Origin of the sequence: Aliiroseovarius sp. Z3 (assembly GCF_029105185.1) — a bacterium.
Classification (GTDB): domain Bacteria; phylum Pseudomonadota; class Alphaproteobacteria; order Rhodobacterales; family Rhodobacteraceae; genus Aliiroseovarius.
Map to the genome: position 1 here is coordinate 1 of NZ_JAFMZK010000010.1, position 114043 is coordinate 114043.

General features: G+C 58.9%; 115 protein-coding genes, 1 pseudogene and 1 riboswitch (1 of these 117 cut by a window edge). Of the genes and pseudogenes, 89 read left to right on the forward strand and 27 right to left on the reverse strand.

What is annotated here, in order from left to right:
• Positions 1-375: 375 nt before the first annotated feature.
• Positions 376-771, reverse strand: coding sequence for an aspartate/glutamate racemase family protein (locus J3R80_RS15545; protein WP_275394720.1), 396 nt, complete (start codon positions 769-771; stop codon positions 376-378).
• Positions 772-1511: 740 nt separating this feature from the next.
• Between J3R80_RS15545 and J3R80_RS15550 the strand changes: the two genes are divergently transcribed.
• The 6 genes from J3R80_RS15550 to J3R80_RS15575 all read left to right on the forward strand — a co-directional run bounded on the left by J3R80_RS15550 (position 1512) and on the right by J3R80_RS15575 (position 7966).
• On the forward strand, positions 1512-2348 hold the full coding sequence (locus J3R80_RS15550; protein WP_275394721.1) for a MurR/RpiR family transcriptional regulator: 837 nt from the start codon (positions 1512-1514) through the stop codon (positions 2346-2348).
• Positions 2349-2372: 24 nt separating this feature from the next.
• On the forward strand, positions 2373-3494 hold the full coding sequence (locus tag J3R80_RS15555) for a hypothetical protein (RefSeq protein ID WP_275394722.1): 1122 nt from the start codon (positions 2373-2375) through the stop codon (positions 3492-3494).
• 82 nt (positions 3495-3576) lie between these two features.
• A complete protein-coding gene (locus J3R80_RS15560) occupies positions 3577-5322 on the forward strand; it encodes an iron ABC transporter permease (protein WP_275394723.1) in 1746 nt (581 codons plus the stop codon).
• A 9-nt stretch (positions 5323-5331) separates the two neighbouring features.
• Positions 5332-6390, forward strand: coding sequence for an ABC transporter ATP-binding protein (locus tag J3R80_RS15565; RefSeq protein WP_275394724.1), 1059 nt, complete (start codon positions 5332-5334; stop codon positions 6388-6390).
• Positions 6390-6989 carry a histidine phosphatase family protein gene (locus J3R80_RS15570; RefSeq protein WP_275394725.1) on the forward strand — a complete coding sequence of 200 codons (600 nt, stop codon included), beginning with the start codon at positions 6390-6392 and terminating at the stop codon, positions 6987-6989. The genes J3R80_RS15565 and J3R80_RS15570 overlap by 1 nt, the downstream gene beginning before the upstream one ends.
• On the forward strand, positions 6989-7966 hold the full coding sequence (locus J3R80_RS15575; RefSeq protein WP_275394726.1) for a calcium/sodium antiporter: 978 nt from the start codon (positions 6989-6991) through the stop codon (positions 7964-7966). The genes J3R80_RS15570 and J3R80_RS15575 overlap by 1 nt, the downstream gene beginning before the upstream one ends.
• Here the strand turns inward: J3R80_RS15575 and J3R80_RS15580 are convergent.
• A complete protein-coding gene (locus J3R80_RS15580; protein WP_275394727.1) occupies positions 7952-8413 on the reverse strand; it encodes an Rrf2 family transcriptional regulator in 462 nt (153 codons plus the stop codon). The genes J3R80_RS15575 and J3R80_RS15580 overlap by 15 nt on opposite strands.
• Before the next feature lie 118 nt (positions 8414-8531).
• Here J3R80_RS15580 and J3R80_RS15585 point away from each other — a divergent pair, with 118 nt between their 5' ends.
• Together J3R80_RS15585 and J3R80_RS15590 are read left to right on the forward strand one after the other, a co-directional pair.
• The gene (locus tag J3R80_RS15585) at positions 8532-9962 is read left to right on the forward strand and encodes an MFS transporter (protein WP_275394728.1); all 1431 of its coding nucleotides are present in this window, start codon (positions 8532-8534) and stop codon (positions 9960-9962) included.
• A complete protein-coding gene (locus tag J3R80_RS15590) occupies positions 9952-10182 on the forward strand; it encodes a hypothetical protein (protein WP_275394729.1) in 231 nt (76 codons plus the stop codon). The genes J3R80_RS15585 and J3R80_RS15590 overlap by 11 nt, the downstream gene beginning before the upstream one ends.
• 95 nt (positions 10183-10277) lie before the next feature.
• Here the strand turns inward: J3R80_RS15590 and J3R80_RS15595 are convergent, their stop codons facing one another.
• The gene (locus tag J3R80_RS15595; protein ID WP_275394730.1) at positions 10278-11216 is read right to left on the reverse strand and encodes a Hint domain-containing protein; all 939 of its coding nucleotides are present in this window, start codon (positions 11214-11216) and stop codon (positions 10278-10280) included.
• 634 nt (positions 11217-11850) lie between these two features.
• Complete coding sequence (locus J3R80_RS15600; protein ID WP_275394731.1) at positions 11851-12336, reverse strand: autotransporter outer membrane beta-barrel domain-containing protein; 486 nt, start codon at positions 12334-12336, stop codon at positions 11851-11853.
• On the opposite strand from J3R80_RS15600, the gene J3R80_RS15605 reads away from it, so the two are divergent.
• From J3R80_RS15605 to J3R80_RS15645, 9 genes are all read left to right on the forward strand, one after another.
• Positions 12314-12679, forward strand: a complete 366-nt coding sequence (locus J3R80_RS15605; RefSeq protein ID WP_275394871.1) for a biopolymer transporter ExbD — start codon at positions 12314-12316, stop codon at positions 12677-12679. The genes J3R80_RS15600 and J3R80_RS15605 overlap by 23 nt on opposite strands.
• Before the next feature lie 408 nt (positions 12680-13087).
• A riboswitch (cobalamin riboswitch) is annotated at positions 13088-13301 on the forward strand.
• A 101-nt stretch (positions 13302-13402) separates the two neighbouring features.
• Positions 13403-13771, forward strand: coding sequence for a DUF1636 domain-containing protein (locus J3R80_RS15610; RefSeq protein ID WP_275394732.1), 369 nt, complete (start codon positions 13403-13405; stop codon positions 13769-13771).
• Positions 13768-14550: an ABC transporter ATP-binding protein gene (locus tag J3R80_RS15615; protein ID WP_275394733.1), complete on the forward strand. Its 783-nt coding sequence runs from the start codon at positions 13768-13770 to the stop codon at positions 14548-14550. The genes J3R80_RS15610 and J3R80_RS15615 overlap by 4 nt, the downstream gene beginning before the upstream one ends.
• A 15-nt stretch (positions 14551-14565) precedes the next feature.
• On the forward strand, positions 14566-15510 hold the full coding sequence (locus J3R80_RS15620; protein ID WP_275394734.1) for an ABC transporter substrate-binding protein: 945 nt from the start codon (positions 14566-14568) through the stop codon (positions 15508-15510).
• Entirely contained in the window at positions 15507-16556 is a 1050-nt protein-coding gene (locus tag J3R80_RS15625; RefSeq protein ID WP_275394735.1) for an iron ABC transporter permease, read from the forward strand. Before J3R80_RS15620 ends, J3R80_RS15625 begins: the two co-directional genes overlap by 4 nt.
• A 132-nt stretch (positions 16557-16688) precedes the next feature.
• The gene (locus J3R80_RS15630; protein ID WP_275394736.1) at positions 16689-17591 is read left to right on the forward strand and encodes a metal ABC transporter substrate-binding protein; all 903 of its coding nucleotides are present in this window, start codon (positions 16689-16691) and stop codon (positions 17589-17591) included.
• Between the two features lie 108 nt (positions 17592-17699).
• Entirely contained in the window at positions 17700-18569 is an 870-nt protein-coding gene (locus J3R80_RS15635; protein WP_275394872.1) for a manganese/iron ABC transporter ATP-binding protein, read from the forward strand.
• Entirely contained in the window at positions 18566-19426 is an 861-nt protein-coding gene (locus tag J3R80_RS15640; RefSeq protein ID WP_275394737.1) for a metal ABC transporter permease, read from the forward strand. The genes J3R80_RS15635 and J3R80_RS15640 overlap by 4 nt, the downstream gene beginning before the upstream one ends.
• Positions 19426-20259, forward strand: a complete 834-nt coding sequence (locus J3R80_RS15645; RefSeq protein ID WP_275394738.1) for a metal ABC transporter permease — start codon at positions 19426-19428, stop codon at positions 20257-20259. The genes J3R80_RS15640 and J3R80_RS15645 overlap by 1 nt, the downstream gene beginning before the upstream one ends.
• A gap of 265 nt (positions 20260-20524) precedes the next feature.
• On the opposite strand, the gene J3R80_RS15650 is transcribed toward J3R80_RS15645, so the two are convergent.
• Both J3R80_RS15650 and J3R80_RS15655 read right to left on the reverse strand, forming a co-directional pair.
• Positions 20525-21085 carry an ATP-binding cassette domain-containing protein gene (locus J3R80_RS15650; protein WP_275394739.1) on the reverse strand — a complete coding sequence of 187 codons (561 nt, stop codon included), beginning with the start codon at positions 21083-21085 and terminating at the stop codon, positions 20525-20527.
• A gap of 205 nt (positions 21086-21290) precedes the next feature.
• A pseudogene (locus J3R80_RS15655) lies at positions 21291-21641 on the reverse strand (ChuX/HutX family heme-like substrate-binding protein); the annotation flags it as partial.
• Between the two features lie 631 nt (positions 21642-22272).
• Between J3R80_RS15655 and J3R80_RS15660 the strand changes: the two are divergent.
• From J3R80_RS15660 to J3R80_RS17295, 4 genes are all read left to right on the forward strand, one after another.
• Positions 22273-22581 carry a hypothetical protein gene (locus J3R80_RS15660; RefSeq protein ID WP_275394740.1) on the forward strand — a complete coding sequence of 103 codons (309 nt, stop codon included), beginning with the start codon at positions 22273-22275 and terminating at the stop codon, positions 22579-22581.
• Positions 22578-22844: a (2Fe-2S)-binding protein gene (locus J3R80_RS15665; protein ID WP_275394741.1), complete on the forward strand. Its 267-nt coding sequence runs from the start codon at positions 22578-22580 to the stop codon at positions 22842-22844. Before J3R80_RS15660 ends, J3R80_RS15665 begins: the two co-directional genes overlap by 4 nt.
• Positions 22819-23304 carry a bacterioferritin gene (gene bfr / locus J3R80_RS15670; protein ID WP_275394742.1) on the forward strand — a complete coding sequence of 162 codons (486 nt, stop codon included), beginning with the start codon at positions 22819-22821 and terminating at the stop codon, positions 23302-23304. Before J3R80_RS15665 ends, bfr begins: the two co-directional genes overlap by 26 nt.
• Positions 23305-23516: 212 nt before the next feature.
• On the forward strand, positions 23517-23909 hold the full coding sequence (locus tag J3R80_RS17295; RefSeq protein WP_343075831.1) for an ATP-binding protein: 393 nt from the start codon (positions 23517-23519) through the stop codon (positions 23907-23909).
• A 621-nt stretch (positions 23910-24530) separates the two neighbouring features.
• On the opposite strand, the gene nagB is transcribed toward J3R80_RS17295, so the two are convergent.
• The 7 genes from nagB to J3R80_RS15715 are packed head-to-tail and all read right to left on the reverse strand — an operon-like array spanning position 24531 to position 30479.
• Positions 24531-25319 carry a glucosamine-6-phosphate deaminase gene (nagB, locus tag J3R80_RS15685; RefSeq protein WP_275394743.1) on the reverse strand — a complete coding sequence of 263 codons (789 nt, stop codon included), beginning with the start codon at positions 25317-25319 and terminating at the stop codon, positions 24531-24533.
• Positions 25316-26230 (reverse strand): ROK family protein, encoded by a 915-nt coding sequence (locus tag J3R80_RS15690; protein ID WP_275394744.1) that lies wholly within the window; start codon positions 26228-26230, stop codon positions 25316-25318. The genes nagB and J3R80_RS15690 overlap by 4 nt, the downstream gene beginning before the upstream one ends.
• A gap of 4 nt (positions 26231-26234) precedes the next feature.
• Positions 26235-26903, reverse strand: coding sequence for an N-acetylmannosamine-6-phosphate 2-epimerase (locus J3R80_RS15695; protein WP_275394745.1), 669 nt, complete (start codon positions 26901-26903; stop codon positions 26235-26237).
• A gap of 14 nt (positions 26904-26917) precedes the next feature.
• A complete protein-coding gene (locus tag J3R80_RS15700) occupies positions 26918-28192 on the reverse strand; it encodes a TRAP transporter large permease (protein ID WP_275394746.1) in 1275 nt (424 codons plus the stop codon).
• A gap of 2 nt (positions 28193-28194) precedes the next feature.
• Entirely contained in the window at positions 28195-28662 is a 468-nt protein-coding gene (locus J3R80_RS15705) for a TRAP transporter small permease (RefSeq protein WP_275394747.1), read from the reverse strand.
• Between the two features lie 60 nt (positions 28663-28722).
• Entirely contained in the window at positions 28723-29682 is a 960-nt protein-coding gene (locus J3R80_RS15710; protein ID WP_275394748.1) for a sialic acid TRAP transporter substrate-binding protein SiaP, read from the reverse strand.
• Between the two features lie 47 nt (positions 29683-29729).
• Positions 29730-30479: an FCD domain-containing protein gene (locus tag J3R80_RS15715; protein WP_275394749.1), complete on the reverse strand. Its 750-nt coding sequence runs from the start codon at positions 30477-30479 to the stop codon at positions 29730-29732.
• A 219-nt stretch (positions 30480-30698) separates the two neighbouring features.
• Here J3R80_RS15715 and J3R80_RS15720 point away from each other — a divergent pair, with 219 nt between their 5' ends.
• From J3R80_RS15720 to J3R80_RS15740, 5 genes are all read left to right on the forward strand, one after another.
• Entirely contained in the window at positions 30699-31601 is a 903-nt protein-coding gene (locus J3R80_RS15720; RefSeq protein WP_275394750.1) for a dihydrodipicolinate synthase family protein, read from the forward strand.
• A gap of 212 nt (positions 31602-31813) precedes the next feature.
• On the forward strand, positions 31814-32704 hold the full coding sequence (locus J3R80_RS15725; protein ID WP_275394751.1) for a LysR family transcriptional regulator: 891 nt from the start codon (positions 31814-31816) through the stop codon (positions 32702-32704).
• A 373-nt stretch (positions 32705-33077) separates the two neighbouring features.
• A complete protein-coding gene (gene msrB, locus J3R80_RS15730) occupies positions 33078-33518 on the forward strand; it encodes a peptide-methionine (R)-S-oxide reductase MsrB (protein ID WP_275394752.1) in 441 nt (146 codons plus the stop codon).
• Positions 33515-34021, forward strand: a complete 507-nt coding sequence (msrA, locus tag J3R80_RS15735; protein ID WP_275394753.1) for a peptide-methionine (S)-S-oxide reductase MsrA — start codon at positions 33515-33517, stop codon at positions 34019-34021. Before msrB ends, msrA begins: the two co-directional genes overlap by 4 nt.
• Before the next feature lie 275 nt (positions 34022-34296).
• Positions 34297-34842 (forward strand): redoxin domain-containing protein, encoded by a 546-nt coding sequence (locus J3R80_RS15740; protein ID WP_275394754.1) that lies wholly within the window; start codon positions 34297-34299, stop codon positions 34840-34842.
• Positions 34843-34860: 18 nt separating this feature from the next.
• Here the strand turns inward: J3R80_RS15740 and J3R80_RS15745 are convergent, their stop codons facing one another.
• Positions 34861-35436 (reverse strand): molybdopterin-dependent oxidoreductase, encoded by a 576-nt coding sequence (locus J3R80_RS15745; protein ID WP_275394755.1) that lies wholly within the window; start codon positions 35434-35436, stop codon positions 34861-34863.
• A gap of 166 nt (positions 35437-35602) precedes the next feature.
• Here J3R80_RS15745 and J3R80_RS15750 point away from each other — a divergent pair, with 166 nt between their 5' ends.
• The 5 genes from J3R80_RS15750 to J3R80_RS15770 are packed head-to-tail and all read left to right on the forward strand — an operon-like array spanning position 35603 to position 38165.
• Positions 35603-36130, forward strand: coding sequence for an N-acetyltransferase (locus J3R80_RS15750; protein ID WP_275394756.1), 528 nt, complete (start codon positions 35603-35605; stop codon positions 36128-36130).
• Position 36131: 1 nt separating this feature from the next.
• On the forward strand, positions 36132-36275 hold the full coding sequence (locus tag J3R80_RS15755) for a hypothetical protein (protein WP_275394757.1): 144 nt from the start codon (positions 36132-36134) through the stop codon (positions 36273-36275).
• Positions 36265-36468, forward strand: a complete 204-nt coding sequence (locus tag J3R80_RS15760; protein ID WP_275394758.1) for a hypothetical protein — start codon at positions 36265-36267, stop codon at positions 36466-36468. Before J3R80_RS15755 ends, J3R80_RS15760 begins: the two co-directional genes overlap by 11 nt.
• Positions 36461-36976 carry a peptide-methionine (S)-S-oxide reductase gene (locus J3R80_RS15765; protein ID WP_275394759.1) on the forward strand — a complete coding sequence of 172 codons (516 nt, stop codon included), beginning with the start codon at positions 36461-36463 and terminating at the stop codon, positions 36974-36976. The genes J3R80_RS15760 and J3R80_RS15765 overlap by 8 nt, the downstream gene beginning before the upstream one ends.
• Positions 36969-38165 (forward strand): sodium:proton antiporter, encoded by a 1197-nt coding sequence (locus J3R80_RS15770; protein WP_275394760.1) that lies wholly within the window; start codon positions 36969-36971, stop codon positions 38163-38165. The genes J3R80_RS15765 and J3R80_RS15770 overlap by 8 nt, the downstream gene beginning before the upstream one ends.
• 252 nt (positions 38166-38417) lie before the next feature.
• Here J3R80_RS15770 and J3R80_RS15775 read toward each other — a convergent pair whose 3' ends face one another.
• Positions 38418-39383 carry a helix-turn-helix domain-containing protein gene (locus J3R80_RS15775; protein ID WP_275394761.1) on the reverse strand — a complete coding sequence of 322 codons (966 nt, stop codon included), beginning with the start codon at positions 39381-39383 and terminating at the stop codon, positions 38418-38420.
• A gap of 224 nt (positions 39384-39607) precedes the next feature.
• Between J3R80_RS15775 and J3R80_RS15780 the strand changes: the two genes are divergently transcribed.
• From J3R80_RS15780 to tdh, 10 genes are all read left to right on the forward strand, one after another.
• Positions 39608-41359 carry a hydantoinase B/oxoprolinase family protein gene (locus J3R80_RS15780; RefSeq protein WP_275394762.1) on the forward strand — a complete coding sequence of 584 codons (1752 nt, stop codon included), beginning with the start codon at positions 39608-39610 and terminating at the stop codon, positions 41357-41359.
• Between the two features lie 27 nt (positions 41360-41386).
• Positions 41387-43507, forward strand: coding sequence for a hydantoinase/oxoprolinase family protein (locus J3R80_RS15785; protein ID WP_275394763.1), 2121 nt, complete (start codon positions 41387-41389; stop codon positions 43505-43507).
• Between the two features lie 48 nt (positions 43508-43555).
• Positions 43556-44260: an ABC transporter ATP-binding protein gene (locus tag J3R80_RS15790; protein ID WP_275394764.1), complete on the forward strand. Its 705-nt coding sequence runs from the start codon at positions 43556-43558 to the stop codon at positions 44258-44260.
• Positions 44260-44997: an ABC transporter ATP-binding protein gene (locus J3R80_RS15795; RefSeq protein WP_275394765.1), complete on the forward strand. Its 738-nt coding sequence runs from the start codon at positions 44260-44262 to the stop codon at positions 44995-44997. The genes J3R80_RS15790 and J3R80_RS15795 overlap by 1 nt, the downstream gene beginning before the upstream one ends.
• The gene (locus J3R80_RS15800) at positions 44994-45908 is read left to right on the forward strand and encodes a branched-chain amino acid ABC transporter permease (protein WP_275394766.1); all 915 of its coding nucleotides are present in this window, start codon (positions 44994-44996) and stop codon (positions 45906-45908) included. The genes J3R80_RS15795 and J3R80_RS15800 overlap by 4 nt, the downstream gene beginning before the upstream one ends.
• Before the next feature lies 1 nt (position 45909).
• The gene (locus tag J3R80_RS15805; RefSeq protein ID WP_275394767.1) at positions 45910-46989 is read left to right on the forward strand and encodes a branched-chain amino acid ABC transporter permease; all 1080 of its coding nucleotides are present in this window, start codon (positions 45910-45912) and stop codon (positions 46987-46989) included.
• Between the two features lie 20 nt (positions 46990-47009).
• The gene (locus tag J3R80_RS15810) at positions 47010-48158 is read left to right on the forward strand and encodes an ABC transporter substrate-binding protein (RefSeq protein WP_275394768.1); all 1149 of its coding nucleotides are present in this window, start codon (positions 47010-47012) and stop codon (positions 48156-48158) included.
• A gap of 239 nt (positions 48159-48397) precedes the next feature.
• The gene (locus tag J3R80_RS15815; protein WP_275394769.1) at positions 48398-48955 is read left to right on the forward strand and encodes a helix-turn-helix domain-containing protein; all 558 of its coding nucleotides are present in this window, start codon (positions 48398-48400) and stop codon (positions 48953-48955) included.
• Positions 48956-49049: 94 nt separating this feature from the next.
• Positions 49050-50237, forward strand: coding sequence for a glycine C-acetyltransferase (locus J3R80_RS15820; RefSeq protein ID WP_275394770.1), 1188 nt, complete (start codon positions 49050-49052; stop codon positions 50235-50237).
• Between the two features lie 14 nt (positions 50238-50251).
• Positions 50252-51280 (forward strand): L-threonine 3-dehydrogenase, encoded by a 1029-nt coding sequence (gene tdh / locus J3R80_RS15825; RefSeq protein ID WP_275394874.1) that lies wholly within the window; start codon positions 50252-50254, stop codon positions 51278-51280.
• A 13-nt stretch (positions 51281-51293) separates the two neighbouring features.
• Here tdh and J3R80_RS15830 read toward each other — a convergent pair whose 3' ends face one another.
• Positions 51294-51758, reverse strand: coding sequence for an Lrp/AsnC family transcriptional regulator (locus J3R80_RS15830; RefSeq protein WP_275394771.1), 465 nt, complete (start codon positions 51756-51758; stop codon positions 51294-51296).
• A gap of 101 nt (positions 51759-51859) precedes the next feature.
• On the opposite strand from J3R80_RS15830, the gene J3R80_RS15835 reads away from it, so the two are divergent.
• From J3R80_RS15835 to J3R80_RS15875, 9 genes are all read left to right on the forward strand, one after another.
• Positions 51860-53320: an aminotransferase class V-fold PLP-dependent enzyme gene (locus tag J3R80_RS15835; RefSeq protein WP_275394772.1), complete on the forward strand. Its 1461-nt coding sequence runs from the start codon at positions 51860-51862 to the stop codon at positions 53318-53320.
• Positions 53321-53395: 75 nt separating this feature from the next.
• Positions 53396-54862, forward strand: a complete 1467-nt coding sequence (locus J3R80_RS15840; protein ID WP_275394773.1) for an NAD(P)/FAD-dependent oxidoreductase — start codon at positions 53396-53398, stop codon at positions 54860-54862.
• Positions 54862-55341, forward strand: a complete 480-nt coding sequence (locus tag J3R80_RS15845; RefSeq protein ID WP_343075832.1) for a hypothetical protein — start codon at positions 54862-54864, stop codon at positions 55339-55341. Before J3R80_RS15840 ends, J3R80_RS15845 begins: the two co-directional genes overlap by 1 nt.
• Entirely contained in the window at positions 55338-55928 is a 591-nt protein-coding gene (locus tag J3R80_RS15850; protein WP_275394774.1) for a peroxidase-related enzyme, read from the forward strand. The genes J3R80_RS15845 and J3R80_RS15850 overlap by 4 nt, the downstream gene beginning before the upstream one ends.
• An 81-nt stretch (positions 55929-56009) precedes the next feature.
• Positions 56010-57107 carry an NAD/NADP octopine/nopaline dehydrogenase family protein gene (locus tag J3R80_RS15855; protein ID WP_275394775.1) on the forward strand — a complete coding sequence of 366 codons (1098 nt, stop codon included), beginning with the start codon at positions 56010-56012 and terminating at the stop codon, positions 57105-57107.
• Positions 57108-57165: 58 nt separating this feature from the next.
• The gene (locus J3R80_RS15860; protein WP_275394776.1) at positions 57166-58275 is read left to right on the forward strand and encodes an extracellular solute-binding protein; all 1110 of its coding nucleotides are present in this window, start codon (positions 57166-57168) and stop codon (positions 58273-58275) included.
• A 72-nt stretch (positions 58276-58347) separates the two neighbouring features.
• Positions 58348-59334 (forward strand): ABC transporter permease, encoded by a 987-nt coding sequence (locus J3R80_RS15865; RefSeq protein WP_275394777.1) that lies wholly within the window; start codon positions 58348-58350, stop codon positions 59332-59334.
• 14 nt (positions 59335-59348) lie between these two features.
• Positions 59349-60134 carry an ABC transporter permease gene (locus tag J3R80_RS15870; protein WP_275394876.1) on the forward strand — a complete coding sequence of 262 codons (786 nt, stop codon included), beginning with the start codon at positions 59349-59351 and terminating at the stop codon, positions 60132-60134.
• Between the two features lie 3 nt (positions 60135-60137).
• Entirely contained in the window at positions 60138-61223 is a 1086-nt protein-coding gene (locus tag J3R80_RS15875; RefSeq protein WP_275394778.1) for an ABC transporter ATP-binding protein, read from the forward strand.
• Between the two features lie 13 nt (positions 61224-61236).
• Here J3R80_RS15875 and J3R80_RS15880 read toward each other — a convergent pair whose 3' ends face one another.
• Positions 61237-62001 (reverse strand): DeoR/GlpR family DNA-binding transcription regulator, encoded by a 765-nt coding sequence (locus tag J3R80_RS15880; RefSeq protein ID WP_275394779.1) that lies wholly within the window; start codon positions 61999-62001, stop codon positions 61237-61239.
• Positions 62002-62309: 308 nt separating this feature from the next.
• Between J3R80_RS15880 and glpD the strand changes: the two genes are divergently transcribed.
• From glpD to ggt, 11 genes are all read left to right on the forward strand, one after another.
• Positions 62310-63911 (forward strand): glycerol-3-phosphate dehydrogenase, encoded by a 1602-nt coding sequence (gene glpD / locus J3R80_RS15885; protein ID WP_275394780.1) that lies wholly within the window; start codon positions 62310-62312, stop codon positions 63909-63911.
• A gap of 27 nt (positions 63912-63938) precedes the next feature.
• On the forward strand, positions 63939-65027 hold the full coding sequence (locus tag J3R80_RS15890) for an ABC transporter ATP-binding protein (RefSeq protein WP_275394781.1): 1089 nt from the start codon (positions 63939-63941) through the stop codon (positions 65025-65027).
• Positions 65028-65040: 13 nt separating this feature from the next.
• Positions 65041-66144 (forward strand): ABC transporter ATP-binding protein, encoded by a 1104-nt coding sequence (locus J3R80_RS15895; protein WP_275394782.1) that lies wholly within the window; start codon positions 65041-65043, stop codon positions 66142-66144.
• Positions 66144-67013 (forward strand): sugar ABC transporter permease, encoded by an 870-nt coding sequence (locus tag J3R80_RS15900; protein ID WP_091433530.1) that lies wholly within the window; start codon positions 66144-66146, stop codon positions 67011-67013. Before J3R80_RS15895 ends, J3R80_RS15900 begins: the two co-directional genes overlap by 1 nt.
• Positions 67014-67016: 3 nt before the next feature.
• Positions 67017-67865, forward strand: a complete 849-nt coding sequence (locus J3R80_RS15905) for a carbohydrate ABC transporter permease (protein WP_275394783.1) — start codon at positions 67017-67019, stop codon at positions 67863-67865.
• Between the two features lie 24 nt (positions 67866-67889).
• On the forward strand, positions 67890-68162 hold the full coding sequence (locus J3R80_RS15910) for a DUF2160 domain-containing protein (protein ID WP_275394784.1): 273 nt from the start codon (positions 67890-67892) through the stop codon (positions 68160-68162).
• Between the two features lie 88 nt (positions 68163-68250).
• Entirely contained in the window at positions 68251-69963 is a 1713-nt protein-coding gene (locus tag J3R80_RS15915; protein WP_275394785.1) for an ABC transporter substrate-binding protein, read from the forward strand.
• 87 nt (positions 69964-70050) lie between these two features.
• The gene (gene glpK / locus J3R80_RS15920) at positions 70051-71529 is read left to right on the forward strand and encodes a glycerol kinase GlpK (RefSeq protein ID WP_275394786.1); all 1479 of its coding nucleotides are present in this window, start codon (positions 70051-70053) and stop codon (positions 71527-71529) included.
• Positions 71530-71547: 18 nt separating this feature from the next.
• Positions 71548-72702 carry an iron-containing alcohol dehydrogenase gene (locus tag J3R80_RS15925; protein ID WP_275394787.1) on the forward strand — a complete coding sequence of 385 codons (1155 nt, stop codon included), beginning with the start codon at positions 71548-71550 and terminating at the stop codon, positions 72700-72702.
• Positions 72703-72847: 145 nt separating this feature from the next.
• Positions 72848-74041 carry a multidrug effflux MFS transporter gene (locus J3R80_RS15930; protein WP_275394788.1) on the forward strand — a complete coding sequence of 398 codons (1194 nt, stop codon included), beginning with the start codon at positions 72848-72850 and terminating at the stop codon, positions 74039-74041.
• A gap of 138 nt (positions 74042-74179) precedes the next feature.
• Positions 74180-75904, forward strand: a complete 1725-nt coding sequence (ggt, locus tag J3R80_RS15935) for a gamma-glutamyltransferase (protein ID WP_275394789.1) — start codon at positions 74180-74182, stop codon at positions 75902-75904.
• 61 nt (positions 75905-75965) lie between these two features.
• Here the strand turns inward: ggt and iolG are convergent, their stop codons facing one another.
• The 5 genes from iolG to iolD are packed head-to-tail and all read right to left on the reverse strand — an operon-like array spanning position 75966 to position 81504.
• A complete protein-coding gene (iolG, locus tag J3R80_RS15940) occupies positions 75966-76955 on the reverse strand; it encodes an inositol 2-dehydrogenase (RefSeq protein WP_275394790.1) in 990 nt (329 codons plus the stop codon).
• Between the two features lies 1 nt (position 76956).
• Complete coding sequence (locus J3R80_RS15945; RefSeq protein WP_275394791.1) at positions 76957-77787, reverse strand: class II fructose-bisphosphate aldolase; 831 nt, start codon at positions 77785-77787, stop codon at positions 76957-76959.
• Entirely contained in the window at positions 77784-78626 is an 843-nt protein-coding gene (locus tag J3R80_RS15950) for a 5-deoxy-glucuronate isomerase (RefSeq protein WP_275394792.1), read from the reverse strand. The genes J3R80_RS15945 and J3R80_RS15950 overlap by 4 nt, the downstream gene beginning before the upstream one ends.
• Before the next feature lie 29 nt (positions 78627-78655).
• Positions 78656-79639, reverse strand: a complete 984-nt coding sequence (iolC, locus tag J3R80_RS15955) for a 5-dehydro-2-deoxygluconokinase (protein ID WP_275394793.1) — start codon at positions 79637-79639, stop codon at positions 78656-78658.
• Positions 79636-81504, reverse strand: coding sequence for a 3D-(3,5/4)-trihydroxycyclohexane-1,2-dione acylhydrolase (decyclizing) (gene iolD, locus J3R80_RS15960; protein WP_275394794.1), 1869 nt, complete (start codon positions 81502-81504; stop codon positions 79636-79638). Before iolD ends, iolC begins: the two co-directional genes overlap by 4 nt.
• 122 nt (positions 81505-81626) lie before the next feature.
• Between iolD and J3R80_RS15965 the strand changes: the two genes are divergently transcribed.
• The 3 genes from J3R80_RS15965 to J3R80_RS15975 are packed head-to-tail and all read left to right on the forward strand — an operon-like array spanning position 81627 to position 84790.
• Complete coding sequence (locus J3R80_RS15965; protein ID WP_275394795.1) at positions 81627-82730, forward strand: Gfo/Idh/MocA family oxidoreductase; 1104 nt, start codon at positions 81627-81629, stop codon at positions 82728-82730.
• 19 nt (positions 82731-82749) lie between these two features.
• A complete protein-coding gene (locus J3R80_RS15970) occupies positions 82750-83643 on the forward strand; it encodes a TIM barrel protein (protein ID WP_275394796.1) in 894 nt (297 codons plus the stop codon).
• Between the two features lie 13 nt (positions 83644-83656).
• Positions 83657-84790, forward strand: a complete 1134-nt coding sequence (locus J3R80_RS15975) for a Gfo/Idh/MocA family oxidoreductase (protein WP_275394797.1) — start codon at positions 83657-83659, stop codon at positions 84788-84790.
• Positions 84791-84799: 9 nt separating this feature from the next.
• Here J3R80_RS15975 and J3R80_RS15980 read toward each other — a convergent pair whose 3' ends face one another.
• Positions 84800-85801 (reverse strand): LacI family DNA-binding transcriptional regulator, encoded by a 1002-nt coding sequence (locus J3R80_RS15980; protein ID WP_275394798.1) that lies wholly within the window; start codon positions 85799-85801, stop codon positions 84800-84802.
• Between the two features lie 190 nt (positions 85802-85991).
• Here J3R80_RS15980 and J3R80_RS15985 point away from each other — a divergent pair, with 190 nt between their 5' ends.
• From J3R80_RS15985 to J3R80_RS16065, 17 genes are all read left to right on the forward strand, one after another.
• On the forward strand, positions 85992-86942 hold the full coding sequence (locus tag J3R80_RS15985) for a sugar ABC transporter substrate-binding protein (RefSeq protein WP_275394799.1): 951 nt from the start codon (positions 85992-85994) through the stop codon (positions 86940-86942).
• Between the two features lie 98 nt (positions 86943-87040).
• A complete protein-coding gene (locus tag J3R80_RS15990) occupies positions 87041-88153 on the forward strand; it encodes an ABC transporter permease (protein WP_275394800.1) in 1113 nt (370 codons plus the stop codon).
• 1 nt (position 88154) lies between these two features.
• Positions 88155-88943 carry an ATP-binding cassette domain-containing protein gene (locus tag J3R80_RS15995; RefSeq protein ID WP_275394801.1) on the forward strand — a complete coding sequence of 263 codons (789 nt, stop codon included), beginning with the start codon at positions 88155-88157 and terminating at the stop codon, positions 88941-88943.
• A 112-nt stretch (positions 88944-89055) separates the two neighbouring features.
• On the forward strand, positions 89056-89958 hold the full coding sequence (locus tag J3R80_RS16000; protein ID WP_275394802.1) for a DUF1403 family protein: 903 nt from the start codon (positions 89056-89058) through the stop codon (positions 89956-89958).
• An 8-nt stretch (positions 89959-89966) separates the two neighbouring features.
• Positions 89967-90587 carry an SMC-Scp complex subunit ScpB gene (locus J3R80_RS16005; RefSeq protein ID WP_275394803.1) on the forward strand — a complete coding sequence of 207 codons (621 nt, stop codon included), beginning with the start codon at positions 89967-89969 and terminating at the stop codon, positions 90585-90587.
• Positions 90588-90734: 147 nt separating this feature from the next.
• Positions 90735-91421: a phosphatidylserine decarboxylase gene (locus tag J3R80_RS16010; protein WP_275394804.1), complete on the forward strand. Its 687-nt coding sequence runs from the start codon at positions 90735-90737 to the stop codon at positions 91419-91421.
• Positions 91418-92182, forward strand: coding sequence for a CDP-diacylglycerol--serine O-phosphatidyltransferase (pssA, locus tag J3R80_RS16015; protein WP_275394805.1), 765 nt, complete (start codon positions 91418-91420; stop codon positions 92180-92182). Before J3R80_RS16010 ends, pssA begins: the two co-directional genes overlap by 4 nt.
• Before the next feature lies 1 nt (position 92183).
• Positions 92184-92807, forward strand: coding sequence for a class I SAM-dependent methyltransferase (locus tag J3R80_RS16020; RefSeq protein ID WP_275394806.1), 624 nt, complete (start codon positions 92184-92186; stop codon positions 92805-92807).
• Between the two features lie 88 nt (positions 92808-92895).
• Positions 92896-93945 carry a quinolinate synthase NadA gene (gene nadA / locus J3R80_RS16025; RefSeq protein ID WP_275394807.1) on the forward strand — a complete coding sequence of 350 codons (1050 nt, stop codon included), beginning with the start codon at positions 92896-92898 and terminating at the stop codon, positions 93943-93945.
• Positions 93946-93952: 7 nt separating this feature from the next.
• Positions 93953-95521, forward strand: coding sequence for an L-aspartate oxidase (locus J3R80_RS16030; RefSeq protein ID WP_275394808.1), 1569 nt, complete (start codon positions 93953-93955; stop codon positions 95519-95521).
• A complete protein-coding gene (nadC, locus tag J3R80_RS16035) occupies positions 95518-96366 on the forward strand; it encodes a carboxylating nicotinate-nucleotide diphosphorylase (RefSeq protein ID WP_275394809.1) in 849 nt (282 codons plus the stop codon). The genes J3R80_RS16030 and nadC overlap by 4 nt, the downstream gene beginning before the upstream one ends.
• Before the next feature lie 90 nt (positions 96367-96456).
• A complete protein-coding gene (locus J3R80_RS16040) occupies positions 96457-96696 on the forward strand; it encodes a type II toxin-antitoxin system ParD family antitoxin (protein ID WP_275394810.1) in 240 nt (79 codons plus the stop codon).
• Positions 96686-96991: a type II toxin-antitoxin system RelE/ParE family toxin gene (locus J3R80_RS16045; RefSeq protein WP_275394811.1), complete on the forward strand. Its 306-nt coding sequence runs from the start codon at positions 96686-96688 to the stop codon at positions 96989-96991. Before J3R80_RS16040 ends, J3R80_RS16045 begins: the two co-directional genes overlap by 11 nt.
• 133 nt (positions 96992-97124) lie before the next feature.
• A complete protein-coding gene (locus J3R80_RS16050; RefSeq protein WP_275394812.1) occupies positions 97125-97667 on the forward strand; it encodes a sigma-70 family RNA polymerase sigma factor in 543 nt (180 codons plus the stop codon).
• The gene (locus J3R80_RS16055) at positions 97664-98359 is read left to right on the forward strand and encodes an anti-sigma factor (protein ID WP_275394813.1); all 696 of its coding nucleotides are present in this window, start codon (positions 97664-97666) and stop codon (positions 98357-98359) included. Before J3R80_RS16050 ends, J3R80_RS16055 begins: the two co-directional genes overlap by 4 nt.
• A 148-nt stretch (positions 98360-98507) precedes the next feature.
• Positions 98508-99074, forward strand: a complete 567-nt coding sequence (locus tag J3R80_RS16060; RefSeq protein ID WP_275394814.1) for a fasciclin domain-containing protein — start codon at positions 98508-98510, stop codon at positions 99072-99074.
• A gap of 239 nt (positions 99075-99313) precedes the next feature.
• Positions 99314-101290 carry a CocE/NonD family hydrolase gene (locus J3R80_RS16065; RefSeq protein ID WP_275394815.1) on the forward strand — a complete coding sequence of 659 codons (1977 nt, stop codon included), beginning with the start codon at positions 99314-99316 and terminating at the stop codon, positions 101288-101290.
• Positions 101291-101296: 6 nt separating this feature from the next.
• Here the strand turns inward: J3R80_RS16065 and J3R80_RS16070 are convergent, their stop codons facing one another.
• Positions 101297-102202, reverse strand: a complete 906-nt coding sequence (locus tag J3R80_RS16070) for a bestrophin family ion channel (RefSeq protein WP_275394816.1) — start codon at positions 102200-102202, stop codon at positions 101297-101299.
• A 64-nt stretch (positions 102203-102266) separates the two neighbouring features.
• Here J3R80_RS16070 and J3R80_RS16075 point away from each other — a divergent pair, with 64 nt between their 5' ends.
• A complete protein-coding gene (locus tag J3R80_RS16075; RefSeq protein WP_275394817.1) occupies positions 102267-102815 on the forward strand; it encodes a HutD family protein in 549 nt (182 codons plus the stop codon).
• Here J3R80_RS16075 and J3R80_RS16080 read toward each other — a convergent pair.
• Positions 102812-104170 (reverse strand): formimidoylglutamate deiminase, encoded by a 1359-nt coding sequence (locus tag J3R80_RS16080; protein WP_275394818.1) that lies wholly within the window; start codon positions 104168-104170, stop codon positions 102812-102814. The two genes, J3R80_RS16075 and J3R80_RS16080, sit on opposite strands and share 4 nt — an antisense overlap.
• Positions 104171-104262: 92 nt before the next feature.
• Here J3R80_RS16080 and hutI point away from each other — a divergent pair, with 92 nt between their 5' ends.
• From hutI to hutU, 4 genes are read left to right on the forward strand one after another with little or no spacing between them, the layout of a single operon-like run.
• On the forward strand, positions 104263-105474 hold the full coding sequence (gene hutI, locus J3R80_RS16085; RefSeq protein ID WP_275394819.1) for an imidazolonepropionase: 1212 nt from the start codon (positions 104263-104265) through the stop codon (positions 105472-105474).
• Entirely contained in the window at positions 105471-107009 is a 1539-nt protein-coding gene (gene hutH / locus J3R80_RS16090; protein ID WP_275394820.1) for a histidine ammonia-lyase, read from the forward strand. The genes hutI and hutH overlap by 4 nt, the downstream gene beginning before the upstream one ends.
• Entirely contained in the window at positions 107006-107806 is an 801-nt protein-coding gene (gene hutG, locus J3R80_RS16095) for an N-formylglutamate deformylase (protein ID WP_275394821.1), read from the forward strand. The genes hutH and hutG overlap by 4 nt, the downstream gene beginning before the upstream one ends.
• A complete protein-coding gene (gene hutU, locus J3R80_RS16100) occupies positions 107803-109470 on the forward strand; it encodes a urocanate hydratase (RefSeq protein ID WP_275394822.1) in 1668 nt (555 codons plus the stop codon). The genes hutG and hutU overlap by 4 nt, the downstream gene beginning before the upstream one ends.
• A gap of 67 nt (positions 109471-109537) precedes the next feature.
• Here hutU and J3R80_RS16105 read toward each other — a convergent pair whose 3' ends face one another.
• Both J3R80_RS16105 and J3R80_RS16110 read right to left on the reverse strand, forming a co-directional pair.
• The gene (locus J3R80_RS16105) at positions 109538-110227 is read right to left on the reverse strand and encodes a GntR family transcriptional regulator (RefSeq protein WP_275394823.1); all 690 of its coding nucleotides are present in this window, start codon (positions 110225-110227) and stop codon (positions 109538-109540) included.
• Between the two features lie 98 nt (positions 110228-110325).
• Entirely contained in the window at positions 110326-111219 is an 894-nt protein-coding gene (locus tag J3R80_RS16110; protein WP_275394824.1) for a LysR family transcriptional regulator, read from the reverse strand.
• Positions 111220-111299: 80 nt separating this feature from the next.
• Between J3R80_RS16110 and J3R80_RS16115 the strand changes: the two genes are divergently transcribed.
• The 3 genes from J3R80_RS16115 to J3R80_RS16125 form a co-directional block, all read left to right on the forward strand.
• Positions 111300-112478, forward strand: coding sequence for a CoA transferase (locus tag J3R80_RS16115; RefSeq protein ID WP_275394825.1), 1179 nt, complete (start codon positions 111300-111302; stop codon positions 112476-112478).
• On the forward strand, positions 112475-113614 hold the full coding sequence (locus J3R80_RS16120; protein ID WP_275394826.1) for an acyl-CoA dehydrogenase family protein: 1140 nt from the start codon (positions 112475-112477) through the stop codon (positions 113612-113614). Before J3R80_RS16115 ends, J3R80_RS16120 begins: the two co-directional genes overlap by 4 nt.
• A 125-nt stretch (positions 113615-113739) precedes the next feature.
• On the forward strand, positions 113740-114043 hold the beginning of the coding sequence (locus J3R80_RS16125) for a TRAP transporter substrate-binding protein (RefSeq protein ID WP_275394827.1). The gene runs 782 nt beyond the window's last position; 304 of the gene's 1086 nt are visible here — the first part of the coding sequence; the start codon lies at positions 113740-113742; its stop codon lies off the right edge, out of view.

A 114043-nucleotide genomic window follows, 5' to 3' on the forward strand; every position in this document is an offset into this window, starting at 1 on the left:
AGCATCTCGGACGACCTGACAACCCTATCGCAATTGCCATCATGGGTCACCTGTCCTACGCACAGAAACCCTTGAAACTGTGGCCTTTAGGTCAGGCGCGGCGTCAGCCATCTGTATCTTGTGTTTCGCCAGAACGACTTGAAACACGTTCAGCGTGCCCACCAGGCCAGATCCGACGGTGAACGTGCCGATCGAGACGCAGCCGCCGAGTCAGGCGAACAGATAGGACCACGGGTCCATGATCCGGGTTTCCTACGGCGCCAGCGATTCCTCTCCGATGGCCTTCTCTTCCAGGATTGGGGGCATATGCTTTCCTGCGGTCTCGTCGACCTCATAATGTTTTGTTTCAGACATTATTCTCTCCGAAATCGAATTCTATTTGATGTTTGGAGCGGCATAGGCGCCGATCTTGCTGGTTTTCAGTCCGGCGCCGACGAGTGCCTCAACGATGCCAAGTACCGGGCCAGACGCGACCTCTCTGCAGGCGCCAATACCAGGATCGTCAAAGCAAGCGACGACAAAACCGTCCGAACCCGACGCTTCGCTCGCGCGAACATGCCTTACCAAGGACGGAACGGACATCGCCTCATCGAAATGACCCTCGTTGCTGGCTGGCGACCCCTCGCCGGTAAGCGCTTCTATTGTTACCCCATCCGATCCGCCCGATCCCTGGTCCGCGGCCCTGACTTGATGGAAGCGGCCCGCAAGCTGCAGTGCTCCGTCCAGATTGGCGGGCGCGATTGCTGCCCGCAAGGCCGTCTCGACTTCCATCACAGTACGGTTTGGCGGCGTTGGCGCGTTTAACATTCTCTCTACACCGACAGAGAGAGGTTACCTCTATGAACCGCGGGCGCGTTCTGGTTACTATCCGACGCCGCGCTGGTCTCTGATGGCCATGGCCTTCGCGGATGGCGAACCGATTCCCGAGTGTCTGATTCAGGTCATGGCTGACCTGGCCGAAGAAACGGGCGAGACGGTTTGCATCTCGGCGCCAAGTGGGCTTTCCGCCGTTTTCTGGACGGGCGTTGTTGTCATTGTATTCTGAACACGACCTTGAAATCGTCCTTCGCAAGATCAGTTTCAAACGGTTTGGAGAAGGAACCCCGGTCAGCACCGAAGAGGTGCTGTCGCAACTTGAGGCAGGGCGCCGGCGCGGTCCCCGTGATTGATGGTCAGCGTGTCTTTGCAATAACAATAGCTGGCCCGCTTCTCCGAGTTTCGGACAAGTCCGATCGGCACGCGATGTTGTTGCACAAGGCGATTGCGCGCTTTTTTGGCGAAGGGTACAGCGCAAAAACACTCAAAAACTTCGACGTCCCGGCGCTGAGCTAACAACAGAAATTCTTAAATTTTTGGACCTGATGTCAGCACGTACCGGACAGATCTAGGGGGTTGAGCAACAGAGGATGCGGCTGACAAGTTGCGATACACGCTTACTCGCTGCTTTGCAAAGTAGCTTGCAGAATTTTACGAATCATGCAAGATAACGTGCATCACAGCGCGGAGTTTGCATGTCTCTCATCGAAAAAATCTCTGATCAGGCACCGTCATTGACTCCGAGCGAGCGGCGGCTTGTCGAGACTGTCATAGAACGCCCGACGGCTGCGGCGCTTGGGACCGCAGGCGAACTTGCAAAATCCGTCGGTGTGCATGAAGCGACGGCGTCACGTCTGGCCAAGAAGCTGGGCTATGACAGCTATGCCGCTTTTCGTGATGCGCTGCGCGAGGAATTCATTGCCACGCGGGAAACCGCAACCCGGTTCGAGAAAACCATCGAGGAAAACACGCCGGACACGATTCTGGGCAAGCTGGCGCAGGATGAGGCGCAGGCGCTTGGGCGTATCGAGGAATTCATCAGCGCTGAACAGATCTCGGAGATTGCCGAACTGCTTATGGGGGCAGGGCGCATCTTTATCTACGGCTATGGCAATGCCGAGGTTCTGGCGCTGATGATGGTCAAGCGCTTTCGGCGTTTCGGCAAGGACGTCCAGCAGCTTGACACCACCCCGCGCGGCCTTGCCGAACAGATGCTCGGGCTTGGTGGGGGTGACATCGTTCTGAGCTTTGCATTTCGTCGTCCGCCACGGGGCTATGCCGCGCTTGTTGAGACGGCACGGGAAGCGGGTGCCAGAACGATCATGATCTCGGGAAATTCCGGCGCCTTTCTGTCGCCGCGGCCTGATCACCTGCTTGCCGCACCACGCTCTGGCGATCCGGACGCTTTCCAGACCCTGACCGTGCCGATGACTGTTTGCAACGCCATCGTCATCGCCGCCGGACTGACGGCGAAAGAGGAATCATTGAAGAAGCTCGATCGCCTTGGACAGCTGATCGAGCGCTTCGAATAACTGAGGACCCTAAGGGAGGATCACATGAAAGTTCTGACAGCAACGCGCCTTGGCGCGATCGGTATTCTTATGTCTTCGGCCGTCTTTGCCCAGGACGATTTGAACGCATTGACGCCAGAGGATTTGCTGCCGCTGGCGCAGGCAGAAGGAACAGTGACTGTCTATTCCTTCACCAGCCGGATCGGTAAGGTAGAGGCCGCGTTTGAAGCGGCCTATCCAGACATCGACCTGCAAGGTTTCGACATTTCCTCGACCGAGCAGATTGCGCGGTTGAAGGCCGAAGCCCAGGCCGGTGTCACGAATGCGGACGTGGTCTATATTTCGGATACGCCGGTTGTGCTGACCGAGTTGCTGGAAACCGGCATCATCGCGCCCTATGTGCCGCCCCGCGTTGCTGACCGGGTTCCGGCCGAGTACCAGAGCCCGCTATTGGCGCAACGGCTTTCCACCAAGGTGCTCATGTATAACGAGGAGGCCAACCCGGATGGCGCTCCGGTCTCTAATCTGTGGGAACTGACGACGGACGAATGGCGGGGCCGCGTTGTGATGGTCGATCCGCTTCAGCGGGGTGACTATCTTGATCTGATGACCGAGATCGTTTTGCGTTCGGACGAAATGGCCGGGGCCTATAATGCGCAGTTTGGCGCGACAATTGATCTGGGCGGGGCCGCCAATGCGGGCGAGAAGTTCATCATGGACCTGTTTGCCAATGATGTGATCCTTGTTGGGTCCACCGACGATGTGAATGCCGCCGTCGGGGTTCTGGGGCAGGAAAACCCGCCGGTCGGGTTCACCAGCTATTCCGACCGTCGTGACAACGAGGACGAAGGTTGGGCGCTTCAGGTCGCCAATGGCGTCGCGCCCGCGCCGGGGATCATCTTCCCCGCTGTGCTGGCGCTGAGCGCCGAACCAAACAACCCTGCGGCGGCGCGTCTGGTGATCGACTTCCTGATGGGGGACGAAACCGAGACGGGCGGGCCGGGTCTCGCACCCTTCTACGTGGCGGGCGACTATGTGACACGCAGCGATATCCCGCCGCATCCCGATGCGGTTGCGCTGGACGATTTCACCGCATGGCGCATTGCCCCGGCACAGACTGCGACGATCCGTGCAGAGGTTGGCGACCTCATCCTGACGCTCCAATAGAACATATCTCTCGGTCGGGGCGGGCATTTCGATTTGTCTGGCCCCGCGCTATTCTCACTCACCGATGCAAGGATGACTCTCGATGGCGGATGTTGCCATAAGCGGGCCGGGGCGGCGTGTATTCTTCCGGCAAGGTACGATGCTGAAAGCGGTGGTTCTGGCGATCCTGGTTGCCCTGATCGTTCTGCCCCTCATGCGGACAGTGCTTTTCACGCTTCACCCCGACACGATCAGGGCCTGGTCGGATGTTCTGGTCGGCCGGTTGTCGACCAACCTGTTCTACAAGCCGTTGGGCAACACGCTGTTGATTGGTGCGGTCGTCGCGACGGGCTGTGTGCTGCTGGGCGGTTTCCTGGCCTGGCTCGTGGTGATGACGAATGTTCCATTCCGCAAGACCATTGGTGTCATGGCGGCGCTTCCCTTCATGATCCCGTCCTTTGCGGCGGCGCTGGCCTGGGGGACGCTGTTTCGCAATGATCGCATTGGTGGGCAGGTTGGTTGGCTTCAGGGTCTTGGGCTGGAGATACCCGATTGGCTGGCCTGGGGCATGGTTCCCACGTTGATCGTGCTGGTGCTGCACTATTTCAGCCTGGCCTTCACCATCATTGCCGCCGCACTTGCCACAGTGAATTCTGATCTGGTCGAGGCGGCGCAGATCGCAGGGGCGAAGGGGCGGCGCATCCTTCTGGGGATCATTTTACCGGTGACCACGCCGGCGCTGGTTGCGGCGGGGTCGCTTTGTTTTGCGGGCGCAGTGTCGAATTTCGCCACCCCGGCATTGCTGGGGCTGCCGGTCCGGATGCAGACCCTGTCCACGCGCCTTTTCGGCATGATCGAGGTGGGGCAGGTCGGGCGTGGCTATGTCATCGGCATCCTGCTGGTACTTGTCTCGGGCATATTTCTCTGGGCGGGCAATCGCGTCGTTTCGGGCCGTCGATCCTATACGACGATCACCGGCAAGGGTGGCCGGGCCAAGCGGTTCGATCTTCGTGGCGCGCGCTGGCCGCTTTACGCGATCGCGATGGCGGTTCTTGTCAGCTCGACCGTGGTTCCGGTGATCGTGTTGACCGCGTCAAGCCTTGCGCCGTCCTCGGCCAATCTGTTTTCCGGCTGGACGCTGCACTACTGGGTCGGGCAGAGCGATCCGTCTTTCGCTCAAGGCATTCCCGGCATCGCCCATAACGACGATATTGTGCGGGCGCTGACCATCACGCTTGGCCTTGGGATGGCGGTCGCATTCACCGGTATGTTCGTGGGGCTTCTGGCTTCTTATACAACTGCGCGCTACCGGGCAGGATGGATGTCCGCGGCGATCACCCAGATCAGCTTTCTGCCGCTGCTGGTGCCGGGCATTGCCTTTGGCGCGGCCTATATCGCCTATCTTGGCGCACCGATCGGGCCTTTTCCGGCACTCTATGGCACCTTCGCCTTGTTGGTGATCGCAGCGACCGGCTATCTGTTGCCGTTCTCGGTGCAGACCGGGCGAGCGGTGATTCAGCAGGTCGGGGGAGAGCTTGAGGAAAGCGCCCGGATCACCGGTGCGGGTTTCTTCCGCCGTCTGGTGCAAATCACCGTGCCGCTGGCGGTTCGTGGCCTGGCGGCGGGCGGCATCCTGATCTTCGTCAAGATCATCCGCGATCTGTCCCTGGTTGTGCTTCTCTTTACCCCGACCATGCCGGTGCTTTCGGTCGTGGCCTATCGCTATGCCTCGGAAGGGTTCGGGCAGTTCGCCAACGCGATCACCGTCATTATCATGTTCATCTCCATCGCGGCCACGCTGATTGCGAACCGGCTGCAATCGAAATCCCAGCCCTGGCTGCAGAACTAAAGGTAACTCATGCTGGAAATCCGCAATCTTACGAAACGCTTTGGTGATTTCGAGGCCGTCAAGGATGTCTCGATCTCGGTTCCCGATGGCGCCTTCCTTGTTCTGTTGGGGCCATCGGGCTGTGGCAAGACCACGCTTTTGCGCATGCTGGCCGGTCTGGAATTGCCGACGGCGGGGCAGATCGTCTTTGACGGGCAGACCGTATCGGATGGGGATCGTGGCTGGACCGTCGATCCCGCAAAACGCAATTCCGGTCTGGTGTTCCAGTCCTATGCTCTTTGGCCGCATATGTCGGTGCGGGGCAACGTGGAATGGCCACTGAAGGTTATGAATATGCCCAGGGCGCAGCGGGCGGAACGGGTTGCGGAAGTTCTGACCCTGCTTGATATCGCCGCGTTGGCCGACCGATACCCGAACGAGATCTCAGGCGGCCAGCAACAACGTGTGGCCATCGCCCGCACCATTGCGCCGAAACCCGGTGTTCTTCTGTTCGACGAACCACTGTCCAACCTTGATGCCAAGCTGCGCGTCGAAATGCGGACCGAGCTGATGCGGCTGCACCGCGCGACCGGGGCAACAACCGTTTATGTGACCCACGATCAGATCGAGGCGATGACCATGGCCAGCCATGTCGCGGTGATGAACCAAGGCCGCGTGCAGCAATTCGGCACACCCGCCGATCTGGTCGATCACCCCGAAACGGCCTTTGTGGCGACGTTCGTCGGGACGCCGGCCAACAACATGGTTCCAGTTGTCAAGAATGGCTCTGGTTACAGGGTTGGCGGACGGCACATGCCACTAACGCCTCCTGCGGATGAGTGTCTGGCGATGTATCGCGCCGAGAAGATGACATTGAGCGACAATGAGGGCGAGCGCACCTTGCCAATGGAGCTGGTCGAGACAAGTGCGATTGCCGGGCGGGTGATGATCACGGGTCTTTCCGAGGGGCTGCGCCTGACGGCCATCATGGACACTTTGCCCAACGCGCAGATTGGCGACACGGTTCAGTTTTGCCTGCCCGCCGAACCGGACGGTTGGTTTGACCCCGATGGCGAAAGGATCGGCTGATGCGGTTGTTGCTGGTCCGGCACGGACAATCGGAATGGAATGCGGAACGACGCTTGCAAGGGCAGGCAGATATCGGGCTTTCCGAACTGGGAAAGGCGCAGGCAAATGCGCTGCGGCCGGTGATTGAAGACATAGCGCCTTGTCGCACCATCGCGTCGGATCTGAAGCGCGTGCGCGAAACCGCCACGCGGATCGGTGCCGAGGCACCCCGGTTCACGCGCGGCTTGCGCGAGATTGATGTCGGCGACTGGAGCGGTCGGTCCATCGACGAGCTTCTTTCGGAAGATGAAGCCGCTTATCAGGGCTGGCGGGCAGGGACAATCGCGCCGCCTGGCGGAGAAGCGTGGGACGATTTCGCCGCCCGGGTTACGGGCGTGGTCGAGGCAGAACAGTTGCGGGATTGCCGTAACCTTTTGATTGTGTGCCACGGTGGTGTCATTCGGGCGCTTCTGCAGCGCTTCATTGGTCTACAGCCCGCGCATATCATCCCCGTCGCGCCAGCAAGCCTGACCGCTTTGCGTCTTGGAAACGGAAGGCCCGCCCGTTTGGAGTTGTTTAACTATCTGCCGGACGGGCTTGAGTTCGGAGCGCCCGACTGATGCTTCTGGATCTGGCAATGCTGACGCTTGGATGTGGGCTGTTGTTTTACGGCGGTGACTGGTTGGTCGATGGCGTGTTACGGCTGGCTGCGCGGCTCAGCGTGCCACATGTGATTGTCGCGTTCGTCGTGATGGGGTTCGGGACGTCAGCCCCCGAATTGTTCGTGTCGGTCAATGCGATGCTGGCTGCGGCCCCGGACATCGCCCTTGGCAATGTTGTCGGTAGCAATATCGCAAACCTGCTTTTGGTTATGGCGCTTGCCGGGCTGATCGCCCCGCTGGCCACTGACGCAGGCATCCTTCGCACCGACGGCACGGCAATGCTGGCCTCGGCCTTGGGGTTGGGTGTGGCGGCGATGGATGGGGTCGTCTCGCGGCTTGATGCGACGGTGCTGATCCTTGGAATGCTGATTTATCTGGGCCTACGCTGGCGTCGGTCGGGCGATCAAGACCCCTCGGTTGATGTCCTGCCGACCAGTTTGGGTATGGCTGTGATTGTGAGTGGTGCGGCACTTCTTGCACTGGCGGTCGGGGCGCATGTTTTTATCGACGCTGCGATCAGCATTGCACACCGGTTGGGCCTTTCTGAAGGGCTGATCGGGCTGAGCGTCGTGGCCATCGGCACCTCTCTGCCCGAAATGGCGGCCTGCATCACGGCAGCGTTGCGCAGACAATCGGCGATGATCCTTGGCGGCGTTTTGGGCAGCAATGTCTTTAACGGGACGATTGTGCTGGGGGCAGCCGCATGGGTGATGCCCGTACCGATTGGCGCCGATTTTGCAGGGTTCTGGATACCTGCGATGATCGGGGCCACGGTCATCAGCATTCTTTTCCTCAGAACAGGGTTCACGCTGAGCCGTCGCGAATCAACGATCATGCTGATGATCTATGTGGTGATCTTCGCGATGGCCGGTCCCGCCTCGTTCGCTGCTGGCGGGCAGTTTGACGCTGTCATGTCAAAATCAGACGGCGTGTGAGGACCGATCACGCTTGGCCTGATGTTTCGCGACCTCTTTGCGCGGTCCTTGAAACAACTGAGCGACCGTGACATTGGCGATCCGGCTCTCAAACTCTGTCCGGGCTGCATCCAGTGCCCCGGCAACCGCTTCGTTGGCGGCGCGTTCGAGCAGACAATCGGGCGTGTCGCCAGCGGGTCCGAGCGCGAAGAGGTTGGGCGTCCCAAGCGCGGCATAGACATCGGCAAGGCTGATCTCATCCAGGCTTTTTGTCAGATGCCAGCCCCCTCCATGACCCTTTGTCGAACTGACCATCCCCGCTTCGCGCAGCCCAGCCATGGTGCGGCGCACGAGCGAGGGGTTCATGCCCAGCATCTGGCCAAGCATGTCCGAGGTCACCGGATCTTTGATCTCATCGAGATGCAGCAGGACGTGCAGAACACGCGGAAGTCGGTTGTCGGTGGGCATGGCGTTCCTTTTTCGGTGACACTAACGAATTGTTCCTTACGTGACAAACAAAAGCACAAGGGATTGACGTTGATTTATACGTGACTTATAAAGTCACAAGAATCAAAAACGAGGCACCATGCTTACGGAAACCCATCCCCGCACCATTGGCTCCATCCGCCAATGGCTTGCCACCGCCTGCCTGATGCTGGGCGCGTTCATGAACATACTCGACGCAACCATCGTCAATCTGGCCCTGCCCGCGATCCGCGACGACCTCGGTACAAGCGACAATGCGTTGCAATGGGTGTTGGTGGTTTATGTGCTGACGTTCGCCGCCGGGCTGCTGCCGTTCGGGCGGTTTGGCGACGTTTACGGTCGCCGCAACGTCTTCGTCCTCGGACTTGTCGGGTTCATGGCAACCTCGCTCGCTGCCGGGGCTTCGCCAGATACTACCACCTTGATTGTTGCCAGGGCGCTACAGGGCCTGACCGCCGCCGCCATGGTGCCGCAAGTGCTGGCGATCATCCACGGCTTGTTCGCCGAGGATGACCGGGGCAAGGCAATCGGCTATTTCGGCATGATATCGGCCCTTGGTGCCATCGCTGGGCCGGTGATTGGTGGGGCGGTGATCTCGGGCGATCTGTTCGGCCTCGGTTGGCGGGCAATCTTTCTGATCAACCTGCCGTTCGGGCTGGTGGCCCTTGCTGGCGTATTCTCGTTCTTGCCCGCTGCCGCCGACAGGGCTGGCGGCAGGGCGGACTGGACCGGAGCCTTGTTCTTTGCGCTTGCCATGGCGGCGCTGGTCTATCCGATGATCGAAGGGCGCAGTCTGGGCTGGCCCTTGTATCTTGCGGTCTTTCCCGTTTTCGCCGTGCTGTTGGCACTTGTGTTCTGGCAGCGTCAGAGGTCGCTTGGACGCTTGGGTCGCATCCAGACATTGCCCACCAGCCTGATTGTTGTGCCCGGCTTTGTCACAGGGGTTGCGGCGGTCATGATCCTGATCAGCGGTATGGCGGGCACCATGGTGGTGCTGGCGATCTTCCTGCAATCCGGGTTGGGTTTGACCCCGGCGCAGGCGGGTCTTGCCATTGCGCCACATCCGACAGCGGCGATGATCGCCTCGATGATAACAGGCCGGTTTGGGTCCAGATGGCTGGGATTGCGGATCACTCTCGGCATTCTGGTGCTGCTTGCCGGCATGGTCTGGCTGCGTTTGCTTGTCGGTGGGATGGACGGTGGGCGCGACATCCTGGCCCCACTTCTTTTGATCGGTTTCGGCGCGGGCACGGCCTTTGTCGGGCTGTTTCAGATTACCTTGTCCAGTGTGTCCGGCCCTGATGCAGGCGCGGGATCCGGCGCGCTACAGGCCTTTCAGCAGGTCGGTATTGCCCTTGGGATCGCCATAGTCGGACACCTGTTCTTTTCGCGGCTCGGCGGTGTCTCCGATCCCACAATTTATCGCGATGCAATCGGGATTGCTTTGCTCTATCCAATCTTCGCTTTCGCGGGGCTTTGCCTGGCTTCCTTGCGACATACCCTCTTTGGAAAGGGCCGAGATGAAACCTGACATTGACGGAAAGACGCCGGAAGCGTTCTGGGAAGAGCGCTATGAAAACCGTAGCGGCAAGACCAGCGGCAAGCCAACCCACACGCTTGAGACCTTTGCAAGTGGGCGCGCGCCGGGTGAGGCGCTTGACCTAGGCTGCGCCTGTTGCGATGACGTTGTTTGGTTGGCTAAAGGGATGGCAGGCGCCGCCCTTTTCGACAGAATGATTGAAGGCCCATAATGTTTGCCAGACGGATCATACCGTGACCCGCGTATCGGCAGGCATCGTATTCCGGCGATCTCAGTAATCAAGTATGCAGCCAAGTTTAGCCTTCATTACAAAACTAAAGATCTCGCATTCGCATAATGGCGCTGCACAAGTTTCTTTATCAGTCTACCCCGTTCAGGTATCAAACGCACAGGTTTTGGCATGAAGTTAGGGTCCAGTATTGCGGGAAACAATGTCTCTATTTCTTGTCGCGCTTTAGCTGATAAACTCTTGAGTGCTTCTTTGCCTACGAAGAGGCTTTCCGTCACGCTACCGTTTGCATAAATCAACTGATGTGCATCAAACAATATGTGGAAATACTCGACCTCTTTCGCATCTTGATCGATTTCAATGCCGCTGAGAGGTAAAAGTTTGTTGGCAGGAAGTAACACCTCTCGCTCTCCTAATATACGTAGCGCTATTGCGGACCTCGACAACACACGGTGTTGCGGTGAGACGAGCAAATCTTCGGTAGGAGAGTTTATTCCGAGCGCTCCTGCTCGAATACGGATCGGTCTCAGCTTTGGCGTTAGTTTTAAGTCAATCGCATCAAGCCTAGTTGAGCCGATCCAGCGAATTGGTTGATAACCACAATCCAGTGTCTGGACACGATCTCCAACCCCCAATTCTTCAATTGCTATATAACCACGGTCAGTTTTGATTTTCGTACCACGTGAAAAACAAACAACACCAACGTTAATAATATTTGAAATAACTGAGAAGTTACCTCGCGGTGCTCCTTGGTCGTCAATGATCGTTGCATTCACCACACGAACAGGCGGTGTTTCACCAGGCAGCGGGACGTCGGTGGCTGTAACAGTTACCCAACCTTCAGGCAGGACGATATTAAGCGTTTCGATCTCACCATCGATTTGGCCAGTTGCAATGTTGATAGATCCCGTGAAGTCTTCGAGGATATTCAGAGTAATGGTGTCATCTTCACCATTACCTCCAAAATTCTCGCTGATCAGCGCACCTGCGCCCGCGTTAATCACTATGTCTGCCATTTCGGAGCGCTACTTTTAGTAATTTAGCTTCTTATCTACACTTACGATAGCAACAGCAACGATGTTAACAGCCTAGAGTATAATATATTCGCCTAAAACCAGACTTCTCAAGAGCTGTAGAACCCTGTGGCGATCGACCCGCGCGAACCCCGCGAAAAGTTGCATTCTTCGTTTGTCACGAAAACGTCCTCCACCTGAAATGGGGTAAGTTACAGGCAGTGTCCCGATAGTCCGTACATATCTATACACCTCCGAGGAGGAAACCGGAGGAGATTGGGTGTTAGCCTTTCGTGGAAAGATCACACCAGCCTGCACATTTCCGTGGAACAGTTCGAGGTCGTCTCAGACGCCATCGTTCAACACGGAATGATGTGCCCGAGACAATCACTTTGGATGAAACAATGAAGCTGCCGAGATGGCTGCTTGATGCGGCACCTCAAGACGGTTCGAAACACCCTCTTCCACAGAGGGAAGCATGGTGTCAAAGGTTGGGATGATCCAGAACGAACACTGCTTCTTATAGATCTGTGTGTCCACATTCTCGACGAGCCAGCTGGGATAGAGGCGGACTATAAGCGTTACTATTGATCGAAGGCGTCGGGCACAGTTTTTGGTGGTCGCTGAGTTTCTCAGCTCACCATTTCATGCTCACCCCGATGCTGTCGTCGATCGCGCGTCTGTTCCCACCATCCACATCGAACCTATAGTCGGCGGTTGCATACAGGCTGACGGTCTCCGACAGCTCGGTGACAAGGCCGCCGCCAATTTCGACCGAGGTGCCTCCGATCCTCGTGGTGATCGGCGTGCCGTCGTAGAAGATGCGTTCGTCGCTGTCCGGTTCATGCCAGATATTGACCTTGAGATATGGCAGATAGCGCCGCCCCTGTGCTTCGAAATCGCCGTGCATCCTGACACCCAGACGGGCGGTCACGGCGTCGTGGGTTTCAAAGCGCACGGTCGAATGTGCGTCCGATTGCTCATCCATGGACAATCGCTGCCAGATGATCTGCCCCTGTGGTTCGATGGTCCACCCGGACGCCAGTTCAAACGGGAAGCCGCCTTCCAGCGAAATCGTGGTTCCGGTTCCTTCAATGTCTATGACGTCGCTGGTCGATGTCATCTTCCTTTTGCTGCTGTTTTTCATGCTCAGTTCGACCTTTTCGAAGTTTTCCGAGGTCGAGATTGCGGCCGCGTCGACTGGCGGCACCGACACGGGCGTTGCGCCGATCTTCCTGCAGCTTCATCCCGAGCGGATTACCGTCAACGGAGAGCCGCGCGCGCTGGACGATCTGATGCTTGAACCGCAGCAGGGGCAGGCTTTGCTTGTGGCATTGCAACCCGATGTGACCGCGCAGGGGCTGACCGATTTGCTGGTCGTGCTGCGCGACTATCCCGATCCGGATGCCAGCCATTGGTCGCCCTGTCCCGTGCCTTGCGTGCATCCGGCGCGCAGTCGGTGGTGATCGTAACCGAGCGGGCGCTCCAATGATCAGGTCGTCCTCATCCGTGGTGACGGCCACCGTCACCGTTTCGGTGGCCCTGCATGTTGCAGCGCTTCACGCATTTTCATCCGACACACCGGCCCAGATCGAAGGCGGGGCGGCCGCCGTGTTCGAGGCGCGACTGGATAACAACTTCGCCGATCTGGCGGTCGGTGTCATGACACCAACCGAACCGGATGTGACGCAGTCAGAGCCGATTGAAGAGGTTCCGCCTCAGCCTGTTCAGACATTGGCGAACCTCGCGCCGCTGGTGCGTTTCGCAATCGACGGGCGCGGGGGATTGCGCTCGGTCTCGGTGGCCAGGAGTTTGGGGTCGAAGCGCGTGTTTCGGGTCATGGCCTGTCGGCAATTGACAAATCCTCATCATTCCGTCTTGATGCCGGCGATGGTTCCCGGAAGCCAAAAAGGTGGACGGGATGAAAAGGGAACACGGTGCGGTGTAGCCATCAGGCGCCAAATCCGTGACTGCCCCCGCAACTGTATGCGGCGAGCGATCCGTCAGACCACTGGCTGAACTGGCTGGGAAGGGACGGAAAGCTGTGACCCGCGAGTCAGGAGACCTGCCATCTTGTATTCACCAAAACCCGGGCGGGGTGTCCCGGAGGAGGCCGAGATGGACCACTGGCACGCGCCTGATCTACATTTCTGGTATACCCTTGATCCCCGCCTTGCGCGGAGGGTCAGATGGACCAAAAAGATCGTATCACAGATCAACCGCATGTAATCTCCGTTTGCACCCGCTGTGTTGATACCACGGCGCGTCGCAGGCCCGGCGAAAGGGTGATCGCGCAGCTTTCGGATCATCTGTCCGGGGGGTTTCGCGTGGTTGGTGTCGATTGCCTTGCCGGTTGTGGCAACACCTGCGTTGTGTCCTATGCCGCGCCCGGCAAAGCGACCTGGGTTTTCGGCAACATCACGTCCAGCGATCTGCCCGACCTTGTGAGCTTCGCGCAGCAATATGCAGGGTCGCATGATGCCTGGTTTCGGGGTCGCGACTGCCCGCCCAAGCTCTGCGACAACACGTTGGCACGTGTGCCGGGGGTGGGCGCATGACCGACAGCCTTGCCGTTTCCGCGCAAAACCTTGGATGGCGTTCGCCACAAGGGCAGGTGATCCTGCAGGATGTATCCTTTGACCTTGCGCCGGGGCGCACGCTGGGCGTGATCGGCGCGAATGGGGCTGGGAAATCCACGCTTCTGCGTTTGCTGTATCGTTTTCACCGGCCGTTCGCGGGGCAGGTGCGCCTTGGGGGTCGCGATCTTTGGGGCATGGGTGCGCGTGATGCTGCCCGCATTGTCGCCGCCGTATTGCAGGAACAGCCCACGGATTTCGCCCTGACGGTTCGCGAGATCGTCGAACTGGGCCGTACACCGCACCGGCGCGGGTTTGCCAGTGGCGGCGCCCATGAGGCGGCGATGATCGACCGGGTGCTGGACCAGCTTGATTTGCATGGCATGGCCGGGCGGCGCTTTGGCACCCTGTCCGGGGGCGAAAAACAGCGGGTGATGGTTGCACGGGCGCTGGCCCAGGAACCCCGTGTTCTGATCCTGGATGAACCGACCAACCATCTTGATATTCGTCACCAGTTGGATGTCCTCGCTCTGGTCCGACGCATCGGCGTCACCATTGTGACCAGCCTGCACGATCTGAACCTTGCGGCGGGTCTGTGCGATGACGTTCTGGTTCTGGAGCGCGGGCGGATGCAGGCCTTTGGCCCGCCGGACAAGGCCATGACCCCCGAGATTGTTTCGCAAGCCTTCAATGTCGCCGCCCGGCAAGAGGTGCTTCAGCCGTCGAACACGCCGCATTTCACATTTCACCTGCCAACCTAAAAAGGGATTGACCTAATGAAACCTGCTCTGCTGACCACCGGCCTTCTGGTCTTGCTTCCCGCTGTCGCCATGGCCGATCCGGTCACCGTGAAAAGCTGCGACCGCGAAGTGGTGTTTGAAGATGTGCCGAAGGCGGCCATTTCAAACGATGTGAACCTGACCGAGATGATGCTTGTTCTGGGGCTGCGCGATCAGATGGTCGGGTATACCGGCATTTCGGGCTGGAAAACGCTGGACGAAGCGATGCGTGAAGGTGTCGAGGCGTTGCCGGAACTGTCGGCCAAGTACCCCACGCGCGAGGTTCTGGTCGGGGCCGGGGCGGATTTCTTCTTTGCTGGCTGGAACTATGGCATGAAGGTCGGCGGCGAAGTGACGCCTGAAACGCTCGATCCGTTCGGCATCCAGGTCTATGAGCTGACCGAAAGCTGCACCCATATCATGGACAAGCCCAAGGCGTCGCTGGATGACATGTATAATGACATCGCCAATCTGGGTGCGATCTTCCGTGTCGACGACCGCGCCTCGGCTCTGATTGACGGGTGGAAATCCGAAGTGGTCGAAATGACGGCCGGGATCGACAAGGAGAACCCGATCCGTGCCTTTGTTTATGACAGTGGCGAGGATACGCCGTTTACCGCTGGACGCTATGCCATGCCCACCGCCTTGATCGAGGCGGCTGGCGGCGTCAACGTCATGGACGGGTTTGAGAAAAGCTGGGCCACAGTGGGGTGGGAAGAGGTGATTGCGGCGGCCCCCGAGGTGATCGTCATCGTGAATTACGGCGAGGTGACCGCCGAACAGAAACGCGAGTTCATGATGTCGAACCCCGCCTTTGCCGATATTCCCGCGGTTGCAAACGATAACTTTGTGACCCTCGAATATGTCGAGGCCACACCGGGGCCGCGCAATATCGCGGCGATCGGCAAACTGGCCAGCGCATTTGCGGCTGCTGACCGTTGAGCGCGTTTTCGAATGTCAAAACCAAAGGCGCGAAAGGCGCCTTTGGTATCTTTCTGCTGCTTGGCGGGGTCGCCCTGATCCTGACGGTGTCCATGGCGGTCAGTCTGGGGGCGGTCCGGGTGCCATTTGTCACGGTTTGGGCGGTGATCGGGCATCATCTTGCCCCCGGCTTGATCGCGCAAGGGGATTGGCCCGCCGCGCATGACGCCATCGTGTGGCAGTTGCGGCTGCCCCGCACCTTGCTTGCCGCCCTTGTCGGGGCCGGTCTGGCCGTCGTCGGGGCGACGCTTCAGTCGGTGACACGCAACCCGCTGGCCGATCCGCACCTTTTGGGCATATCATCGGGCGGGGCCTTCGGGGCGATCACCGCGCTGCTGCACACCGGGTTGATCTTTGGCCTGGTGACGGTGCCGTTGTTCGCCTTTGCCGGGGCGCTTCTTGCAACGGCTCTGGTGTTGACTGTCAGCCGGATTGCCAATGCCACGTCATCCGACCGATTGGTTCTGGCCGGTGTTGCGGTTTCTTTCATCGTGATGGCGTTGGCGAATGTGATGATCTTTTTGGGCGATCCAAGGGCCACCCATACGGTCGTGTTCTGGATGCTCGGCGGTCTAGGCCTTGCCCAGTGGCCACACCTGATCTTTCCGCTTGCGGTGCTTCTGGTAAGCTCGCTTTGGTTTCTGCATCGCGCCCGCGATTTCGACGCCATGACCATCGGGGATGAGACCGCATCGACGCTTGGGATCAGCGTGACGCGTTTTCGCCTTGCGGCGTTCGTGGTAGGGGCTTTGATCACCGGGGTCATGGTGGCGTTTTCGGGCATTATCGGCTTTGTCGGCCTGATGGTGCCGCATATCGTGCGGATGATCGTGGGTGGTGCGAACTTGCGCGTGTTGCCGGCAAGCCTGTTGCTTGGCGCCTTGTTCCTGATCTGGTGCGACATTCTTGCCCGCACGGTCATGATGCCGGAAGAAATCCCCATTGGCGTCGTCACCGGGTTGCTGGGCGGCGTGTTCTTTGTCTGGTTGCTGGGGCGGGAAAGGTGATCGGAGCGGACCGGCTTAACATTGAGAATGATTTGCAGTTGCAAAAAGGGCTGGATGCGATATTCATAATACGAGTCGCTCGCATCTAGATGTGTGCTCGGGCGTTGAACACGGAAATTCAGAGGTAGATCCATGACCACAATGATAAAACGCCTGCTGGGGGCCGTGGCCGCAACCGCGTTGACCGTCGGGGGCGCGGCGGCACAAGACAAGATGAAGGTTGTCACCACCTTCACCGTGCTGGCGGATATGGCGAGCCAAGTGGCGGGCGATGCGGCGGAGGTTGTCTCGGTCACCAAGCCCGGCGCTGAAATTCACGGTTATGAGCCGACGCCGCGCGATATCGTGCGCGCGCAAGATGCGGACCTGATCCTGTGGAACGGTATGAATCTGGAGTTGTGGTTTGAACAGTTCCTGGCCAATCTCGGTGATATTCCCTCGGCCACGCTGACCGAAGGTATCGACCCGATCCCGATTGCCTCTGGCGCCTATGAGGGTCTGCCAAACCCCCATGCCTGGATGGGGCTGGACAACGCATTGATCTATATCGACAATATCGCCAAGGCCTTTGCTGAGCAGGATCCCGACAACGCGCAAACCTATGAGGCGAATGCAGCCGCCTATAAGGATGAGCTGCGTGCGACGCTTGAACCACTGCGCCAGCAGATTGCGACCATCCCCGAAGCGCAACGCTGGCTTGTCACCTGCGAAGGGGCGTTCAGCTATCTTGCCCGTGATTTCGGGATGAAGGAACTGTATCTCTGGCCGATGAACGCGGATCAGATGGGCACGCCGCAACAGGTGCGCGCAGTGATTGACGGGGTGCGCGACAACGACATCCCGGTGGTGTTCTGTGAAAGCACCGTGAGCACCGCCCCTGCCGAGCAGGTCGCGCGCGAGACCGGATCGCATTACGGCGGCGTGCTTTATGTGGACAGCCTGTCCGAACCGGATGGCCCGGTGCCCAGCTATTTGGACTTGCTGACCGTCACTTCGAAAACCGTTGCGGACGGTCTGACAAAGGGCATGAATTGATCATTGGGTCTTTTCAAGATCGCCCACCGGACGCATCTTTGGTGCGAGGGCCACGTATCTTGTGGTCCTCGCAATCAAACGAGAACGAATATGAAAGATAACAGCCAGATGACTGCAACCGACGTCGCCGACGACGGGATTGCCGCCAGCCAGGTGACCGTCACCTATCGGAACGGTCACACCGCCTTGCGCAATGCCAGTTTCGAAATCCCTCGCGGTACGGTGACCGCGCTTGTGGGGGTCAACGGGTCGGGCAAATCAACGCTGTTCAAGGCGATCATGGGATTTGTGCCGGTGGCGAAGGGTGAAATCCGACTGCTTGGCCTTGACGTGAAAGAGGCGTTGAAACGCAATCTGGTTTCATATGTGCCGCAATCGGAGGAAGTGGACTGGTCGTTCCCCGTTCTGGTGCAAGACGTGGTGATGATGGGGCGCTATGGGCATATGGGGTTTCTGCGTCGCCCGTCGAAAGCCGACCACGAAGCGGTCGAGGCGGCACTGGACCGCGTCAACATGCTTGATTTCCGGCACCGTCAGATTGGCGAATTGTCGGGCGGGCAGAAAAAGCGGGTTTTCCTGGCCCGAGCGTTGGCGCAGGACGGGCAAGTGATCTTGCTGGACGAACCGTTTACCGGCGTCGATGTAAAGACCGAAGAGCAGATCATAACATTGTTGCGCGCGCTGCGGGACGAGGGCCGCGTGATGCTGGTTTCGACCCACAACCTTGGATCGGTGCCCGAGTTCTGCGACCGGACGGTGCTGGTCAAAGGCACCGTGTTGGCCCATGGTCCGACCGAGACGACATTCACCCGCGAGAATCTGGAGGCCGCGTTTGGCGGCGTGTTGCGGCACTTCACCCTTGGCGGTGCCGATCTTCACGATGATGATGACGAACGTCAGGTGTCGATCTTCACCGACGACGAACGACCCCTGGTCCAGTATGGCAACAAGACCCGCAAGACGGAGCGTCAGGAATGAGCGTTCTGCTTGAACCTTTCTCTTACGGATACATGACCAACGCGATGTGGGTTTCGGCACTTGTGGGCGGGGTCTGCGCCTTTCTGTCCTCTTACCTGATGCTCAAGGGCTGGTCGCTGATCGGCGATGCGCTGGCGCATTCCGTGGTGCCGGGGGTGGCGGGGGCCTATATGCTTGGGCTGCCCTTTGCGATCGGGGCGTTCTTTTCCGGCGCGCTGGCCGCCGGGGCGATGCTGTTTCTGTCGGACCGGTCGGGGCTGAAGGTCGATGTCATCATCGGGATCATCTTTACCTCGTTCTTCGGGCTTGGCCTGTTCATGGTTTCGGTCAACCCGATTTCGGTGTCGATCCAGACCATTACCATGGGCAATATCCTTGCCATCACGCCCGAGGACACCTTGCAACTGGCAATCATCGGTTTCGTGTCGCTGGCGATCTTGACCGCGAAATGGAAAGACCTGATGGTCACGTTCTTCGATGAAAGCCATGCGAGGTCGATCGGCCTGAAGCCGGGTCTGCTGAAAGCCGTCTTTTTCATCCTGCTGTCGGCCAGCGTCGTGGCCGCCATGCAAACGGTCGGGGCGTTTCTTGTCATCGCCATGGTGGTGACGCCGGGGGCCACAGCCTATCTGCTCTGCGACCGGTTCCCAAGGCTGATCCTGACCTCGGTCGCCATCGGGGCAGGGACGAGCTTTGCCGGCGCCTATATCAGTTATTTCCTGGATGGTGCGACGGGCGGTGTGATCGTCGTGCTGCAAACGGTGATCTTCCTGATCACCTTCGTGCTGGCTCCGAAACACGGGCTGCTTGCCGCCCGGCGCAAGGCGGCGGCGGCCCTGAAAGAAGAGGCCGCTTGATGTTCGACACCCTTCTCATACCGTTTCAATTCGGCTTCATGCAGAACGCCTTCTGGATCGCGCTTATCGTTTCGGTCCCCACGGCGCTTTTGTCATGCTTCCTTGTGCTCAAAGGCTGGGCGCTTATGGGTGACGCGGTCAGCCATGCGGTGCTGCCGGGGATCGTTCTGGCCTATATCATGGGCATCCCGCTGATCGTGGGGGCGTTCGGGGCAGGGATGCTGACCGCGGTGGCCACCGGCTATCTTTCGGAAAACAGCCGGATCAAACAGGACACGGTGATGGGTGTGGTCTTTTCGGGCATGTTCGGGCTGGGCATCGTGATGTTTGTTGGGCTCAAGACCAATGTGCATCTCGATCATATCCTGTTTGGCAACATGTTGGGGGTCGGCGCGGACGATCTGTGGTCTGCCGGGCTGATCTCGGTCGCTGTGACTGTTGTGCTGGTGGTGAAGTGGAAGGACTTCATGCTGCACGCCTTCGATCCGGTGCAGGCGAAAGTCTCGGGCCTGCCGGTGGGGTGGCTGCACTACGGATTGCTGGCGATCCTGTCCCTGACCATCGTCTCGACCCTGTCGGCCACCGGCCTGATCCTGGCGGTCGGGCTGCTGATTGCGCCGGGGGCCATTGCTTTCCTGCTGGTGCGCAGCCTTAAGCGGATGTTGCCGGTTGCCGTGCTGGTCTGCGTGGCGTCGATGATTGCGGGTGTCTATCTGAGCTTCTTCCTTGATAGCGCCCCGGCACCGACGATCATTCTGATCCTGACGGCGGTGTTCGTGGTCGCCTTCATCCGCCGGTCCATTCAGGTCCGCCGGGCATCGGCTTTGACGTAAGCAAGGCTGCCCGTCCCGGCCACACAGAACTCAGACGGCTTTTCCCAGACCTTGCCTGTCGACGTAGGCCACCTCATCAAGCAGGTGCGCCAAGTGCTGGGCGGCGCGCAGCATCGGCGCTGTATCGTTGCCTTCGCAAAGCAACAGGGCGTGGGTCTGTGCCAGCGCCCTGTTGCCGTGACGCGGGCGTTGCCGTTTAACTGACAGTTTTAATCAGGTATTACAACCCTGATTTTCAGTTTGTTCAGGGGCTAAATTCAGGGGTTTATTGCAAGAAAGGGCGACGCCTGGCGCGCCGCCCTTTCGAATCCTTGGCCTTGGTGCCCAAAGGGCGAATGCCCTGGAAGGTGGCGGTCAGGAACAGGCTGACATTCCGGCCCGGTGCTTCGAATTGGCCGATCGACTGATACTGCTTGTCCAGAATGTAATAGGCCCCCAGATTGACCGAGATATTGTCCGTCAGATCGAGTTGGGCGCGTTGCTGTTCGCCGCCTGACAACTCCTGGAAGAACCGACCTTCGTATCCCGTCAGCCCGACTTTCGCCAGCGCCTGACGGGGCAGGGTGTCATCCTGTGATGAATGGCCCGCAAGCAGGCCAAGGCGCACGACCTCGATCACCGTGAATGGAAAGGCGAGTGTTGTTGCCTGCGGCAGCACCCCGCGCAGCGATGCCAGCTTCCAGGATGGAAACCCGGTGATGTCCTGCCCATTCAGATGCAGCGACCCGCCATGATCCACATCCCCGGTCAAGGCACGCAGGAACGTGGTCTTGCCCGATCCGTTCGAACGCGCGCTCGACCGATCCGGCGGCCAGCCGGCGCACATAAGGTGCACCGACAATGCGATAGGCCCCAAGGCGGTTCATCTTCAGCTTGACCAGAACCTTCTGGAACTGGTGCGTGTCGGTCATCTTCGACCAGAGCGCGCGCAGCTCGTCCTGCCGGTCGGGGTCGGCTTTGGGGGCGTCCGGGGCACCTTTCTGCCGCAGGTCCAGCGTGTTGCGCTGCTCATCCGCGCGCAGCGCCTGAACCACTTCGCCCCATGCATCGTGGTTCGATCCATCCCGAAGATGGATCTTGTGCACCGCGTCACCGACCCCGTTGAAAATCTGGATCAAGTGTTTGACACCATCCTTGCCCGGACGCTCGACCGCGAAGGCATGTTACCAGAATTTCGGGAAAATCCGCAGGTCGATCTCCGGGTCCAGCACCATCGCCGCATGACGGCCCGGATGATAATTCTGATAGGTGCCGACCCGCTCGATCATGCAGGACGGGTTGCGCGTCAGCGCCATGACCTCGGCCAGCTTTTCGATTTGGGGAATGATGGCGTCCGGGTCGGGGGTCAGGGCGACGATTTTCTGCCCTTCATCCGCGCCCACTTAGGCGGCGACAAGCTCGGCTTCGGTGATGCCGATACTGTCGGCCCCTTTTTTGTTGGTCCGACTTATTCAGTCAAGTAAGTGGGCGCGCGGATGAGAGAACGAAAACCGTGGTTCCGAACGCCTTGGTTGTCGGTGAAAGCCGTATCTGCACGGGCAGGGTCGTCATGCGTTGCAAGAAGTTCAAAACGCTCATGGGAACGCAGAAGACTGCTCTTGTACCCATATTTACCTGACTGATTAAGTAGGAATTGATAATTCCGACATTATCTGTAAGTTATTCACAGCCGAGGCGCATCTTGCCCATTTCGAACGCTGTCGCGATGGCTAATGCACCAGAAGAAAAGGAAATTTCCCTGCTGATGGGGCGAATCGATTGGCTGGATATGAGCAGTTGGTGGCGCTTGGAAACAGCGTCGATACGGAACCTGACAAAATGAATTCACTTGCATCATCCCAGTTCTCTCCGCCGAACACCCGGTTTTCGGAACTTGGAGCGGTTAGCGCCAAGGCGCTTCGGCTTGTTCGGCTATGGTTCTGGGGGCAGACGCACCAATCGAATCTTCGCATTGCTCTGTCTGTGCAACAAGGAGCCAAGCAGGCGGGCTGCATTGCAGCAGCGTTTGGGAATTTGGAACGCACATTCGGCCGGAACGCACCGTTCGAATTTCAGGTGCTGTCGCAAGTTACAGATCGCGTTTCCGCTGATGAATTGTCGCTGTTGGCAATGCTTGATGCCAGCCTGCCCGCAGATGTCGACGGTGTCGGCGACATGCCGCTTTTGCGCCACGGGAACGCGGTTCACCAATCCGTCGGCGCATTGCGCGTCTTGGGGCAGATGCTTCGGGAACGTGCTGGCAAAACCGTATCTGGCTGCCCAATGGCCTGCCCGTCACGATCATCCTGTCCTGATCGTGCAAAACTGAAAGTCGTCAAATGATCGTTTGTAGCTGTCAGCATATTGCCTGCAAGGATATCCACGCGGCCATCGACTGGATGCGGGCCTCGGATCCGGACACGTTGATCACGCCGGGCAAGATCTATCATGCGCTCGGCAAGCAGGCCGATTGCGGGGGCTGCATGCCTTTGTTCTTGGAAACAATGAGAAAAAATCCTAGCCTGAAAATTCCCAGCAACCAGCAAGTTTTCAAATTGCCAGACGAGGAAGGACACTCCAATGAAAGGCGATCCCAAGGTTATTGACGTTCTCAATGACGCGCTGCGACACGAGTTGACGGCAGTTAGCCAGTATTGGCTGCACTACCGGCTTCAGGAAGACTGGGGTCTTGGCAAGATGGCCAAGAAAAGCCGCGAAGAAAGCATCGAAGAGATGGAGCACGCGGACAAGCTGATCACGCGGATCATCACATTGGGTGGCCATCCGAACCTGCAAAAGCTTGATCCCTTGCGGATCGGCCAGAATGTGCAAGAGACTTTGGAAGCTGACCTTGCCGGCGAAGAAAGCGCGCGTGCGCTGTACAAAAAGGCCCGCGATATCTGCAATGACGCGGGTGACTATGTCTCGATGAAATTGTTTGAAGAGTTGATGGCGGACGAAGAAGGCCACATTGACTTCCTTGAAACCCAGATCGAGCTTTACAACAAGCTGGGCGAAGCCAGTTATATGCAGCTGAACGCGTCGACCTACGACGAAGCTGAATAAACACGCGCGCGCGGGGGCGGCCCCTGACCGCGTCGATCATGGGGTTTGACGCGCTTTATGTGCTGATCCTGACCACCGCCGTTTACTTTTTTGGGGGACAGGGTTTTCTAAGCCTGCCCCCCTCGCGGTGTTTGCCGTCAACATCGCGCTTCTGATCCTTGCGGCCCTTGCCCTGTTCGGCACGCTTCTGGGCAAGAGCCGGGGGGGATCTGATGAAACTTCTGCTGACAGGTGTCATCTGCGCGACCCTGTTTCGGGCGCAGATCGCGATGACCTATGCGCAGGACACAGGTTTCGTGTTGCTGGACGAGCCGTTGAACAATCTGGACATTGCCGCCTCGCGCGGGCTGATGCAGCTCTTGCGCAAACTGGCGCACGAGCATCACCACCGAAAACAACGCAACGATGGCATCGGAATTCCGCTTGACCAGGCTGACACCGCGTTTCGCCGGTTTTCCCAGTTGCGAAACGGGACAGGAAGTGGGCTTGGGCTTGCAATTGTTGAGCAGGTTCTTACCAGGCATCAGGGATCTGTTGCCTTGACACCCGCTGAGAATGGAACATGCGTTCGCATGAGCTTGCCGCTTGAACATCCGCCCTCATGACAGATCCTAAACGCTCGGACGATTGATCAATCGACCCAGGAGCTCGTTCAGGTGGTTTGATCGTGTGGGCTGGTTTCCTGAGGCAGCGTGTCGCCTGTGAGTATGTTGTAACTAAGGGTGCAGACGTGCCGCAAAATCCGTGGAATCTGATTGATTAGGGTACAGCGACATCAAAGAAACACGCTGAACCGAACCGCAAATATTGATACCAGGGCCAAGATGAGGAAAGCGCAGCTTGGGTAGTTTTTGCTTAGGAAGTTCGACATTTTGTTCTCCTTCTAGACTTGCGACTCAAATAGGAGCTTTTTGGCCTAATCAAAAGTTCGATTTGGTTAGGCCGGTCATGCGTTCGCTGCATGGCTTTCTTCATTTGGTTTGAAGTCGAAGTTGCAGGACCAATCGAAAGACGTGCTGTTCTGGCAGGTGCTGAGTTCAATCATCCATTGCGCACATGCGTTCAAACCCGACCGCATTGGCCGGGTTCTTCATCGCTTTGCTGATGATTGCGCCGTTGGACAAATCTGCAAGACGGCTCTTGTTTCCTATTGCTTCGTCCGCAACCGGGTGATGGAGGATGCACCGTCAAAGAGCACATCCGGGTGGATGCGCCGACGCGCCTCGTCAGACATCCGAAATCTCGACCTCTTGGCCAGCAGGATGAACGTGCTGGTAATAGTCCATGAGTTCGAGATCTTGCGCGGCCTGCTCGTCGATCACGACCGTCACATTCCGGTGCATTTGCAAAGCGCTGGCAGGGCACACCGCGGAAACCGGTCCTTCGATCATGGACTTGACCGCCGCGGCCTTCTCTGGGCCCGTCCCCACGATCAGACATTCATTTGAACTGAGGATGGTGCCAATACCGACGGTCAATGCGTATTTCGGGACATCTTCCAGACGATCGAAATACCGCCGATTGGCACGACGCGTATCATCGGTAAGGGTTTTGATCCTGGTGGTTGACGACAGGCTGGATGTCGGTTCGTTGAAGCCGATATGTCCATTTTTACCGATGCCGAGCAGTTGCAGGTCGATGCCCCCGACCGCTGAAATGGCATCTTCATAAGCCTGCGCCGCATCGCGCGGATCGCGCCCGTTGGATGCAGGCACGTGGGTGGAGCTTCGCGTAATGTCAACATGATCGAAAAGATGCGCATTCATGTAGGTGCGGTAAGATGCTGGGCTGTCGGACGGGATCCCCCAATACTCATCAAGATTGAACGTCGTCACGCCAGACCAAGATACGGACTGGTGCAAAGTCATCTGGATAAGATGCGCATAGACCGCTTCCATTGTTCCGCCGGTCGCAAGGCCCAGAACGCTTGTAGGCGAAAGCTGGATTTGCCTTAGAAGACGGCCCGCCGCGTCCCGTTTTGCGTCCTCTTCCGTTTCAAAGATCAGAACTTTCATGGATTTGCCTTCCTGTCGATCGCCACTGACAGAGCACCAAAAAGCGCGCTGTGTTTTCCGAGGCCTGAGTGGACAATTTCGGGGCGGAACAATGCGGGTTCATCAAGCAGGTGGGTCTTGACGAGCTCAAGATAGCCCGGGGCAAGTCCGACACCTCCGCCAAGAACAACACGTTCTATTCCCATGCTTGCCGCAAGATTGGCGCAAAGCTCGGCGATGGCCGCGCTGGATTCTTCGATCAGCTGTTGGGCCCATTCTTCTCTCGAAGCGGCGCATTCGAAAATGCGCTCAGACGTTATGCTTCCAAAGCCAAGTTCTGTTGCCTTTGCCTCGATCGCACGGCCTGAGGCGATGCTTTCAAATGTGCCCGTGCGCCCAGAGCCGCAGCGGCGGGTTCCATGCCTGCTTGTCATAAAGCCAACATGGCCGAGCAACCCATTTGGAGATTGAAGTGGAACACCGTTCAGAACGACACCCGCAGAAATACCCGTTGAAACCGTCAGATACGCGGCTGCACCCGTGCATTTCGCTGCCCCATATCGGTATTCTCCGATAGCGGCGGCCTGCGTGTCATTAAGAGCGACAACTCCGGAACCCAGATGTTGACCAAGTTTTTCCGCTAAGGGCTGTTCATCCAGATCAGTGAGAATACTCTTGTTGACGGCCGACCATAGGCCCTTTGCATCCAGTCTGCCGGCAACTGCGACACCGATCGGGTCTCCATCTTTAAAACCGATCTGTCTTGAAATGTCCGCAAGCTCAGAAACCAGTTTCAAGGGCCCGGCATTTCCATCCGTGCGACGGACAAGGACGTCCGTGACTGTGCCATTTTCAATCGCCGCAGCCGCGATTTTTGTACCGCCGAGATCAACGGCAAATCCGGTCAGTTCATCTATGGAATGTGTCGACATGTTCTTAGGTCACTTGTGAGATGGCAGCCCGAAAGAGAGCAGTGTTCACTTCCAATCGGGTCAGTGGCGTGCCGACGGTCACACAATCAGCACCTGCTTTGATTGCAGTTTTCGCAAGGTCCGGGTTTGCATACCTTCCCTCGGCCATCACGAACGCATCGAGGCGTGCAAGCTCCTCGACAAATTCAAGGTCCGGCTCTGGTCCGGAATCTGCTGTTTCATCTGTATATCCGGAAAGCGTCGAACCAACGATCTGCGCGCCATCGCGTACAGCGCCTTTCGCGTCATCCATATTTGAGCAGTCCGCCATAGCAAGGCATCCATGCTTCGCAATCTCTTCGACAATCGCGGCGCAAGAGACGGGCCGTGCGCGTGAAGTGGCATCGTAAGCGATGATGTCGGCACCAGCTTGGGCCAATGCTGCCACGTCATCCAAAAAAGGCGTGATCCGAACCGGGCTGTCCGGAAGGTCGCGCTTTACGATACCGATGATCGGAGCGGTTATGGACTTACGGGCGTGCCGAAGGTTGGCGACTCCCTGAATGCGGACACCATCTGCGCCTCCTGCAATCGCAGCTCGCGCCATCGCGGAGATTATTTCGGGATCGTCCATCGGACCACCGTCCACCGGCTGGCAAGAGACCACCAAGCCATTGCGTAACAAATCAAGCATACAGGTGCTTTCCTCTATCTCATCAGGCTGGGCAGGCCGGTGGCCAGGATCGGGAAGGTGCAAACCAGCACCAGGACAACAAGCGGTGGCACCAGCCAAGGAATGATGGCTTTTGCCAGGCGCTGGAAGGGAATATCACCAACTTGCGCAACCACGAACAAAGCCATGCCCATTGGGGGCGTAAGGATCGAGATCATCAGGTTCAGAACCACGATAATTCCAAAATGAACCGGATCGACGCCAAACCCCAACGCGACCGGGACCAGGATGGGCACAACAACCAGCAGGATGACGAGAGATTCGATAAAGGCCCCAAGCACAAAGATCATCAGATTGACGGCGATCAAGAATGTCAGCTTGTCGTCAGCAATGGTGAGAAAGAGGTTGGCAATCTGTTGGGGTGCCTGCTCTCGCGCCAAGACCCAGCCAAGAAGGCCGACGCCGGCGATGATCGTGGCGATTGCAGACGATGTAACGACGGTTTCATAGATCGCATCCCAAAGGCGTCGGAACGTGAGCTCGCGATAGAAAACCAGGTCGATAATGATGGCATAAAGAACCGTGACGGCAGCCGCTTCCGTGGGTGAGAAATACCCCGAAAAAATGCCGCCGACGATAACCACGGGTGTCAGCAAAGCAGGGAGTGACTTTACAAACAGTCCCGCGATTTCGCCGGCGGACGTCAGTTCATCTTTCGGATACTCTCGTTTTCGCGCGATGAAATAGACCATGCACATAAGTGCGACCGCGCAGAGAACGCCCGGAATAATTCCCCCAAGAAACAGCTGTCCAATCGACGTGTTCGAAATGACGCCATAAAGCACCATGGTGATTGATGGCGGAACCAAGGGGCCGATCATCGACGACGCAGCCGTAACGGAACCGGCGAATTCGTCATCATAGCCAGCCTCGCGCATGGCTTCGATCTCCATCTTGCCAAGACCGCCAGCGTCAGCCATGGCCGAGCCTGACATTCCTGAGAAGAACAGCGATGCCAGCACGTTAACGTGACCAAGGCCGCCGGTGATATGACCGACCAAAGCGCGGGCAAATCCAAAAAGATGGTGCGTGATACCGGCTGAATTCAGGATTGCGGCGGCAAGAATGAACAGGGGAACCGCCAACATGGGAAAGCTGTTAAGCCCATCTACCATGCGCTGGGTTGCGAAAGACAATCCCAAACCCGAATAGTAAAAATATCCCATCGATACCATGATCATGCCGATACCAATGGGGACGTTCATGAGGACAAGAAGGAGCCACCCGAAGACAACAAAAAGGAGTTCCATGATTACGCCCTCGTTTTGGTAAGATTAGAGATGTTTTCGACAAGACGTCTTGCAATGCGGTGGATGATCAGGATCATCGCCACAAAGGCTGATGCGTATAGAAGAGCGTCGGTCGTCGGGAGCGTTACCGTCTCGTTGTTCCAGGTTCTCAGGATCGATTTGTAGGCAATGAATACCAGATGACCGGCAATGCCGATGTAGACCAGATCAACGATTACGGCCCAGATCTTCTGAACACCTTTGGGCAGGTATTCAACAAGAAACCCCATGCTCAGATGCGTTTTGTCGCGCTCGACCGTGCCGATGCCGATAAGCGCCATCCAGACCCAGATCCAGCGTGCAAGCTCTTCTGTCCAGACGGGGCCTGCGATCAATGGGGTTCGCCCAAAAATCTGCAAAACCATCACGAAGAAAAGAATGATAAACAGAACCGAGGCAATCGAGGCTTCAAACCCGTATTTCCTGTTCATTACAAATCCCTCCCTAGACGCAGCGTTTGGAGGGGCACGAGGCCCCTCCAAGCAATCCTTTTAACGACCGCGGACCTTGGCGATCGCGCCTTCGCCAAACTCTGCTTCGAGTTCGTCGTAATACGGCTTCATGGCCTCACGGAACGGGGCGGTGTCCGGCTCGGTGATGGTCAGTCCGCGTTCCTTGAAGGTATCGACCAATGCTGCCTCGGCATCAAAGGTCAGACCATCCGAAACATCACCGCCATGGGCGATGGCTTCTTGAATCCAGCCTTTTTCTTCATCAGACAGCGAGTCCCAGGTCGATGTGCCAATTTGCATCGCCCCAGAGGCGATAAAGTGGTTGGTCATCGCGATATGGCTTTGAACCTCGTAGAACTTCATGGCTTCGATCGTCGGAAGCGGGTTCTCTTCGGCGTCAACCTGATTGGTTTGCAGGGCCAGATAGACCTCCGCAAAAGCCACCGGGGCAGGGGTCGCCCCCGTGTTTTCAGCGAAGGCAATCAGGAACGGAACGTTCGGGGTGCGCAGGCGAAGCCCGGCCATGTCATCCAGCGAATTGATGGCGCGGTTCGACGTGGTTTGGCGGGTGCCGTAATACCAGACGTCAAGCAGATGAATGTTCTGCTCGTTCATCTTGGCGGCCATTTCCTGCCCCCACGGGCCTGCGACGATTTCTTCCAGATGTGCGAAATCGTCCACAACATAGGGCGCACCGACCAGCTTCAGTTCGGGGATGATATAGGACATGTCCGGATAGCCGGTCATGACCATGTCAAGTTCGCCCGCCTGGACTTGTGCCACCATGGCCTTGAAGTCGCCCAGCGAGGACGAGGGGAAAAGCTCCACTGACAGCTCTCCGCCGGAAATCTCGTTCAGTTTTTCGGCGAATGCTTGTGCACCCTTGTAGATATTGGAGACTTCGTTGTCCTGCATGCCAAACGTAAGTGTTCTTTCAGCGTAGGCCGCACTGGACAACATCAGGGAAACGACAGTCCCGGTAACAAGTTTCTTCAGCATCAATTTTCCTCCGTGCTGTAATTGTGCGGTCCCAAATCCGCTTTGTGTCAGGTTTCCCCGACAGGGAGTGAGCTCGCGTTGAGCGACTTAGGCGCCGCAAGTCGAGATCGGTATGACCGCTCAAGATGGCTGTCGATCAGGCTTGTCGCTGGAACAACGTCTCCGCTTAGAACCGCCTCGTAGATGGCTCTATGCTCTTCGTAGACCAGCTCGTCGTGGGGCCTTCGGTCGCTGACGTTGGGCCGTTGAGCAAGCATTGTGCTCACAAACATGTCGTGAAGCTTAAGAATGATCGGGTTGCCAACCACCGCTACAATCGAACGATGGAAGGCGATGTCCGTTACAGGGAAATCCTCGGTGCCGATGGCAGCCAGATTTGCTTCAAGCGCCGTTTGCATCTTCGCGACTTGAATGTTGCTTGAATGCTCGGCCGCAACACGAACTGCGCCAGCCTCGATGAACTGCCGCATCTGCTCTAGGTGCGCGGCGCTTTCCGCATTTCCAAGAATTTCGCGAATGTGGTCTGCCGCAGACAGAAGAACATTCTCGATGGACGGAGCTGTCACTCGTGGGCGCTTTCCTCCGCCTGTTGTGACATACCCACGCAGTTGGAGTTGAGAGAGCGCCTCGCGCACCGTTGGCCGCGATGTTGAAAACTGTTCGCAGAGCTCACGTTCGGTCGGCATGGCATCGCCGGCGTTCAAAGCTCCGCTTTTGATTTGGCCAACCAAAGCATCCGCAATCTTGTCAGAGACGCGCTTAGGCTCTTCGTTGGTCGTTACATTTTCGGGCGTCATGTGTGCCCTCCTCCCGCCGATGATCTTCTGAAAACCTTACCAAACGGCGTTGAGAGGTCCAGATGATCTATCATCTCCTCATGTTTGGTATATCCAAATTAAAAAGTTGTCAAACCATACTTTACCAAATTGAAGATTTGACTTAGCATTACCAAGACTGGCTGACGTGCACACATACCCGTGACATCACGCCAACCCCCGAAAGAACATGAGGAATCAATGGCAAAATCACTTTCAGGAATGTACGCCGCGTTGTTGACCGGATTCTCAGACGACGGAGCGTTTGATGCGAATCGCCAGATTGCGATCACAGAATATGTTCTGCGCCAGGGACTGGACGGCATCTATATCGGAGGGAGCAGTGGCGAATCCGGTTTGATGTCAACCGACGAGCTGCTTGAACAGCAGCGCGTCATCGCAGGGCTGTCATCTGCCCGGCAATCCCGCGTTATTGCTCATGTTGGTCAACCAAACCTGCGCGACTCGATTGCTTTGGCAAAGCAGGCCGAATCCCTGGGCTTCGTGGCGCTTTCCGCACTGCCGCCTCATTCCTACCCATTCTCGGATGAGGAGATCTATCAATACTACGTGGGATTGGCCGCCGCGACGGATCTGCCGCTCATCGTCTACGAGGTTCCCATTCGGACGGGACGCCCCCTGCCTGTTGATCTGCTTGTGCGCATTCTCGATATCCCGAACGTGGCTGGGATTAAGTTTACGTCTACCGACCTGTTCAAACTGTCGATGCTGCAAAGAAGCCGTCCCGACAAACTCTTCTATTTCGGGTTTGATGAGATATTCATGGGCGCAGCTGCACTGGGATGCGATGGCGGCATTGGCACGACTTACAACGTAATGGGGCGGCTTTATACGCAATTGAACAAAAGCATTCAGGCTTCTGATCTGGACACGGCGCGGCAACTCCAACAGACATCTCAGAAGTTCGTCGAACTCCTGCTGGAAACCGGGGTTATGCCGGGTGTGAAAGCTGCGCTTAGATCTCTGGGCGTAGATGCGGGATATGTCAGGGCCCCACTGGTTGAGAAAGTGAGCGACGCTGAAGAACGGCTCAGCGCTTTCTTGTCTGGGTCTGAGGCGCGCGCCTGGCTTGTCACTAACTAGGTTGCCCAGGGTGGGTAGCGATACCCAGAACCAAGTCTATCACCGGCAGCCGGAACGAGTCGTCCAACCAATGCGGCACGGTCCGGCGATTAGCCGTCATTTCCAGACCCAGCAGCTTTGGAGGCGGTGGCGCTAGGCTTCTGACAAACTTGATCAAATCACATGACTCTGTGCATAAGATTGCAGGTGGTTGTCCCCTGTGAGTATGGCAAGTGGATCTTAATCAAGTCAGATACTTTCTAAACCTCGCCGAGTCGCTGAATTTTACCGAGGCGGCTCGGGTGAGCGGTGTGTCGCAGCCAAGCCTGACAAAAGCGATCCAGAGATTAGAGGACGAGTTGGGCGGGCCCGTCCTTTTTCGGGATGGAAAAGACACTCGGCTCACGGCGCTGGGGCGCGATCTTATCGTGGAGTTCATGCGCATTCAGTCCGCGCTTACGAACATCCATGAGCTCGCTGAAAACTCGATCGCGGGGCGCAGCCGTAAGATCAATATCGGTGTGGCAAGCACAATCGCTCCACGGACATTCTCGGCATTCTGGGCACACATTCTCAGGGAGTTGCCCGAAGTCGAGCTACACCTTCACCCGCTGGAACCCGGAGAGACCGAGACAGAGGTTCTGTCGGGAAAATACGACATCTGCCTGCTCACCAACCCGCCGGAGCCGAATTTCAAACTCGCAATCCAGCCGCTTTTTGAAGAACAATTGCGCCTGGCCTTGGCCAATGATCACCCGCTGTCTGATCTGGACGAGGTTTCGCAAGAACAGATGATGGAACAACCCTATATTGATCGGATTCATTGTGAATTCCGCACGCAGCTTATCAAGCATTTCATGGACCGTGATATCGTCATGCGGCCACGTTTCCAATCCGAACGCGAAGACTGGGTGCAGCAGATGGTCGCTCAGGGCGCGGGAGTTTGCACCGTGCCGGAACGGTCTTTGATTTCGAAGGGACTCGTACTGCGCCCCGTCAAAGACCTGACCTTGTCGCGGCACGTCAGCATGGTCGCGATCTCGGGCTCCGGCAACCCCCGCGAAGTCCGTGTAATTCTTGGAAAAGCCAGAGAGTTCGATTGGTCATTGCCGTCGGATAGCTGAACCGATCGGGTTACGGGACAGATCATGTCGCAAACCATTCAATTCCTGTATGGTTATGAAAATTGCCCCACGAGGCTATTGACCAAGCGCAGGCCACTTCGCCGATCCCGGCACGGTACATATATCCTTTGAAACACGAGAACGCGAAACGTACTCGTTCGCCCCTTGACCAAGGTCATCCGGGCAAAGTGTTCTTTCCGGTCGCGATCGCTGAATCCCCGTGCCGAGCCATTTGTCCGAATAGCAATGACACATGAACGAAGGCTGGCGCACCGTTGCAGGCCCTTTTGCATAAAAACTATAGCCATCAGCTATTTCACAAACAGAGATCCCATATCTATCTTTGAGCCAACGGAAGAGAAAGGAGACTGGCGTGGACTACAAGAAATCGAAAGACGCTCTCGCGCGGCTGACGTCGGAACAATACCGCGTCACGCAGGAAAACGGGACTGAACGTGCCTTTACCGGCGAGTATGACAAGCACTTCGAGCCGGGCATCTATGTCGACGTTGTTTCGGGCGAACCGCTCTTTGCATCGTCCGCCAAATTCAACTCCGGTTGCGGCTGGCCTGCGTTCTCGAAGCCTATCGACAATGTCACGGAACATCACGACGTATCGTTCGGGATGGTCCGGACCGAGGTTCGGTCAAAGCATGGCGACAGCCATCTGGGGCATGTTTTCCCCGATGGGCCTGCTGAAATGGGCGGGATGCGTTACTGCATCAACTCGGCCAGCCTTAGGTTTGTGCCGAAAGATCAGATGGAAGCCGAGGGGTATGGTGAATACCTCGATCAAGTGGAGGACAGCAAATGACTGAACGTGCCGTTCTGGCCGGTGGTTGCTTTTGGGGAATGCAAGACCTGATCCGCAAGCTGCCCGGCGTTGAATCGACCCGCGTGGGGTATACGGGCGGGGACGTGAAATTCGCGACCTATCGCAATCATGGGTCTCATGCCGAAGGGATCGAGATCATCTTTGACCCCGACAAAATCAGCTATCGGGAACTGCTGGAGTTCTTCTTCCAGATCCATGATCCGACCACGCTGAACCGGCAAGGGAATGATATGGGCACCAGCTACCGCTCGGGGATCTACTATGTCACCGACGCGCAAAAGCAGGTGGCGCTTGATACCATTGCCGATGTCGATGCATCGGGGCTTTGGCCCGGAAAGGTCAAGACCGAGGTGAAGGAAGTGGGAGACTTCTGGGAAGCCGAACCTGAGCACCAGGATTATCTGGAGCGGTTCCCCAACGGGTACACCTGCCATTTCCCGCGGTCGGGCTGGGTTTTGCCAAAGCGTCAAGTGGCGGAGTAAACGATGCCCGCGCCCCATCATCTTGTCATCTTGGGTGATGGGGCCAGCGCCGCCGCGCTGGCGGAAACCGCTTCTCTTGGCCAGGGCGATCGACTGACGATCATTGGGTCGAATGCATGGCAGTTGGGCAGAGGGCTCACATACAGAGACAGGCGGAGAGCCGTTGGCTTTGCCACTATACGACGGTCTTGTCCTTAAAAGGCTGGCGTCGGAGGCGAACGCCTCTGCCTGAAATCGTTTGGCATTGCGCCGGACAAACATCGAAAGGAGCAGATATGCAATTCGGAGGACTGCACAACAAAGCACAGGAGTTGCGAGTCAATCAATGGATCGACGCCGATGGCAACCCGATGGAGAACCCGGTGCGCCTGAGCGATCTGGGTGATGGTTACAAGATCATCTATTGCTTCCAGCACTGGTGCCCTGGCTGTCACTCGCGCGGGTTCCCGACGCTGAAATACCTGCACGATAACCTTGCCGACAAAGGTTTTGAGTTTGCTGTAATCCAGACAGTCTTTGAGGGCGCGGAAAGCAATACCTATGATAAACTGCGGGTCAATCAGGAGCAATATGGCCTGAAGATCCCGTTCGGGCATGACACGCCGCCCGAAGGCGAACGCTATCCGACATTCATGGAGGACTATCGGTCCGGCGGCACGCCGTGGTTCACGGTTATCGACCCGGAAGGGAACGTGGTTTACGCTGACTTCCGTCTTGACCCGCAGCGTTTCCTGAGAGCGCTTGGCGCGGATGATGCCGGGCCCTACGCTGAACCCGCACCCGAAAGCTTCGGGAAGTATAAGACCTTTTGTGGAACGTGAACCAAGGTCCTGGAGCGATCAGCGGTAACGCTGCACTTTCCAGGGATCACCATAGTTGTGGTATCCTAGTTTTTCCCAATAACCTTTGTAGTCGGACTGAGAAAAATGCAGCCCTCTAAGCCATTTGGCGCTTTTCCAAAAATAAAGTCGCGGCGCAACCAAACGCACCGGACCGCCATGGGCAGGCTCAAGCGGCTTGCCGTCGAATTGAGTGGCAACAATCGCCTGACCACCGGTCAGATCCCCAAGATGCAAGTTGGCCGTGTAGTCACCATCTGCTTTGGCCAGGACAAACCGTGCTTCGGGCGAAGGTTGAACAAGGTCAACCAACACGTCGATGTCAACGCCTCGCCAGACGGTGTCGAGCTTGGACCACTTGGTTACGCAATGAATGTCAGTTTTGAAGTCACGGAAGGGCAGATCATTGAGCGTTGTCCAATCCAGCACCACAGGGTTCAACACTTCGCCGTCCAAGGTCAAAGACCATTCTTCTTTCGAAGCAGTCCTTGGGGTGCCCGCCGTCATCACCGGAAATTTTTGCGTGACAATCTGGCCCGGAGGAACCCGCGGAGCCATGCTTGGGTCATTGCTCATACTGACGCCCTTTCGAAAACCAACAGAAATTCATGATGTGAAGCGAGGATAGCACTTATGAGCCTGTTCGCCGATACCACCGTTGATGCTGTTACGGCAGCCGATCCGATTGTGACCGAACTTCTGCCGACAATCTTGGCGGAACTTGGGTCGCAGGAGCCGACAGATGCATGACGTAACTCTGTTTGGCGAGGTTCGCTGCCCCAAGACACGCTTTTATCAGGCCGCACTTGACGAGCGCGGTGTGGCCTATGAAATGGCCGAAGTTGACAAGGACGCAGACGCAGCGACGCGCCTTACCGAATTGACCGGCAGTCCGACGAAGTTCCCGACCTTCGAAATAAAAGGTCGCAAAGTAAGGAATCCGAAATTGTCAGATCTCGATAAGGAACTCGCGCGTGCGGATCTCTATGATCCTGGCCTCGTGCATGATGGGAAATCCCAACGTTTTGTTCGGCATATGTCACCTTCGGACGCTTTCGTAAGTTATTCCTGGCAGGGCGACCGAATGGTTCTGGGACATATTGAGGTTGATCCCTCATTGCGCGGATCCGGTATTGGCGCGCGTTTGGCCGGGGAGGTCTTTGACGAAGTGCTTGGCCGAGCGCACGAAATTCGAGTGACCTGCCCTTTCATGCGTCGCGTCGCGGTATTGCGACCAGAGTGGCGCAGAAGATTTAATCTGGGAGACTGACATGACCGTTGCATTCGAGAACATGCGATTTGATCCTGACTTGATCGAGTTCCACAGCATAGCAAAGCAGATGGCGGCTTCAGTTGGCTATACTGCGGACTTGAGCGCATCTGGCCAGCTGGCGCGAAAGCACCATGTTCAGTGACGCGGAACGTGATGCCTTGAATTATTGCGAGGCGCTGACAGCGTATAACCTGGCGGGTTTTTCCAACTGCCACGAGCGTTTGAAAGTGCATTTTGATGATAAAGCCATCGCAGAGATTGCAGCGATTGTAATCAACATGAACCTTTGGGTGCGCCTTAAGCTTGCACAGGGTCAGGTGCCTGTTGATGTCTGAAAACGCAATATCTTTGGGTTTCGGAGGAGGATGCCATTGGTGCACTGAAGCGGTGTTTCAGAGCCTTCGCGGTGTCAGCGACGTTAAACAGGGGTTCATTTTGTCGGACCCACCGGACGACAGTTGGTCCGAAGCGGTCGAGGTCACATTTGATCCGCAAGAGATACCGCTTGAAGCCTTGGTTTCCATCCACCTGGCAACACATGCCAGTCAGGCTGACCACAAGATGCGAGGCAAGTATCGCAGCGCGATCTACAGTTCCGATGCGGAACAGAGGCGTGATATTGAAAGCAAAATCTACGACCTCTCGCGGCGAACCGGGGGTGCATTCGTGACACGTGCACTGATGCTTCGTGGTTTCAAACGCTCGGATGAACGGTTTCATGATTACTATCGGACGAACCCGGATAGACCATTTTGTCAGACTTACATTGACCCTAAGCTGGCAAAGCTTCGTGCGGGTTTTGCGCAATATTTAGAAACATCGGACACCAGAACAGATGCCTGAACTCATTCTACTGATCCTCTTGGCTTTCGTGAGTTATTCACTGCTGAGCAAGGGGATATCACGAACGATTCTGACTTTGCCGCTTTTGTTTGCAGCCTTTGGCTTAGCGTTGTCGGGCCAGATCAAATCCTCGCTGCCGCCGGAGGTGATGCACGAAGGCAAAAAGCTTCTGGCCGAAGTCACCCTGGTTTTGATCCTCTTTTCCGACGCCAGCCACGTTCGGTTTCGGCGGCTGGCAGCATCTTGGAGCATCCCGGCGCGTATGCTCCTGATCGGCATGCCACTGTCTATCGGACTTGGCGTTATCGTTGCTTACCTCATCTTTCCTGCAGCCGGGCTTGCCATGGCGCTGCTGACTGCGGCGGTTCTGACACCTACCGATGCCGCCCTGGGTCAATCGGTTGTCTCAAACCCCGAGGTGCCCGAGCGCCTGTCCCAAACCATCAACGTTGAAAGTGGGTTAAATGACGGTTTGGCGCTTCCATTTGTTCTGCTCGGTGCCATTCTCGCGTCAGCGGGTTTCGGTGAAGCCCAGACCGACGGATTGGCATTCGAGGCTATAACCGAGGTGATCCTCGGCCCCATTGCAGGCATAATTATTGGCTGGGGCCTTGCTTATGCAATGGATCGGGCCCAGAACCGCGATCTTATGAACGAAGCGGCGGGTGGCGTGGTGTTTCTTGTTGCCGCGTTTTCATCCTTCTTCCTGGCCGAACTGATCCACGGAAACGGTTTCATCGCGGCCTTTGTGGGCGGCATGGTTTTTGGCAATACTTATCGCCATGACATCCATTTCATCAGCGAATTCATGGAAGGCGCGGGGCAGATTCTGACCATGTGCGCATTCCTGGTTTTTGGAGCGATCCTGCTGCCGGACGGTCTGGCACATGCAACTGCGGGCACGGTGTTGCTTGCGCTTTGCTTTCTTACATTTGTGCGCATGGTCCCGATCTTCGTCTCGTTGACTGGCTCTGGGCTTCCTGCGCGGGAAAAGTTGTTTCTGGGCTGGTTCGGACCGCGCGGTTTGGCGTCGATCCTGTTTACGCTTTTGATGATGGATGCCTATGATTTTCCAACCGAAAACGAGCTGCTGGCCGCTGTTTCGCTGACCGTTGGCCTTTCAATCTTGCTGCACGGCATCTCGGCAACGCCTTTGGCAAACCGTATCGGGCGCATGGTGTCGAAATAGAACGCAGCAATCACGGGAACCAGAAGGGAGAGCACGCGTGAGTGATCCGTTCGAAATCGCCAAGGAGATCACTGTCGCAGCCACCTACGGCTCCGCGCGCCGAGCTCTCGTTCCCGCGGGGCGCAAAGCTTTCACGGACGGTGTGATGCGCAATCGGCCTAAATGCAGCACCATTACCGATACTTCTGCGCGTTGCGGTTAAGCTTTGCCTGATGGCTCGGGCTGAGCTGCCGGCTCAAAGGACCTTTGCTTCTACCCGTTTTGTAGAGCGGACGGATCGCGCTGGAACTCGGACGGCGTGACGCCGAATCTTGCCTTGAACAAGCGCGAAAACTGCGCTTGGTCAGCAAAGCAAAAACGGTAGGCGACCTCAGAGATCGGAAGGTCTCCTGCGGCTTGAAGGCGATCACGCGCAGCGATCAGCCTTTGATCACGAATCTGCTGACTGACTGTACCATTCACGTCTTTGAACAGGTCATGCAGATACCGCTTCGAAATTCCGCAGTTTTCAGCGATCAGATCGGGGGACAGCCCCGGGTTCTTCAGGTTGGATCTGATGAACTTTTCGACGCGGGACAGATGCGCGGCACGCACCGAAGAAAAGCTGCTTTCTTTGGCATTGGAAGTTTCGTTCAGGGCCAAGCCGAGAAGCTCTAACAAGTGACGCCCGACGGTGTCGCCGCTCGCTCCGGTAAGCATTTCGATCTGGCCCTGTGTGCTGTTCACCAAAGACGCAAAAAGGCTGGCGGTCCCTTGTGTTGCGTCGATTACTCGGGCGCAGAAACGATCGGGCTGTCTTACCCTTTCAGATAGGGCCGCCCGGCTGACTTTTAGAACGAACAGGTCGTTCGGCCGGTTGTAGTGAAAGCGATAAGGTTCATCGCCACGCTCGATTATGAAACCGCCAGGATCGCACCTTACTTCTCGACCCATTTGGCGAAACTCTACTGGCGTCACGCGTGGGAGAGTTACCAGGTACGCTTCCTGTTGCGCATCTTTGATGTGGGACTTCCGGCGCTCGTAGCAGACTGGATCTGATGCCAGCCTTGAAAGGCTTACATGGCCCAGCTGTGAACGGGTTAGTGTCCCGTCGAAATGGATCGGATCCTGAAATTGCAGCTCGAGTGGGAAGTACGACTCGGCAACCACCTCATTCCATTTACTGGATCGATGCTGCGGTTCAATATTCGATGTTGAGAAGCAAAGTCCCAAGCTCAATCGGTCCTCCCACGCTCACTATTATTACGAAACGCGTAAGAAAACAAAGCAAATTCACCTGCTGCACTCTGCGTCAAGCCGTATTGCGCTCTGCGTCAAGACCCGGGGTCGACTGTCTGGAATCCTGTTCTGTGAGATCGACGTGCAGGAGGAGCGCGCCGAGTCGGGAGGAAATACATCGCCCACTGGCGGCCCCTCTGCGCCCAAGCAGAGGATCGAAACTCATGACTAAAAAACAAGTGGACCCGATCACGCTTTCGGTGGTGAGAGGCGTATTGGAAACGACACAGCGCGAAATGACTCTTGCGTTGGAAAAAACCGCACGGAGTTCGGTGTTCAACCTGGCGCACGATTACTCCACCGCGCTTTTCAACCACACGCCAGAAATGATCCTGCAAGGTCAGGATATACCGATCCATCTTGGCAGCCTTATTCCGGCGATGAAGTCGGTCGCCAATTTCTTCGAGGGCGATATCCACGAAGGCGATCTGATCCTGCACAATGATCCCGCCTATGGTGGCAGCCACATCATCGACACCTGCATGTATTACCCGGTGTTTTATGAAGGCGAGCTGGTGTTCTGGACCGTCTGCAAGGGGCATCTGACCGATATCGGTGGGCCGGTGCCTGCGGGTTACAATCCTGAAGCGAAAGAGATCTTTGCCGAAGGTCTTCGCATTCCGCCGATCAAGCTGTGGGACAAGGGTGTTCCGCGCAATGACATCATGAACATGCTGCTGACCAACATGCGGGCGCGGCGCGATCAGGAAGGCGACTTCAATGCGCTGATCGGGGCCTGCCAAGTGGGTGCCCGCAATCTGACTGCGCTGATGGACAAATACGGGAAGGACGTGGTGCAGGACTGCATTGCCGAGCTTCTGGACATGGCCAACGCGCATATGAATGGCCTGATCGAACAGGTGCCAGACGGCACCTATTCGGGCACGGCCATTCTGGAAGACGCGGGCCACGGGTTTGGTGATTTCGACATCACCGCGACCGTGACGATCACCGGCGACAGCTGCCATATCGAGATCGAAAGCCCGCCGCAGGTGCCTTATTTCATCAACTCTTACGAGGGGAACTCGTATTCCGGGGTTTATCTGGGCCTGATGATGTTCGCACAATTGCCGCCGCCTTATAACGAAGGGCTGTATCGCAATGTGACGGTCGATATGGGCAAGAAGGGCACATTGTGCAACGCGCAGTCACCCGCGCCACATATGAACTGCACCACCACGCCGATGGAAACGTTGACCGATGCGGTGCGTCTGGCCTTTGAACAGGCGGCGCCCGAAAAGGTTTCGGCCAGTTGGGGCCATGCCAATGGCTGCAACATTGCCGGTTGGGACACCCGTCACGACGAAGAATATGTGACGATGGTTCTTGCCTCGATCATCTCGGGTGCCGGGGCAACCGCCAGCCAGGACGGTTGGCACGCCTGTGGTCCGGAGTGCTGCTTTGGTGCACTGACATCCGGCGATATCGAGATGCTGGAGCATTCCTATCCCATCATCATTCACGAGTATGGGCTGATGACGGATTCAGGAGGTGCCGGAAAGTTCCGGGGCGGATCGGGCACCCGTTGGGAGGTCGAACCGCTGGATCAGGACATGACCCTTGTCACGTTTGGCGAAGGCCGTCGCATTCCTGCCATGGGCGCAGCAGGGGCAAAATCGACGATGGTCGAGAAGAAAGTCGGTCGCCTTGAAGTTACCAGGGGCGGCGAAACCCAGGTCATCACAGACAACGTGATTGAAACCATTAAGCCCGGGGAGCGCGCCGCGAACATCAATCCCGGTGGCGGCGGCTATGGCAACCCGTTTGAGCGCGAGGTTCAGAAGGTGGTCGCCGATATTCGCAACGGTCTGGTGTCAATCGAGGGGGCGCGTCTGGACTACGGCGTTGTCATCTCCGATCCCGATTTGCTCACCGTTGACGAAGACGCCACGGCAGCAGCGCGCGCGGCTGCCTAAAGCCCCAAACAGAAAAGGAAAACTCACATGCGTAGTCAATATCGTTTGGGCATTGATGCCGGCGGCACATTCACCGATTTCATCCTGGCGGACAAAACCGGCGGCACTCAGATCTTCAAGGTGCTTTCCACGCCGACCGAGCCAACAAAGGCCATCCGCAATGGGCTGGCGTTGATCGCAGAAGAAACCGGGTTGAGCGCCGAAGATATCGTTTCCAACTCCGACCTGTGCATCAATGGCACAACTGTTGGACTTAATGCTCTGATCACACACACCGGCGCGAAGACTGCTTTGATCGCGACCAAGGGCCATCAGGACTCGATCGAGATCCGGCTTGGCCACAAGGAAGATGGTTACAGATACGATCCGGATTATCCGCCCGCAACGATGCTGGTGCCGCGTCACCTGCGCAGAGGTGTCAGCGAGCGGGTGATTTCCGATGGATCCGTCAAGACACCGCTGAACGAGGAAGAGGTTCGCGACGCTTGCCGCTATTTCCTTTCGGAAGGCGTTGAGTCTGTGGCCATCAGCTTCGTCTGGTCGGTTCTGCATCCGGAACACGAAAACCGGGCGGCCGAGATTGTCCGAGAGATGATGCCTGATGTGCGTTTGACCATCGGGTCGCAGCTTTACCCACAAGTGCGGGAGTATACGCGCACGTCCACGTCGATCGTGAATGCCTATCTGGCACCGATCCTGCAGCGTTATGTCGAGGCGATTGACGCCTATTTCCGCGAGTTGGGGTCAAAGCATCCCGTGCGCTACTTCCAGTCCAACGGTGGATTGGCGCTTGGCAAGGTGGTCAGCGATCAATCGGTCTATGCCATCAATTCAGGCCCCGCGTCCGCGCCGCAAGCCGCCCTTGAAGTTGCGAAACCCTGGGGTGACAAGAACATCATCACCTGTGACATGGGCGGCACTTCGTTTGATATTACCTTGACCAAGAACGGCAAGGCCAACGTCAACAAAAACATCGACTTTCTGCGGTATCGCATCGGCATTCCAATGATCCAGGTCGAGACATTGGGGGCCGGGGGCGGTTCGATTGGCTGGATCGATGAAATGGGCCTGATGCAGATGGGTCCGCAGTCGGCTGGATCCGAGCCAGGCCCCGCATGCTATGGGCAAGGGGGCGAGAGGCCAACGACAACAGATGCCAATCTGGTTCTGGGATACCTCAACGCTGATGGATTGGTCGGTGGTCGGTTGCCGCTTGACGTCGACAAGGCGCGTTCTGCCATCCGCACCCACCTGGCCGACCCGCTTGGTATCAGTGTCGAAAAGGCCGCTTACGGCATGTTCACCATCGTGAACAACAACATGGTGAATGCGATCCGGCGCGTGTCGGTCGAACGGGGGTATGACCCACGCGACTTCGTGCTTATGGGCGCAGGTGGCGCGACGGGGGCCCATATCACGGCTCTGGCCCGAGAGATGGGTATTTCCAAAGTTTTGATTAACAAACTGGCTTCGGGTCTTTGTGCCTATGGCCAGATCATCTCGGATGTAAAATACAACTACATGGCACCAGCTCCGATCCGTTTGCAGGGGGCCGAGGCCGCCAAAACACTTGACGGGCTGTTCAATGGGCTTGAAGGGCGTGGCCGTTCAGATCTTGCGGGTGACGGATTTGGTGACGACGACATTTCGATAAGCCGCACGCTCGATATGCGTTACGTCGGGCAGGTGCACGAATGTACCGTCGAGATCGGTCCGTTCGAGGTTACGGAAGAAACGCTTGGGGACATCAAGGCAGCGTTCCACGCGCGCCACAAGGAGCTTTACACCTACGATGAACCTCATAACTCGGTCGAAGTCGTAAACGTCGAAAGCGCCATCACCGGGCATGTGGCCAAGCCTGATCGGATGCACATTGCAGCAGGCAATGGTGCCGAGTCCGCGCGGAAAGGGCACCGGGACATGGTGTTCAACGCAGACGGGGTTCCCCAACAAACACCGGTGTACGATGGGTCCGCACTCGGGGCGGGTGACACGCTGCAAGGTCCGGCGGTCATCGAGGAAGTGACCACCACAATCGTGGTCGAACCCGGCTGGACCGTCAATCTGCACGAAACCGGCACCTATGTGCTCACGGCGGATGCCAAGGCGTCAGAGTCGGTCGCGGCCAAGAAGCTGGTTGAGGCCTGAGCCGTGACCGGGTTGATCCAACAAGCTACCTCCCTGATGGCGTCTGGGGTGACGGTACAATTCGGCGGGTTCAAAGCCCTAACCGATATCTCCCTCACCATCACTTCAGGCGCCGTCCATGGGCTGATCGGGCCGAATGGCGCCGGTAAAACGACAATGGTTAACGTGCTGACCGGTTTTCAGGCGTCCACGTCGGGCCGGGTCACTTTGGGCGGGCGTGACGTCGGCGGTTTGCCGGCGCACGAGCTCAGGCGACAGGGAATTGCCCGAACCTTTCAGGCCGGGCGTCTTTTTGCCGGGCTAGACGTTCTGGACAATCTTGCGGTGACTGGGGTTGGGCTTGGGCATTCTCGAAGGGCCTCTGAGATCGAGGCGTTTCGCGTTCTGGAAAGCATGGGCGTTGCACATCTTGCCGAAAGGCAGGCCGCAGGGTTGCCGTATACAGACGAACGTCGGATCGGCATTGCGCGGGCTTTGATGTTCTCGCCTGCCTTTCTGTTACTGGACGAACCAGCAGCAGGCATGTCGGAGGCTGAAGCCGAGGATTTGGCCCAACTCATCAAGCGTATCGCAGAAGACTTCGGCACCGGCGTTCTGTTGATCGAGCACAATGTCGGGTTGGTATTGTCCGTCACCAGCCATGTCTATGTGCTTGATGCAGGACAGATGATCGAAGAAGGCGATCGCTCTGTCATCACCAGCAGCCAGAAAGTCCGCGACGCCTATTTCGGGGCAGATCAGGAGGCTGCGTGATGTCGAAACTCGGTATCTTCGATCTGTCCGTAAGATATGGAAAGGTGCCTGCAATCAACGACCTGTCCTTGCAGGTCGAAGAAGGGGAACGTGTCTTCATTTCCGGGCCGAACGGGGCGGGAAAATCGTCGCTTTTGAATGCGATCAGCGGGGCCGTCCCAACATCTCACGGACGGATCGAGTTGGACGGCGATATGCTGACCGGCCGGGCTCCGGAAGCCATTGCGCGCCTTGGGCTGAGCATGGTTCCCGAAGGCCGCGAAATCTTTGGCAGCTTGACGGTTGAAGAAAACCTTAGGGTTGGCACCGGATTGCGCCGCGACGCGGAAGCCGTTGACTCTGATATGGAGGACGTCTTCGAGGCTTTTCCAATCCTCCGAGAGCGCCGCAGTGCTGCTGCCGGGGCGCTTTCCGGCGGTCAGCAGCAGATGCTGGCAATTGGCCGCGCTTTGATGACCAATCCAAAGTTGATGATGGTTGATGAACCATCGCTTGGGCTTGCGCCAAAAATAGTCGATCAGGTCTATGAAACGCTTTGCCAGCTTCAGGAAGAACGCAGCCTGACATTAATCATCGTCGAGCAAAGCTCGCTTCGCGCCGCACGAGTCGGTGGCCGCATGATTTTGATGCGTGGCGGCAGTGTTGTCGGCGAAGGCAATGCCGCCGACATGGTCGACCGTGACGCGTTGGCCCAAGCCTATTTCGGAAACCCTAAATGCAAGGAGGTCAACTCATGACCAACTTTGCGCAGCTTTTCTTTGATGCCGCGTCCCTTGGTGGACTTTACGCCATGGCGGCTCTTGGCATCGCGCTGATCTTTGGCGTCATGAACCTGGTGAACTTTGCCCATGGCGAATACATCGCGTTCTGCGTTTTTGCACTGATCGTCCCATCAACGGATGCCGTGGCGGTGATGTTTCTGGGGCGTGCACCGGCGGTTCTTCTGGTTCCGTTGATTTTGGTCATTGGCGGCATGATTGCTGTCGCGTCAGAATATGCCGTCTTCCGGCATCTTCGAAACGCTGATCCGGTGGCCATGATGATTTCGTCGTTCGCGCTCGGTTTTGTCATTCGCAATGTTCTTCTGGCAACCTATGGCGGGCGCCCGAAGGCGATCAGCCTGTGGCCCGAACTGAACACACCCGTTCAGATTGCTGGCGCCAGCGTGCCGCTTCTTCAGGTGATCGTGATCCTGACCACGCTTCTTGTAGTTGCCGCACTGGCGTTCCTTTTGAAGAAGACAAGGCTCGGCCTTGAGATGCGCGCGGCGGCTGAGAACTTCACGATGGCGCGGCTTCTGGGTGTCAGGGCTAACGTCGTTATCACGGGCGCGTTCGCCCTTTCCGGTGCTTTGGCGGCGGCAGTGGCTTTGATTATGGCGACCCAAACCGGGGTTGCCGATGTCCGGATGGGTGGGCAGATCATGCTCGTCGCTTTCATTGCCACTGTGATTGGCGGGCTGGGAAGCCTGCCCGGAGCCGTTGCAGCGGGTTTCCTGATAGGGGGCGTGTCCGTTCTTTTGCAGGCGTTCCTGCCCCTTGAGGCGCGGCCCTTCCGCGACGCCTTCCTGTACACGCTGGTCATTGCTTGCCTGCTTTTGCGTCCGCAGGGGCTGTTTGTTCCTGCCTCAGCCAAACCGAGGGTCTGAGATGGCTTCCAAACACCAAGAAAACCGCTTCGCGGCCTATTCCACGCCAATTATTCTGGCGGCAATCCTCCTTGCCTTGGTTCTTCTTGTCGTTGCTTTCGGCGACAAGGCGCTTGCTCGGACAGCCGCGGAAACACTGATCCGCGTCACACTGGTGGTGGGCCTTTGGATCTTCGTCGGCAATTCCGGGGTCATCAGCTTCGGTCACGCGGGATACATGGCAGTCGGGGCTTATTGCTCTGCCTGGTTTACGCTGCGACCGCAGATGAAATCACTGTTTCTGCCCGATCTTCCGGGTTGGCTTCTTGAAGCGCAGTGGCCCGTCTTGCCCGCTGCCATTGCCGCCGGGCTGCTCGCTGCTGCCGTTGCCCTGCTGTCAGGGGCTGCAATCTTGCGACTCTCTGGGATTGCCGCGTCAATCGCGACATTCGCATTTCTGGCGATCATCAATACGGTCTACTCAAACTGGGAGGGGGTCACCGGGGCCACGTCCTCGGTTGTGGGTCTGCCGCGATATGTCGACCACTGGGTCGCACTTGCCTGGGCAGTTACAGCGATCCTTGCTGCCAATATCTACGCGAACTCCGCCTCTGGTCTGGCTCTGCGTGCCACGCGCGAAGACGAGGTTGCAGCCCGGGCGTCGGGCATCAACATGTATCGTCACCGGCTGCTGTCGCTGGTCATCTCGGGCTTCTTCACGGGCGTTTCGGGGGCACTTCTGGGCCATTCCATAGGGGTTCTCAATCCGGATAGTTTTTACCTTGGGATCACATTTATCTCACTGGCGATGCTTGTCGTGGGAGGGATCGGGAGCCTTTCTGGCGCGGTCATCGGCGTGATCGTGCTGTCGACGGTCATCGAACTTCTGGTTCGGGCCGAACAGGGTTTTGCAATTGGCTCGGCCGAATTTGCCCTGCCTTCCGGCAGCCAGGAAATCCTGATCGGCCTGATCATGGTTCTTGTCCTGATTTTGCGCCCCTCGGGCCTGTCGGCAGGCCGTGAATTCAAACTGAGGCTTAAGCTGCCTCACAAAACGCTCGCAAATGAGCAAATCCCTTCCAACAGAGGAGAAATCAAATGAAGAAATTAGCTTATGCGGCAGTGCTTGCCGCGCTTGCTCTACCCGCCTGGGCAGAGGACGACATCACCGTTGGCTTCGCGATCGCACAATCTGGCTGGATGGAAGCCTATGACACGCCAGCGGTTACCGCGGCGAGGATTCGCATTGAAGAAATCAATGCGAGCGGTGGCCTTCTGGGCCGTCAGATTGCCTGGGTAGAAGCAGACACCAAAACGGACCGCGATCAGTCTGCCAGGGCAGGCCTTCAAGTTATTGATGAGGGTGCCGACATGATGGTGGTGAGTTGCGATTACGACTTCGGCGCCCCGGCCGCGCTGTCGGCGGAAGCGCAAGGTATGGTTTCGTTCTTCCTGTGCGCCGAGGATGTCAAAGCTGGCATCCAGGGGGTGGGGCCCAACGCCTTCTCGGGATCGGTGTTGGCGGCGGTTCAAGGCGCAACGATGGCAGAATGGAGCCACGCCACGCGCGAGGCCCGCACCGGTTACGTGCTTCTCGACACAACAATCGAATACAACAAAGGCATCTGCACCGGGTTTGACTGGATGTTCCCGACACTCGACGGAACTGAAATAGTTGGTCGGGACACGTTCAAGAATGGCGATGCTTCGATCGCCAGCCAGATTACCCGGATCAAGGCATTGGAGCAGGAGCCGGATGTTATCATGCTGTGCTCCTATATCCCCGGCGCTGCCTCGGCGGTGCGTCAAATTCGAGCAGCCGGTATCAACTCACTTATCCTCAATGGATCAGCGGTTGACGGTTCTTACTGGCTGGATGCCGCACCTAACCTTTCAGGGTTTGCTGTCCCTGTTCAGGGGTCAATCTACGGCGATGATCCGCGGCCGGAGGTCGAGGCCTTCAACGCAGCATATGAAGCCGCAACCGGCGCACGCCCAGCCAGCCAATATGCTTATCCGGGCTACGTTCTTATCGACCTTTGGGCCAAGGCTGTTGAACGTGCGGGAACGCTTGACGGCGCGGCTGTAACTGCCGAACTCGAACAGATGCAAAACGAGCCGACAGCATTCGGACCGCGCACCTTCACCAGTGAGTTGCACCACCAAAACTCGGCGGAAATGCAAATTGTCGAGATTACCGATGGTTCGCCTGCTGTGGTGGGAAGCTGGACGATAAGTCAGCCTGTTCCGCTCGATGTGCTGTTGCGGTAACCAATGAATCTCTGGCGGCGATTGAATTTTTGATCGCCGTCACACCAGATTTTCACAGACTTGATTGAAGAATTTATTGAGTGCAGCCCGGGTTGATTTTCCGAAGCACTCTAAAGGCCACGACGCGCCGTCATCCATCATCGTGTCAGGCAGGGCCGCAGTAAGTGAACGTATGCGCGGATTGCGCGATAAAAAATTTCGCTGGAAGGCCGTTCGATCCGGGCTTACCTTCCAGCATCATGGATAAGCCAGACTCGATCCTTTCCCTTCTTCCGGCCCGCCTGAAACAAGCGCGGCAGGCGCAGGGGTTGTCGCTGGATGCGGTGGCCAAGCTGTCAGGCGTGTCGCGCAGCATGGTCAGCCAGATCGAGCGGGGCGAATCTTCGCCAACCGTATCGACCTTGTGGAACCTGACCCGCGCCCTGCAGGTGGATTTCGCTGGGCTTTTGGAAGAACAGGCGGGCAGTCGGATCGAAGTGTTGCGCGTCGATGAGGTGCCGACGATCGAAAATCATGGGGACGGTTGCACGATCCGCATTCTGTCGCCACCGGAAGACGCGGGGCGTCACGAGGTCTATGAATTGCGGTTTGCCGATGGGGGCATGCTGGAGTCAGAGCCGCATGCCTGTGGCACGAAAGAGAACCTGACAGTGATCGAGGGCGTATTGACCGTGACCAGCGGCGATGCGTCGAACCGTTTGAACACTGGCGAGACAGCCCGCTACGCGGCGGATGTGCCGCACCGGTTGCAGGCCGTCGGGCAGGCGCGGGCGTTTCTTGTCGTCAAAGGTGTTTGACTGGCCCTGAACCGGTTGCCCGGCTTGAGTTATCCCGTATTGCGGAATGTTATCCGTTATAGTAGCAAGATCGCGAAAATCAGAGGAGCACCCCATGTCTGACCGTTTTCTCACCGATCTGAAATCCACGCTCGCAGGGATCGAGGCCGACGGCCTGATGAAGCGCGAACGTCTGATCACGTCACCGCAGGGGGCCGAAATCTCGGTGGGGGGGCAAGAGGTTATCAACTTGTGCGCCAACAATTATCTGGGGCTGGCCGATCATCCCGACTTGATCCGTGCCGCGCGTGACGTGATGGACGACAAGGGGTTCGGCATGGCCTCGGTCCGGTTCATCTGCGGCACGCAGGATTTGCACCGGGAGCTGGAGCAGAAGCTGGCGGCGTTTCTGGGCAAGGACGATTCGATCCTGTTTGCGGCGTGTTTCGATGCGAATGGCGGGTTGTTTGAACCGCTGTTGGGACCAGAGGATGCGATTGTCTCGGACGCGCTGAACCATGCCTCGATCATCGACGGGATACGGCTGTGCAAGGCGCGGCGTTTTCGGTACGCGAACAACGACATGGGTGATCTTGAGGCGAAGCTGAAAGAGGCGCGCGAGGGCGCGGCGCGGCATGTGATGATCGCGACCGATGGCGTCTTTTCGATGGATGGGTATCTGGCCAACCTGCCGGAAATCACGCGATTGGCGCGGGAATATGATGCTGTGGTGATGGTGGATGATTGCCACGCGACCGGATTCATGGGGCCGCGCGGGGCGGGGACGCCGGACCATTTTGGCGTCGATGTGGACATTCTGACCGGCACCTTGGGCAAGGCTTTGGGTGGCGCGCTTGGCGGCTATATCGCCGGGCCGCAACCGGTGATCGACCTGCTTCGCCAGCGGGCGCGGCCTTACCTGTTTTCGAACGCGCTGCCTCCGTCGATTGTCGCAGCGGGGCTTGAGGCGATCCGGCTGGTTGAAGAGGGCATCGAACTGCGCACCCGTCTGTTCGAAAACGCGCGCTATTGGCGCGACGGGTTAAGCAAGCTGGGTTTCGATCTGCTGGACGGTGAGCATCCGATCATCCCGGTGATGCTGGGCGAGGCGCCTTTGGCGCAGAAGATGGCGGCCGGTTTGTTTGACGAAGGCGTCTATGTGTCGGGCTTCTTCTATCCGGTGGTGCCGCATGGAAAGGCGCGCATTCGCACCCAGATGAGCGCCGCGCTGACCACCGGCCAGCTTGACCGCGCGCTGACCGCCTTCGCCAAGGTCGGTCGCGATTTGGGAGTGATCAAATGAGCCTGCCAAACACGATGAAAGCCCTGGAAAAATCCAAGCCCGAGGAAGGGCTTTGGATGGTGCAAGCGCCGGTGCCGGAAATCGGCCCGGATGACGTTCTGATCCGCATCAACGCCACCGGCATTTGCGGCACGGATATCCACATCTGGAATTGGGACGAATGGGCCGAAGCCACGGTCCCGGTGCCGATGATCACGGGGCACGAGTTTGCGGGCGAGATCGTCGAGCTTGGCCGCAATGTGACCGGGCTTGAGATCGGGCAGCGGTGTTCGGGCGAAGGCCATGTGGTCGGCACGGAAAGCCGCCAAAGCCGGTCAGGCAAGTTCCATCTTGATCCCGGCACGCGGGGGATCGGCGTGAATGTGCAGGGGGCGTTTGCCGAATACCTGCGGCTGCCTGCGTTCAACGTGGTGCCTCTGCCCGATGATATTCCGGACGAGATCGGCGCGATCCTCGACCCGCTGGGCAATGCTGTTCACACGGCGCTGAGCTTCGATCTGCTGGGCGAGGATGTGTTGATCACCGGCGCGGGGCCAATTGGCATCATGGCCGCTGCGGTGGCCCGTCATGCGGGCGCGCGGCATGTGGTGATCACCGACATCAACCCCGACCGGCTGAAGCTGGCGGAACATGTCTGCCCCAATATCCGCACCGTGGATGTCACCCGCGAAGACTTGCGGGACGTGATCCACGAGCTGGGCATGAAACAGGGCTTCGATGTCGGGTTGGAAATGTCGGGCAGCCAGCAGGCGCTGGACCAGATGGTTGAAAGCCTGATCATGGGCGGCAAGATCGCACTTCTGGGTATTCCGCCGGGCAAGTCCCCGGTCGACTGGTCGCGTATCGTGTTCAAGGCGATCACCATCAAGGGCGTCTATGGCCGCGAGATGTTTGAAACCTGGTACAAGATGATCGCGATGCTGCAAAACGGGCTGGACGTAAGCCGGGTGATCACCCATCGCATGGGCGTGGACGAATTCAAGGACGGCTTTGCCGCAATGAAATCCGGCCTGTCGGGCAAAGTGGTGCTGAACTGGCGGTGAAGTCCAGAAGGGGTTATCGCAGCGGGATCGGGCGCTGTTCCTCGATCGCCTCCATCGCGAAATAGGATGTGACGGTCTCAAGCTCGATATTCCCGATCAGGCGCTTATAGACATCGTCGTAACCGGCCATGTTGCTGACCACGATTTTCAGCAGGTAGTCGTATTCACCGCCGATGCGGAAAAAGTCGATTACTTCCGGGATGGCAGAGACATGGTTGCGGAACTGGCGCAGCCAATCGGATGAATGATGCCGCGTCTTGATCAGTGAAAAGACAACGAAGCCACCGCCCAGTTTCTCGCGGTCAATCACCACGGTGCGGTTTCGAATCGCACCCTTGGCCTCCAACGCCTTGAGCCGCCGCCAACAGGCGTTTTGCGACAGACCGACCTTGTCGGCCAACGCCCGCTGGGATTGTGCGGCGTCGCGTTGAAGCTCTTCCAGGATGCGATAGTCAAATTGATCGAATTTAGGGGCCATAAAACGATTATATGACCCAAAATACTAATTTCAATGGTAAAGAACTGTGAAGATTTTTGAAAATTTTGCGTCATGATGGTTGGAAGCAATCAGAGGATAACATGACGGCTCTCGATGATTTTAAGGTGGCGCTGAAAAGTGCCGATATTCACGAACAGATCCGCAAGGGGCTGATCGGTGAAGACGCAAAGATTGATGGGCCGTTTGGGTCAAAGCCGTTGATTTATGCTGACTACGTCGCGTCTGGGCGGGCGCTGTCGCAGGTCGAAGATTTCATCCGTGACCGTGTATTGCCCTATTATGCGAACACCCACACGCAAGCGTCGTTCTGCGGTGAGTACATGACCAAACTGCGCGAAGCCGCACGGGCCGAGATTGCCCGCCTGACCGGCGCAGGACCGGGCATGAGCGTGGTTTTCACGGGGGCGGGGTCGACCGCCGGGATCAACCGGATCGTTGGCCTGCTGGACCTGGCCGCGATGGTGGCAGAGGGGCAACGGGTGGTGGTTCTGACCGGCCCGTATGAACATCATTCCAATATCCTGCCGTGGCGCGAGACCGGCGCCGAAGTCATCGAGATTGCCGAGGCGCAAGCTGGCGGTGTCGACATGAACGATCTGGCGCGGGCACTTTGGGCGGCCAAGGGTGCGGCGCAGATTGTCGGCACCTTTTCGGCGGCGTCCAACGTCACCGGTATTCTGACCGATGTAGATGCGGTGACGCGGATGCTGCGCAGCCATGGCGCACTGGCGATATGGGATTACGGCTGCGCCGGTCCCTATTGCGAGATGGACATGAAGCACGGCAGCGATGCCCAGAAAGATGCCATCGTATTTTCGGTTCACAAATTTCCCGGCGGTCCCGGATCCAGCGGCGTCGCGGTGATCCGAGACGAGATCGCCCGCCGTGCCACGCCGACTCTCCCCGGCGGCGGCACGGTCAGTTTCGTGTCGCCCTGGGGGCATGTCTACTCCGACAGCCTTGCAGCGCGCGAGGAGGGTGGCACGCCGAACGTGATCGGCGATATTCGCGCCGCATTGGCAATGCTGGTGAAAGAGGCGCTGGGGCAGGACTGGCTGGACCAGCGGCAAGCCGCACTTCGGGCGCGGGCGTTGAAGGTCTGGTCGGCGAATGACCGCATTCAGGTGTTGGGCAAACCCGAAGCAGACGCGCTGCCGATTTTTTCCTTTCGCGTGCGGGACGGGCAGGGCGCGCAGATACATCACCAGTTCTTTACCCGGCTGCTGAGCGACCTGACCGGTGTGCAGGCGCGGGGGGGCTGTGCCTGTGCCGGGCCTTACGGTCACCGGCTTTTGGGTCTGGGCAAGGCCGATTCCGATGCCACTATGGCGGCTTTGGAACTGGGCGAAGAAACCGCCAAGCCCGGTTGGATACGATTGAACCTTTCCGCCTTGATGACGGACGAAAAGGCAGATTTGGTCGTTCAGGCGGTGGACGATCTGGCCCGGATCGCTCAAGATTATGCGGCACAGTACAACGTCGATACCAGTACCGCCCGTTTCAAAGCCCAAGCCTTACCCGAGGACACGCTTGCTTCATAACAAAACACTGCACTGACCGCATCAGCGCGGATCGATCAGGACGTGACGGACCACGACACTTGAAGGACAACCAATATGACACATGACACAGAGTCCCCGATAGACGGCCAAGGGCTACCGGTATTGGAGGCGCGGCTGCGCGAGGATCTGAAGTTCCTGTGCTGGCCGGGCAAGGACTGGGTGCCAGCCCGCGACGGGGTCAGCGATGTGGTGATCATCGGCGGTGGCATGTGCGGTATGGTGGCGTGGTTGGCGCTGAAGACCGGGGGCATTCACAACATGCGGGTGCTGGATCGCAGCCCCGAGGGGCTGGAAGGCCCGTGGCTGACCTATGCGCGGATGGAAACGCTGCGCTCGCCCAAGGAGCTGACAGGCCCGGCCTTTGGTCACGGCGCGTTGAGTTTTCAGGCGTGGTATCGTGCGCAGTTCGGCACCGAAAAATGGGACACGCTGGACAAGATTCCGCGCCCGATGTGGATGGAATACCTGCAGTGGTATCGGAAGGTGTTGAGCATTCCGACCGAGAACGGCGTGTCGGTCGATCTGGTTGAACCCGAGGGGGATTTGCTCCGCCTACATCTTTCGGGGGCCAAGGAAAAGTCGATCCTGTGCCGCAAGCTGGTTTTCGCAACGGGCCGGGATGGCACCGGGCAGCCGAATATTCCCGGATTTGTGCAGGATCTGGACCGCAAATACTGGGCACATAGTGCAGACGAGATCGACTTCACCGCGCTGAAAGGCAAGCGTGTGGCCGTGGTTGGCGTGGGCGCGTCTGCCGTGGACAACGCTGCCGAGGCGCTGGAACATGGTGCCGCCGAGGTGCGCCATCTGATCCGCCGCAAGGAAATGCCGACGATCAACAAGATGATGGGGATCGGCTCGTTCGGGTTCACCGCCGGTTATGCCAGCCTGCCGGATGAATGGCGCTGGCGTTTCATGCAGTATTCCTTTGCGACCCAAACGCCACCGCCGCATGGTTCAACCAACCGGGTCAGCCGCCATCCCAACGCCCATTTCCACTTTGGCAAGGCAGTGCAAACGACGGTCGAGACGAACGGAGCGGTTACGGTCGGGTTTGCCGATGGCACGTCCTATGACGCTGATTTCGTCATCCTTGGGACCGGTTTCACCATCGACCCCCTGTCGCGGACCGAGTTTGGCGATGCGGCGACCAATATCCTGCTGTGGCAAGATGTTTACACTCCGCCCGCGGACGAACCTTCGCGCGATTTGGGGCGGTTCCCGTATCTCAACGACGATTTCACCTTCCGCGAAAAGGTGCCGGGCACAGCGCCGTGGCTCTCGAACGTCTATTGCTTCAACTACGGTGCATCGGCCAGCCTGGGCAAGGTGTCGGGCGACATTCCGGGGATTTCGGAAGGGGCAAACTGGATGGCGCGCGAGATTGCGGCGAAGCTGTATGTCGAGGATGTCTCTGAACATTGGCAAGCGATGCTGGACTACGACACGCCGGAGCTGGATGGCAGCGAATGGATGCCGACCGACCTGATCACGGAAAGTGAGAAGGGGGAGGTTGCCTGATGGCTTTGGACACAACCGCGCTGCGACAGGCAGGTGTTGCAACCGATGGCACCTTGGCGGCTGCCATCGACGGGCGCGCCACCATCTTCGAAATGACGCAGGCCGCCGAAGAGGCCGTTCTGCGCCCACAGGACGCAGGCCCATGGTCGCATGAGTTGCGCGCGGCATTGGCGGCGCGGATTGCGGTGCTGAACGGTGAAACAGACCTGGCCACGCGATACGGCCAAGGGGCAGGTGCGTTCGCTGATCTGGCTGATCCGGCCGATGACGGGGCTGCACAGGGTTTGACCGAGGTTGTCGGCTTCATGGACAAGGTGGCGGCAGACACGCGCAATGTCGCGGCGGTTGATATCTTGGGCCTGCAAGCGGCAGGGGTGGCGGATGCCGACATCGTGCGGCTGGCAGAGTTGAATGCGTTCCTGGCCTATCAGCTCCGGGTGATTGCCGGGTTGCGGTTGATGAAAGGGGCGTTTGCATGACCAAGGTGATCACCAAATTCACCCGCAATGTCCCGCATTGGCAACCACGCGTGACTCCGGTGGACCTGAAAGAAGCGAGCGATGAGCAGTTGGATGCGCTGAAGGTCACGCCGTCAAACACCAAAGTGTCGGAATACGTTTTGACGCTGGCGCATGATGTGGAAAGCCTGAAGGTGCGTTCGCCGCTGTTTAATGCCATTATGTATGACAAGGGCGGGATGAGCCGCGCCGAGCGGGAGTTGGGTGCGCTTGGGGCCTCGATGGTCAATCATTGCATCTATTGCGCCGCCGTTCACGCCGCACGCCATGCGCAGCTTGAGAAATCGACTGACGTGACGGACAAGCTGTTCCGCGACGGTGCCAAGGCGGATTTGAGCACGCGGGACCGGGCGATTTTCGACTTTGCGGTGGCCTTATCCGAAGCTCCGTCACGGGCCGCGCCAGAGCATATGGACGCGCTGAAAGCCGCCGGGCTGGACGAGGCCGAGGTGCTGGACCTGATCCTGTCAGCGGCGCTTTTTGGCTGGGCAAACAGGCTGATGCATGTGCTGGGGGATCCGGTGCGCGTTGGCGAAACTAGAAACTGACCTATTTTCCTATATAACGGATGACATTCCGTTAAGATGGTGTAAGCTGGGGTTATAAGGACACGTTGTGAAAGGGTGGATGTGAGCAAGACGGTAGGACTGGCGGGCGCAGGCTCGATCGCGTTTGGAACGGCGGCGTTGTTGCACAAGGCAGGCCATGATCCGATGCTGTGGTCGCCCTCGGGCAAGGGCACGGCAGAGCTTGCTGATGGGGCTGTCCTTACTGCCGTTGGTGCTGTCGAGACATCGTTGACACCCCGCATCGCCGATAGTGCCGCGACGCTGGCGCGCGATAACGACGTCTTGATGATCGCGCTTCCCGGATACGGTCATAAGGCTGTGCTGGACGCTCTGGTCCCGCATATTGAACCGCGCCATCATGTGATCATCTCGTCCCACGCATCGCTTGGCGCTGTCTATCTGATGCAGAAGTTGGCTGCGCGAGGCGTGACCGTTCCGATTACCGCGTGGGGCACCACCGTCTGCACCGGCAGACGCCAATCGGGAACCGAGGTAAAGGTGAACACGGTGCGTAGCCGCGTCGACCTTTGCACCGTGCCGGAAGATCGGTCTGACGAGGCGTTGCGCCTGTGCCAAACGCTGTTTGGCGACCGGTTCCAACCCCGCGACGGGCTTTTGGCCATTTCGTTGTCGAACCTGAACCCGCAGAACCATATGGGGATCGCCTTGGGCAACATCACCCGGATGGAGCAGGGCGAGACATGGTCGCAAGGTCAGAACGTGACCCCCAAGGTGGGCCGATTGCTGGAAGAACTGGACCGCGAACGGCTGGAGATCGCGCAGGCGCTGGGGCTGGAGGTCAAAACGATCTTTGAGCATTTTCACCTGTCGTTTCATGTGCCTGTCGCCTCGATTTCCAAGATGAACCAGCAGATGCATGAACAGGGCAATGGCGGCGTTGGTCCGGCCACTGCCGACAGCCGTTATGTGACCGAAGACGTGCCCTATGGGCTGGTGCTGACCGCAGCACTTGGGCGGTTGACCGGCCACCCGGCAAAGCTGCACGAGGCCGGTATACAGATTTTCTCGGCCATGTATGGCAGGGATTTCGAAGCCGAGAATGAAATTCTGAAGGCGCTGGACCTTGACCGCTTCGACCTTGATGATCTGAAGCAGGCAGCCCGAACCGGCATGCTGTGCCAACCCGCCAGCGCCTGAGTACAACAAGATAAAAACCAAGAAGAAACCAACCACAAACCCAACAAGGAGACACCAAATGTCAAAACTGATTTATAATCGTCGCCGCTTCCTGGGCACAGCCGCCGCCACTGGCGCGGCGCTGGCGTCGCCCTTTTATCTGCGTCGCGCTGCGGCCCAGTCGGGTGGCGAGGTGAATATCTGGACCTACAATGATTTCGTACCCGCTGCGTTCAAAGAGCAGTTCGAGGCCGAGACCGGCATCAAGGTCAACGTGCGTCTGGTTGACGACCAGGGCAAACAGTTCAATCTGCTGGCCGCCGAGCAGCCGAACCCGACCGTTGATATCATGACGGTTGCCGGTCACCGCTTCCTGCAGTTCATCGACAGCGACCTTCTGGCGCCCTTGGATACGGATCGGCTGACCAATTGGGGCAACATCAACCCGACCTTCTCGGAAAGCGATTGGTCGACGATCAACGGCAACAAATGGGGTGCGCCAATCCTGTCTGGAATGGAGGTTCTGTCCTACAACACGGAACTGGTCAGCGAAGAAGAGGCGTTGACCTGGGACACGCTGTTTTCCGAGAAATACAGCGGTCAGACCGCCTATATCATTCAGGATATGATGTCGATCGTGATGCTGAAGATGGGGTATGACGGCAACATGGTTGCCTATCTGGATGACCCGGACAAGGCCGCCCAGATCGTCGAGGAAGCCAAGCAGTTCCTGATCGAGAAAAAGCCGCTGGTGCGCAAGTACTATGATGGTGGGGCAGAGTTCCAGCAAATGATGGTGAACCAGGACATCGCGTTGGGCCATTCCTGGAACGGTCCGGCTGCGGCGCTGATCAATGACGGCTTCCCGCTGGCAATGACAATCCCGCGCGAGGGTTCGTATGGCTTTGTTTACACCTACAACATCGCCAACAACGCACCGAATGCCGACAACGCCTATACCTTCCTTGATGCGATCCTTTCTTCGCCTGAGATTGGCGCGGCAATGACCAAAGCGTCAGGCTTCATCTCGACCTACAAGGACGCGTCGCAGCATCTGAACGACCTTGAGAAGAAGTCGACCTCGTTCCCGGAAGAGCAGCTGGCAAACCTGCAGTTCTTCCGCGCCGAGGCAAACGAGATGAAATACGGCCTTCTCGACCCTGCGGTCGAGGCGATCAAAGCCGCCTGATATCCTTTAGGAAACCTGTTCCTGTCCCGCCCAGTGCGGGGCGGGGGCCCTGACCTTCCGAAAGACCATCGAATGACCTATGACGCATCCTCGCAACGGGGCAAGCGCGCTGAGACGCTTGAGACCTCTGGCCGGACCTTTTGGGGCCGATTGGTGGAATGGGGGCCGTATCATACGCTGATGCGGCTGGCGACAGCCTCGCCCCGCCGCCAGTTCCTGATCCTCGCCGCCTTTCCGATCCTCTGGGTGCTGACCCAGCATCTTGGCCCAATGTTGCAGATGTTGCGGGTGTCGCTGACCGATGCCTATCCGGTGGCACCGGGGGTCGAACAGCACTTCACGCTGGACAACTACGCCCGTTTCTTTGGCGACAGCATCTTCTGGATGCCGTTCTTTCGAACGCTGGCCTTTGCCGGGGTGTTCACCTTCTGCACGCTGATCATCACCTATCCGGTGGCCTACTTTCTGGCCCGCCACGTCAGCCGCAAGAACCAGATGCTGTTTCTGCTGCTTCTGCTGATCCCGTTTTGGGTGGGCGAGATCGTGCGCACCTATGCGATCATGATCCTGCTGGGCAACACGGGCGCGGTAAACATGGTTCTGAAATGGGTGGGTCTGATCGACCGGCCGATCCCCTTTATGTACACCAGCTTCTCTATGGGCGTGGGCATTGTCTATCTGACCGCGCTCTACATGCTGCTGCCCTTGTACTCCGCGCTGGAAAAATTGCCGCAGAGCATGAATGAAGCCGCCGCCGATTTGGGCGCCGGGGCGTGGACGCGGTTCCGCCGCGTGTCGCTTCCCTTGACCATCGAAGGGATCTCGTCTGGCTGTACGCTGGTGTTCCTGATTTCGACCGGGTTCTATGCGACGCCGGTTCTGTTGGGCGGACCGTCCACCACGGTGTTTGCCGAAACCATCGCGGGCTTCTTCCATGTGGCCGGAGATGAATGGCCCACGGGTGCCGCTTTTGCCACGATCATGTTTGCGGCGGCATTGGTGATCACGGCGACGTTCCAGAGAGTGATGAATTCCTTGCGGAAGGGAGAACGGAAATGAATGATCGTCCAGAACTGTTTCGCGGCAACCGGATCTTCCTGAGCTGCACCTATTGGGCCTTTGTCCTTTATGTCTTCGTGCCGCTGTTCCTGATGATCCTGATGGGGTTCAAGGACTCGAAATTCATCGGCTTCCCTATCAAATCCTGGACATTGGATTGGTACACGGGCGTATTCGCCGATGCCGAGGTTCTGTCGACCTTTGGCTATTCGGTTGCTATCGCGGTTCTATCAACGCTGATTTCGGTGATTGTCGGCACATGGATCGCGGTGCTGCTTGAGGGGCGCAAATTCCTTGGCCGAACTGCGATCTTCGGAATGACCGTGCTGCCTGCGCTGGTGCCGGGGATCATCTCGGCCATCGCCTTCCGTATCTATGCCCGCTATCTGGGGATCGAGCCGGGTATGGGCGCGATTGTCTGGGCGCATGCCGTCCACAACGTGCCCTTCGTGGTGCTGGTGGTGATGGCGCGCCTGTCGACCCTGCCGAAAAGCCAGATTGAAGCCGCGCGTGACCTTGGCGCCGACCCGCTGGTGTCATTCATCCGGATCACCTTGCCTTATCTGGTACCGGCCATTCTGGGCGCGTCGATCTTCTGCCTGCTTCTATCGTTTGACGATTTCGTCCGCTCGTTCTTCCTGGGTGGATACGAACCGACATTGCCGGTTTTGATCTTTGCAAAACTTCGTTCGGGTATGAGCCCCGAGATTAACGCCATCGCTACTGTTGCGCTGATCCTGACTGCCGCCATCGGCATCTGGGCCGAGCGTTTCACCCGCCGCATGAATAAGGAAAGCTAAGCCATGACCGATCAGACACCACTTGTCCGCATGGAAGGATTGTCGAAGCATTTCGGCCCGACCGTCGCACTGGACAACCTGACCCTGGACATCGCGCAAGGTGAGTTCGTGACCTTCCTTGGCCCGTCGGGCTGCGGCAAGTCCACAACGCTGCGCATCCTTGGGGGCTTCGAACGCCCGACCACGGGTCGCGTGATCCTTGATGGAGAGGATGTGACCAACCAGCCCCCCGAAAAGCGCCACGTGAACATGGTGTTTCAGGACTATGCGCTGTTTCCACATATGACCGTGGCGCAGAACATTTCCTTTGGCTTGGAGCTGAAGGGCATGGGCAAGGCCGACATCAAGCGCCGATCGGACGAGATCATGTCGTTCCTTGAACTTGACGCCTTTGGTGACCGCTATCCGGTGCAACTGTCCGGTGGGCAACGCCAACGTGTGGCGCTGGCTCGTGCGCTGGCGCCCGATCCGGCCCTGTTGCTGTTGGACGAACCTTTGGGCGCGCTGGACGCAAAGCTGCGCGGTCAGGTTCAGCAGGAACTGAAGTCGATCCAGCGTCGCACCCACAAGACGTTTTTCTTCGTGACCCATGATCAGGAAGAGGCACTGACCATGTCCGACCGGATCGTGGTGATGAACAAGGGTCGGGTCGAACAGGACGGCACGCCGGAAGAGCTGTATTTCCGCCCCGCCAGCCGCTTCGTGGCCGAGTTTATCGGCGAGACCAACCTGCTGTCGGGCCAGATGCGCGGCACCGAAGGCGACAAGGTGGTGATGGACTGGCACGGGGCGACCCTGATGGGCAAAGCCCCGGACACCCTGCCGGGCGAGGGGCAGCCGATCACCGCCTCGGTACGGTTGGAAAAGCTGGGCTTCCATGCCGAACGCCCACAGACTGGAAACGCGGTGCAGGGCCGTGTGGTGGGCAAGACCTTCCTTGGGTCGCGCATGGCGATGGAGATCGCAGTGGGCGATGGGGGCGATGCGCTGCTCAAGGCCTATGTGGATGCCGAAACCGGCCAGTCCGTTGGCAACGACCCGGTCTGGATCGGCTGGGAGGCGGATAACATGGCGGTGCTGAACGACTGACGAGGTGCGACAGTTACGGACCAGCCACAACGACGTTGACGCCCCAGTCCTGGCATTTTTCGGCAAGGCTGGGGGGCAGCGGTTGGTCCGTGAAAAACGCGTCCAGTTCGGACAGGGATGCGATTTTCGCTGGCGCCTTTCGGGTCAGCTTGGAGACATCGGCAACCAGAAACGCCTTGCGTGATTGCCGGATGATGGATTGGCTGACGCCGACCTCCTGTAGGTCGAAATCCAGCAGGTCGCCGTCGATATCCATGGCGGAGCATCCGATCACGGCGATGTCGAACTTGAACCGGCTGATGGCAGCCGTGGTCAGGCTGCCGACTAGTCCACCATCAGACCGGCGCAGGGTGCCGCCGACCACCACGATCTCGCAATCCGGATTGGCCACAAGGATGTTGGCCACGTTCATGTTATTGGTCACCACCATCAGGTTCTTATGGCCCAACAGCTCTGTCGCGACCGCTTCTGTGCTGGTGCCGATGTTCAGAAACACCGACGCATCATCAGGGATCTGCGCGGCACAGGCCACGGCGATGTTGCGTTTGACCTCGGCATTCAGGGCCCGGCGTTCTTCATAGCCGATATTGGTGGTGCCTGACGGCAGCACCGCGCCGCCATGCACACGCTCCAACCGGCCTTCGTCGGCAAGGTCAGTCAAATCGCGTCGGATGGTTTGCAGGGTTACGCCAAACTGTTCCGCAAGGCCTTCGACCGTCACTTTGCCTTCGCGGCGCGCGATGGTCAGGATTTCTGAGTGGCGGAAAACTTGAGACATATGGTCGAGCGCAGATGCTTCCTGTTGTTTCCGAACGAAATTACAAGAAAACGAACGAAGCCGCAATTGTCTTACGCGCTTTTGCCGCGAATCGAAAGAATGATGCGCTGATTCGGGCAGATTCTTGGGATCTGCACCCGAGAATCGAATATCCCAAGCGCTGATCCACCCAACTTAGCTGAAGAATGTGAGGTTAAAGCTCATATTTTTCAAATATCTACAAATAACGAACATAAACGAAAATATGTAACTTTCTTTTTTCGGGTAAGCTGCTAGAAATGACTCCTACGCTGCACCTGGGGGGAACCATGCCGGCTGATGCCACCGATAATGCCTATGATCTTTTTATCATTGGTGGTGGAATCAATGGCTGTGGCATTGCGCGGGATGCGGCCGGACGCGGGATGTCAGTCGCCCTTGCCGAAATGGACGACCTTGCATCGGCGACCTCATCTGCATCAACAAAACTGTTCCACGGCGGTCTGCGGTATCTGGAGTATTTCGAGTTTCGTTTGGTGCGTGAAGCGCTGATGGAACGCGAGACCTTGTTGGAAGCAATGCCGCATATCAGCTGGCCGATGCGGTTTGTGCTGCCGTATCACAAGGACATGCGGTTCGAGGCTGAAACGCCAACCTCGAAACTTTTGAACGTCTTCATGCCCTGGCTTCGCGGGCGCCGCCCGGCATGGCTGATCCGGCTGGGCCTGTTCATGTATGATCACCTTGGGGGGCGAAAAATCCTGCCGGGCACCACGACGGTCGACCTGCGTGCAGGGCCGGAGGGCGCGCCGTTGGACAGCCGCTTTGTCAAAGCCTACGAATATTCGGATTGCTGGGTAGATGACGCCCGCCTTGTCGCCCTGAACGCCCGGGATGCCGCCAATCGCGGCGCCCGGATCATGGTTGGCACCAAGGTTGTTGCGGCAACGCGCGAAGGGGATCGCTGGCGGATCGAGACATCGGATCGCGCCACGGGCGAGGGGTCTGTGTTCTATGCGCGGATGCTGATCAACGCGGGCGGCCCTTGGGTGGGCAATATCATTAGAAACGCCGTGCGCAGCAATGCACAGGATGGTGTCAGGCTGGTGCGCGGCAGCCATATCGTGACCCCGCGGCTTTATGATCACGACAAATGCTATTTCTTCCAGGGTACCGATGGGCGGATCATCTTTGCCATCCCGTATGAACAGGATTTCACGCTGATTGGCACCACCGATCAGGATCATGACGACCCGTCGATCAAGCCGGTCTGCACCGAAACCGAACAGGACTATCTGATCGCGTTCGCCAATCAGTATTTCAAGCGGGACATAAGCCGCGATGATATCGTCTGGACCTATTCCGGTGTGCGCCCGCTTTATGATGACGGGGCCAGTTCTGCCACCGCGGCAACCCGCGATTACACGTTGAAAGTGGATACAGACGGTGGGGCGCCGCTGCTGAACGTGTTTGGTGGTAAGATCACCACCTATCGCCGGCTTGCGGAATCGGCGATGGACAAGGTTCGTGACGTCTTCCCGGATCTGCCGGGAAAATGGACGGCGGGCGTGGCGCTTGCTGGTGGTGATTTCAGGGTGAGCGAGAAGCCGGAGCTGGTGGCGCGGCTGCGGCGGGACTACGGCTTTCTTGACGCTTTTTGGGCCGAGCGCATGATCCGTGCCTATGGCACCGATGCTTGGAAAATATTGGGCAAGGCACAATCGGTCGCCGATCTGGGACAAGATTTTGGCGCGACGCTGACAGAAGCCGAACTGCGCTGGATGATGGTGCACGAATTCGCCAGACGGGCCGAGGATGCCGTTTGGCGGCGCAGCAAACTGGGTCTGCGCATGACAGATCAGCAAATTCAGGCCGTGGAAGACTGGATGGTCGGGGCCGACACGAATGGGGAGACGCGGGCCACCGGATAAGGGGCCATGCGTTAGCGGAGGACAAACATGACTTTGAAGCTGGAAGGCGTCACCAAACGAATGGATGGGCAGACGCACATCTATCCGACCGATCTGGAATTGCAGAGCGGAACGATGAATGTGCTGCTTGGGCCGACCCTGTCGGGCAAGACGAGCCTGATGCGCCTGATGGCGGGGCTGGATGTCCCCAACAAGGGCCGCATTTTCTGGAATGGTGAAGATGTGACCGGTATGCGGGTGCAGGATCGCAAGGTCGCGATGGTGTACCAACAGTTCATCAACTACCCCTCGATGACGGTTTACGACAACATCGCCTCGCCCCTGCGTCTTCTGGGCAAGAGCGCCAGCGAGGTTGACGCCGCCGTCAAGAAGTCCGCCGAAATGATGCAGTTGACCCCGATGCTGGATCGCAAGCCGTTGGAATTGTCAGGCGGCCAGCAACAGCGCTGTGCTTTGGCGCGGGCCTTGGTCAAGGATGCGGGGCTTGTGTTGCTGGATGAGCCGCTGGCCAACCTTGATTACAAGCTGCGCGAGGAAATGCGCATCGAGATCCCCAAGATATTTGAAGAAGCGGGCAGCATCTTTGTCTATGCCACCACAGAACCGGAAGAGGCGCTTTTGCTGGGTGGGAATACCGCAACGCTGTGGGAAGGGCGCGTGACGCAGTTCGGGCCGACGCCGACTGTCTATCGCAAGCCGGTGGATGCAACGACCGCACGCGTGTTCAGTGACCCGCCGATGAATTTCCTGCCGGTCACCAAATCGGGCGGCAAGCTGATGTTCGGGGACGGGCAGTCGGCAATCGCGAGCGGCAGTCTGGCCGATCTTGCCGATGGCAATTACACCGCCGGGTTCCGTCCGAACCATCTGGAAATTCACAGTCAGGCTGCCGACGCGCTGCAATTTGCGACGCGGCTTGTGGTGACCGAGCTGACCGGGTCCGAGACCTTCATCCACCTTGATCACCATGGCGAGCGATGGGTCGGTCTGATCCACGGCGTGCATGACCTGACGCTTGGCGCTGATCTGAGCGTCTATCTCGACCCGGCTCATGTCTATGTCTTTGACGAAAGCGGCAGCTTGGTTGCGCCCGCGTCCTATTCGCTGGCGGCCTGAGGAGAACAGAGCAATGGCAAAGATCACCCTTGATAATCTGGCGCATTCCTATCTGCCCAACCCGACAAGTGAAGCCGATTACGCACTGAAAGAACTGAACCATGACTGGGTGGACGGCGAGGCTTATGCCTTGCTGGGGTCATCAGGCTGCGGCAAGTCCACGCTGCTGAACATCATCTCGGGGCTTCTGCATCCCAGCCAGGGCCGCATCCTGTTCAACGATCAGGATGTCACCCACGCGCCAACCGCCGAACGCAACATCGCGCAGGTGTTCCAGTTTCCGGTGGTGTACGACACCATGACGGTGCGCGAAAATCTGGCGTTTCCGCTGAAGAACCGGGGGGCTGATGCCAGCTATGTCGCGCAGCGGGTCCAGCAGATCGGCAAGATGATCGGCATGGAGGCCGAGTTGGATCGCAAGGCGCGTGGTCTGACCGCCGACGCCAAGCAGAAAATCAGCCTTGGCCGGGGCATGGTCCGCGAGGACGTGAACGCGCTGTTGTTCGACGAACCGCTGACGGTGATCGACCCGCATATGAAGTGGGAATTGCGCACCCAGTTGAAATCGCTGCACCACGAATTTGGTCACACGATGATCTATGTCACCCACGACCAGACCGAGGCGCTGACCTTCGCGGATAAGGTCGTGGTGATGTATGATGGGCGCGTCGTGCAGATCGGCACGCCCGAGGAATTGTTCGAGCGGCCCGCACATACATTTGTCGGGTTCTTCATCGGCTCGCCGGGGATGAACCTGCTGGACGCCACGATCCGGGGCGACACCGCGATGATCGACGGGGTCGAAATCCCGCTTGGCGCCGGATACGCACCGCAAAGCGGTAAGATCGAAATCGGCGTGCGCCCGGAATACACACGGTTGGCGTCCGAAGGTGGCCTGCCAATCAACATACGCCGGGTCGAGGATGTTGGCCGTCACAAGATCGTACGCGCCGATTTCTTCGGGCGCGACATCAATATCATTGCCGATGAAGGCGAAGAAATTGGTGCGGATATGAACCGCATCACCTTCGATGCCGGGCGGGTGAACGTCTATGCCAATGACTGGCGCGTTACACCTGCCGGCGCGCAAAACGAAACCGCAGGGGGGGCCGTCTGATGCAGAAAACAGTCAATCAAAAGGCGTGGTTCCTTGTGTTGCCAGTGCTGGTGCTGGTGGCATTTTCGGCGGTGGTGCCGCTGATGACGGTTGTGAACTATTCGGTGCAGGACACGTTCGGCAACAACCAGTTCTTCTGGGCCGGTCTTGAATGGTTCTCCGAAATGCTGGAATCGGATCGGATGTGGGACGCGCTTGCGCGGCAGGCCATGTTCTCAGCGATCATTCTGGCCATCGAAATTCCGCTGGGCATTTTCGTCGCGTTGAACATGCCAAAAGGCGGCTTCTGGTCCAGCTTCTGCCTTGTGCTGATGTCGCTGCCCTTGCTGATCCCGTGGAACGTGGTCGGCACCATCTGGCAAATCTTCGGCCGCGTCGATATCGGCCTTCTGGGCTATACGCTGGATGCGCTGGGGATTTCCTACAACTACACACAGGACACGGTTGCAGCTTGGATCACGATCATCGTGATGGATGTCTGGCACTGGACGTCGCTGGTGGCGCTGCTGGCCTTTGCCGGGCTGAAATCGATCCCCGATGCTTACTATCAAGCTGCCAAGATTGATCAGGCGTCGCGCTGGAAAGTCTTCCGCTTCATAGAACTGCCCAAGATGATGGGCGTTCTGATGATCGCCATTCTGCTGCGGTTCATGGATAGCTTTATGATCTATACCGAGCCTTTCGTCGTCACTGGCGGTGGCCCCGGCAATGCCACGACGATGCTATCGATCGACCTTGTCAAAATGGCGCTTGGGCAGTTCGACCTTGGACCGGCTGCGGCGTTCTCGATCATGTATTTCCTTGTGATCCTTCTTGTCAGCTGGGTGTTTTACACCGTGATGACCAACCTTGATAAACAGGAGGGCTGAGCGATGACCAACGCGACAGCGACCAAATCCAAGGGCGGTTTCGGCCCAAGCTGGTTCAACAGCCGCACGGTGGTGATGACCCTCTATCTCGTTTTCATGTTGTTGCCGATCTATTGGCTTTTGAACATGAGCCTAAAGACCAACACCGAGATCCTGAACGATTTCACCCTGTTTCCCAACAATCTGACGCTGGCCAACTACAAGACGATCCTGACCGATCCGGCGTGGTATATGGGGTATGTCAATTCGATCATCTACGTGACGATCAACACCGTGATCAGTCTGGCTGTCGCGTTGCCTGCGGCTTATGCGTTCAGCCGCTATCACTTCATGGGCGACAAGCACCTGTTCTTCTGGTTGCTGACCAACCGGATGGCACCGCCTGCGGTCTTTGCCCTGCCGTTCTTCCAGCTTTACAGCTCGGTCGGGTTGTTTGATACGCACATCGCCGTCGCATTGGCGCACACACTGTTTAACGTGCCGCTGGCCGTGTGGATTCTGGAAGGCTTCATGCGTGGCGTGCCGAAAGAGATCGACGAAACCGCCTATATCGACGGCTACAGTTTCGGAAAGTTCTTCGTGAAGATTTTCACGCCCCTGATCGCCAGCGGAATCGGAGTCGCCGCGTTCTTCTGCTTCATGTTCTCGTGGGTCGAGCTGCTGCTGAGCCGCACGCTGACCACGGTGGATGCCAAGCCTATTTCCGCGATCATGACCCGCACGCAGGGCGCTGCCGGTATCGACTGGGGCGTGCTGGCTGCCGCTGGTGTGCTGACCATCGTGCCCGGCGCGTTGGTGATCTATTTTGTCCGCAACTACATCGCCAAGGGCTTTGCCCTGGGTCGTGTGTAAGCCTGAACGACGGAGGACCGAACTATGGCATGGATGGCATGGACCTGGCCGACCGCGATTTTCTTCATGGTCATCGCGAGCCTTCTGATCATCTTCACGATGCTGGCCATCAGATACCCGGAAACCCCGCGCGTGGGTGTATTGCGGATTGAAACCACAAGGGGCGACCGCCTCTTCATCACTCTTCTTGGCTCGGCCTTCATCAATCTGGCCTGGCTTGGATTGGTCGGCGCAAACCAACCTTTTGCACTGATCGTCTGCCTGATCTACGCCGCGGCGGTGTTCCGCTGGGTGTGATGACAGGCAAGTGTGACCGGAGGAAGAGGAGATCCGGTCATCACGCTTCACAGTTCCTCAGTCATCGGTTCTAAACGGGAGGTAACCTATGAACCTGAAGCTAAAAACAACAACGGCTGCGCTTTTGATCCTTGCGGGTCCGGCGTTTGCCGATATGGACGCGGCACGTGCGTTCCTTGACGCGGAGATTGGCGATCTTTCGTCACTTGACCGCGCCGCCCAGGAAGCCGAGATGCAGTTCTTTGTCGATGCGGCGGCTCCGTTCGCTGGCATGGAGATCAAGGTCGTTTCGGAAACCATCACGACACACGAGTATGAAAGCCAGGTGCTGGCGCCTGCTTTCACCGCCATCACCGGCATCAAGGTCACGCATGACCTGATCGGCGAAGGCGACGTGGTTGAGAAGCTGCAAACCCAAATGCAGTCGGGTGAAAACATCTATGATGGGTACATCAACGACAGCGACCTGATCGGCACCCACTGGCGTTATCAGCAAGCCCGCAACCTGACCGACTGGATGGCCGGCGAAGGTGCGGACGTGACCAACCCCGGTCTTGATCTGGACGATTTCATCGGCACGCAGTTCACCACCGCGCCCGATGGCAAGCTTTACCAGTTGCCGGACCAGCAGTTCGCGAACCTTTACTGGTTCCGCTACGACTGGTTCAACGACGAAAAGAACAAGGCCGACTTCAAGGAAGCCTATGGTTATGATCTTGGCGTTCCGGTCAACTGGTCGGCGTATGAGGATATCGCCGAGTTCTTCACCGGTCGCGACCTGTCGCATATGGGCGTCGAAGGCGAAGTCTATGGCAACATGGACTACGGCAAGAAAGACCCCTCGCTTGGGTGGCGTTACACCGATGCGTGGCTGTCCATGGCCGGTGCAGGCGACAAGGGCGAGCCGAACGGCCTGCCCGTCGACGAATGGGGTATTCGTGTGAACGAAAACTCGCAGCCGGTCGGTTCGTGCGTTGCGCGTGGCGGTGCCACCAACGGCCCCGCTGCCGTTTATGCCGTGACCAAGGCCATCGAGTGGCTTGAGAAGTATTCGCCCCCGGCAGCGGCTGGTATGACCTTCTCGGAGGCTGGCCCGATCCCCGCGCAGGGCAACGTTGCCCAGCAGATGTTCTGGTACACTGCCTTCACCGCCGCAACGGTCATTCCTGACCTGCCGGTGATGAACGAGGACGGCACGCCGAAATGGCGTATGGCCCCGTCGCCGCATGGCGCATATTGGTCCGAAGGCACCAAGATCGGCTATCAGGACGTTGGGTCATGGACGCTGATGAAATCGACTCCGGTTGATCGTGCCAAGGCCGCGTGGCTTTATGCCCAGTTCGTCACCTCGAAAACCGTGGACGTGAAGAAAGCCCATGTTGGTCTGACGTTCATTCGTGAAAGCACCATCCAGCACGACAGCTTTACCGAGCGTGCGGACAAGCTGGGCGGTCTGATCGAGTTCTATCGCTCGCCCGCACGGGTTGCATGGTCGCCGACCGGCACCAACGTTCCGGATTATCCGAAACTGGCCCAGCTGTGGTGGCAGAACATCGGTGACGCAATGTCCGGTGCGAAAACCCCGCAGGAAGCTCTGGACGGTCTCTGCGCCGATCAGGAGCGGGTTCTGGAGCGTCTTGAACGCGCGGGCATCCAAGGCGATATTGGTCCGAAGATGAACGAAGAGCAGGATCCGGAAGTCTGGCTGAGCCAGCCGGGTTCGCCCAAGGCAAAACTTGCCAACGAAGATGAAGAGCCCAAGACGGTCAGCTATGACGAGCTGATTGCATCCTGGAACTGATCTTCCCCGGTCGGGGCCACACGGCCCCGACCACCCTTTGAGTTTTAGAAGTTTCACTTGGCTACCATCCAGACGAGGAGACGCGCCATGACCCATATCCTCGCAATTGATCAGGGCACCACATCCAGTCGTGCGCTGGTATTCGATGCGGACATGAAGATCGTGGCCAGCGCCCAGGAAGAATTTCCGCAACATTTTCCGGCGTCGGGCTGGGTTGAACATGACGCGGATGATCTGTGGTCCACAACGTTGTCGACCTGCCGTGCAGCCTTGGAAAAAGCCGGGCTGAGTGCTGGTGACATCACCGCCATGGGGATCACCAACCAGCGTGAAACGACCCTGATCTGGGATCGCGCCACCGGAAAACCGATCCACAACGCCATTGTGTGGCAGGATCGCAGGACGTCGGACCTGTGCCAAACCCTGAAAGAACAGGGCTTTGAGACAACCGTGCGCGACAGGACCGGTTTGCTGCTGGACCCGTATTTCAGCGCCACCAAAGTGCGCTGGCTTCTGGACAATGTTGACGGCGCGCAGGCGCGGGCCGAGGCCGGAGAGCTGGCTTTTGGCACGGTGGACTCTTGGCTGATCTGGAACCTGACCGATGGTGCGCGCCATGTGACGGACGCGACCAATGCCGCACGCACGATGCTCTACGACATCCGCAAGGGTCGGTGGTCATCCACGATGTGCAAGATGCTGGACATCCCGATGGCGCTTCTGCCCGAGGTTCTGGATTGCGCCGCTGATTTCGGTGTGACCAAGACCCTTGGTGCGCCGATCCCGATCCTTGGTGTGGCGGGCGACCAGCAGGCGGCGACCGTTGGGCAGGCGTGTTTTGAACCGGGCATGTTGAAATCGACCTATGGCACGGGATGTTTTGCGCTGCTCAATACCGGTGATGCGCCGGTGATCAGCCAGAACCGGTTGCTGACCACCATCGCCTATCAGCTTGATGGCAAGCCGACCTATGCGCTGGAAGGCTCGATCTTTATCGCCGGGGCGGTGGTGCAATGGCTGCGCGACGGGCTAAAGATCATCGACAGCGCGCCCGAGACTCAGGCGCTGGCCGAAGCGGCGGACCCCGCGCAATCGCTTGTGCTGGTTCCAGCGTTTACCGGCTTGGGTGCCCCATATTGGAACGCCGATTGTCGTGGTGCCGTGTTTGGTCTGACCCGCAATTCGGGACCGGCCGAATTTGCCCGTGCGGCGTTAGAAAGCATCGGATTTCAGACCCGCGACCTGCTGGAAGCGATGCATGCCGATATGGGCGACACTGATACGGCGACGCTTCGGGTCGATGGCGGCATGAGCGCATCGGATTACACGATGCAGTTTCTGGCCGATATCATCGGCGCTGCCGTTGATCGCCCTGAAGTGCTGGAAACCACCGCGATGGGGGCAGCGTGGCTGGCCGGTCAACGCGCCGGGGTTTATCCCGGTCAGACAGAGTTCGCCCGCACATGGGCGCTTGAACATCAGTTCACCCCCGCGATGGAGCCCGAGGCGCGTGATACGAAATACGCGGCATGGAAGCGCGCCGTGGCGGCGACACTTTCATTCTAGAAAGCTGACCATCACATGATGTCTTTCGGGTTCAGCACACCGGGTAAAACCCTGTTCGGTCGCGGAACGGCCGATGCCATCCCCGAACATGTTCTGGGGTTCGGACAGCGCCTTCTTCTGGTGCGCGGACGCTCGGTCGCTCGGGTCGACGATATTGCCCTCGATCTTCAAAAGAAGGGGGCGGTTCTTGAAACGGTGTTCGCAGAAGGCGAGCCGACGGTTTCGCAAGTTATACAGGTCGTCAAGGCCGGGCGCGATCACAGAGCACAGGCGGTTGTGGCAATCGGTGGTGGCTCGGCGATTGATTTGGGCAAAGCGGCAGCGGCGCTGATCCCGTCTGGCAGCGATCTGATGGATCATCTGGAAGTGGTCGGGGCAGGGCTGCCGTTGACTGCGCAACCGCTGCCGCTTGTCGCCATACCCACGACAGCCGGGACAGGCGCGGAAATGACCAAAAACGCGGTGATCAGCGTACCTGACGCGGCCTTGAAAGTCAGCCTGCGCGATGATCGGATGTATCCGACACTGGCCATCGTTGACCCAAGCCTGACGGACCATGCCCCAAGAGAGGTCACGGTATCCTCGGGTCTGGACGCCGTCACGCAAGTGATCGAACCGTATCTGTCATCCCGCGCGAACCCGCTGACCGACGCGCTGTGTCAGCCCGCCATTCGGATGGGGCTACAGGCCGTGGCGACATTGATCAGGCACGAGGACCCCGATGCGCGGGACGCGCTGGCCTATGTCAGCATGATCAGCGGTGTCGCCCTCGCCAATGCGGGGCTGGGCGCGGTTCACGGTCTTGCGGGTGTGATCGGCGGACAGACCAATCTGGCGCATGGATTGATCTGCGCGAACCTTCTTGGCCCGACGCTGGACATGAATTTCCAGCGAACAGCGACCGCAGGCGGCAATCTGGAGCGATACAGTTTTCTAAGGCAGGTCATCTCTGACGTATTCGACGGCTGGGGCGATCAGAGCTTCTTGGCACTTTCCGACGTGTTCGAACTGCAGGGCGTACCGGGACTGGATGATTTGCTGGCAGACAACGCGCGCGTGGACGGATTGATACATGACGCGCTGAATTCCAGTTCGATGAAGGCCAATCCTGTTCAGTTGACAGAAGAAGATGTGAGAGCAATCTTGCAGATGGCGGTCTGTCCGACCGCATAGGGTGGATTGTCGACACTGATATCTTGTGCGCCCCTGACCAACTTATTTGCTTTGCCATCAACGACAGGCTACGTGTTGCCCTATTCCCGATCAGCAAACCAACGCCGGGCCATCAGCGGGTTTCGCCGCGAAGACAGGAGACGATATGTCAGTCAGTTTGGTCCGCTCGGCGGTTGTTCTGGGAACCCTTTCCATGGTCGGTCCCTTTGCAATCGACATGTATCTGCCCGCCATGCCCGCCATTGCGACCGATCTGGGGGTGGGGGAAACCGCGGTTCAGGCCACAATCACCTCGTATTTCATTGCGTTCGGCATCGCGCAGCTGATCTATGGCCCCTGGGCGGATCAGTCGGGGCGAAAACTGCCGGTATTCTTCGGTGTGGGCCTGTTCTTCGTGGCGTCTGTCGGGGCCGCAATGGCCGGATCGGTGGGCGAGCTGACCGCATGGCGGTTCTTGCAGGGACTGGGTGGTGCCGTGTTGATGGTCGTTCCGCGTGCCATTATCCGTGACATGCATACGGGCGCCGAGGCCACCCGCCTTATGGCCATGATCATGCTTGTGATCTCGGTCTCGCCCATGTTGGCGCCCCTTGCCGGAAGCGGCATTCTGGCCTTTGCAGGATGGCGCGCGATATTCGCCGTCATCAGCATTGCCGCGCTGATCAGCCTGACGATGACAGCAACCCTGTTGCCCGAAACCCTTCCGGTCGAACGGCGCATCCCGGTTAACTTTCGAACCTTGGTGCGTGGTGCGCGCACGCTTTTGACAGACCCGGGCTTCATGGGGCTGACCTTCATCGGGGCTTTTGGCATGGCCAGCTTCTTCGTGTTCCTGGCCTCGGCGTCCTTCGTCTATATGGACCAGTTCGGCCTGTCGCCGACGGGATTTTCGCTGGCATTTGCAATCAACGCGGCTGGCTTCTTCACCGCATCGCAATTCGCCGGGCCGCTTGCCGCCCGCGTGGGTCTGGCGCGGACGATCCGATTGGGTGCAGGCGTTTTTGCGTGCTTCTCGTTTACCTTGCTTGTCATTTCCCTGGTTGGCGATGTCTCGCTGCCCGTCGTTGTCGGTTTCTTGCTGCTGGGGAACGCAGGCCTTGGCCTTGTCATCCCGACCACAATGGTCATGGCGCTGGAAGACCACGGAGAATTCGCCGGGCTGGCATCCTCGCTGGGCGGCACCCTTCAAATGCTGACCGGGGGTGTCATGATCGTGGCCGCTTCGCCATTCTTTGACGGATCGGTCACTCCCATGGTCGCGGTTATCGCTCTGTGCGGGGCAATTGCATTCTCGTTGGCCATCATCTCACTGCGACACAGGCCATCCGTGGCAGGGTAACGGTCGGTAGAATTCCCCTATGCGAACAATCTACTATGAGTTGCGCGGATTTCCGCGTGCCGCCAGAAGTCAGCTTGACCCTACGGCCCCGGTGCCGGACGCTTCCCCTGCTTTCTTAGACAATTTGGGGGACTCATCGTGAAACGATTATACATGGGTGCGCTGTGCGCATCGCTTATCACTGTTCAAACATCTTACGCCCAGCAAGCCGCCATCTACTCCGGTGCCGACCGTGTGCATCCGGTCTATGCGGAACATGGCATGGTCGCCGCACAAGAAGCCGTGGCCGCGCAGGTCGGTCTGGACATTCTTGAGGCGGGCGGCAATGCGATTGACGCTGGGATCGCCGTGGCGTTCGCGCTCGCCGTCACCCTTCCGCGTGCCGGCAACCTTGGCGGTGGCGGCTTCATGATGGTGCATGATGCCGAAACCAACGAAACCCGCGCGATTGATTATCGTGAAATGGCCCCCTCTGGCGCGGAACGCGACATGTTTCTGGATGCAGATGGCAACGCCGACAGTGAACTGTCACGGTTCACCGGTCTGGCCACCGGCGTTCCCGGTACAGTGGCCGGTATGAAAATGGCGCTGGATGAATACGGGTCGATGACGTGGCAACAGGTTGTCGAACCTGCCATTGCGCTGGCCCGCGACGGCATCGCCGTGACCCCCGGTCTGGCCGACAGCCTGAAAGGGCTGGAAAAACGTCTGAAGAAATGGCCGTCATCGGAAACGATCTTCTACAAAGAAGATGGCAGCTTCTATGAACCGGGCGAGCTTCTGGTGCAGGCCGATCTGGCCAACACCCTGCAAAAGATTGCAGATGAAGGCGTCGACGGGTTTTACAAAGGCAGCGTGGCCGAACAGATTTCCGCATCCGTGCAAGCCGCAGGCGGGCGGATCACCGTCGAAGACATGGCCGCTTACAAACCCGTTCTGCGTGAACCCGTCACTGGTGAATATCGCGGGTACGAGATCGTTTCGATGCCCCCACCCAGTTCGGGCGGTGCGCATATCGTGCAAATCCTGAACATCCTCGAAGATTATCCGATTGGCTTTCTGGGCCATAACTCGGCCGACACCATCCACCTGATGTCCGAGGCAATGAAACGCGCCTATGCCGACCGGTCCGAATATCTGGGCGACAGCGATTTTGTCGATGTGCCGTTGGATGAGATTACGTCGAAAGACTATGCCGCTGATGTCAGAAGTCAGATCAGCCTGAATGTGGCGACCCCATCCGACACGATCAAACCCGGTGATCTTGCCCCTTACGAAAGCAACGAGACCACGCATTTTTCCATCGTGGATCAATGGGGCAACGCGGTGTCCAACACCTATACGATCAACTTCTCATACGGGTCGGGCATGGTCGCGGATGGCACTGGCGTTCTGATGAACAACGAGATGGACGACTTTTCGGCCAAACCCGGCGTGGCCAACGCCTATGGCCTGATCGGCGGTGACGCAAACGCGGTGGAACCCGGCAAACGCCCGTTGTCGTCGATGTCACCCACTTTGGTGATGAAAGATGGCGATGTGTTTCTGGTGACAGGCAGCCCCGGCGGGTCGCGCATCATCACCACCACGTTGCAGATCATCATGAACGTCATCGACCACGGTATGAACATCGCCGAGGCATCCGTCGCCCCGCGCATCCATCACCAGTGGTTGCCAGATGAAATCCGGATTGAAGACGGGATCAGCAAAGATACCATCCGCATTCTGGAACAACGTGGCCACAGCGTCGCAGAGAAATCGGTGATGGGATCCACCCAGTCGATCATGGTCGACGCTGAATCCGGTTTGTTGTTCGGTGCATCTGACCCGCGTCGTGTGGATGCTGCAACTCTGGGTCACTGATTGGACCGGTTGATCTGAAAGACACGTGCGGGCGGCCCTCAATTCGCTTTGGGGGCCGCTTTCAGTTGATCGAAACCGGCGCTGCAGTGGCAAGGGATTTTGTGGCGGCATCTGCCAGCACTTGGGCACGCAGGCCGTCCGTGATGTCTGGGCTGACCGGGTTTCCGCCAACGACGGCATCAACGAAGTGGGTCATTTCGTTGCGATAGGCAGCTTCGTAGCGTTCCAGGAAGAAATGCTGCGCCGGGGCCTTGCGAAACCCGGAGGCGTTTGCGGCTTCGACCGTGGTTTCCAGCATGTTCTCAGCCCGAAGCATTCCGGCGGAGCCGTGCACTTCCAACCGTTGATCATAGCCATATGTCGCGCGCCGGGAGTTTGAAATCTGGCATATCTTGCCGGATGCGGTGGTCAGGGTGACAGCGGCGGTATCGACGTCACCGGCTTCTCCGATGGCCGGGTCAACAAGGGCGGCGCCAACCGAATAGACGCTGATCGGTTCTTCGCCCAGCAAGAAGCGCGCCATATCAAGGTCATGGATCATCATGTCCCGGAACAGCCCGCCCGAGCTTTCGATATAGCTGACCGGGGGTGGGGAGGGGTCGCGCGACATGATTGTCACGATCTCGACCTCGCCGATTTCACCCTGTTCAATACGCTTCCGTATGCTGGCGAAGTTAGGATCGAAACGACGGTTGAACGCGGTCATGAAGGGAATGCCTGCCGCGTCGACCACCTTGATGCAGTCGCGGATCCGGTCGGCGGACATGTCCACGGGTTTTTCACAAAAGATCGCCTTGCCCGCACGGGCAGCGGCGTGGATCAGGTCAAAATGGGTGTCCGTCGGCGTTCCGATCACCACCGCGTCGACGCCATCGCTGTTGATCAGCGCGTCACTCTCCAGAATCTGCGCGCCGTACTTGGCGGCAAGGTCCTGAGCCGGTGCAGAGAAGGCATCCGACACGGCGACCACGCGTGCGCCGTCGATCTGGCTGATCGAGCGGGCGTGAACCTGCCCGATGCGGCCACAGCCCAAAAGTCCGATGTTCAGCATCCTATTCTCCTTTAAACGCGCGCAACACCCGGCGCGCGGCATCCACAACGGGATCATGGGTTTCCTTCAAGATAGACACCCGGTCGAAGCGGGCCGGGTCGCGGTTCACCGCCTCGCGCAGGACGTGTCCAAAGGCCATGCGCAATTCGGTGCCGATGTTGAATTTGCAGATATTCGACCCCTGCGCCAGCGATCTCCGCTGTTCGACGGGCACACCCGAGCCGCCATGAATAACAAGGGGCACGTTTGTCACCGCTTCGATGGCGCGAATGCGGGGGATGTCCAACCCGCCTTCCTTATCCTGCTGAAGGTGGACGTTGCCGACCGAGATGGCCATTGCATCGACGCCGGTTTCAGTGGCGAAACGCGCCGCATCTTCGGGGTCTGTTCCTGACGAGCCTTCCCCGCCAGAATAGCCGACGAACCCGATCTCGCCTTCACACGACACGCCTGCTGCATGGGCGAGGTCGGCGATGGTGCGGGTCTCGGCGATATTGGCGTCGATCGGTTTGCGTGAACCGTCGAACATGACGGATGTGAACCCGCTGTCGATCGCCTCTCGGCAGTCGTCCAACGTGTATCCGTGGTCAAGATGCGCCACAACCGGCACGCTGGCGTCTTCGGCCAAGTGGCGAAACATCTTGCCAAGCACGGTAAGGGGCGTGTGTTCCCGGCAGGACGGACCGGCTTGCAGGATCACCGGCACGCCCTCGGCTTCGGCGGCGGCGACATAGGCCCGCATGTCTTCCCAGCCCAGCGTGACCAATCCGGCCACGGCGTATCCCTGCTTCAGCGCGGGCTGAAGCACATCGGCGAGTGTGGCAAGTGTCATTTGAACTTCGCGATCATGTCTTTGATGCCGGGAATGGTGTCCAGCTGCGCCGCGTGGGTTGGCTGGAAATATTGGACCAGAGACCGCTGGCTCAGACCGCCCAGAATGGTGAAGTAATACATTTCGTAGCCCGGCAGCACCGCGCAGGGGTGATAACCCTTGTCCAGAACAATCGTCGAGCCGTCGACGATGTGATAGGCATCCCCCGGCTTGTTGTCCTCGCGCTGCAACATCTGGACACCCGAGCCATAGTTCGGGCGGAAGCGAAAGTTATACGTCTCGTCATGCCGTGTTTCGTCGGGTAAGCGGTCGGTGTCATGTTTGTGCGACGGGAACCCGGACCAGCCGCCTTGACCAACCGTGTAAAGCTCGCTGACCAGCAGGCGACCCACCTTGTCGTGGTGTTTCTGGCCAAGGATATGTTTGATCTTGCGATGCGTTTTCGTGTCATCTGATCCGTATTGCACAAGGTCCAATGCGTCAGCACGAACATCAAACGGGTCCAGTACCTTGTCGTATTTCGCCCCGGCGATGAAGGTCTCGGTCTCATCTGTCACGCAGGTGATTGTCACCTTCGCGCCGACCGGAACATAGACGCCTTCCGGCTCGCCGTCCCAGACGTCGATTGTCCGGTTTCCCAGTGCGGAGAAGCTGACGCCTTCCACGTCCACATCCACGGTCCCGGTGGCGGGCACGACGCAGGTTTCATAGCCGGGCACCTGATATTCGAACGTCTCGCCTTTCTGCAGCTTGACGATATTGAAATAGTTGAGCGGCACAAGATCGTGGTCGGCACCGACGATCGGCTGGTTCTTGTTGTCATAAGGGGCGATGTGCATGGGGTTGGTCCTTGTAAGGGGCGGCGCGGTCAGGCTGCGCTTGCGCCGGGATGTTGGGCGAGGAAAGCGTCGAGTTCGGATGTTGTGGGCATGGCGGGGGCGCAGCCGGGCTGGCTGACCACGATTGAGGCGCAGGCCGAGCCGCGCAGAACGGCATCCCGCAAACTGTGTCCATCGGCGATCGAGGCCAAAAGACCGGCCATGAAACTGTCGCCCGCACCATTGGGCTTAACCGCAGTCACGGGGTAGATTCCGGTCTGGATTTCTGTGCCCTGCCACAGGGTGATCGCGCCTTTATGGCCCATTTTGTAGATGATCAGCTTGCCTTGCGCGGCAAGTTCCCGCGCTTTTTCCAAGCCCTTTTCGAGACCCCCCGCCATGAAACCGAATTCTTCATCATTGCCGACAATCATGTCGCTTGCCTCGCCAGCGCGTGACAGGATTTCGGCGGCAATATCGGCCGATGGCCAGCTGTAGGGGCGATAATCAATGTCGAAGATCACCGGCAACCCGGCAGCGCGGGCATGATCCATGGCGCGGAAGGTGGAACTGCGCGATGGCTCGGCGGCAAACACCGTACCCGCGGTGATCAGTGCACCGAAGGCCGCGTAGTCAACCCGATCGACATCTGCGTCTGGCACCTGAAAATCGGCTGCTCCGTTGCGATAGATCACGTTCTGGAATCCCTCCAGCACGCTTTCATAGACGGCAAGCGACGTGCGGGCTTCGCCCCCGACAGATTGAACGTAGCGGGTATCGACATCGTAGTGGCGCAGGCGGTTGATACAGAACCGCCCCACAGCGTCATCGGACACCGACGTGACCAGCGCAGCCTTTGCCCCAAGTTTCACCAAACCGGCGCAGATATTGGCGGATGAACCACCAAGATCGGCGTGGAACATGTCGGCATGTTCCGATTTGGTGCCGATGGGGTCCGCATACAGGTCCATACCCGCGCGGCCAAAGACCACAAAACTGTTCTTTGCGATGCCATCAAGCAGCATAAGTGTCATACCCCCCGCCGTTGTTTCGAACGGGAGCTTTCCCAATCCTGATGTGCATCGCGCACCCGGTCGCTGTTGGTGATGTGGGGTGTGCCCACCTCCCACCAAGCGTGGCCTTCCGTGGTCCAGCCCTCATAGGGATCGACGTCCATGACGATCACATAGGACCTGTCAGACGCCTTGGCGCGCTTGAACGCTTCGCCCAGCTCAGCCGGGTTCGACACCTTTTCAGCCTCGGCCCCCATCGACGCCGCGTGCGCCACGAAATCCACGCCGAATGGCTCGGGCACGGTCGGGCAATCGGCGATCAGATTGTTGAAACTCTCGTTCCCGGTGTTGTTTTGCAGCTTATTGATGACCGCGAAGCCGCCATTGTCCAAGAGCAACACAATCAGCTTCTTGCGGCTCAGCACGCTGGAATAAAGGTCCGAGTTCAGCATCATGTAAGATCCGTCACCGCAGAAGGTGATGACATCCTGATCCGGCTCGCGTTCGTCCTGCGCAATACGTGCACCCCAAGCGCCCGCGATTTCATACCCCATGCAAGAAAAGCCGAACTCCACATCCACTGTGCCGATATCCAGCGTGCGCCAGTTGGCCGTGACCTCGGCAGGCAGACCGCCTGCAGCGGCAACGACACGATCGCGGGGATCGCACAAGTCGTTCACCACGCCGATGGCCTGCGCATAGGAGTTTGGGCGGTTGCCATAGGATACGTTGTCGGCAACATAGGCATCCCATTTCTTGCGTTCATCCTGTGCGGTGCGAACCCAGTCGGTCGGCGTCTGGTACTCCAGCGACGCGCCAAGGGCGGTCAAAGCCAGTTTGGCATCACCAACAACGGGCAGCGACATATGTTTGCCGGCATCGTGGCGGGCTGCATTGATCGAAATGAACCGCGCATCCTTGGCAAATGCTGTCCAGGATCCGGTGGTGAAATCCTGAAGCCGCGTTCCGACGGCGACAATCACATCAGCCGTTTCGGCAATCGCATTGGCGCTGTTGGATCCCGTGACGCCAATTGGGCCGATGTTCAGCGGATGGGTGGCAAGCATATTGGCCCGCCCCGCAATGGTTTCGACCACGGGGATCTGGTGGGTTTCGGCAAACGCCGTCAGCTCATCCACCGCGCCCGAATACTGCACACCCCCACCGGCGATGATCATGGGGCGTTCAGCCGTTTTCAGAAGGGCAATCGCGTCGGCAACCTCGTTTGCGTCCGGGGACTGACGGCGGATGCGGTGCACTTTCTTTTCAAAGAACACCTCCGGGTAGTCATAGGTCCAGCCCTGCACGTCCTGCGGCAGACCAAGAAAGGCCGGTCCGCAATCGGCGGGGTCCAGCATGGTTGCAATCGCGTTGGGCAACGACTGGATGATTTGCGCCGGGTGGCTGATGCGATCCCAATAGCGCACGACGGGCTTGAACGCGTCGTTCACCCCAAAGGTCGGGTCGCCATAGTTTTCCATCTGCTGTAACACAGGGTCCGGCAGGCGGGTGATAAACGTGTCACCACACAGAAGCAGCATGGGCAGGCGGTTGGCGTGCGCCAGACCCGCAGCGGTCACAAGATTAGACGTGCCCGGCCCGGCAGAAGCGGTGCAGAACATGAACCGCTGGCGCAGCCACCCCTTGGCATAACCCGCCGCGGCAAACCCCATGCTTTGTTCGTTCTGCCCGCGATAAAGCGGCAGTTCGTCCTGCATGTTGTAAAGTGCTTCGCCAAGGCAGGTCACGTTGCCGTGGCCAAAGATGCCGAACCCGCCGCCACACAGGCGCATTTCTTGCCCGTCGATCTGGATGAACTGATTGGACAACCAACGGATGATGGCTTGAGCCGTGGTCAGGCGAATGGTGTCTGGCTGTTTCGTCATTTTGGCGCGAACCCTTCGAGAATTTCCGGCGTGTCACCGAATGCAGCTTGCGAGAATTTGATTCTTACGATACTAAATTTGCAACCGGTTGCAAACCGTATTTCAAAATGGACCTCGAAAGCATGACAGAGATCGGTATCGGAATCCTTGGCGGCGGCTATATGGGCAAGGCCCATGCGGTGGCGATGTCATCGGTAGGCGCTGTATTCAACACGGCCCTGCGCCCACGGCTTGAGATGGTCTGCGCCACAACCCTGCAAAGCGCCGAACGGTATCGCAAGGCTTATGGGTTCCGCCGTGGTACGGATGACTGGCGCGCTTTGGTCAATGATGACGCCGTCGGCGCAATTGTGATTGCCTCACCACAGGAAACCCACCGCGAAGTGGCAGAGGCTGCCTTTGCCTTGGGAAAGCCGGTCTTCTGCGAAAAGCCCCTTGGCGCATCGATCGAGGATAGTGCCGCCATGACGGCTGCCGCCGAACGGGCCGGGGCGGTGAACATGGTCGGGTTCAACTATATCCGAACCCCGGCCAGCCAGTTTGCGCGGCAGTTGATTGCTGATGGGGCCATTGGCGACATCACCTGGTTTCGCGGCGAGCATACGGAAGATTTTCTGGCGAACCCTGAGACGCCTGCAAACTGGCGCACCTCGGGCATGGCCAATGGCACTATGGGCGATCTGGCCCCGCATATGATCAACGCGGCGCTTGCCCTGATGGGGCCGATCACCCGTGTCATGGCCGCGGTCGAGACGGTTCACAATACGCGCCCCGGTGGCGAGGTGACGAATGACGACCATGGCCAGATGATGTGCCGCTTTGAAAACGGAGCAATGGGCCAGATGTATTTCAGCCGCATCGCGACCGGGCGCAAGATGGGTTATGCTTATGAGATCATGGGCACAAAGGGGGCGATCCGCTTTGATCAGGAAGATCAGAACGCGCTTTGGCTGTATCGCAGCGAGGGGCCTGACGCGACACGGGGCTTTACCAAGATCCTGACCGGGCCCGCACATCCCGACTATGAACCTTTCTGTCAGGGGCCGGGGCATGGCACCGGGTATCAGGATCAGATCATCATCGAGGCGCGCGATTTTCTGGCCGCCATCGAAACACAAAAAAACCGCTGGCCAACCTTTCGGGACGGGCACGAGGTCAACCGCGTCATCGCGGCGGCTTTGGCCTCGGACCAATCTGGCGGCTGGCAGGACATCAACAATTTCTGAGCTTTGAAAGGCGATCCAAGTGACCATCAGAATAGGCAATGCCCCCTGTTCGTGGGGTGTGGAATTTGCGGAGGATCCGCGCAATCCAACCTGGCAATCCGTGCTGAAAGACTGTGCGGCGGCGGGCTATAAGGGGATCGAGCTTGGCCCGGTCGGGTTCATGCCGGAAGAGCCCTCAGTCCTGGCGGACGCGTTGGCAGAAAACGATCTGGAGCTGATCGGCGGCGTTGTGTTTCGCGCCTATCACGACCCGGATGCGTGGGACGATGTGTTGGATGCCACACACCGCACCGCACGCGCGCTCAAGGCACACGGGGCCGAGCATCTGGTGTTGATTGACTCGATCTCACCTCGGCGCGCACCCACAGCGGGTCGGGCAGGCGAGGCCGAGCAGATGGATAAGGCAGAATGGACCGCTTATCGTGACCGGATCGCGGAAAGTGCGCGGATCGGGGCCGAGGAATACGGGCTGACCGTCGGTATGCACGCCCATGCGGCAGGGTTCATGGATTTCGAACCGGAACTGGAGCGATTGCTGGATGAAGTGGACGAGAAGATTTTGAAAATCTGCTTTGACACGGGGCATCACTCCTATGCGGGTTTCGACCCCGTCGCGTTCATGAAGCGGCACATCGACCGCATTTCGTACATGCACTTCAAGGACATTGATCCGAAGGTGAAGGCGGATGTGATCGAGAAGCGTACCGGGTTCTATGACGCTTGTGGGCAAGGCATTTTCTGCAATCTGGGCGAAGGCGATGTTGATTTCCCCGCCGTGCGGCAGGTGTTGTTGGATGCCGGGTTCAAAGGGTGGTGCACGGTCGAACAGGATTGCGATCCAACGCTTGACCCCGACCCGGTGGGGGACGCGCGCCTGAACCGTGAATATCTTGAAAGCATTGGCTTTAACTGAGGAGATACGAGCCATGGCAAAACTGAAATGGGGCATGATTGGCGGCGGTGAAGGCAGCCAGATCGGCCCGGCGCACCGTTTGGGGGCTTTGGCTGACGGGCGGTTCGAATTCACAGCCGGTGCGCTGGATCATCGCCCGGACGTGGGGCGCGAGTATGCTCAGCGACTGGGGATCGCAGCAGACCGCGCCTATGGCGATTGGGCCGAGATGTTGGCGGGTGAAAAGGACCGCGACGACAGGGTGGATCTGGTGACGGTCGCGACGCCCAACTCGACCCATTTCGAGATCACAAAGACCTTTTTGGAAGCGGGCTTCAATGTGCTGTGCGAAAAGCCCATGACCATGACGGTGGACGAGGGTGAAGAGATCGTGCGCGTGGCCGAGAAGACCGGCAAGATCTGCGCGGTGAACTATTGCTATTCGGCCTATCCGATGGTCCGTCAGGCACGCGCAATGGTGCGGGCGGGCGAGATTGGCAAAGTGCGTCTTGTGGTCACGAATTTCAGCCACGGCCACCATGGCGACGCGACAGACGCCGATAACCCGCGCGTGCGCTGGCGCTATGACCCCGCGATGGCAGGGGTTTCGGGGCAGTTTGCTGATTGTGGTATTCACGCGCTGCATATGGCGGGTTTCATCGCCGATGACGAGGTGAAAACCCTGTCCGCCGATTTTGCCTCCACCATCGCCAGCCGCGAACTGGAAGATGACGCCATGGTGAATTTCCGCATGGAAGGCGGCGCAGTGGGGCGGCTCTGGACCTCGTCCGTTGCGATCGGTCGCCAGCACGGGTTCGACATTCAGGTGTTCGGGGAAACCGGCGGGCTTCGCTGGGCGTCAGAGCAGCCGAACCAGCTGATCTATACCCCAGTTGGCGGGCGGACCCAGATCATCGAGAAAGGCGAGGGCGGTTTGCACGAAGACGCTCAGCGTCTGAGCCGGGTGGCCATTGCGCATCCCGAGGGCTTCCCGCTGGCCGTTGCCAATATCTATTGCGATCTGGCGGATGCGATCCGGGGCGAGAAACGCGATGGTCTGCCCAATGCCACAGACGGGGTGCGGTCGATGGCGGCTGTGCATATGGCCGTGTCTTCGGCCAAGGCAGGCGGCACATGGGTCGATGCACGTCCGCCCATGTTTCGCTGATCTGTCGGGCTAGCTGATGATCGGGCGCAGCGTTCCACGTTCGACGATTGAGCAGGGGAAGATACGCGCCTCGGGATAGCGGTCGGGTTCGTCCAGCATGGCGACCATAAGCTCGATAGACGAGGTGACGATCTGGCGGATCGGTTGGTGGATGGTGGTGAGATTGATGTTCTCCCACCCCGCCATTTCCATATCGTTCAGGCCCATCAGGCCGATATCCTGCGGCACCGACAGGCCGCTGTCCTGAATGGCGGACAGAACGCCGATGGACAGCACGTCGTCGCCGCAAAAATAGGCTTCGGACGGCGTGCTTTCCAGCAATCGCAGCATTTCGCGACGCCCCGCGTCGAACGAATAGGCTTCGGCATATGAGCAGCTGGTCGCGACTTCGGGGTGTTCGGCCATCTCGGCCATAAAGCCTTTGTGCCTATCTTGTGTGGACGTGGCGCTTTCGGGGCCGCCCAGAAACGCGATGTTCTTATAGCCGCGCGCCACCAAGGTTCGGGCGGCCATGCGGCCACATTCCACATTGTCGATCCCAACCACATGAACTTGCGGCGTCGAGGAATAACGGCCGAATGAATTGACCACGGGGACACCTGCGTCACGGAACGCTTTCGAGAACTCCGGTGGCAGTGTGGATGATGCGACAACGACGCCATCGACAGAATATTGTCGAAGCATCCGCACCGAGTTTTCCGGGTCGGTTTCATGGGTCAGATTGACCAGAAGCGGGCGCAAGCCACGCTCCTGCAGCCCGCGGGTGAACAGGTCGAACACCTCAAGGAAAATCGGGTTGTGAAAGTTGTTCGAGACAAGGCCGATCAGCTTGGTGCGCCCGGTGGTCAGCGACGAGGCCAGCGCATTCGGGCTGTATCCAAGCTCGTCCGCTGCCTTTTCGACCTTTCGCCGTGTTTTGTCCGAAACCGAGGCGCCGGGCGTAAAAGTGCGGGATACGGCGGAGCGCGAAACCCCGGCACGTTCTGCAACCTCTTTCAATGTTACTGCCATGTAAGCCTGACCCGGAACCGCCTGTATATCCACTTTTATAACAGTTCTTTCGTCAGGGCATCATGAAAAGATACTGGCTAATTTGCAACCGGTTGCAAAATGATGACAGATATGCTTAACTCCGAGTCGGAGGTCGGGACCACCCGGTCTTAGAACAGATGCCAAAATTGGTGGATCTTGGGAGGATCAAATGAAATCACTGATGAAGAAGGTCGCATTGGCAACGGTCGTTGCCGCAGCACCGCTGATGGTCGGAACCGGTGCAATGGCCGAGGGCGAAAAGTATATTCTTGTCAGCCATGCTCCGGACAGCGACAGCTGGTGGAACACGATCAAGAACGGTATCGCGCTGGCTGGCGAACAGGTTGGGGCCGATGTCGAATATCGCAACCCGCCCACCGGCGACATTGCCGACATGGCGCGGATCATTGATCAGGCCGCTGCCTCCGGCCCTGATGGTATCATCACCACCCTTGCCGACTTTGATGTTTTGAAAGGCCCGATCAGCGCCGCCGTTGACCAGGGCATCGACGTCATCATCATGAACACCGGCACGCCCGATCAGGCGCGCGAAGTTGGTGCGCTGATGTATGTGGGTCAGCCCGAATATGATGCAGGTTTCGCCGCTGGACAGCGCGCCAAAGGCGAAGGTGTGACCAAGTTCCTTTGTGTGAACCACGCCATTCAACAGCCTACCGTGGGCGAGCGTTGCCGCGGCTATGCGGATGGTCTGGGTATCGAACTGGGCGATGCGATGATGGATTCGGGCACCGACCCGTCAGAAATCAAGAACAAGGTTCTGGCCTATCTATCGGCAAATCCTGACGTTGACGGCATTCTGACCCTTGGTCCGGTTTCCGCTGATCCCACCATCGCCGCTTTGCAAGAAAACGGAATGGCCGGAGCAATCCATTTCGGCACCTTCGATCTGGGCGAAGAGATCGTCAAAGGGATCAAGGATGGTGTCATCAACTGGGGTATCGACCAGCAACCCTTCCTGCAAGCCTATATGCCCGTCATCATTCTGGCCAATTGGGACCGTTACGGCGTTCTGCCAGGCAACAACATCAACTCTGGCCCCGGCTTCGTGACCAAGGATGGATTGGCCAAGGTTGAAGAGTTTGCAGGTGAATACCGGTAACGACCGCGCGTAAGCGAACAAATCACCAAAAACGGGCGGCCCAAAGCGCCGCCCGTTTCTCGCCCACCTTCTGCATAAGACATGAGGAGACGCCAGTCATGGCTGAGACCGTCCAATCAGACGAACGTGTCAAAGAAATATCATCCTTCCGACAGGCGCTTATCCGCCCGGAACTGGGGGGTATCGTCGGCACTGTCGCTGTTTTTACCTTGTTTCTACTGTTCGCCTTCGACAGCGGTATGTTCGCCTCGCAAGGGGTTTTGAACTGGTCCGTTGTGTCCGCCCAGTTCATGATCATTGCTGTTGGCGCATGTCTTTTGATGATCGCAGGAGAGTTCGATCTGTCTGTCGGTTCGATGATCGGTTTCGCCGGCATGATGATCGCCGTGTTCGGTGTCGTTCTTGGCTGGCCCATGTGGATTGCGATCATTATCACCTTTGTGATTTGCTGCCTGCTTGGGGCGCTGAACGGCTGGATCGTCGTCAAAACGGGACTGCCCAGCTTTATCGTGACCCTGGCCTTTCTGTTCATTCTGCGCGGCTTCACCATCTACATTCCGCAAACGATCGAGCGTAAGACGATCATTGGCGGTATCCGTGACGCTGCAGAAGGGGACTGGCTGGCACCGATCTTTGGCGGCAAAATTGGCCAACCGGTGTTTCAGTGGTTGGGTGACGTTGGCATCATCGCGGTGTTCGAGCGTGGATCGCGCGAAGGACAACCTGTTGTCGACGGCATACCCATGTTGATCGTTTGGGCAATTGTGATCATCGCGTTTGGGCATATCCTGCTGACGCGCACGCAGTTTGGCAACTGGATCTTCGCCTCTGGCGGTGATCCCGAGGCGGCGCGCAACTCGGGTGTTCCGGTGAACAAGGTCAAGATCCTGATGTTCACACTTACGGCGTTCTGCGCAACGGTGCTGGCGGTTTGCCAGGTCATGGAGTTCGGATCGGCGGGCGCGGATCGGGGTCTGTTGAAAGAGTTCGAGGCGATCATCGCCGTGGTGATCGGCGGCGCGTTGCTGACCGGTGGCTATGGCTCGGTTCTGGGCGCAGCCCTTGGTGCGCTGATCTTCGGCGTCGTACAGCAGGGCCTGTTTTTCGCTGGTGTCGAAAGCTCGTTGTTCAGGGTCTTCCTTGGGGTGATCCTTCTGTTTGCGGTCATTCTGAACACCTATATCCGTCGCATCATCACGGGGGAACGTTGATATGAATCCGGAAAAAGCCCCAATCATTCAGATGAAAAACATCGAAAAGCACTTTGGCAGCGTGATCGCGCTGGCAGGTGTATCGCTGGAGGTTTTCCCCGGCGAATGCCATTGTCTGCTCGGCGACAACGGGGCCGGGAAGTCGACCTTCATCAAGACGATGTCCGGTGTGCACCAGCCCACCCGTGGTGAAATTTTTTTTGAAGGCAAGCCGATGCAGTTCCATGATCCGCGTGATGCGATTGCAGCGGGCATTGCGACTGTGCACCAGCATCTTGCCATGATCCCGCTGATGTCGGTCAGCCGCAATTTCTTCATGGGAAATGAACCGGTGAAGAAGGTCGGGCCGCTGAAGTTTTTCGACCATGACTATGCCAATACAGTCACGATGGACGAGATGCGCAAGATGGGTATCAACCTGCGTGGCCCGGATCAGGCCGTTGGCACCCTGTCCGGGGGCGAGCGTCAAACCGTCGCCATCGCACGTGCCGTGCATTTTGGTGCCAAAGTTCTGATCCTGGACGAACCGACATCGGCACTTGGTGTTCGCCAGACGGCCAACGTTCTTGCGACAATCGACAAGGTACGCAAGCAGGGGATCGCAGTTGTGTTCATCACGCATAACGTTCGTCACGCGATGGCCGTGGGCGATCGGTTTACCGTGCTGAACCGCGGCCAGACCTTGGGTACGGCACAGCGCGGCCAGATCACACCGGAAGAGCTACAAGACATGATGGCGGGTGGCCAAGAGCTTGTCGCATTGGAAGGCAGCTTGGGCGGCACAGTCTAAGATCGCATCTTGCGAATGAAGCACCGCCGTCAGATCGACGGCGGTGTTTTTGTTGCGGCGGTTTAGCATGATCCGGCTGGAGTTAAGCGCCGCGCATGACTAGTATCCGGGCATGACATTCGCCCATCAGACCCCCCATCAGACCCAAAGCGATGCTGCAGACGCAATTCCCCGGATGCCATCCTGGGCGACAGCGGGCCGTCCAACAACATCAGAGGATGCCGCGTTTTTGTCGGGCGCGGCCTTGGCACTTCTGCATCACGCGCTGGCGCAGGTTGCCCTCCCGCAAGCATTGCTTCGCGCTCGGCTGGCGTTGACGGCCGCCGAGGCGTGCGTGGCCTTCTCGGGCCGCCCCGAACGGGTGCCGGATTTGCGGGATGCGCTTGCCCTGCTGCGACCCGGCGATCAGCCGGGGCCGGCGGGTGCTGTTTATCGCCAGTGGTGGACCGCAGTGTCGCGGCCGATCTCGGTTCCTGCGTTGAAACGCGCGGTGTCGGACGGGTTGGAAACGCATGTGCCGGTCTGGCAGGCCGCAGTGCAGGGGGGGCCGGTGCAGCGGGCCGCGGCCGTGTTGGAGGCTGTGCTGACCGATCACCCGGCCGATGAGGCGTCAGCACTGATCCTGGCCGATGCGGCGCTGGCGCGCAGTGTGGGGTGGTCCCATCTGATGCCACTGTTGGCAGGGGGGCTGAAGCGGCGCGAGTTGCGGCTCACCGGTGCGGACCTGATCACGGCTTGCCATTCCGCCGTTATCCGTTCCTCGACAGACGCCTTGGGCATCGCTGCCGATTTGACACGCCGTGCCGCCTATCTGCGCACTGTGACCCCAAAACTGCGCGCCAAATGGGCGGGCGCGGCGGTCGAGATGTTCCTGACCCAAGATGCCTTGGCCCCTGCGGCGCTCACGTCCTTGACGTCAGACCGGGCCGCGCGGCGATTGTGCGACCGGCTGGTCGATCTTGGTGCGGTGCGCGAGCTCACTGGCCGCGACACCTTCAGGCTTTACGGGGTATAGGCATGAATATGGCCAAGGACAGACCAGAGCCGGAACTGGACCGCGAGTTGTCCGATCTGCCCGCCGAGCTGCGCTGGCGGGAATGGATGCGGCGGATCGAGGCCGTGCTGTTTGCAAGCCGCACGCCCGTCGCGCGCGAGGATCTGGCGCGCATCGTGGGGCAGGGGGCATCGGTCGATCTGCTGCTGGATGACCTTGCCGCCGATCTGGCGGGACGGTCGTTCGAAGTTGCCAAACTGGCAGACGGCTGGATATTGCGCACCCGCCCGGCCTATGCGCCCGCGATCCGCACCGCTGCGGATATAGACGATCAGCTTCTGGACCTGAACCCGTTCGACATCGCCGTGCTGGCGGCCATTGCCTATCACCAACCCATCACGCGTGACGGGTTGAGTGAGATCTTTGGCAAGGACATCAGCCGCGATCTGATCGGGCGTCTGCATGCCCGCAATTTGATCGCCACCGGACCACGCGCGCCGCGTCGTGGCGCGCCTTATACGTTTGTCACCACCGACCAGTTCCTTGTGGCCTTCGATCTGAAAAGCCTGCGCGACTTGCCCGATCGTGAACAAATCGAAGATGCCGGGATACACGTGGCGTCACCCGGTTGGCAGGGTGGGAAAGGTTAAGGGACTGCCTAAACCTCGTCCGACAGGTGGCGGTGCTGGTCCCTACGAAACAGCATTGCAGGCCGGATTGCTCCGACAGGAATGTTCTTGCACTTGATCCCAACCGCCTTATGAGAGTGGTGTGAATTGCCCCAGGGGAATGCGTCTATGAAAATGCTGGATACTTTCGTCAAACCGATGCATCCGGAAGGCATCAGGTTCGTCGCGATTTTTGCCATTGTTACCGCGATTTTGTTCCTGATCTCATCGTTTCTGGGCTGGATCGGCGTTGGTTTGACCATCTGGTGCTATTACTTCTTTCGCGATCCAGAACGGGTGACACCCGACCGGCCGGGGTTGATTGTCAGTCCCGCAGATGGGGTGGTGTCATTGATCGAATCTGCCGTCCCGCCCGAAGAGCTGGGCATGGCCAACACACCGCTGACCCGCGTCAGTGTGTTCATGAGCGTGTTCAACTGTCATGTGAACCGCACCCCGATCGCAGGCGACGTCACGGCGGTGGCCTATCGGCCCGGCAAGTTCTTCAATGCTTCGCTGGATAAGGCAAGCGCGGACAATGAACGCAACAGCCTGTGTATTCGGATGCAGGACGGTCGCGATCTGGCGGTTGTCCAGATCGCTGGTCTGGTAGCACGGCGCATCGTCTGTTTCGTGAAACCCGGCGCGCAGATGCGGACGGGTGAACGGTTCGGTCTGATCCGCTTCGGATCACGACTGGATGTGTATCTGCCCGACGGCGTAGCACCGTTGGTCAGCATCGGTCAGACAATGGTCGCAGGTGAAACTGTCATTGCCGAGCTGAACACGGGTGAGGACGAGGTAAGCCTGTCGTGACCGACCCCGCTGACAAGCCCGGGTCCGAGTTCGCCCTGATACATCTGATCCCGAACATGCTGACCATCGCTGGCCTGTGCGCCGGTCTGTCCGCGATCCGTTACGGCGTGCAGGGGGATTTCAGGTTCGCGGTTCAGTTGGTCCTCGTGGCCTGTGTTCTGGACGGGCTGGATGGGCGAATTGCCCGATTGATGAACAGCGGCAGCAAGATGGGGGCCGAGCTGGACTCGCTTGCTGATTTCGTGAATTTCGGGGTCGCGCCGCCCTTGGTCATTTACTACTGGGCCTTGCAGGACACGGGCAATCTGGCATGGATATCCGTGCTTGTGTATGCGGTTTGTTGTGTGCTCCGCCTTGCTCGGTTCAACGTCAGCAGCAACGCAAGCAGTGAAAATGGTCAGAGCACGCCAAGCGCGTTCTTTTCCGGTGTGCCATCCCCGGCGGGCGCTGTGCTGGTACTTCTGCCGATGTCGACTTCGTTTGCGTTTGACAGCATTCCCATGCCGCCAGACCTGGCGATCTGCGCCTATATGGTCGCGATCGGTCTGTTGATGATCAGCCGCACCCCAATCTGGTCGTTCAAGACAACGCGCATATCACGAGAAAACGTAAAGTTCTTTCTGGTCGGATTTGCAGTCGTCGGCGTAGCGGCGCTTAGTTTCGCCTGGGTCACTTTCGTGATGCTGGGCCTTAGCTATATTGTCATGATCATCTGGTGTGGTGTTGCGCATCGTTCGACGGCTTCTGAAAGGGATGGCTAAGATGGATATCGAAGCGGTTCAGACCTCGTATGCCCGCTGGGCACCGATCTATGACAAGACCTTCGGCGCGGTGACGCATTCCGGCAGGCGCCGGGCGGTCAGTTACATCAACAGCCGTGCCGGATCGGTGTTGGAGGTCGGCGTCGGCACCGGCCTGTCTCTGGAACATTACGACCCTGATCTAAATGTAACCGGAATTGATTTCAGTGAGCAGATGTTGGCCAAGGCACAGGCGAAAGTGCGCGAACGTGACCTGAAGCACGTTGTGGCGCTGCGGCAGATGGATGCCCGTGCGCTGGATTTCCCAGATCACAGCTTTGACACGATCGCCGCCATGCATGTGTTGTCCGTGGTGCCGGAACCCGAACGCGTCATGTCCGAAATCGCGCGCGTTTTGAAACCGGGCGGCAAGGTGGTCATCACCAACCATTTCGTGCGCACTCAAGGCATCTTGGCATTGTTGGAGCGTCTGTCCGCACCGTTTGCAAACACGATCGGGTGGCATTCCGATTTCCATATCGAAACCGTGTTGCAGGAACCCGTGCTCGAGGTCGAAGAACGCAAGACGTTGCCGCCGCTTGGGATGATGACGTTTCTGGTGTTAACAAAATCGGGCGGTGTTTAGCGCCCGCCACCAACGCTGTCACGCGATGGGCTTTTCGTGCCATGCCCAGTGTGCTAGCCACTTAGCCAGTTAATTTGGAGGCCCGCCCGTGTTGGATCTTACCCATGTTCGCACTGTTCTGTCCGAACATTACGACCTTGCCCCCTCGGCTGAGCTTGCTGACGGAATGCAGGATATCTATGCCCGCATGGACCGGGTGGTAACCCCTCCGGATTTTGCGACCTTTGCCCCGTATATCAAAGCGATCAACGCGCTGAAAAAAGAACGCAACGCGGTGATCCTTGGCCACAACTACATGACGCCCGAGATTTTCCACGGCGTGTCGGATTTCGTCGGCGACAGCCTGCAACTGGCAATGAAGGCCAGCGATGTCGAGGCCGATGTAATCGTGCAGGCCGGTGTGCATTTCATGGCGGAAACGTCAAAGATCCTCAGCCCTGGAAAAACCGTGCTGATGCCGGATATGGAAGCCGGATGTTCGCTGGCCGAAAGCATCACCGCCGAGGGGATCGACGAAATGCGTGCCAAGTATCCCGGTGCGCCAGTCGTGTCTTATGTAAACACCACGGCCGAGGTGAAAGCAGCATCCGATATCTGTTGCACGTCCTCCAACGCTGTTCAGATCGTGAACGCGCTGGAGGCCGAGACAGTGATCATGACGCCGGATCAGTATCTGGCGCAGAACGTGGCCAATGAAAGCCACAAGACCGTGGTTTACTGGCCCGGTTCCTGCATCGTGCATGAACAATACACCGCGCAGGATCTGCGTAATTTCCGCGAATGGAACCCCGGCACCAAGCTGATCGCGCATCCCGAATGCACCCCCGACGTGGTGGCCGAGGCGGATTTCTCGGGGTCCACAAGTGGCATTCTGAAATACGTCACCGAGACGAAGCCCGAAAAGGCGATGCTGATCACCGAATGTTCGATGGCGTCGAACATCGCGGATGAATTGCCCGAGGTCGAGTTCGTCGGCCCCTGCAATATGTGCCCCTATATGAAGAAGATCACGCTTGAGAAGATCCTGTATTCCCTGCACACGATGGAAGGGCAGGTCGAAGTGGACCCGGTCGTGGCCGAGAAGGCCCGCCATGCGGTGCAGGCGATGATTGATATGTCGCGCAAGCTGGGGCTGTGATCCTGCGATGCAGACCCTTGCCACCGATCGCGTCATTATCGTCGGGGCCGGATTGGGGGCGCTGTATGCGGCGCTGAAACTGGCGCCGCACCCGGTGGTGATGATCTCGCCCGAGGTGCTGGGCGAAGGGGCCAGTTCGGCCTGGGCACAGGGTGGCGTCGCGGCTGCGATGGATGCGGCGGACAGCCCGGACAGCCATGCCGCCGACACGGTGAAGGCAGGTGCCGGCACCGTGAACCCGGCTGTGGCGGATCTGGTGACGCGCGAGGCGCGCGATTACATCCTTGACCTGACCACGATGGGCACGCCGTTCGACCGGACCGAGGATGGCGGCTATGTCCTGTCGCGCGAAGCGGCGCACAGTTTTGCACGGGTGGTGCGCGTGAAGGGTGATCAGGCGGGGGCCGAGATCATGGCCGCGCTGATCGCGCAGGTGCGCAACACCCCGTCCATTCAGGTGCTGGAAGGCACCATGGCGCGCGACCTTGAAGTGACGGATGGGCGGGTGACCGGTGTGGTCATTCAGGAAGCCGGTGGTGAACGATCCGGCCCGGTCCTGTTGCGCGGGGCTGCGGTGTTGCTGGCCGGCGGCGGCTCTGGCGGGCTTTATGCCTTGACCACCAATCCGCCGCGTATTCGGGGGCAGGTGATCGGTATGGCCGCCCGCGCCGGTGCCTTGATTGCCGATGCCGAGTTCGTGCAATTCCACCCCACCGCGATGGATGTGGGCGAAGACCCCGCACCGCTGGCGACCGAGGCCCTGCGCGGCGAAGGGGCGATCCTGATCAACAAGCATGGCGAACGTTTCATGCAGGCCATCCACCCGGACGCCGAGTTGGCGCCACGCGACATCGTGGCCCGTGCGATCTATGCCCAGGTCAAGGCAGACAATCGCCCGATGCTGGACACGCGCGACGTGTTGGGCGAAGCAATCAAGACGCAGTTCCCCGCCGTCGCCGAGTATTGTGTGCGCAACGGAATTGATCCGGCGGTTGATCCGATCCCGATTGCCCCGGCGGCACATTACCATATGGGCGGCATAGCGACGGATACGCAGGGGCGTGCCACGCTGGACGGCCTGTGGGTCTGTGGTGAAGCCTCGTCCACCGGTTTGCATGGGGCGAACCGGCTGGCGTCGAACGGATTGCTGGAAGCCTTGGTCTATGCCCGCATCTGCGCCGAGGGGATGGCGCAGACCCTGAACCACGTGGCCGAAGCCGTGCCACTGGAGCTCACCTTTCCCGACGGCGGCATGCCGCCTGCACCCGAGGCTGTGCAATCGCTGCGTCAGACCATGACCCAGAATGTGGGTGTGGTGCGGGATCGTGCCGGGCTGACCCGCGCCCTGGCCACCATCGCCGCGCTTGAGGTCGCCCATGGCGACAGCCCGTCCTTTCTGAATATGTGCGCCACCGCGACCTTGATCGCGGCAGGGGCTTTGCTGCGCGAAGAAAGCCGTGGGGCACATGAGCGATCGGATTTCCCTGAGCCTGCCGATGGGCCGGGCCAGCGGTCCGAAATGTATCTGACCGACGCGCTCGCCGTGCGGGCACAGGTTTGCAAGGAACTGTCATGAGTTATTCCACCCTTCCCGATCTTGTTCTGGAGCCGATGATCCGCGGTGCGTTGATGGAGGATCTGGGCAGCTATGGGGATGTCACCACGCGCGCCGTGATCCCGTCAGGTACCACCTATGATGCCCGGCTAAATGCGCGCGAAGATGCGGTCGTATCGGGAATGCAGGTGGCCGCGATTGCCTTCCGACTGGTGGACCCCACGCTGGAGGTCATCACCCATATCGCGGATGGGCAGCCCTGCAAAAAGGGCGACACGTTGATGACGATCAAGGGTTCGGCGGCGTCGATCTTGTCAGGCGAGCGTGTGGCGCTGAACTTCGCGGGTCGTCTGACCGGGATGGCCACCAAGACCGCCGGGTTCGTGGCCGAGACACGCGGCACCGAAGCCCGCGTGACTTGTACGCGTAAGACCACGCCGGGATTGCGTCTGGTCGAGAAGCTGGCCGTGCTGCATGGCGGCGGGTTCAACCACCGCTATTCCCTGTCCGATGCAATCCTGATCAAGGACAACCACATTGCGGCGGCGGGCGGCGTCCGTCAGGTGCTTGAAGCCACCAAAGCCCATGCAAGCCATATGATGGCGGTCGAGATCGAGGTTGACCGGCTGGACCAATTGGCCGAGGTGCTTGAAGTCGGCGGCGCGTCGGTCGTGCTGCTCGACAATATGGACAATGATCTGCTGCGGCAGGCCGTGGACATGGTGGATGGCGCCCTGAAAACAGAGGCCAGCGGGAATGTGACGCTGGACCGCATCGCCTCGATCGCGGCGACGGGCGTCGACTATATCTCGTCCGGGGCGCTGACCCATTCGGCGCGCACGGTGGATCTGGGGTTGGACTTCTGACGATCGACGACACGTCAGAGTCGCGTTCCGCGTGTCCGTCATCTTGAATTATGGCAAAGTTTGCCATACATTTGAAGCAGGAGGCCAACCATGTCCACGATGAACATATCCCTGCCCGAACAGATGAAAAGCTGGGTTGAATCTCAATCCCGCTCTGGCCGGTTTGCCAATTCCAGCGATTATGTCCGCGATCTGATCCGGCGTGATCAGGAACGAGCCGTCGCGATATCCGAGGTGCAGGCCGCGGTTGATGCCGCTCTTGCCTCTGGCCCGCCAGCCCGGTTTGATGCGGATGCGTTCAAGGCCCGGATGCGCCAGGATGCCGACTAGGGCGACCTATCGACTGACCCCGGCGGCACAGAACGATCTTGCAGAAATATGGCGCTACGGCGCGGGAACATGGTCAGACGATCAGGCGGATCGCTATCTTGACGTGTTGGTCAACGGGTTTGAACTGATCGCGGACCAGCCAGACATGTCGCGGCTGCGCTCCGAATTCACGCCGCCCGTACGCATCTTTCCAACCGGCTCTCATCTGGTCGTTTACATCGCAGATCAGCAGGGTGTGACCATTTTGCGCGTGCTTCACAATCGCCGGGATCTGCTGGCGGCCCTGGACAGTTGATCAACCGCCCATTCGCCCAAGCGAGATCCCACCGAACCCAACGAAGGCTTTGTAATCCCGCACGAACTGCCGCATGATCGCCCGGCGAGCACCTTCGCCCGCCTATGCTTTTTGACGCGCTTATGGGACATTCATGGCTGACCTGAACGAACTGGAAGACTGGATTGTCAGGACCGGCCTGGGCGACCGCGCGGCCTTTGATGCACTTTATGATGCAACATCGGCGAAACTTTTTGGCGTTTGCCTGCGTGTCTTGAATAATCGGGCTGAGGCAGAGGAAGTGTTACAGGATGCCTTTGTGCGCATCTGGCAAAACGCAAAGCGCTTTAAAGCCAATGGGTACAGCCCGATGACATGGTTGATCACGGTGACGCGTAATCAGGCAATCGACAGGCTGCGCACCCGCAAGGCGCCAACCGAGGATATTGCGGCGCGCCCGGACATCGCTGACGCAGGTCCAACGCCCGAGCAGGCCGCGCTGGCATCGTCGGAACGGGATCGCATCAACACATGTCTGGACGAGTTGGATGATCCCAAGGCGGGTGCGGTGCGTGGTGCCTATTTGCTGGGAGAGACCTATGACGAGCTGGCCAGCCGATACGCGGTGCCGGTGAATACGATGCGAACCTGGCTGCGACGCAGCCTGCTGAAACTAAGAGAGTGTTTAACGCGATGAGCACGGCAGACACATATGACCGGGACGATGACGTCCTTGCGGCGGAATACGCCCTGCATCTGCTGTCAGCCGAGGATCGGCGCGCATTTGAAACGCGGATGCAGGAAGATGCCAGGCTGAGGGATCTGGTACGCGACTGGGATCACCAGTTCCATGCCCTGTCGGACGAATTTGACAGCGTGGCCCCACCCGCCCATGTCAAGGCGGCGATCCAGGCGCGGGTCTTCGGGTCCGCGCAAAAGACCTCACCGCTCAGCGGCGTGGTCGGCTGGCTTCTGGGCGGCAGCGTAGCGGCGGTGTTGGCGTTGGCCCTTGTGGCAATCCTGCCGCTGATCACCGATCCTCAGACCTCCGCTCCGACCCACACCGCTGAGATCAGCGCGCAGGATCAGTCGCTGATCGTCACCGCTGCGTTCTCGGCGAATAGCGGAGAGTTCACAGTGCGCCGGGTGGCGGGTGGACCGGCCAGTGGGCGCGATCTTGAAATGTGGTTGATCCCCCAAGGGGCCGATGCGCCGATCTCGTTGGGTGTTATGCCAGACGAGGACGACGCCCGGATTACCCTGCCTGATGAATTGCGCGCACGCCTGACAGCCGCCACCTTTGCGATCAGTGATGAACCCAAAGGTGGTTCACCCACCGGTCAACCCACCGGTGCGGTGCTGGCGGCGGGTCCGGTGCAGGTATTGTAAAATACCCGCACCGCAATGCTTTGATAAATATGCAGTTATCAACTTTTTTGAAATTTTTTCAAGAACTCTGAAACTCTTTTCGATGGTCTTTCGTGGTTCCTAATGTCTCCGGGTAAGAAACCCGGTTCAACAGGAAAGGAACCGAAAAATGACCAAGTTGAATGTTCTGGATACCGCCGCAGCTTTTGTATTGGTGGCATCAGTCGCTTTTGCTGACGGCCATTCGCATGAAAACCCGATGGTGGGGGGTGCCGCCATGTTCGCCGATAAGAACATCGTCGAAAATGCTGTGAATTCAGCGGACCACACGACGCTGGTGGCGGCTGTCAAGGCGGCCGGTCTTGTCGAAACGCTGCAAGGCGACGGTCCGTTCACCGTGTTTGCCCCCGTCAACGCGGCCTTTGACGCGCTGCCCGAAGGCACCGTCGAAACGCTTCTGAAGCCCGAGAACAAGGAAATGCTGACCAAGGTTCTGACCTGTCACGTCGTTTCGGCCGACGCGATGTCGGAAGCCATTCGCGGGATGATTGATGATGACGGCGGCAAGCACCCGGTACCCACCGTGGGCGGCTGCACGTTGCAAGCCACCTATGATGGTGACGATATTTGGATCGAGGACGAGCAGGGCAACATGGCGACCGTGACCATTGCGGATGTGAAGCAATCGAACGGCGTGATCCACGTGATCGACAAGGTGCTTCTGCCCGCCATGTAACGATCTGCCAGACCCTGTCCTTTTTCCCAGTTGGGTGCCGGGTCTGCGCAGAACGAATGTGGCTACGCCAACCATCAAACGATTGCAAAGGTTGACCAGTTCCACGGCGTTACCCACAAGGCCTGTCCAGTTATCTGGGCAGGCCATTTTTTGGTCTGCTGATGGCGTGTACGCTTGGTTTGCATTGACGCAGGAGGTTGCTTTTGGGACCGTTGGTTATTCTGACGCAAGGCCGCATCATGACCGACCCACATCTTCACGACCTGACCCATAATCGCGATCTTGGGATCACCCTGCCGGATGGAACCCGTTTGTCAGCACGGGTGTGGATGCCCGTTGACGCTTTGGACAACCCGGTTCCGGCAATCCTTGAATACTTGCCCTATCGTAAAACCGATGGCACGGCTGAACGGGATGCCGGAATGCACCCATGGATTGCCGAGCGGGGCTATGCCTGTCTGCGGGTGGACCGGCGGGGATGTGGCGAAAGCGAAGGGTTGTTCGACGACGAGTATTCCGAGCAGGAGTTGCAGGACGGTGAAGATGTGATTGCCTGGATCGCCCGCCAGCCCTGGTGCACCGGGGCGGTCGGGATGCAGGGCATTTCATGGGGTGGGTTCAACAGCTTGCAGGTCGCCGCCCGCGCGCCCGAGGCGCTGAAGGCGGTCATCACCATTGGGTCAACCGTTGATCGCTATGCCGATGATGTGCACTACAAGGGCGGGATCCAGCATTCGGACAATATCAGCTGGGCGGCAACGGTGCTGTCCTGGTTCTCGATGCCTCCCGATCCTGAACAGGTCGGTGACAAGTGGCGGGCAATGTGGCTTGAGCGGTTGAAGAACACGCCGCCCCTGCCACGCATCTGGACCGAGCATCGTGATCGCGATGCCTATTGGAAGCACGGATCGATTTGCGAGGATTACAGCACGATCAAAGCGGCTGTTCTGGCCTTTGGCGGACTGCATGATGGATATCGCAACACCATGCGGCATCTGGTCGAAAACCTTGACGCGGCAGTGAAAGGCGTGGCCGGACCTTGGGGGCATAAATACCCACATATCTCGCAGATCGGCCCCTCGATCGGGTATTTGCAAGAGGCGCTGAGATGGTGGGACCGTTGGTTGAAAGGGATCGACAATGGCGCCGAACGGGACCCGGCTTGGCGCGCCTATGTCATGGACAGCGCAAAGCCGGACCCAGTAGCAAACCACCGTGCCGGGCGTTGGATATGCGACCAAACCCTGCCGTCGGCCCATGTGCAGGTTCAGGAGATGGCATTGGGGGCGTACTTGTCGGGCGATGTACCAGCAACTGTCGCCCCCGACCTTCGTCATGGTGAGCAATGCGGAGAATTCTTTACCTTTGGCTTCGGGTCAGGAGAGCTGCCTGACGATCAACAACCGGACGACGCCCGCAGCGCCTGTTTTGACGGCCCGGCGCTGGACGAGGCGACGGATATCGTCGGGCGTCCTACGGTACGACTGCACCTGTCCGCCGACCGCCCGCGCGCGCAACTGGTGGTGCGACTGTGTGATCTGCGACCAGACGGAACCTCGATGCTGATCACAATGGGGCTATTGGATCTGCGCAACCGGGATGGGTTTGAAAGCAAACGCGACCTGATCCCCGGCCACTCGGTCGAGGCGAGGCTGGAGCTTGATGAAACCGCCTATCATTTGCCAAAGGGGCATCGTTTACGACTGGCGGTTGCGGGCAGCTACTGGCCGTATTCCTGGCCCGAACCTGATCCTGCGACCCTGACAATCGACGGCGGTCAAATCGGGCTGCCATTGCGCACCCCCTTGGACGGCGATGAATGGACCTTTCCGCCCCCGGTCTCGGCCCCGCCACGACGCACCCGGTTGCTGCGCAAGGGGCATGATGAAAAGACACGGCAGGTCGATCCAGATACGGGCCGGGTCACTCTGACGATCGCTTCTGATCATGGCCGGACCGAGGATCTTGAAACCGGCATCACAACGGAAAGCACAGTTCGGGAGGTCTGGTCGATTGACCCCGCCAACCCGGCGGATGCCCATGCACGGATCGAATGGCAGCGCAGTTTCGGGCGGGGCGACTGGCAGGTGTCCACCCATGCCGACACCGCGATGCTCGGCACGCAGGATCACTTCAAGATCACACAGCGGCTTCTGGCGCACGAGGGCGATGAGGCGCTGTTCGATCAGTCATGGACGCATGAGGTCGAGCGATAAATCGCTTCAACTGAGAAGGTGGTTCTCGGGTTGCATCGCCGCTGGAATGTCTTGCCCCAGTGCGTCGCATAGGGTGCGTTCGATCACGCGGCTCATCGCGTCCAGCGGCAAACCGTTTGGTCGGGGCTCGAACGGGTGTTCCAGCTCGTTCGTCACCGCTTGCAGGCCGAAGAACACATAGGCGACGACAACGGCAAAGATGGGCGCGAACCAGTCGACAGACCCGAGAAGTGCAAAGGGCAGCAATGCGCAATACAGATAGGTCGTGCGCCGCACCAGAAGCGAATAGACGAAGGGCAGAGGCGTGGTCTGAATGCGTTCGCACCCGGCCTGCGACAGGGACAGCCGCGACAGCGTTTCCGACATCGCCATTTGCGCAAACCCGTCCAGCGTGCCCTTGCGCCGCAGGACCGCCAGTTGATGCGCAACATCGCTGAGCGCAGCATCAGCAGGGTTGGCACGGGCCAGCAGCGATTTGGCTTTGTCGTCTCCGACCCACGCCGCGATGTCGTGCCGGGCGTCGCAAGGTCGCAGGCTGCCCCGATGTGCATGCGTGAACGCAGCAATCAGGTTTAGCAGCGTGGATTTATCCTCTGACGGCACGGCAAACATTTCAAGTTGGCGCGCAAAGCTGCGGGTGTCGGCAATCAGGCTGCCCCACAGCTTGCGGGCCTCCCACCAGCGGTCATAGGCTGCGTTGTTGCGAAACCCCAGAAACAAGGACAGTGCAACACCAAACACGCTCATCGCGGCAAGCGATATGTGGGGAAGGGGGACCAGAAACTTATCCACCAAGACAACCGACAGAGTCAGCAACAGGACCGAGACAATCTTGCCAAGGATGCGCGGCACGACAGAGCCTTGCACGATAAAAAACAGGCGCAGTGCAGAGGGGGGCGTTCGAACTATCATAATGCGGTTCTATCGTCAGGAGCGATCAGACATAAAGAGGCTGAATTGGGAAACGGGAAAAGATATGCAGATTATCCGGCGACGTGGTCTGGTGGAAACACCGTGGAAGAATGGCGGCGGCATCACGCGCAACATTGCCGAAACGCGTGACGCCCAAGGCCTGTTGTGGCGGCTGAGCATGGCGGATGTGAAGGAGGACGGCGCATTCTCCAGCTTTCCGGGCCTGACCCGCGTTCTGACCGTGATCAAAGGCGATGGAATGGTCCTGCACGGGCCAGAAGAAGATGTGCCTGCCCGGTTCGCCTCTCCCGTGCGGTTTGACGGAGGCGTCCCCGTGACAGCCACGCTAAGCCAAGGGCCGATCCGCGATTTCAACTTGATGTTTGACACTGCGCGTTGCGCGGGCGACGCGCAGATTGTGCGTCAGGCTGGCGCGCATGAGATCGGGCAGGAGGGTCAGACCTGCGTGCTACATTTGATCGCGGGGAGTGCATCAGTGGATGGCACGGCTTTGGCCGTGGGGGATACCGCGATCAGCACCGAGGCACCCCTGCGTTTCGATCTGGCGCGGGATGGGGTGGCATTGGCCATCACCCTGCGCCTGAAAGGTTAAAGCGACGCAAGCAAATCTGCCACCGCGCGGCGATACCGGGCAACGACCGCGTCGCGTGCAAAGTGCTGTCCGCCGGTTACATTATGCCGCCCCGCAGACCAGAGATCGGTGACGACATTGTCTTTGGCGGCGAAACACAGCCCGTCAAGGATTTGGTCGGGGGCCAGCGCGCACAAGGTCGGATCGGTGCTGTCAATGGCGACAAGGTCGGCAAGATGACCCGGCGCAATCTCGCCCGCGTCCCGACCAACCGCTTGTGCACCGCCACGGGCGGCGCCTGTGTAAAGCGTTGCTCCGACCGAACCTTCGCCAACCACCATGACGTTGCGGGCCACATCGCGCAGACGCTGGGAGTATTCCAGGGTGCGCAATTCCTCGGTCAACGAGATGTTGACGTTGGAATCGGACCCAATGCCGAAGACGCCCCCAGCCTCAAGATAGGTTGGGCCATTGAAGGGCCCGTCACCAAGGTTGGCTTCGGTAATGGGACACAGGCCCGCAACCGCGCCCGAGGTCGCCATCGCGCGGGTTTCCTCTGTGGTCATATGGGTCGCGTGGATCAGGCACCAGCCGTTATCGACAGGAGCGTTGGCCAAAAGCCACTCGACCGGGCGGGCGCCGAGCCAGTTGGTGATATCTTCGACTTCTTTCGGCTGTTCCGCGATGTGGATATGCACCGGCCCGCCCTGATGATCCGCCAATGCGCGGAGCAGGTCGTCAGGGGATGTGGCGCGCAGCGAATGGGGGGCGATGCCGACGCGGGCGTCATCGGGAAGATCGGCCAACCCGGCGCGGGCACCCAGCACAAGCTCGGCGAAACGATCGACGTCATTGCCAAAGCGCATCTGGCCTTCGGTCAACGGCACCCGGTTCGCCCCGCCATAGGTATAAAGCACCGGCAGGTGGGTTAACCCGATGCCGGTTTCCGCCGCGGCTGCCATCACCCGCAGAGACAATTCGGCCAGCGTGTCATAGGGCGTGCCGCCCTGCTGGTGGTGAACATAGTGAAACTCGCCCACGCTGGCATATCCGGCTTCCTGCATCTCGACAAAGACCAATGCGGCAATCGCCTCGATCTGATCCGGGGTCAGGCGGTCCATGAAGCGATACATCAGCTCGCGCCATGTCCAGAAACTGTCGCGCCCGGCCTTGCGCATCTCGGTCATGCCCGCCATCGCGCGCTGGAACGTGTGCGAGTGCAGGTTGGCCATGGCGGGCAACAGGGTGTCGACGCGAGCGTCCCCCGGCTGGGCATCCGTGTTGGGTGCGATCTGATCAATGCGCCCCTGCTTGATAGTGATACGAACATTCTGCGCCCAACCGGACGCGAGAAGGGCCTGACGGGCGTAGATCATGATTTGGTCCTGCTATTTGCACTTTATGTATAGACATATTACACATTAAATTATACCAGAAAAGGCGAATCTTCGCGAAAAGGGCCGATCTTATGACCGCTATGCCTCAGCTTTTGACTGATCTGCACGCCGTTACGATGGCGAATAACGATGCGCCTTATGGGATGATCCGTGATGCTGCTATCGCTGTGCAGGATGGCCGGGTCGCTTGGGTTGGTCCGCAGGCGGATATGCCGACAGAATACACCGGGCTGGATCGGCGATCTCTGGGCGGGCGTGTCGTGACACCGGGGCTGATCGACTGTCATACCCATATCGTGCATGGCGGCGACCGTGCGGTCGAGTTCGAGATGCGGCTGAACGGGGCAAGCTATGAAGAGGTGGCGCGCGCGGGCGGCGGCATCGTGTCCACCGTCAAGGCGACCCGCGCCGCCAGTGAAGAGGAACTGTTGCAAACGGCGCTGCGCCGCGTTGACGTGCTGATTGCCGAAGGCGTGACGACCATCGAAATCAAGTCCGGCTATGGTCTGGATACCGAGACCGAATTGCGGATGCTGCGTGTTGCCCGCGCCATAGCCGATGAGCGACCGATCCGTGTCAGGACCACCTTTCTTGGTGCCCATGCCACGCCCGAAGAATATGCAGGCCGCGATGACGCCTATATTGACGAGCTGTGCATCCCCACCCTGCGCGCCGCCCATACCGACGGGCTTGTGGACGCAGTGGACGGGTTCTGTGAAGGCATCGCCTTTCAGCCCGACCAGATCGCGCGCGTCTTTGACGTGGCCCGCGAACTTGGCCTGCCGGTCAAGCTGCACGCCGAGCAGCTGTCCAACCTGGGAGGCGCGAAGCTGGCGGCAAGTTATGGCGCCCTGTCAGCCGACCATATCGAATACCTGGACGAAGACGGCGTGCGCGCGATGGCCGATGCGGGCACCGTGGGCGTGATCCTGCCCGGAGCATTTTATACGCTGCGCGAAACACAACAGCCCCCCCTTGATCTTCTGCGCAAGCATGGTGTGCCGGTTGCGCTGGCAACGGATCTGAACCCCGGCACCTCACCGCTGAACTCGATCCTGCTGACGATGAACATGGGTTGCACACTGTTTCGCATGACACCCGAAGAGGCACTGCGCGGCGTCACGCAACACGCTGCCACCGCGCTGGGGTTGACGGACCTTGGCACCATCGCGCCGGGGCAGTTGGCCGATCTGGCGGTCTGGGATATCGCCGAACCGGCCGAGCTGTCCTATCGCATCGGCTTCAATCCACTTCATTTGCGCATCACGGGAGATCTGACATGACCGCACTGACGCTGACCCCCGGGGCCACCACATTGGCCCAGCTTGAACAGGTATGGCGTGACGGGCTTGCCGTTCGGTTGGACCCGGCCTGCCACGACGGCATCCGCGCCGCACAGGGCCGCATCGCCGCTGCCGCCAATGGAACGGATGCGGTCTATGGCGTGAACACGGGGTTCGGCAAACTGGCCTCGGTCAAGATCGACCCGGCGGACACGGCCACCCTGCAACGCAACCTGATCCTGTCCCATTGCTGCGGCGTGGGTGACGCGATTCCGGAACCCCATGCGCGGCTGATGATGGCGTTGAAACTTCTGTCGCTGGGGCGCGGCGCGTCAGGTGTGCGGATGGAGCTGGTCGACCTGTTGGAGGCGATGCTGGCACGCGGTGTAACACCGGTGATCCCGGTGCAAGGCTCGGTCGGCGCGTCCGGCGACCTGGCCCCACTGGCACATATGGCGGCGGTTATGATCGGCGAGGCGCAGGCGACATATGAAGGCGAGGTTCTGCCCGGGGCCGAGGCGCTGGCCCGTGCGGGTCTGACCCCCATCGTGCTGAGCGCGAAAGAGGGGTTGGCCCTGATCAACGGCACGCAATTCACCACCGCCTATGCCCTGATCGGGCTGTTTGGCGCGTGGCGCGCAATGTGCTCGGCGCTGGTCACATCGGCCCTGTCGACCGACGCGATCATGGGATCGACCGCACCCTTGCAACCTGAAATTCACGCCCTGCGCGGTCACGCGGGTCAGATCGAAGCAGCGGCCACCATGCGCGCGCTGCTGGATGGATCGGTCATTCGTGAAAGCCATCGCGAGGGCGATACGCGCGTGCAGGATCCCTATTGCATCCGCTGTCAGCCACAGGTGACAGGCGCGGCGATGGACATGCTGCGCATGGCCGCCCGCACGTTGGAGGTCGAGGCGAACGCCGCCACCGACAATCCGCTGGTGTTAAGCGAGGCGGGGCTGATCGTGTCCGGTGGCAACTTCCACGCCGAACCCGTGGGCTTCGCCGCCGATATGATCGCGCTGGCGATTGCCGAGATTGGCGCGATTGCCCAACGGCGCATCGCCCTGATCGTCGACCCAGTGCTGAGCCACGATCTGCCGCCGTTCCTGACGCCAAATCCGGGCCTCAACTCGGGATATATGATCGCCGAAGTCACCACCGCCGCATTGATGAGCGAAAACAAGCATCTGGCAAACCCTTGCGTGACGGATTCAACGCCCACCTCGGCCAATCAGGAAGACCACGTCAGCATGGCCGCCCACGGGGCCGTGCGCCTGTCGCGGATGGTGGCCAATCTGGAGCGTATTCTGGGCGTAGAACTCCTCTGTGCCGCGCAGGGGGTGGAATTTCGCGCGCCGTTGGCGACAAGTGCGCCGCTGACCGCCGTGATTAAGGCGGTGCGCAATGAGGTCCAGACACTTGGCGACGACCGCTATCTTGCGCCCGATCTTGAACGCGCGGCGACATTGATCGCGTCGAATACCATTGTGGCGGCGACCGGAACCCACATGCCGGACCTGCGCCCATGACCCCTGTTGAGGTTCACCAAGGCGACAGCCCCATCGTGCTGGGCCTTCCCCATACGGGAACGTATGTTCCAGCCGACATTCAGGCGAAGCTGAACGCGCGGGGGCGGGGGCTGGACGATACCGACTGGCATATCCACACGCTCTATGACGGGGTGCTGCCCGGCGCGACCACGGTGCGCGCGACCTTCCACCGCTATGTGATTGACGCCAACCGCGATCCGTCAGGCCAGTCGCTCTATCCCGGTCAGAACACCACCGGGCTGGTGCCCCTGACTGATTTCGACGGGCAGGACATCTGGGATGTGTCGCCTACCGCAGACGAGGTCGAAGCGCGCCGCCAAGCCTTCCACGCGCCCTATCATGCCGCACTTGAGGCCGAGCTGATGAGGGTGCGCGACCGGCATGGCATCGCGATCCTGTATGATTGCCATTCCATCCGCTCGCATATCCCGTTCCTGTTCGACGGCACCCTGCCGGATTTCAACATCGGCACCAATCTGGGCACCACCTGTGCGCCGCAGATCGAGGCCGCCGTGCAAAGCCTGTGCCAGATGGCCGAGGGCTATTCCACCACCACCAACGGGCGCTTCAAGGGCGGCTGGACCACGCGCCATTATGGCCGCCCAGCCGAGGGGCTGCACGCGATCCAGATGGAGCTGGCGCAAAGCGCCTATCTGACGGACGAGGCCGCGCCCTGGACCTATGACAATGCAAAGGCCGCGCGGCTGCGCGGGCACTTGACCAACATTCTGACAACACTTGCCAATTTGGCACCTGACCTGAAAGGAACATCATGAGCGATCCGCGCAAGAACACCCGTGACGTTTATCCCGCAACCGGCACCGAGATCACCGCGAAAAGCTGGCTGACCGAGGCCCCGATGCGGATGCTGATGAACAACCTGCATCCCGACGTGGCGGAAAACCCGCACGAGCTGGTCGTCTATGGCGGCATCGGGCGTGCTGCCCGCACATGGGATGATTTCGACAAGATGGTCGCGTCCCTGCGCGATCTTGAGGATGACCAGACGTTGCTGGTGCAATCCGGCAAACCAGTGGGGGTCTTTCAAACCCACAAGGACGCGCCGCGTGTGTTGATCGCGAACTCGAACCTCGTGCCGCATTGGGCGACGTGGGATCATTTCAACGAGTTGGATAAGAAGGGTCTGGCGATGTATGGCCAGATGACCGCTGGCTCGTGGATCTATATCGGATCGCAGGGCATCGTGCAGGGCACTTATGAAACCTTTGTCGAAGCCGGGCGGCAGCATTATGACGGCGACCTGAAAGGCAAGTGGATCCTGACCGGCGGTCTGGGCGGCATGGGCGGGGCCCAGCCCCTTGCGGCGGTGATGGCCGGGGCCTGCTGCCTGGCGGTTGAATGCAACCCCGACAGCATAGATTTCCGCCTGCGCACCCGTTACGTGGACGAAAAGACCGACAGCCTGGACGAGGCGCTTGCGATGATTGACCGCTGGACCGCTGCTGGTGAAGCCAAGTCGGTCGCTCTGCTGGGCAACGCTGCCGATGTGTTCCCCGAACTGGTGAAACGTGGCATCCGCCCTGACATCGTCACCGACCAGACCAGCGCCCATGACCCGGTGAACGGCTATCTGCCGCAGGGCTGGACCATGGCCGAATGGCGCGAGAAGCGTGAAACCGACCCGAAAGCGGTCGAGAAAGCCGCGCGGGCGTCGATGAAGGTGCAGGTCAAGGCGATGGTCGACTTCCACGCCGCCGGTATTCCGACCGTCGATTACGGCAACAACATTCGCCAGATGGCGCTGGAAGAAGGGCTGGAGAACGCGTTTGATTTCCCCGGCTTCGTACCCGCCTATATCCGCCCGCTGTTCTGCCGTGGCATCGGTCCGTTCCGTTGGGCTGCACTTTCTGGTGACCCGGAAGACATCTACAAGACCGACGCCAAGGTGAAGGAGATCCTGGCCGAGGACAGCCACCTGCACAACTGGCTGGACATGGCCCGCGAACGGATCGAGTTCCAAGGTCTGCCCGCGCGGATCTGTTGGGTCGGTTTGGGCGTGCGCCACAAGCTGGGGCTAGCCTTCAACGAAATGGTCCGCAATGGCGAGCTGAAGGCGCCAATCGTGATTGGCCGCGACCATCTGGACTCGGGCTCGGTCGCATCGCCCAACCGCGAAACCGAGGCAATGATGGACGGCTCGGACGCCGTGTCCGACTGGCCGCTTCTGAACGCGCTTCTAAACACCGCGTCGGGCGCGACATGGGTGTCGCTGCACCATGGCGGCGGGGTCGGCATGGGCTTCAGCCAACACTCGGGCATGGTGATTTGCTGTGACGGGTCTGAGGACGCAGACCGCCGCATCGCGCGCGTGTTGTGGAATGACCCGGCCACCGGCGTCATGCGCCATGCCGACGCGGGCTATGAGATCGCCAAGGACTGCGCGCGCGAGAACGGTTTGAACCTGCCTGCCATTCTCTGACCCGAAGCGTTTGCCCAACCCAAAACGGCCCGTGCAGCTTGCCTGCGCGGGCCATTTGCATGGGGGCTTAGTATTGCATCGTCACCCGGTGACCCCGGCGATAGGTCAGTTGCACGAAGGTGATCGTGCGCCCTTCAAGCCATGTTGTGCGCTCGGTCTGAAACAGCGGGTCGCCTTCCGCGCAGCCCAGATACCCGGCAAGCGAGGTGTCCGCCGCAACCGCATGAAAACTGATCTGCGCATCGGTGAATGGCACGGTCGACACCAGCCATTCATTGGGTCCGGTATCGGTGAAATCGTGATCTTCGGCTTCGGGCAGGGCGCCAAGGTTGATCCAGCGATCTTCGTGCTGATAGGGCGCGCCATCTGCGTAATGCATGCAGATCAGGTGCAAAACCCGATCGTCCCGCTTCAACGCCATGCGCGCGCGCAGCCAATCAGGCGCGGGTTCGGCCTGACACCCCACCAAGGTATAACGATAAGCCGCACCCAGCTCGGCGATCTCTTGCCCGACAATGGGGATGTTCAGCCGCACTTGGCGGATCGGGTTTTGACGAACCCGTGTGCCCGCCTTACGACGTCGTTCAATAAAGCCGTCATCGGCCAGTTCACGCATTGCCCGATTGACAGTGGCCCGCGCACAGCCATAGCTTGCGGCCAGATCAACCTCGTTCGGCATAGGGCTGCCGGGGGCAAGTTCGCCTTGAGTGATCTGACGCAGGATGTCGGCTTTCACCTCGCGGTAGGTTATGGACATACTGTGCCTTTCGACCTTGCGGTATGGGTTAATCCCGGCGGATTGACTTCGAAAGATATAGATATAGACATAAGCCATAAAACTCCAGACATACTGTGTCAGGTGTCAAATGCGCGTACCACATAATCCTGAAAAGCGGCGACCAGCGGCGCGATGTGCGGGTGTGGCGCACGGGCCAGCGCAATGCGGTGGGGGACCAAGGGGTCCGACAACTCCAACCTTTTGACCGGTTTTCCGTCGCAGGCGGTATCTTGCGCAACGTCAGTGGCCAGAAGCCCGACGCCAATGTGATTGGCGACCATAGCGCGCAGCATCTCGACCGAGCCGGTTTCATGCGCGATACGAGGGCGGATACCGTTCATCTGGGCCAGCGTCAGGAAATAATCGCGACTGTGCGGCAGGTTCATCAGGATCAGCGGGTCGGTCAATAATTCGGCCATCGCGACGGTGCCGCGTCCGGCCAGCGGGTGCGCGCGCGCGACCAGACCATAAGGGCGGACATCAGCCAGCGGCGTGATCTCAAGCAACGAGGGTAGACCAAAATCATAGATCAGCGCCAAGTCAATCCGACCGTTTTCCAGCCAGCGCGTCAGTTGATCCAGATCGCCTTCGTGCAGCCTGATCCGTGCCTCGGGCGTGGTGCGCTGAAACCCGTTGATCAGGGCGGGCGCATAGCGTGGCCCAAGGGTCGAAAAGACGCCAAGTGACAACTTCTCGGCGCCGCTGTCCGTATGATCAAGCACCGATTGCGCCTGCGCCCGAAGGCTTCTCAGCGCGCCCAGCTTTTGCGCCCCGAACGCGGTGGGTGTGATGCCCTGCCCGGCGCTGCGCACGAAAAGCGGGCGGCCAAAGTGATCTTCGACCTTGGCAATCGCCAGCGAGACCGAGGGCTGTGAAACATTCAACACCCGCGCCGCCGCGGCGGTGCTGCCCGCTTCGGCGGCCGCGATGACATAGTCGATCTGCCGCAGGCTGATGGGTATAGCTTTCATTAATTAATCTATCAGCATTGTGTATTTTCTTTAATATCATAACCGCAGATATGCTCAACCGGTGAAAACCGGAGGATCATATGTCCACTCAGCCCCCCAACGCCCCATCCACGCAACCGCTCAGCGGGGTGCGCGTGCTTGATTTTACCCGCGTCCTGGCTGGCCCCTATTGCACCGCGATGATGGCCGATCTGGGCGCGGATGTGATCAAGGTCGAGGCCGCCCATGGCGACGATTATCGCCATATCGGCCCCTTCAAGGACGGGGAAAGCCTGTTGTTCCAAGCGATCAACCGGGGCAAACGGTCGATCGCGCTGGACCTGAAATCACCCGATGCGATTGCAACGGTGAAGGCATTGTTGGCAGAGTGTGACGTGCTGATCGAAAACTTCCGTCCCGGCGTGATGGCAAAATTGGGCCTGAGCTACGATGCGCTACGCAAGGAATTTCCCCATCTGGTTTACGTGTCTGTTTCGGGCTTCGGGCAGACCGGCCCGAACACGAAGCAACCCGCCTATGACATCATCGTGCAGGCAATGAGCGGACTGATGGACGCAACCGGCGAACCCGACGGCGCGCCCACGATGGTGGGCGAGGCGTTGGGCGACGTGGCGGGCGGCCTGTTTGCCGCATGGGGTACGATGGTTGCCTTGTTCGAACGGACCAAGACCGGGCAGGGGCGTCATGTGGATGTGGCGCTGTTTGACGGGCTGCTGTCGATGATGCCCATTCTGGCCTGCCGCACCTTGATGGGGGGCGAGGCCCCCGTGCGCACCGGCAACCGCCACCCGCTGTCCGCGCCCTTTGGCACCTATCCGGCCGCAGACGGGCATTTCGCACTGGCCGTCCTGAACGACCGATTGTTTGCGACATTCTGCGCGGTGATCGGACAGCCTGATCTGGTGCAGGACGCACGGTTTGCCAGCGATCCTTTGCGCCGCGAAAATGAACCTGCCTTGGCGGAATATATCGACGGGTGGGCGGGCGCTTTGCCGGTGGATCAGGTGGTGGACCACCTGTCTGCGGCGGGCATTCCGGCCTCCCCCATTCAATCGGTGGCCGAGGCTTGGGCCTCATCTCAGGCTGTGGAGCGCGGCTTGGCGTCCACGGTCACGCATCCCGATCTGGGCGTGTTGAACGTCCCCGAACAGCCCGTGCATTTCAACGGAGTCCCACGCGGCGGGCGCAAACCGGCCCCGGCCCTGAACGCGGATGCAGGCGACATTCTGAACAGTTCGAACAAGGAGCAAGGCGCATGACCACCTATCCCATGAGCGATGACGAACGCGCGCTGGTCGCGCAGATCGAGCGCTTCTCGACCGAGGTTCTGGCCCCGAAAGCGGCCCAGATCGACGAGGAATCCCTGTTCGCCACCGTCCATCTGGACGCGATGGCCGAATTGGGCCTCTTAGGCCTGAACCTGCCGGAAGAACACGGCGGCATCGGCCTGTCCGGCCCCGCGCTATATGCGGCGGTCGAGGCGATTGCGGGTGCCTGTGGCTCCACCGCCTCCATGTTGACCGCGCATTTCCTGGCGACGGATTCGCTGCTTCTGGGTGCGGATACCGATTTACAGGCGCGCATTCTGCCGGGTGCCGCGGCGGGCACGTCGCTGGGGGCCTTTGCCCTGACCGAACCGCAGGCCGGGTCGAACCCCGCCGACATGCGCACGACGGCCAAGCGCGAGGGCGACGGATATCGGATCAAGGGGTCCAAATGCTTCATTTCGAACGCGGGCGCGGCCGATTTCATGGTCGTTTATGCCAAGACCGACCCCGATGCCGGTGCGCGCGGTGTCAGCGCCTTTATCGTTGAACCGAAGAAGATCGACGGCGTGTCCGTCGCGCCGCATGAAAAGACCATGGGCCTGAGGGGTGGGCATGTGTTCGGCATCAGCTTTGATTGCTGGGTACCAGACGAAAACCGTCTGGGCGACGAAGGCACGGGCTTCCGCACCGCGATGAAGGTTCTGGACAATGGCCGGATCGAGGTCGCCGCGCAGGCAACGGGCATTGCAGATGCCGCGCTGAAGGCCGCGATTTCATACGCGAAGGAACGGCAGGTCAGCGGGCATGCGATCGCCGATTTTCAGGGGCTGCAATGGATGCTGGCCGACAGCGCCACCGAACTGGCTGCGGCGCGCGCCTTGGCGATGCAGGCGGCAACCCTGCGCGGCACCGGTGTGCGCTATTCCAGCGAATCTGCCTTTGCCAAGCTTTACGCCAGCGAAGCGGCGTGGCGGATTGCCGACCGGGCGCTGCAAATCCATGGCGGTTATGGCTATACCCGTGACTTCCCGTTGGAGCGTTATCTGCGCGATCTCAGGATTTTCCGCATCTATGAAGGGTCGTCCGAAATCCAGCGCACAATCATTGCGCGAGGATTGCTTGCTTGAACCGGTTTTCGCGCTGTAACGATTGACTCTATTATGTATTTACATAATAGCTTTATGCACGGATTTGACCGAAGGATGGTCGCAACCATCCCAAAGTCGCAACTGCCTGACTGGAGGAGAGGCGCATGCAAAGACGGACATTTTTGACCACGGGTGCCATCGGCACAGCAGCAACGGCACTGGCAACCCCCGCCATCGCGCAAGACAAGCGCCAGTGGAAGATGGTCACTGCGTGGCCCAAGAACCTGCCTGGGCCGGGCGTGGCCGCACAACAGTTGGCTGACCGGATCACCACCCTGTCCGGTGGCCGGATCGAGGTGAAACTGTTCCCCGCCGGTGAACTTGTGCCCGGTCGCGGCGTCTTTGACGCGGTCAGCGAAGGCACCGCCGAGCTGTATCACGCCGTTCCCGCCTATTGGGGCTCGAAAT

Coding starts and splice junctions, on each gene's coding strand:
- J3R80_RS15875 (WP_275394778.1), top strand. CDS start 60,138: ATGACCGATCAGACACCACTTGTCCGCATGGAAGGATTGTCGAAGCAT.
- J3R80_RS15835 (WP_275394772.1), top strand. CDS start 51,860: ATGACGGCTCTCGATGATTTTAAGGTGGCGCTGAAAAGTGCCGATATT.
- J3R80_RS15605 (WP_275394871.1), top strand. CDS start 12,314: ATGACGTCGCTGGTCGATGTCATCTTCCTTTTGCTGCTGTTTTTCATG.
- J3R80_RS15765 (WP_275394759.1), top strand. CDS start 36,461: ATGTCTGAAAACGCAATATCTTTGGGTTTCGGAGGAGGATGCCATTGG.
- hutH (WP_275394820.1), top strand. CDS start 105,471: ATGACCGCACTGACGCTGACCCCCGGGGCCACCACATTGGCCCAGCTT.
- J3R80_RS16005 (WP_275394803.1), top strand. CDS start 89,967: ATGGCCAAGGACAGACCAGAGCCGGAACTGGACCGCGAGTTGTCCGAT.
- glpK (WP_275394786.1), top strand. CDS start 70,051: ATGACCCATATCCTCGCAATTGATCAGGGCACCACATCCAGTCGTGCG.
- iolC (WP_275394793.1), bottom strand. CDS start 79,639: ATGACACTTATGCTGCTTGATGGCATCGCAAAGAACAGTTTTGTGGTC.
- J3R80_RS15890 (WP_275394781.1), top strand. CDS start 63,939: ATGACTTTGAAGCTGGAAGGCGTCACCAAACGAATGGATGGGCAGACG.
- J3R80_RS16040 (WP_275394810.1), top strand. CDS start 96,457: ATGTCCACGATGAACATATCCCTGCCCGAACAGATGAAAAGCTGGGTT.
- J3R80_RS15865 (WP_275394777.1), top strand. CDS start 58,348: ATGACCTATGACGCATCCTCGCAACGGGGCAAGCGCGCTGAGACGCTT.
- J3R80_RS15645 (WP_275394738.1), top strand. CDS start 19,426: ATGTTCGACACCCTTCTCATACCGTTTCAATTCGGCTTCATGCAGAAC.
- J3R80_RS15615 (WP_275394733.1), top strand. CDS start 13,768: ATGACCGACAGCCTTGCCGTTTCCGCGCAAAACCTTGGATGGCGTTCG.
- J3R80_RS15720 (WP_275394750.1), top strand. CDS start 30,699: ATGGCAAAATCACTTTCAGGAATGTACGCCGCGTTGTTGACCGGATTC.
- J3R80_RS15905 (WP_275394783.1), top strand. CDS start 67,017: ATGACCAACGCGACAGCGACCAAATCCAAGGGCGGTTTCGGCCCAAGC.
- nagB (WP_275394743.1), bottom strand. CDS start 25,319: ATGAAAGTTCTGATCTTTGAAACGGAAGAGGACGCAAAACGGGACGCG.
- J3R80_RS16060 (WP_275394814.1), top strand. CDS start 98,508: ATGACCAAGTTGAATGTTCTGGATACCGCCGCAGCTTTTGTATTGGTG.
- J3R80_RS16065 (WP_275394815.1), top strand. CDS start 99,314: ATGACCGACCCACATCTTCACGACCTGACCCATAATCGCGATCTTGGG.
- J3R80_RS15975 (WP_275394797.1), top strand. CDS start 83,657: ATGGCAAAACTGAAATGGGGCATGATTGGCGGCGGTGAAGGCAGCCAG.
- J3R80_RS15705 (WP_275394747.1), bottom strand. CDS start 28,662: ATGAACAGGAAATACGGGTTTGAAGCCTCGATTGCCTCGGTTCTGTTT.
- J3R80_RS15585 (WP_275394728.1), top strand. CDS start 8,532: ATGCTTACGGAAACCCATCCCCGCACCATTGGCTCCATCCGCCAATGG.
- J3R80_RS15925 (WP_275394787.1), top strand. CDS start 71,548: ATGTCTTTCGGGTTCAGCACACCGGGTAAAACCCTGTTCGGTCGCGGA.
- J3R80_RS15700 (WP_275394746.1), bottom strand. CDS start 28,192: ATGGAACTCCTTTTTGTTGTCTTCGGGTGGCTCCTTCTTGTCCTCATG.
- J3R80_RS15880 (WP_275394779.1), bottom strand. CDS start 62,001: ATGTCTCAAGTTTTCCGCCACTCAGAAATCCTGACCATCGCGCGCCGC.
- J3R80_RS15785 (WP_275394763.1), top strand. CDS start 41,387: ATGCGTAGTCAATATCGTTTGGGCATTGATGCCGGCGGCACATTCACC.
- iolG (WP_275394790.1), bottom strand. CDS start 76,955: ATGCTGAACATCGGACTTTTGGGCTGTGGCCGCATCGGGCAGGTTCAC.
- J3R80_RS16075 (WP_275394817.1), top strand. CDS start 102,267: ATGCAGATTATCCGGCGACGTGGTCTGGTGGAAACACCGTGGAAGAAT.
- iolD (WP_275394794.1), bottom strand. CDS start 81,504: ATGACGAAACAGCCAGACACCATTCGCCTGACCACGGCTCAAGCCATC.
- J3R80_RS16020 (WP_275394806.1), top strand. CDS start 92,184: ATGGATATCGAAGCGGTTCAGACCTCGTATGCCCGCTGGGCACCGATC.
- J3R80_RS15950 (WP_275394792.1), bottom strand. CDS start 78,626: ATGCACATCGCCCCTTATGACAACAAGAACCAGCCGATCGTCGGTGCC.
- J3R80_RS15770 (WP_275394760.1), top strand. CDS start 36,969: ATGCCTGAACTCATTCTACTGATCCTCTTGGCTTTCGTGAGTTATTCA.
- hutG (WP_275394821.1), top strand. CDS start 107,006: ATGACCCCTGTTGAGGTTCACCAAGGCGACAGCCCCATCGTGCTGGGC.
- J3R80_RS15845 (WP_343075832.1), top strand. CDS start 54,862: ATGGCTTTGGACACAACCGCGCTGCGACAGGCAGGTGTTGCAACCGAT.
- J3R80_RS16070 (WP_275394816.1), bottom strand. CDS start 102,202: ATGATAGTTCGAACGCCCCCCTCTGCACTGCGCCTGTTTTTTATCGTG.
- J3R80_RS15635 (WP_275394872.1), top strand. CDS start 17,700: ATGACTGCAACCGACGTCGCCGACGACGGGATTGCCGCCAGCCAGGTG.
- J3R80_RS15815 (WP_275394769.1), top strand. CDS start 48,398: ATGGATAAGCCAGACTCGATCCTTTCCCTTCTTCCGGCCCGCCTGAAA.
- J3R80_RS16105 (WP_275394823.1), bottom strand. CDS start 110,227: ATGTCCATAACCTACCGCGAGGTGAAAGCCGACATCCTGCGTCAGATC.
- J3R80_RS16110 (WP_275394824.1), bottom strand. CDS start 111,219: ATGAAAGCTATACCCATCAGCCTGCGGCAGATCGACTATGTCATCGCG.
- J3R80_RS15915 (WP_275394785.1), top strand. CDS start 68,251: ATGAACCTGAAGCTAAAAACAACAACGGCTGCGCTTTTGATCCTTGCG.
- J3R80_RS15895 (WP_275394782.1), top strand. CDS start 65,041: ATGGCAAAGATCACCCTTGATAATCTGGCGCATTCCTATCTGCCCAAC.
- J3R80_RS15565 (WP_275394724.1), top strand. CDS start 5,332: ATGCTGGAAATCCGCAATCTTACGAAACGCTTTGGTGATTTCGAGGCC.
- J3R80_RS16045 (WP_275394811.1), top strand. CDS start 96,686: ATGCCGACTAGGGCGACCTATCGACTGACCCCGGCGGCACAGAACGAT.
- J3R80_RS15610 (WP_275394732.1), top strand. CDS start 13,403: ATGGACCAAAAAGATCGTATCACAGATCAACCGCATGTAATCTCCGTT.
- J3R80_RS16055 (WP_275394813.1), top strand. CDS start 97,664: ATGAGCACGGCAGACACATATGACCGGGACGATGACGTCCTTGCGGCG.
- glpD (WP_275394780.1), top strand. CDS start 62,310: ATGCCGGCTGATGCCACCGATAATGCCTATGATCTTTTTATCATTGGT.
- msrA (WP_275394753.1), top strand. CDS start 33,515: ATGACTGAACGTGCCGTTCTGGCCGGTGGTTGCTTTTGGGGAATGCAA.
- J3R80_RS15910 (WP_275394784.1), top strand. CDS start 67,890: ATGGCATGGATGGCATGGACCTGGCCGACCGCGATTTTCTTCATGGTC.
- J3R80_RS15740 (WP_275394754.1), top strand. CDS start 34,297: ATGCAATTCGGAGGACTGCACAACAAAGCACAGGAGTTGCGAGTCAAT.
- J3R80_RS15795 (WP_275394765.1), top strand. CDS start 44,260: ATGTCGAAACTCGGTATCTTCGATCTGTCCGTAAGATATGGAAAGGTG.
- J3R80_RS17295 (WP_343075831.1), top strand. CDS start 23,517: ATGAAACTTCTGCTGACAGGTGTCATCTGCGCGACCCTGTTTCGGGCG.
- J3R80_RS16080 (WP_275394818.1), bottom strand. CDS start 104,170: ATGATCTACGCCCGTCAGGCCCTTCTCGCGTCCGGTTGGGCGCAGAAT.
- bfr (WP_275394742.1), top strand. CDS start 22,819: ATGAAAGGCGATCCCAAGGTTATTGACGTTCTCAATGACGCGCTGCGA.
- J3R80_RS15805 (WP_275394767.1), top strand. CDS start 45,910: ATGGCTTCCAAACACCAAGAAAACCGCTTCGCGGCCTATTCCACGCCA.
- J3R80_RS15995 (WP_275394801.1), top strand. CDS start 88,155: ATGAATCCGGAAAAAGCCCCAATCATTCAGATGAAAAACATCGAAAAG.
- J3R80_RS15830 (WP_275394771.1), bottom strand. CDS start 51,758: ATGGCCCCTAAATTCGATCAATTTGACTATCGCATCCTGGAAGAGCTT.
- J3R80_RS15840 (WP_275394773.1), top strand. CDS start 53,396: ATGACACATGACACAGAGTCCCCGATAGACGGCCAAGGGCTACCGGTA.
- J3R80_RS15620 (WP_275394734.1), top strand. CDS start 14,566: ATGAAACCTGCTCTGCTGACCACCGGCCTTCTGGTCTTGCTTCCCGCT.
- J3R80_RS15570 (WP_275394725.1), top strand. CDS start 6,390: ATGCGGTTGTTGCTGGTCCGGCACGGACAATCGGAATGGAATGCGGAA.
- J3R80_RS15590 (WP_275394729.1), top strand. CDS start 9,952: ATGAAACCTGACATTGACGGAAAGACGCCGGAAGCGTTCTGGGAAGAG.
- J3R80_RS15695 (WP_275394745.1), bottom strand. CDS start 26,903: ATGCTTGATTTGTTACGCAATGGCTTGGTGGTCTCTTGCCAGCCGGTG.
- J3R80_RS16120 (WP_275394826.1), top strand. CDS start 112,475: ATGACCACCTATCCCATGAGCGATGACGAACGCGCGCTGGTCGCGCAG.
- J3R80_RS15800 (WP_275394766.1), top strand. CDS start 44,994: ATGACCAACTTTGCGCAGCTTTTCTTTGATGCCGCGTCCCTTGGTGGA.
- hutU (WP_275394822.1), top strand. CDS start 107,803: ATGAGCGATCCGCGCAAGAACACCCGTGACGTTTATCCCGCAACCGGC.
- J3R80_RS15820 (WP_275394770.1), top strand. CDS start 49,050: ATGTCTGACCGTTTTCTCACCGATCTGAAATCCACGCTCGCAGGGATC.
- J3R80_RS15640 (WP_275394737.1), top strand. CDS start 18,566: ATGAGCGTTCTGCTTGAACCTTTCTCTTACGGATACATGACCAACGCG.
- J3R80_RS16000 (WP_275394802.1), top strand. CDS start 89,056: ATGACATTCGCCCATCAGACCCCCCATCAGACCCAAAGCGATGCTGCA.
- J3R80_RS15780 (WP_275394762.1), top strand. CDS start 39,608: ATGACTAAAAAACAAGTGGACCCGATCACGCTTTCGGTGGTGAGAGGC.
- J3R80_RS15990 (WP_275394800.1), top strand. CDS start 87,041: ATGGCTGAGACCGTCCAATCAGACGAACGTGTCAAAGAAATATCATCC.
- J3R80_RS15650 (WP_275394739.1), bottom strand. CDS start 21,085: ATGTGCGCCGGCTGGCCGCCGGATCGGTCGAGCGCGCGTTCGAACGGA.
- J3R80_RS15690 (WP_275394744.1), bottom strand. CDS start 26,230: ATGTCGACACATTCCATAGATGAACTGACCGGATTTGCCGTTGATCTC.
- J3R80_RS15750 (WP_275394756.1), top strand. CDS start 35,603: ATGCATGACGTAACTCTGTTTGGCGAGGTTCGCTGCCCCAAGACACGC.
- J3R80_RS15985 (WP_275394799.1), top strand. CDS start 85,992: ATGAAATCACTGATGAAGAAGGTCGCATTGGCAACGGTCGTTGCCGCA.
- J3R80_RS16115 (WP_275394825.1), top strand. CDS start 111,300: ATGTCCACTCAGCCCCCCAACGCCCCATCCACGCAACCGCTCAGCGGG.
- J3R80_RS15550 (WP_275394721.1), top strand. CDS start 1,512: ATGTCTCTCATCGAAAAAATCTCTGATCAGGCACCGTCATTGACTCCG.
- J3R80_RS15710 (WP_275394748.1), bottom strand. CDS start 29,682: ATGCTGAAGAAACTTGTTACCGGGACTGTCGTTTCCCTGATGTTGTCC.
- J3R80_RS15900 (WP_091433530.1), top strand. CDS start 66,144: ATGCAGAAAACAGTCAATCAAAAGGCGTGGTTCCTTGTGTTGCCAGTG.
- J3R80_RS15595 (WP_275394730.1), bottom strand. CDS start 11,216: ATGGCAGACATAGTGATTAACGCGGGCGCAGGTGCGCTGATCAGCGAG.
- J3R80_RS15755 (WP_275394757.1), top strand. CDS start 36,132: ATGACCGTTGCATTCGAGAACATGCGATTTGATCCTGACTTGATCGAG.
- J3R80_RS15965 (WP_275394795.1), top strand. CDS start 81,627: ATGACAGAGATCGGTATCGGAATCCTTGGCGGCGGCTATATGGGCAAG.
- J3R80_RS15665 (WP_275394741.1), top strand. CDS start 22,578: ATGATCGTTTGTAGCTGTCAGCATATTGCCTGCAAGGATATCCACGCG.
- nadC (WP_275394809.1), top strand. CDS start 95,518: ATGAGTTATTCCACCCTTCCCGATCTTGTTCTGGAGCCGATGATCCGC.
- J3R80_RS15850 (WP_275394774.1), top strand. CDS start 55,338: ATGACCAAGGTGATCACCAAATTCACCCGCAATGTCCCGCATTGGCAA.
- J3R80_RS16010 (WP_275394804.1), top strand. CDS start 90,735: ATGAAAATGCTGGATACTTTCGTCAAACCGATGCATCCGGAAGGCATC.
- J3R80_RS15760 (WP_275394758.1), top strand. CDS start 36,265: ATGTTCAGTGACGCGGAACGTGATGCCTTGAATTATTGCGAGGCGCTG.
- J3R80_RS16050 (WP_275394812.1), top strand. CDS start 97,125: ATGGCTGACCTGAACGAACTGGAAGACTGGATTGTCAGGACCGGCCTG.
- J3R80_RS15715 (WP_275394749.1), bottom strand. CDS start 30,479: ATGACGCCCGAAAATGTAACGACCAACGAAGAGCCTAAGCGCGTCTCT.
- tdh (WP_275394874.1), top strand. CDS start 50,252: ATGAAAGCCCTGGAAAAATCCAAGCCCGAGGAAGGGCTTTGGATGGTG.
- J3R80_RS15575 (WP_275394726.1), top strand. CDS start 6,989: ATGCTTCTGGATCTGGCAATGCTGACGCTTGGATGTGGGCTGTTGTTT.
- J3R80_RS15555 (WP_275394722.1), top strand. CDS start 2,373: ATGAAAGTTCTGACAGCAACGCGCCTTGGCGCGATCGGTATTCTTATG.
- J3R80_RS15545 (WP_275394720.1), bottom strand. CDS start 771: ATGGAAGTCGAGACGGCCTTGCGGGCAGCAATCGCGCCCGCCAATCTG.
- J3R80_RS15580 (WP_275394727.1), bottom strand. CDS start 8,413: ATGCCCACCGACAACCGACTTCCGCGTGTTCTGCACGTCCTGCTGCAT.
- J3R80_RS15560 (WP_275394723.1), top strand. CDS start 3,577: ATGGCGGATGTTGCCATAAGCGGGCCGGGGCGGCGTGTATTCTTCCGG.
- J3R80_RS15745 (WP_275394755.1), bottom strand. CDS start 35,436: ATGAGCAATGACCCAAGCATGGCTCCGCGGGTTCCTCCGGGCCAGATT.
- J3R80_RS15630 (WP_275394736.1), top strand. CDS start 16,689: ATGACCACAATGATAAAACGCCTGCTGGGGGCCGTGGCCGCAACCGCG.
- J3R80_RS15860 (WP_275394776.1), top strand. CDS start 57,166: ATGTCAAAACTGATTTATAATCGTCGCCGCTTCCTGGGCACAGCCGCC.
- J3R80_RS15930 (WP_275394788.1), top strand. CDS start 72,848: ATGTCAGTCAGTTTGGTCCGCTCGGCGGTTGTTCTGGGAACCCTTTCC.
- J3R80_RS15980 (WP_275394798.1), bottom strand. CDS start 85,801: ATGGCAGTAACATTGAAAGAGGTTGCAGAACGTGCCGGGGTTTCGCGC.
- J3R80_RS15600 (WP_275394731.1), bottom strand. CDS start 12,336: ATGACATCGACCAGCGACGTCATAGACATTGAAGGAACCGGAACCACG.
- hutI (WP_275394819.1), top strand. CDS start 104,263: ATGACCGCTATGCCTCAGCTTTTGACTGATCTGCACGCCGTTACGATG.
- J3R80_RS16030 (WP_275394808.1), top strand. CDS start 93,953: ATGCAGACCCTTGCCACCGATCGCGTCATTATCGTCGGGGCCGGATTG.
- J3R80_RS15945 (WP_275394791.1), bottom strand. CDS start 77,787: ATGACACTTGCCACACTCGCCGATGTGCTTCAGCCCGCGCTGAAGCAG.